This is a genomic window from Halomicrobium sp. HArcht1-1 (genome assembly GCF_058933285.1).
The window spans coordinates 1,866,074-1,972,504 of record NZ_JBZYDL010000001.1; the positions used below are offsets into that span (position 1 = coordinate 1,866,074).

General features: G+C 66.6%; 128 protein-coding genes, 5 tRNA genes and 1 pseudogene (2 of these 134 only partly in view). 77 read left to right on the forward strand and 57 right to left on the reverse strand.

The window, feature by feature from the left end; translation table 11 throughout:
• Positions 1-381, reverse strand: partial view of a histidinol dehydrogenase gene (hisD, locus tag AC5FRZ_RS09795; protein WP_493564486.1) — the beginning only. 894 nt of this gene lie to the left of the window's left edge; 381 of the gene's 1,275 nt are visible here — the first part of the coding sequence; the start codon lies at positions 379-381; its stop codon lies off the left edge, out of view.
• 106 nt (positions 382-487) lie between these two features.
• On the opposite strand from hisD, the gene AC5FRZ_RS09800 reads away from it, so the two are divergent.
• Positions 488-682, forward strand: a complete 195-nt coding sequence (locus AC5FRZ_RS09800) for a CopZ family metallochaperone (RefSeq protein WP_153553634.1) — start codon at positions 488-490, stop codon at positions 680-682.
• A 9-nt stretch (positions 683-691) separates the two neighbouring features.
• Here AC5FRZ_RS09800 and AC5FRZ_RS09805 read toward each other — a convergent pair whose 3' ends face one another.
• Complete coding sequence (locus AC5FRZ_RS09805) at positions 692-1,123, reverse strand: pyridoxamine 5'-phosphate oxidase family protein (RefSeq protein ID WP_493564487.1); 432 nt, start codon at positions 1,121-1,123, stop codon at positions 692-694.
• A 105-nt stretch (positions 1,124-1,228) separates the two neighbouring features.
• Here AC5FRZ_RS09805 and AC5FRZ_RS09810 point away from each other — a divergent pair, with 105 nt between their 5' ends.
• A complete protein-coding gene (locus AC5FRZ_RS09810; protein ID WP_493564488.1) occupies positions 1,229-3,049 on the forward strand; it encodes a bacteriohemerythrin in 1,821 nt (606 codons plus the stop codon).
• A gap of 144 nt (positions 3,050-3,193) precedes the next feature.
• On the opposite strand, the gene AC5FRZ_RS09815 is transcribed toward AC5FRZ_RS09810, so the two are convergent.
• Entirely contained in the window at positions 3,194-3,985 is a 792-nt protein-coding gene (locus tag AC5FRZ_RS09815) for a YihY/virulence factor BrkB family protein (protein ID WP_170094525.1), read from the reverse strand.
• A gap of 177 nt (positions 3,986-4,162) precedes the next feature.
• Here AC5FRZ_RS09815 and AC5FRZ_RS09820 point away from each other — a divergent pair, with 177 nt between their 5' ends.
• Both AC5FRZ_RS09820 and AC5FRZ_RS09825 read left to right on the forward strand, forming a co-directional pair.
• Positions 4,163-4,537: a hypothetical protein gene (locus tag AC5FRZ_RS09820; RefSeq protein ID WP_372480763.1), complete on the forward strand. Its 375-nt coding sequence runs from the start codon at positions 4,163-4,165 to the stop codon at positions 4,535-4,537.
• 3 nt (positions 4,538-4,540) lie between these two features.
• On the forward strand, positions 4,541-4,870 hold the full coding sequence (locus AC5FRZ_RS09825; RefSeq protein ID WP_208625933.1) for a hypothetical protein: 330 nt from the start codon (positions 4,541-4,543) through the stop codon (positions 4,868-4,870).
• Positions 4,871-5,273: 403 nt separating this feature from the next.
• Here AC5FRZ_RS09825 and AC5FRZ_RS09830 read toward each other — a convergent pair whose 3' ends face one another.
• Together AC5FRZ_RS09830 and AC5FRZ_RS09835 are read right to left on the reverse strand one after the other, a co-directional pair.
• Positions 5,274-6,632 (reverse strand): NAD(P)/FAD-dependent oxidoreductase, encoded by a 1,359-nt coding sequence (locus AC5FRZ_RS09830; RefSeq protein WP_170094528.1) that lies wholly within the window; start codon positions 6,630-6,632, stop codon positions 5,274-5,276.
• 66 nt (positions 6,633-6,698) lie between these two features.
• Complete coding sequence (locus tag AC5FRZ_RS09835; protein ID WP_170094529.1) at positions 6,699-7,292, reverse strand: response regulator; 594 nt, start codon at positions 7,290-7,292, stop codon at positions 6,699-6,701.
• A 224-nt stretch (positions 7,293-7,516) separates the two neighbouring features.
• Here AC5FRZ_RS09835 and AC5FRZ_RS09840 point away from each other — a divergent pair, with 224 nt between their 5' ends.
• Complete coding sequence (locus AC5FRZ_RS09840; RefSeq protein WP_372480761.1) at positions 7,517-8,470, forward strand: D-2-hydroxyacid dehydrogenase; 954 nt, start codon at positions 7,517-7,519, stop codon at positions 8,468-8,470.
• Here the strand turns inward: AC5FRZ_RS09840 and AC5FRZ_RS09845 are convergent.
• The 3 genes from AC5FRZ_RS09845 to AC5FRZ_RS09855 form a co-directional block, all read right to left on the reverse strand.
• Positions 8,467-8,856: a hypothetical protein gene (locus AC5FRZ_RS09845; RefSeq protein ID WP_493564489.1), complete on the reverse strand. Its 390-nt coding sequence runs from the start codon at positions 8,854-8,856 to the stop codon at positions 8,467-8,469. The two genes, AC5FRZ_RS09840 and AC5FRZ_RS09845, sit on opposite strands and share 4 nt — an antisense overlap.
• A gap of 42 nt (positions 8,857-8,898) precedes the next feature.
• Entirely contained in the window at positions 8,899-9,936 is a 1,038-nt protein-coding gene (gene asd / locus AC5FRZ_RS09850) for an aspartate-semialdehyde dehydrogenase (RefSeq protein WP_493564490.1), read from the reverse strand.
• Between the two features lie 141 nt (positions 9,937-10,077).
• Complete coding sequence (locus AC5FRZ_RS09855) at positions 10,078-10,527, reverse strand: DUF7960 family protein (protein ID WP_170094533.1); 450 nt, start codon at positions 10,525-10,527, stop codon at positions 10,078-10,080.
• 146 nt (positions 10,528-10,673) lie between these two features.
• Here AC5FRZ_RS09855 and AC5FRZ_RS09860 point away from each other — a divergent pair, with 146 nt between their 5' ends.
• From AC5FRZ_RS09860 to AC5FRZ_RS09870, 3 genes are all read left to right on the forward strand, one after another.
• The gene (locus AC5FRZ_RS09860; protein WP_493564491.1) at positions 10,674-11,711 is read left to right on the forward strand and encodes a tyrosine--tRNA ligase; all 1,038 of its coding nucleotides are present in this window, start codon (positions 10,674-10,676) and stop codon (positions 11,709-11,711) included.
• A 105-nt stretch (positions 11,712-11,816) separates the two neighbouring features.
• Positions 11,817-12,482, forward strand: coding sequence for a class I SAM-dependent methyltransferase (locus AC5FRZ_RS09865; protein ID WP_493564492.1), 666 nt, complete (start codon positions 11,817-11,819; stop codon positions 12,480-12,482).
• Between the two features lie 118 nt (positions 12,483-12,600).
• Positions 12,601-12,671: transfer RNA gene (locus tag AC5FRZ_RS09870), tRNA-Gly, on the forward strand.
• Between the two features lie 694 nt (positions 12,672-13,365).
• On the opposite strand, the pseudogene AC5FRZ_RS09875 reads toward AC5FRZ_RS09870, so the two are convergent.
• Both AC5FRZ_RS09875 and AC5FRZ_RS09880 read right to left on the reverse strand, forming a co-directional pair.
• A pseudogene (locus AC5FRZ_RS09875) lies at positions 13,366-14,175 on the reverse strand (HD domain-containing protein); the annotation flags it as partial.
• Positions 14,176-14,310: 135 nt separating this feature from the next.
• Positions 14,311-14,541: a hypothetical protein gene (locus AC5FRZ_RS09880; RefSeq protein ID WP_170094539.1), complete on the reverse strand. Its 231-nt coding sequence runs from the start codon at positions 14,539-14,541 to the stop codon at positions 14,311-14,313.
• Positions 14,542-14,779: 238 nt separating this feature from the next.
• Between AC5FRZ_RS09880 and AC5FRZ_RS09885 the strand changes: the two genes are divergently transcribed.
• Positions 14,780-16,111, forward strand: a complete 1,332-nt coding sequence (locus tag AC5FRZ_RS09885; protein WP_493564493.1) for a sodium-dependent transporter — start codon at positions 14,780-14,782, stop codon at positions 16,109-16,111.
• Positions 16,112-16,124: 13 nt separating this feature from the next.
• On the opposite strand, the gene AC5FRZ_RS09890 is transcribed toward AC5FRZ_RS09885, so the two are convergent.
• Both AC5FRZ_RS09890 and AC5FRZ_RS09895 read right to left on the reverse strand, forming a co-directional pair.
• Entirely contained in the window at positions 16,125-16,751 is a 627-nt protein-coding gene (locus tag AC5FRZ_RS09890; protein ID WP_493564494.1) for a uracil-DNA glycosylase family protein, read from the reverse strand.
• Between the two features lie 156 nt (positions 16,752-16,907).
• Positions 16,908-18,131, reverse strand: a complete 1,224-nt coding sequence (locus AC5FRZ_RS09895) for an FAD-dependent oxidoreductase (protein ID WP_493564495.1) — start codon at positions 18,129-18,131, stop codon at positions 16,908-16,910.
• A 237-nt stretch (positions 18,132-18,368) separates the two neighbouring features.
• On the opposite strand from AC5FRZ_RS09895, the gene AC5FRZ_RS09900 reads away from it, so the two are divergent.
• Complete coding sequence (locus AC5FRZ_RS09900) at positions 18,369-19,919, forward strand: carboxyl transferase domain-containing protein (protein WP_170094543.1); 1,551 nt, start codon at positions 18,369-18,371, stop codon at positions 19,917-19,919.
• 15 nt (positions 19,920-19,934) lie between these two features.
• Here AC5FRZ_RS09900 and AC5FRZ_RS09905 read toward each other — a convergent pair whose 3' ends face one another.
• Positions 19,935-21,122 (reverse strand): ABC transporter substrate-binding protein, encoded by a 1,188-nt coding sequence (locus AC5FRZ_RS09905; protein ID WP_170094544.1) that lies wholly within the window; start codon positions 21,120-21,122, stop codon positions 19,935-19,937.
• Between the two features lie 207 nt (positions 21,123-21,329).
• Here AC5FRZ_RS09905 and AC5FRZ_RS09910 point away from each other — a divergent pair, with 207 nt between their 5' ends.
• The 3 genes from AC5FRZ_RS09910 (at position 21,330) to AC5FRZ_RS09920 (ending at position 24,866) form a co-directional block, all read left to right on the forward strand.
• Positions 21,330-21,965: an IS6 family transposase gene (locus tag AC5FRZ_RS09910; RefSeq protein ID WP_493563755.1), complete on the forward strand. Its 636-nt coding sequence runs from the start codon at positions 21,330-21,332 to the stop codon at positions 21,963-21,965.
• A 56-nt stretch (positions 21,966-22,021) separates the two neighbouring features.
• The gene (locus AC5FRZ_RS09915) at positions 22,022-23,863 is read left to right on the forward strand and encodes an acetyl-CoA carboxylase biotin carboxylase subunit (RefSeq protein WP_493564496.1); all 1,842 of its coding nucleotides are present in this window, start codon (positions 22,022-22,024) and stop codon (positions 23,861-23,863) included.
• 70 nt (positions 23,864-23,933) lie between these two features.
• Entirely contained in the window at positions 23,934-24,866 is a 933-nt protein-coding gene (locus tag AC5FRZ_RS09920; protein ID WP_493564497.1) for a biotin--[acetyl-CoA-carboxylase] ligase, read from the forward strand.
• A gap of 146 nt (positions 24,867-25,012) precedes the next feature.
• Here AC5FRZ_RS09920 and AC5FRZ_RS09925 read toward each other — a convergent pair whose 3' ends face one another.
• From AC5FRZ_RS09925 to AC5FRZ_RS09940, 4 genes are read right to left on the reverse strand one after another with little or no spacing between them, the layout of a single operon-like run.
• Positions 25,013-25,459 carry a universal stress protein gene (locus AC5FRZ_RS09925; protein WP_170094547.1) on the reverse strand — a complete coding sequence of 149 codons (447 nt, stop codon included), beginning with the start codon at positions 25,457-25,459 and terminating at the stop codon, positions 25,013-25,015.
• A 32-nt stretch (positions 25,460-25,491) separates the two neighbouring features.
• Positions 25,492-26,529 carry an amidohydrolase family protein gene (locus tag AC5FRZ_RS09930; protein WP_170094548.1) on the reverse strand — a complete coding sequence of 346 codons (1,038 nt, stop codon included), beginning with the start codon at positions 26,527-26,529 and terminating at the stop codon, positions 25,492-25,494.
• Between the two features lie 21 nt (positions 26,530-26,550).
• Positions 26,551-27,774, reverse strand: coding sequence for an HD domain-containing protein (locus AC5FRZ_RS09935; RefSeq protein WP_170094549.1), 1,224 nt, complete (start codon positions 27,772-27,774; stop codon positions 26,551-26,553).
• A 48-nt stretch (positions 27,775-27,822) separates the two neighbouring features.
• Entirely contained in the window at positions 27,823-28,374 is a 552-nt protein-coding gene (locus tag AC5FRZ_RS09940; RefSeq protein ID WP_170094550.1) for a protein-tyrosine phosphatase family protein, read from the reverse strand.
• Positions 28,375-28,507: 133 nt separating this feature from the next.
• Here AC5FRZ_RS09940 and cofD point away from each other — a divergent pair, with 133 nt between their 5' ends.
• The 5 genes from cofD to AC5FRZ_RS09965 all read left to right on the forward strand — a co-directional run bounded on the left by cofD (position 28,508) and on the right by AC5FRZ_RS09965 (position 31,939).
• Positions 28,508-29,500 carry a 2-phospho-L-lactate transferase gene (gene cofD, locus AC5FRZ_RS09945; protein WP_372480748.1) on the forward strand — a complete coding sequence of 331 codons (993 nt, stop codon included), beginning with the start codon at positions 28,508-28,510 and terminating at the stop codon, positions 29,498-29,500.
• Positions 29,501-29,520: 20 nt separating this feature from the next.
• On the forward strand, positions 29,521-30,267 hold the full coding sequence (locus AC5FRZ_RS09950) for a tRNA-dihydrouridine synthase (protein ID WP_170095361.1): 747 nt from the start codon (positions 29,521-29,523) through the stop codon (positions 30,265-30,267).
• On the forward strand, positions 30,264-31,097 hold the full coding sequence (locus AC5FRZ_RS09955; protein WP_208625990.1) for a triphosphoribosyl-dephospho-CoA synthase: 834 nt from the start codon (positions 30,264-30,266) through the stop codon (positions 31,095-31,097). The genes AC5FRZ_RS09950 and AC5FRZ_RS09955 overlap by 4 nt, the downstream gene beginning before the upstream one ends.
• The gene (locus AC5FRZ_RS09960) at positions 31,094-31,672 is read left to right on the forward strand and encodes a DUF447 domain-containing protein (RefSeq protein WP_493564498.1); all 579 of its coding nucleotides are present in this window, start codon (positions 31,094-31,096) and stop codon (positions 31,670-31,672) included. Before AC5FRZ_RS09955 ends, AC5FRZ_RS09960 begins: the two co-directional genes overlap by 4 nt.
• 72 nt (positions 31,673-31,744) lie before the next feature.
• Positions 31,745-31,939 (forward strand): 30S ribosomal protein S17e, encoded by a 195-nt coding sequence (locus tag AC5FRZ_RS09965; protein ID WP_018258376.1) that lies wholly within the window; start codon positions 31,745-31,747, stop codon positions 31,937-31,939.
• Positions 31,940-32,028: 89 nt separating this feature from the next.
• On the opposite strand, the gene AC5FRZ_RS09970 is transcribed toward AC5FRZ_RS09965, so the two are convergent.
• Positions 32,029-32,463, reverse strand: coding sequence for a DUF7575 domain-containing protein (locus AC5FRZ_RS09970; protein WP_493564499.1), 435 nt, complete (start codon positions 32,461-32,463; stop codon positions 32,029-32,031).
• A gap of 308 nt (positions 32,464-32,771) precedes the next feature.
• Here AC5FRZ_RS09970 and AC5FRZ_RS09975 point away from each other — a divergent pair, with 308 nt between their 5' ends.
• Both AC5FRZ_RS09975 and AC5FRZ_RS09980 read left to right on the forward strand, forming a co-directional pair.
• Positions 32,772-33,200: a GtrA family protein gene (locus tag AC5FRZ_RS09975; RefSeq protein WP_493564500.1), complete on the forward strand. Its 429-nt coding sequence runs from the start codon at positions 32,772-32,774 to the stop codon at positions 33,198-33,200.
• 8 nt (positions 33,201-33,208) lie between these two features.
• Positions 33,209-33,757, forward strand: a complete 549-nt coding sequence (locus AC5FRZ_RS09980) for a YqaA family protein (RefSeq protein ID WP_240937036.1) — start codon at positions 33,209-33,211, stop codon at positions 33,755-33,757.
• Positions 33,758-33,772: 15 nt separating this feature from the next.
• Here AC5FRZ_RS09980 and AC5FRZ_RS09985 read toward each other — a convergent pair whose 3' ends face one another.
• Entirely contained in the window at positions 33,773-34,828 is a 1,056-nt protein-coding gene (locus tag AC5FRZ_RS09985; protein WP_170094556.1) for an Mrp/NBP35 family ATP-binding protein, read from the reverse strand.
• A 138-nt stretch (positions 34,829-34,966) separates the two neighbouring features.
• Positions 34,967-35,251, reverse strand: coding sequence for a hypothetical protein (locus AC5FRZ_RS09990; protein ID WP_493564501.1), 285 nt, complete (start codon positions 35,249-35,251; stop codon positions 34,967-34,969).
• Positions 35,252-35,404: 153 nt separating this feature from the next.
• Between AC5FRZ_RS09990 and AC5FRZ_RS09995 the strand changes: the two genes are divergently transcribed.
• From AC5FRZ_RS09995 to AC5FRZ_RS10145, 31 genes are all read left to right on the forward strand, one after another.
• Positions 35,405-35,489 (forward strand) — tRNA-Ser (locus AC5FRZ_RS09995).
• 21 nt (positions 35,490-35,510) lie between these two features.
• Complete coding sequence (locus AC5FRZ_RS10000; protein WP_015763537.1) at positions 35,511-36,047, forward strand: 30S ribosomal protein S13; 537 nt, start codon at positions 35,511-35,513, stop codon at positions 36,045-36,047.
• Positions 36,047-36,568 (forward strand): 30S ribosomal protein S4, encoded by a 522-nt coding sequence (locus AC5FRZ_RS10005; RefSeq protein WP_153553667.1) that lies wholly within the window; start codon positions 36,047-36,049, stop codon positions 36,566-36,568. Before AC5FRZ_RS10000 ends, AC5FRZ_RS10005 begins: the two co-directional genes overlap by 1 nt.
• Complete coding sequence (locus tag AC5FRZ_RS10010) at positions 36,565-36,954, forward strand: 30S ribosomal protein S11 (protein WP_015763539.1); 390 nt, start codon at positions 36,565-36,567, stop codon at positions 36,952-36,954. The genes AC5FRZ_RS10005 and AC5FRZ_RS10010 overlap by 4 nt, the downstream gene beginning before the upstream one ends.
• 3 nt (positions 36,955-36,957) lie before the next feature.
• Complete coding sequence (locus tag AC5FRZ_RS10015; protein WP_170094558.1) at positions 36,958-37,737, forward strand: DNA-directed RNA polymerase subunit D; 780 nt, start codon at positions 36,958-36,960, stop codon at positions 37,735-37,737.
• A 101-nt stretch (positions 37,738-37,838) separates the two neighbouring features.
• Positions 37,839-37,923: transfer RNA gene (locus AC5FRZ_RS10020), tRNA-Leu, on the forward strand.
• A gap of 23 nt (positions 37,924-37,946) precedes the next feature.
• Positions 37,947-38,294, forward strand: coding sequence for a 50S ribosomal protein L18e (locus AC5FRZ_RS10025; protein WP_015763541.1), 348 nt, complete (start codon positions 37,947-37,949; stop codon positions 38,292-38,294).
• Positions 38,291-38,737 (forward strand): 50S ribosomal protein L13, encoded by a 447-nt coding sequence (locus tag AC5FRZ_RS10030; protein ID WP_170094559.1) that lies wholly within the window; start codon positions 38,291-38,293, stop codon positions 38,735-38,737. The genes AC5FRZ_RS10025 and AC5FRZ_RS10030 overlap by 4 nt, the downstream gene beginning before the upstream one ends.
• Positions 38,731-39,129 carry a 30S ribosomal protein S9 gene (locus tag AC5FRZ_RS10035; protein WP_015763543.1) on the forward strand — a complete coding sequence of 133 codons (399 nt, stop codon included), beginning with the start codon at positions 38,731-38,733 and terminating at the stop codon, positions 39,127-39,129. The genes AC5FRZ_RS10030 and AC5FRZ_RS10035 overlap by 7 nt, the downstream gene beginning before the upstream one ends.
• Before the next feature lie 11 nt (positions 39,130-39,140).
• Positions 39,141-39,341 (forward strand): DNA-directed RNA polymerase subunit N, encoded by a 201-nt coding sequence (locus tag AC5FRZ_RS10040; protein WP_015763544.1) that lies wholly within the window; start codon positions 39,141-39,143, stop codon positions 39,339-39,341.
• Positions 39,338-39,514 carry a DNA-directed RNA polymerase subunit K gene (locus tag AC5FRZ_RS10045; protein ID WP_153553670.1) on the forward strand — a complete coding sequence of 59 codons (177 nt, stop codon included), beginning with the start codon at positions 39,338-39,340 and terminating at the stop codon, positions 39,512-39,514. Before AC5FRZ_RS10040 ends, AC5FRZ_RS10045 begins: the two co-directional genes overlap by 4 nt.
• Positions 39,514-40,719 (forward strand): phosphopyruvate hydratase, encoded by a 1,206-nt coding sequence (eno, locus tag AC5FRZ_RS10050; protein ID WP_372480744.1) that lies wholly within the window; start codon positions 39,514-39,516, stop codon positions 40,717-40,719. Before AC5FRZ_RS10045 ends, eno begins: the two co-directional genes overlap by 1 nt.
• The gene (gene rpsB, locus AC5FRZ_RS10055; protein WP_015763547.1) at positions 40,716-41,495 is read left to right on the forward strand and encodes a 30S ribosomal protein S2; all 780 of its coding nucleotides are present in this window, start codon (positions 40,716-40,718) and stop codon (positions 41,493-41,495) included. The genes eno and rpsB overlap by 4 nt, the downstream gene beginning before the upstream one ends.
• A 92-nt stretch (positions 41,496-41,587) precedes the next feature.
• Positions 41,588-41,971 (forward strand): DUF5518 domain-containing protein, encoded by a 384-nt coding sequence (locus AC5FRZ_RS10060; protein WP_208626016.1) that lies wholly within the window; start codon positions 41,588-41,590, stop codon positions 41,969-41,971.
• A gap of 1 nt (position 41,972) precedes the next feature.
• On the forward strand, positions 41,973-42,353 hold the full coding sequence (locus AC5FRZ_RS10065; protein ID WP_493564502.1) for a DUF5518 domain-containing protein: 381 nt from the start codon (positions 41,973-41,975) through the stop codon (positions 42,351-42,353).
• A gap of 58 nt (positions 42,354-42,411) precedes the next feature.
• Positions 42,412-43,746 carry a cytochrome P450 gene (locus tag AC5FRZ_RS10070; protein ID WP_493564503.1) on the forward strand — a complete coding sequence of 445 codons (1,335 nt, stop codon included), beginning with the start codon at positions 42,412-42,414 and terminating at the stop codon, positions 43,744-43,746.
• A gap of 59 nt (positions 43,747-43,805) precedes the next feature.
• Complete coding sequence (gene mvk / locus AC5FRZ_RS10075) at positions 43,806-44,789, forward strand: mevalonate kinase (RefSeq protein ID WP_493564504.1); 984 nt, start codon at positions 43,806-43,808, stop codon at positions 44,787-44,789.
• A complete protein-coding gene (locus tag AC5FRZ_RS10080; RefSeq protein ID WP_493564505.1) occupies positions 44,786-45,538 on the forward strand; it encodes an isopentenyl phosphate kinase in 753 nt (250 codons plus the stop codon). Before mvk ends, AC5FRZ_RS10080 begins: the two co-directional genes overlap by 4 nt.
• Positions 45,539-45,602: 64 nt before the next feature.
• Positions 45,603-46,889, forward strand: coding sequence for a hypothetical protein (locus AC5FRZ_RS10085; protein WP_493564506.1), 1,287 nt, complete (start codon positions 45,603-45,605; stop codon positions 46,887-46,889).
• Positions 46,890-47,155: 266 nt separating this feature from the next.
• On the forward strand, positions 47,156-48,502 hold the full coding sequence (locus tag AC5FRZ_RS10090; protein WP_493564507.1) for an RNase J family beta-CASP ribonuclease: 1,347 nt from the start codon (positions 47,156-47,158) through the stop codon (positions 48,500-48,502).
• Between the two features lies 1 nt (position 48,503).
• Positions 48,504-49,538, forward strand: a complete 1,035-nt coding sequence (idsA3, locus tag AC5FRZ_RS10095; RefSeq protein ID WP_372480738.1) for a geranylfarnesyl diphosphate synthase — start codon at positions 48,504-48,506, stop codon at positions 49,536-49,538.
• Positions 49,539-49,882: 344 nt separating this feature from the next.
• A complete protein-coding gene (locus AC5FRZ_RS10100; protein ID WP_493564508.1) occupies positions 49,883-50,407 on the forward strand; it encodes a hypothetical protein in 525 nt (174 codons plus the stop codon).
• A 285-nt stretch (positions 50,408-50,692) separates the two neighbouring features.
• Positions 50,693-52,432, forward strand: a complete 1,740-nt coding sequence (locus tag AC5FRZ_RS10105) for a glutamate--tRNA ligase (protein WP_493564509.1) — start codon at positions 50,693-50,695, stop codon at positions 52,430-52,432.
• A gap of 122 nt (positions 52,433-52,554) precedes the next feature.
• A complete protein-coding gene (locus tag AC5FRZ_RS10110) occupies positions 52,555-52,698 on the forward strand; it encodes a hypothetical protein (RefSeq protein ID WP_170094571.1) in 144 nt (47 codons plus the stop codon).
• A 69-nt stretch (positions 52,699-52,767) separates the two neighbouring features.
• Complete coding sequence (locus tag AC5FRZ_RS10115) at positions 52,768-53,694, forward strand: alpha/beta hydrolase fold domain-containing protein (RefSeq protein WP_493564510.1); 927 nt, start codon at positions 52,768-52,770, stop codon at positions 53,692-53,694.
• A gap of 53 nt (positions 53,695-53,747) precedes the next feature.
• Entirely contained in the window at positions 53,748-54,077 is a 330-nt protein-coding gene (locus AC5FRZ_RS10120; protein ID WP_015763560.1) for a 4Fe-4S dicluster domain-containing protein, read from the forward strand.
• 216 nt (positions 54,078-54,293) lie between these two features.
• Positions 54,294-55,157, forward strand: coding sequence for an electron transfer flavoprotein subunit beta/FixA family protein (locus AC5FRZ_RS10125; RefSeq protein WP_170094574.1), 864 nt, complete (start codon positions 54,294-54,296; stop codon positions 55,155-55,157).
• A 2-nt stretch (positions 55,158-55,159) separates the two neighbouring features.
• Complete coding sequence (locus tag AC5FRZ_RS10130; protein WP_493564511.1) at positions 55,160-56,842, forward strand: electron transfer flavoprotein subunit alpha/FixB family protein; 1,683 nt, start codon at positions 55,160-55,162, stop codon at positions 56,840-56,842.
• On the forward strand, positions 56,835-58,496 hold the full coding sequence (locus AC5FRZ_RS10135; RefSeq protein ID WP_493564512.1) for an FAD-dependent monooxygenase: 1,662 nt from the start codon (positions 56,835-56,837) through the stop codon (positions 58,494-58,496). The genes AC5FRZ_RS10130 and AC5FRZ_RS10135 overlap by 8 nt, the downstream gene beginning before the upstream one ends.
• 7 nt (positions 58,497-58,503) lie before the next feature.
• Complete coding sequence (locus tag AC5FRZ_RS10140; RefSeq protein WP_493564513.1) at positions 58,504-58,869, forward strand: DUF8055 family protein; 366 nt, start codon at positions 58,504-58,506, stop codon at positions 58,867-58,869.
• Between the two features lie 91 nt (positions 58,870-58,960).
• Complete coding sequence (locus AC5FRZ_RS10145; protein ID WP_493564514.1) at positions 58,961-59,704, forward strand: GNAT family N-acetyltransferase; 744 nt, start codon at positions 58,961-58,963, stop codon at positions 59,702-59,704.
• A 66-nt stretch (positions 59,705-59,770) separates the two neighbouring features.
• Here the strand turns inward: AC5FRZ_RS10145 and AC5FRZ_RS10150 are convergent, their stop codons facing one another.
• Genes AC5FRZ_RS10150 through tmcA form a run of 3 tightly spaced genes read right to left on the reverse strand, consistent with a single transcriptional unit; the run spans position 59,771 to position 62,689 of the window.
• A complete protein-coding gene (locus tag AC5FRZ_RS10150; RefSeq protein WP_208626051.1) occupies positions 59,771-59,932 on the reverse strand; it encodes a DUF8014 family protein in 162 nt (53 codons plus the stop codon).
• Between the two features lie 40 nt (positions 59,933-59,972).
• A complete protein-coding gene (locus tag AC5FRZ_RS10155; RefSeq protein ID WP_493564515.1) occupies positions 59,973-60,458 on the reverse strand; it encodes a DUF456 domain-containing protein in 486 nt (161 codons plus the stop codon).
• Complete coding sequence (tmcA, locus tag AC5FRZ_RS10160) at positions 60,455-62,689, reverse strand: tRNA(Met) cytidine acetyltransferase TmcA (protein WP_493564516.1); 2,235 nt, start codon at positions 62,687-62,689, stop codon at positions 60,455-60,457. The genes AC5FRZ_RS10155 and tmcA overlap by 4 nt, the downstream gene beginning before the upstream one ends.
• A gap of 241 nt (positions 62,690-62,930) precedes the next feature.
• On the opposite strand from tmcA, the gene rpl7ae reads away from it, so the two are divergent.
• The 5 genes from rpl7ae to AC5FRZ_RS10185 all read left to right on the forward strand — a co-directional run bounded on the left by rpl7ae (position 62,931) and on the right by AC5FRZ_RS10185 (position 64,677).
• Positions 62,931-63,293, forward strand: coding sequence for a 50S ribosomal protein L7Ae (gene rpl7ae, locus AC5FRZ_RS10165; RefSeq protein WP_015763569.1), 363 nt, complete (start codon positions 62,931-62,933; stop codon positions 63,291-63,293).
• 11 nt (positions 63,294-63,304) lie between these two features.
• Entirely contained in the window at positions 63,305-63,532 is a 228-nt protein-coding gene (locus tag AC5FRZ_RS10170; protein WP_015763570.1) for a 30S ribosomal protein S28e, read from the forward strand.
• A 2-nt stretch (positions 63,533-63,534) separates the two neighbouring features.
• Positions 63,535-63,894, forward strand: coding sequence for a 50S ribosomal protein L24e (locus AC5FRZ_RS10175; protein WP_170094581.1), 360 nt, complete (start codon positions 63,535-63,537; stop codon positions 63,892-63,894).
• On the forward strand, positions 63,891-64,358 hold the full coding sequence (gene ndk, locus AC5FRZ_RS10180; protein ID WP_170094582.1) for a nucleoside-diphosphate kinase: 468 nt from the start codon (positions 63,891-63,893) through the stop codon (positions 64,356-64,358). Before AC5FRZ_RS10175 ends, ndk begins: the two co-directional genes overlap by 4 nt.
• Before the next feature lie 79 nt (positions 64,359-64,437).
• Positions 64,438-64,677, forward strand: coding sequence for a glutaredoxin family protein (locus AC5FRZ_RS10185; protein ID WP_493564517.1), 240 nt, complete (start codon positions 64,438-64,440; stop codon positions 64,675-64,677).
• Here the strand turns inward: AC5FRZ_RS10185 and AC5FRZ_RS10190 are convergent.
• The 4 genes from AC5FRZ_RS10190 to AC5FRZ_RS10205 are packed head-to-tail and all read right to left on the reverse strand — an operon-like array spanning position 64,668 to position 67,178.
• Positions 64,668-65,321 (reverse strand): DUF7978 family protein, encoded by a 654-nt coding sequence (locus AC5FRZ_RS10190; RefSeq protein WP_493564518.1) that lies wholly within the window; start codon positions 65,319-65,321, stop codon positions 64,668-64,670. The two genes, AC5FRZ_RS10185 and AC5FRZ_RS10190, sit on opposite strands and share 10 nt — an antisense overlap.
• 51 nt (positions 65,322-65,372) lie before the next feature.
• A complete protein-coding gene (gene msrB, locus AC5FRZ_RS10195; RefSeq protein WP_170094584.1) occupies positions 65,373-65,783 on the reverse strand; it encodes a peptide-methionine (R)-S-oxide reductase MsrB in 411 nt (136 codons plus the stop codon).
• 56 nt (positions 65,784-65,839) lie between these two features.
• Entirely contained in the window at positions 65,840-66,895 is a 1,056-nt protein-coding gene (locus AC5FRZ_RS10200; RefSeq protein WP_493564519.1) for an ATP-binding protein, read from the reverse strand.
• Between the two features lie 46 nt (positions 66,896-66,941).
• Entirely contained in the window at positions 66,942-67,178 is a 237-nt protein-coding gene (locus AC5FRZ_RS10205; RefSeq protein WP_015763577.1) for a hypothetical protein, read from the reverse strand.
• A 144-nt stretch (positions 67,179-67,322) separates the two neighbouring features.
• Between AC5FRZ_RS10205 and AC5FRZ_RS10210 the strand changes: the two genes are divergently transcribed.
• Positions 67,323-67,583 carry a PRC-barrel domain-containing protein gene (locus AC5FRZ_RS10210; RefSeq protein WP_493564520.1) on the forward strand — a complete coding sequence of 87 codons (261 nt, stop codon included), beginning with the start codon at positions 67,323-67,325 and terminating at the stop codon, positions 67,581-67,583.
• A 227-nt stretch (positions 67,584-67,810) separates the two neighbouring features.
• On the opposite strand, the gene AC5FRZ_RS10215 is transcribed toward AC5FRZ_RS10210, so the two are convergent.
• From AC5FRZ_RS10215 to AC5FRZ_RS10250, 8 genes are all read right to left on the reverse strand, one after another.
• Positions 67,811-67,884, reverse strand: a tRNA-Thr gene (locus AC5FRZ_RS10215).
• Between the two features lie 26 nt (positions 67,885-67,910).
• On the reverse strand, positions 67,911-68,378 hold the full coding sequence (locus AC5FRZ_RS10220; RefSeq protein WP_493564521.1) for a GNAT family N-acetyltransferase: 468 nt from the start codon (positions 68,376-68,378) through the stop codon (positions 67,911-67,913).
• A 9-nt stretch (positions 68,379-68,387) separates the two neighbouring features.
• Positions 68,388-68,981, reverse strand: coding sequence for a CBS domain-containing protein (locus AC5FRZ_RS10225; protein ID WP_153553696.1), 594 nt, complete (start codon positions 68,979-68,981; stop codon positions 68,388-68,390).
• An 83-nt stretch (positions 68,982-69,064) separates the two neighbouring features.
• On the reverse strand, positions 69,065-69,826 hold the full coding sequence (locus AC5FRZ_RS10230) for a GTP cyclohydrolase III (protein WP_153553697.1): 762 nt from the start codon (positions 69,824-69,826) through the stop codon (positions 69,065-69,067).
• Between the two features lie 142 nt (positions 69,827-69,968).
• Positions 69,969-70,304 carry a DUF7344 domain-containing protein gene (locus AC5FRZ_RS10235; RefSeq protein ID WP_170094589.1) on the reverse strand — a complete coding sequence of 112 codons (336 nt, stop codon included), beginning with the start codon at positions 70,302-70,304 and terminating at the stop codon, positions 69,969-69,971.
• Positions 70,305-70,364: 60 nt separating this feature from the next.
• On the reverse strand, positions 70,365-70,664 hold the full coding sequence (locus AC5FRZ_RS10240) for a DUF5785 family protein (protein ID WP_170094590.1): 300 nt from the start codon (positions 70,662-70,664) through the stop codon (positions 70,365-70,367).
• A gap of 38 nt (positions 70,665-70,702) precedes the next feature.
• Entirely contained in the window at positions 70,703-72,061 is a 1,359-nt protein-coding gene (locus AC5FRZ_RS10245) for a CARDB domain-containing protein (protein ID WP_493564522.1), read from the reverse strand.
• Between the two features lie 182 nt (positions 72,062-72,243).
• Positions 72,244-72,325 (reverse strand) — tRNA-Ser (locus AC5FRZ_RS10250).
• A 104-nt stretch (positions 72,326-72,429) separates the two neighbouring features.
• Between AC5FRZ_RS10250 and AC5FRZ_RS10255 the strand changes: the two genes are divergently transcribed.
• A complete protein-coding gene (locus tag AC5FRZ_RS10255) occupies positions 72,430-73,479 on the forward strand; it encodes a lactonase family protein (RefSeq protein ID WP_493564523.1) in 1,050 nt (349 codons plus the stop codon).
• On the opposite strand, the gene AC5FRZ_RS10260 is transcribed toward AC5FRZ_RS10255, so the two are convergent.
• Entirely contained in the window at positions 73,476-74,219 is a 744-nt protein-coding gene (locus AC5FRZ_RS10260) for a hypothetical protein (RefSeq protein WP_493564524.1), read from the reverse strand. The genes AC5FRZ_RS10255 and AC5FRZ_RS10260 overlap by 4 nt on opposite strands.
• 84 nt (positions 74,220-74,303) lie before the next feature.
• Here AC5FRZ_RS10260 and AC5FRZ_RS10265 point away from each other — a divergent pair, with 84 nt between their 5' ends.
• A complete protein-coding gene (locus AC5FRZ_RS10265) occupies positions 74,304-74,738 on the forward strand; it encodes a CBS domain-containing protein (protein ID WP_493564525.1) in 435 nt (144 codons plus the stop codon).
• Positions 74,739-74,826: 88 nt separating this feature from the next.
• Here the strand turns inward: AC5FRZ_RS10265 and AC5FRZ_RS10270 are convergent, their stop codons facing one another.
• The 3 genes from AC5FRZ_RS10270 to aroA form a co-directional block, all read right to left on the reverse strand.
• Positions 74,827-75,453 carry a uracil-DNA glycosylase gene (locus AC5FRZ_RS10270; protein WP_170094595.1) on the reverse strand — a complete coding sequence of 209 codons (627 nt, stop codon included), beginning with the start codon at positions 75,451-75,453 and terminating at the stop codon, positions 74,827-74,829.
• A 1-nt stretch (position 75,454) separates the two neighbouring features.
• Positions 75,455-76,681: a chorismate synthase gene (gene aroC / locus AC5FRZ_RS10275; RefSeq protein ID WP_372480721.1), complete on the reverse strand. Its 1,227-nt coding sequence runs from the start codon at positions 76,679-76,681 to the stop codon at positions 75,455-75,457.
• 242 nt (positions 76,682-76,923) lie between these two features.
• Positions 76,924-78,216, reverse strand: a complete 1,293-nt coding sequence (gene aroA / locus AC5FRZ_RS10280) for a 3-phosphoshikimate 1-carboxyvinyltransferase (RefSeq protein ID WP_372480720.1) — start codon at positions 78,214-78,216, stop codon at positions 76,924-76,926.
• A gap of 84 nt (positions 78,217-78,300) precedes the next feature.
• Between aroA and AC5FRZ_RS10285 the strand changes: the two genes are divergently transcribed.
• The 3 genes from AC5FRZ_RS10285 (at position 78,301) to AC5FRZ_RS10295 (ending at position 80,269) form a co-directional block, all read left to right on the forward strand.
• Positions 78,301-79,476, forward strand: coding sequence for a M24 family metallopeptidase (locus tag AC5FRZ_RS10285; RefSeq protein WP_372480719.1), 1,176 nt, complete (start codon positions 78,301-78,303; stop codon positions 79,474-79,476).
• Positions 79,477-79,708: 232 nt separating this feature from the next.
• Positions 79,709-79,927, forward strand: coding sequence for a hypothetical protein (locus AC5FRZ_RS10290; RefSeq protein WP_493564526.1), 219 nt, complete (start codon positions 79,709-79,711; stop codon positions 79,925-79,927).
• Between the two features lie 132 nt (positions 79,928-80,059).
• Positions 80,060-80,269, forward strand: a complete 210-nt coding sequence (locus tag AC5FRZ_RS10295; RefSeq protein WP_015763592.1) for a ribbon-helix-helix domain-containing protein — start codon at positions 80,060-80,062, stop codon at positions 80,267-80,269.
• Here the strand turns inward: AC5FRZ_RS10295 and AC5FRZ_RS10300 are convergent, their stop codons facing one another.
• Positions 80,270-80,680 (reverse strand): JAB/MPN domain protein-containing protein, encoded by a 411-nt coding sequence (locus AC5FRZ_RS10300; RefSeq protein ID WP_170094600.1) that lies wholly within the window; start codon positions 80,678-80,680, stop codon positions 80,270-80,272.
• Positions 80,681-80,721: 41 nt separating this feature from the next.
• Positions 80,722-81,396: a hypothetical protein gene (locus tag AC5FRZ_RS10305; protein ID WP_170094601.1), complete on the reverse strand. Its 675-nt coding sequence runs from the start codon at positions 81,394-81,396 to the stop codon at positions 80,722-80,724.
• A gap of 163 nt (positions 81,397-81,559) precedes the next feature.
• Between AC5FRZ_RS10305 and AC5FRZ_RS10310 the strand changes: the two genes are divergently transcribed.
• Positions 81,560-82,246 (forward strand): VOC family protein, encoded by a 687-nt coding sequence (locus AC5FRZ_RS10310; RefSeq protein WP_170094602.1) that lies wholly within the window; start codon positions 81,560-81,562, stop codon positions 82,244-82,246.
• A gap of 64 nt (positions 82,247-82,310) precedes the next feature.
• On the opposite strand, the gene AC5FRZ_RS10315 is transcribed toward AC5FRZ_RS10310, so the two are convergent.
• On the reverse strand, positions 82,311-82,613 hold the full coding sequence (locus AC5FRZ_RS10315) for a DUF5779 family protein (RefSeq protein WP_153553715.1): 303 nt from the start codon (positions 82,611-82,613) through the stop codon (positions 82,311-82,313).
• 392 nt (positions 82,614-83,005) lie between these two features.
• Between AC5FRZ_RS10315 and AC5FRZ_RS10320 the strand changes: the two genes are divergently transcribed.
• The 11 genes from AC5FRZ_RS10320 (at position 83,006) to pfkB (ending at position 93,843) form a co-directional block, all read left to right on the forward strand.
• The gene (locus tag AC5FRZ_RS10320) at positions 83,006-84,190 is read left to right on the forward strand and encodes a LeuA family protein (protein ID WP_194286989.1); all 1,185 of its coding nucleotides are present in this window, start codon (positions 83,006-83,008) and stop codon (positions 84,188-84,190) included.
• A 348-nt stretch (positions 84,191-84,538) separates the two neighbouring features.
• The gene (gene ilvB, locus AC5FRZ_RS10325) at positions 84,539-86,299 is read left to right on the forward strand and encodes a biosynthetic-type acetolactate synthase large subunit (protein WP_208626110.1); all 1,761 of its coding nucleotides are present in this window, start codon (positions 84,539-84,541) and stop codon (positions 86,297-86,299) included.
• Between the two features lie 8 nt (positions 86,300-86,307).
• Positions 86,308-86,895, forward strand: a complete 588-nt coding sequence (gene ilvN, locus AC5FRZ_RS10330) for an acetolactate synthase small subunit (RefSeq protein WP_170094604.1) — start codon at positions 86,308-86,310, stop codon at positions 86,893-86,895.
• Positions 86,888-87,922, forward strand: a complete 1,035-nt coding sequence (ilvC, locus tag AC5FRZ_RS10335) for a ketol-acid reductoisomerase (protein ID WP_153553719.1) — start codon at positions 86,888-86,890, stop codon at positions 87,920-87,922. Before ilvN ends, ilvC begins: the two co-directional genes overlap by 8 nt.
• A gap of 1 nt (position 87,923) precedes the next feature.
• Positions 87,924-88,148 carry a DUF7989 family protein gene (locus AC5FRZ_RS10340; protein WP_153553720.1) on the forward strand — a complete coding sequence of 75 codons (225 nt, stop codon included), beginning with the start codon at positions 87,924-87,926 and terminating at the stop codon, positions 88,146-88,148.
• Complete coding sequence (gene leuC, locus AC5FRZ_RS10345; protein ID WP_170094606.1) at positions 88,145-89,566, forward strand: 3-isopropylmalate dehydratase large subunit; 1,422 nt, start codon at positions 88,145-88,147, stop codon at positions 89,564-89,566. The genes AC5FRZ_RS10340 and leuC overlap by 4 nt, the downstream gene beginning before the upstream one ends.
• The gene (leuD, locus tag AC5FRZ_RS10350) at positions 89,563-90,204 is read left to right on the forward strand and encodes a 3-isopropylmalate dehydratase small subunit (RefSeq protein WP_372480714.1); all 642 of its coding nucleotides are present in this window, start codon (positions 89,563-89,565) and stop codon (positions 90,202-90,204) included. Before leuC ends, leuD begins: the two co-directional genes overlap by 4 nt.
• Positions 90,205-90,384: 180 nt before the next feature.
• The gene (locus AC5FRZ_RS10355; protein ID WP_493564527.1) at positions 90,385-91,026 is read left to right on the forward strand and encodes a hypothetical protein; all 642 of its coding nucleotides are present in this window, start codon (positions 90,385-90,387) and stop codon (positions 91,024-91,026) included.
• 92 nt (positions 91,027-91,118) lie between these two features.
• Complete coding sequence (locus AC5FRZ_RS10360) at positions 91,119-92,099, forward strand: isocitrate/isopropylmalate dehydrogenase family protein (RefSeq protein ID WP_493564528.1); 981 nt, start codon at positions 91,119-91,121, stop codon at positions 92,097-92,099.
• 74 nt (positions 92,100-92,173) lie between these two features.
• On the forward strand, positions 92,174-92,938 hold the full coding sequence (gene glpR, locus AC5FRZ_RS10365) for an HTH-type transcriptional regulator GlpR (protein WP_170094610.1): 765 nt from the start codon (positions 92,174-92,176) through the stop codon (positions 92,936-92,938).
• Positions 92,935-93,843, forward strand: coding sequence for a 1-phosphofructokinase (gene pfkB, locus AC5FRZ_RS10370; RefSeq protein ID WP_493564529.1), 909 nt, complete (start codon positions 92,935-92,937; stop codon positions 93,841-93,843). The genes glpR and pfkB overlap by 4 nt, the downstream gene beginning before the upstream one ends.
• Here the strand turns inward: pfkB and AC5FRZ_RS10375 are convergent.
• The 3 genes from AC5FRZ_RS10375 to AC5FRZ_RS10385 all read right to left on the reverse strand — a co-directional run bounded on the left by AC5FRZ_RS10375 (position 93,840) and on the right by AC5FRZ_RS10385 (position 96,338).
• Entirely contained in the window at positions 93,840-94,958 is a 1,119-nt protein-coding gene (locus AC5FRZ_RS10375) for a PfkB family carbohydrate kinase (RefSeq protein WP_372480711.1), read from the reverse strand. The genes pfkB and AC5FRZ_RS10375 overlap by 4 nt on opposite strands.
• 24 nt (positions 94,959-94,982) lie before the next feature.
• Complete coding sequence (locus AC5FRZ_RS10380; protein WP_170094613.1) at positions 94,983-95,765, reverse strand: class I fructose-bisphosphate aldolase; 783 nt, start codon at positions 95,763-95,765, stop codon at positions 94,983-94,985.
• 126 nt (positions 95,766-95,891) lie between these two features.
• On the reverse strand, positions 95,892-96,338 hold the full coding sequence (locus AC5FRZ_RS10385; RefSeq protein ID WP_170094614.1) for a DUF5799 family protein: 447 nt from the start codon (positions 96,336-96,338) through the stop codon (positions 95,892-95,894).
• A gap of 122 nt (positions 96,339-96,460) precedes the next feature.
• Here AC5FRZ_RS10385 and AC5FRZ_RS10390 point away from each other — a divergent pair, with 122 nt between their 5' ends.
• Entirely contained in the window at positions 96,461-97,744 is a 1,284-nt protein-coding gene (locus AC5FRZ_RS10390; protein ID WP_372480710.1) for an FIST signal transduction protein, read from the forward strand.
• 55 nt (positions 97,745-97,799) lie between these two features.
• Here AC5FRZ_RS10390 and AC5FRZ_RS10395 read toward each other — a convergent pair whose 3' ends face one another.
• The 3 genes from AC5FRZ_RS10395 to AC5FRZ_RS10405 all read right to left on the reverse strand — a co-directional run bounded on the left by AC5FRZ_RS10395 (position 97,800) and on the right by AC5FRZ_RS10405 (position 100,461).
• Positions 97,800-98,198 (reverse strand): OsmC family protein, encoded by a 399-nt coding sequence (locus AC5FRZ_RS10395; protein WP_170094616.1) that lies wholly within the window; start codon positions 98,196-98,198, stop codon positions 97,800-97,802.
• 203 nt (positions 98,199-98,401) lie between these two features.
• Positions 98,402-99,472: a methionine synthase gene (locus AC5FRZ_RS10400; protein WP_153553731.1), complete on the reverse strand. Its 1,071-nt coding sequence runs from the start codon at positions 99,470-99,472 to the stop codon at positions 98,402-98,404.
• Positions 99,469-100,461 carry a 5-methyltetrahydropteroyltriglutamate--homocysteine methyltransferase gene (locus AC5FRZ_RS10405; protein WP_493564530.1) on the reverse strand — a complete coding sequence of 331 codons (993 nt, stop codon included), beginning with the start codon at positions 100,459-100,461 and terminating at the stop codon, positions 99,469-99,471. The genes AC5FRZ_RS10400 and AC5FRZ_RS10405 overlap by 4 nt, the downstream gene beginning before the upstream one ends.
• A gap of 150 nt (positions 100,462-100,611) precedes the next feature.
• Here AC5FRZ_RS10405 and AC5FRZ_RS10410 point away from each other — a divergent pair, with 150 nt between their 5' ends.
• On the forward strand, positions 100,612-100,791 hold the full coding sequence (locus AC5FRZ_RS10410) for a hypothetical protein (RefSeq protein ID WP_493564531.1): 180 nt from the start codon (positions 100,612-100,614) through the stop codon (positions 100,789-100,791).
• 81 nt (positions 100,792-100,872) lie between these two features.
• On the opposite strand, the gene AC5FRZ_RS10415 is transcribed toward AC5FRZ_RS10410, so the two are convergent.
• From AC5FRZ_RS10415 to AC5FRZ_RS10455, 9 genes are all read right to left on the reverse strand, one after another.
• The gene (locus AC5FRZ_RS10415) at positions 100,873-101,496 is read right to left on the reverse strand and encodes a HemK2/MTQ2 family protein methyltransferase (protein WP_493564532.1); all 624 of its coding nucleotides are present in this window, start codon (positions 101,494-101,496) and stop codon (positions 100,873-100,875) included.
• Between the two features lie 2 nt (positions 101,497-101,498).
• Positions 101,499-102,371, reverse strand: a complete 873-nt coding sequence (locus tag AC5FRZ_RS10420; protein ID WP_493564533.1) for a 16S ribosomal RNA methyltransferase A — start codon at positions 102,369-102,371, stop codon at positions 101,499-101,501.
• A 50-nt stretch (positions 102,372-102,421) separates the two neighbouring features.
• Positions 102,422-102,994: a DUF655 domain-containing protein gene (locus AC5FRZ_RS10425; protein WP_493564534.1), complete on the reverse strand. Its 573-nt coding sequence runs from the start codon at positions 102,992-102,994 to the stop codon at positions 102,422-102,424.
• 124 nt (positions 102,995-103,118) lie between these two features.
• Positions 103,119-103,475: an RNA polymerase Rpb4 family protein gene (locus AC5FRZ_RS10430; protein ID WP_170094621.1), complete on the reverse strand. Its 357-nt coding sequence runs from the start codon at positions 103,473-103,475 to the stop codon at positions 103,119-103,121.
• 3 nt (positions 103,476-103,478) lie between these two features.
• A complete protein-coding gene (locus AC5FRZ_RS10435; RefSeq protein ID WP_153553738.1) occupies positions 103,479-103,769 on the reverse strand; it encodes a 50S ribosomal protein L21e in 291 nt (96 codons plus the stop codon).
• A gap of 146 nt (positions 103,770-103,915) precedes the next feature.
• Positions 103,916-104,182, reverse strand: coding sequence for an elongation factor 1-beta (locus AC5FRZ_RS10440; protein WP_170094622.1), 267 nt, complete (start codon positions 104,180-104,182; stop codon positions 103,916-103,918).
• Positions 104,183-104,184: 2 nt separating this feature from the next.
• Positions 104,185-104,370 carry an HVO_2753 family zinc finger protein gene (locus tag AC5FRZ_RS10445; RefSeq protein ID WP_015763624.1) on the reverse strand — a complete coding sequence of 62 codons (186 nt, stop codon included), beginning with the start codon at positions 104,368-104,370 and terminating at the stop codon, positions 104,185-104,187.
• A gap of 89 nt (positions 104,371-104,459) precedes the next feature.
• On the reverse strand, positions 104,460-105,050 hold the full coding sequence (locus tag AC5FRZ_RS10450; protein ID WP_170094624.1) for a DUF2391 family protein: 591 nt from the start codon (positions 105,048-105,050) through the stop codon (positions 104,460-104,462).
• A complete protein-coding gene (locus AC5FRZ_RS10455; RefSeq protein WP_372480704.1) occupies positions 105,047-105,916 on the reverse strand; it encodes a 3-hydroxyacyl-CoA dehydrogenase family protein in 870 nt (289 codons plus the stop codon). The genes AC5FRZ_RS10450 and AC5FRZ_RS10455 overlap by 4 nt, the downstream gene beginning before the upstream one ends.
• A 236-nt stretch (positions 105,917-106,152) precedes the next feature.
• On the opposite strand from AC5FRZ_RS10455, the gene AC5FRZ_RS10460 reads away from it, so the two are divergent.
• Positions 106,153-106,431, forward strand: the 5' end (the start) of a protein-coding gene (locus AC5FRZ_RS10460) for a transcription initiation factor IIB (protein ID WP_015763627.1). Its footprint extends 675 nt past the window's final position; the window shows 279 of its 954 coding nt (coding positions 1-279); it begins with the start codon at positions 106,153-106,155; its stop codon lies off the right edge, out of view.

Consider the following 106,431-nt stretch of genomic DNA (forward strand, 5'->3'; position numbering starts at 1 on the left):
TCCGCCGGGGACGTACGCACCGGCGCTCTCGATGGGACGGTACCGACGACCGAGTTCGCGCCCCTCGAAGGAGTCGCGCCAGTCGGTCGGCAACTGTGCCTCGTGGAAGGCTCGAACGTTCGCTGCGGCGTCCTCGATGGCCGACAGCGTCGCCTCGTCGATCTCCTCGACGGCGCGCTCGGCGTCGTCGGTGATGTCGACGTTGCCGACGGTGACGCCGTCGAACTCTTCGGCGAACTCCCGCAGCGCCACGTCGCCCTCTTCGCGAACCCGATCGACGATCTCCTGCACGTCGTCGCGGACCTCTTCGACGCCAGCGTCGCGCTCGAACAGCGCGCGCCGTTCGTCCGGACCGAGGTCTCCGACGCGTCGTACGTTCATACCCGTCGTTCGGACCGCACGGAAAAACGGTTTGCCATCCACGGCCCGCCCCGAGCGGGGGCCGAGCCACAACCCGAATAAACGAGCCGTCCCTACGGGCGAACGTATGACGACACTGTCCGTCGAAGGAATGTCCTGTGAGCACTGTGAACAGACCGTCGAAGAGGCTCTCGAAGCCGTCAGTGGCGTCACCGACGCCAGCGCCGACCACGAGGACGAGCGTGCCAGCGTCGAGGGCGACGCCGACGTGGCGGCCCTGGTCGAAGCAGTCGAGGAAGCGGGCTACTCGGCCCAGACGTAGGCTCGTCGCTCAACTGATCGGGAACGACCGGCCGCTCCACTCCTCGATCTGTAGTTCGTACGGCGTCACGCTCTCCGAGTCCCCCCAGACCACGGGGTTCGGTGCAGAGCGCGTCCGCTTTGCCAGTGTCGCGAAGGCCGTCTCGACGGCCTCGTAGCTCGTTTCGACCAGCTTTCCTCTGACCACGACGCTGCGCCAGGTGTCCCGCGGCTCGGTCTCTTCGAAGACGGTGACGGACACGTAGGGATGGCGCTCCAGCGCCCGGTGTTTCTCACTGTCCGTCCCGCCTTCGAGCTGGAGGGCGAAGACGTCGGCGTCCGCGTCGTAACCGAAGGCGACGGGGATGGCGTAAGGATAGCGACCGGTCTCGCCGAAGGCGAGGACGCCGATACCGTTCGCCGCGAGGACCTCGGCGATCGCTTCGTCGGTGAGTTGACGCATCGCTGTGTGCGTGGTCGACCGGTTCCCTGTTGTGCGTGTTGCTCTGTTTTCATCCACCGGGAACTGGAGGGGGTGCTTTTGAGGGTGCTGGGGCCAGCCCAGCGTATGCAACTGGACTCCGAGGACGCGTTCGCCCGGTGGGACGACGAACGCTACAGCACACAGATCGATCGCTTCGACGAACAACACAAGCGGCTGTTCGGTCTGCTCAACGACCTCCACACGGCCATGGACGAGGGCCACTCACAGGACGAGATCGGTGACATCCTCCGGGAACTCGAACGGTACACCGAGTACCACTTCGGCGACGAGGAGGAGTTCATGCAGGACTGTGGCTACGCGATGGACTGTGCCGACTGTTTCTACGACCACCGCGAGATGCACGAGGAGTTCGCGTCGACGGTCAGCGACTTTCGCGAGCGTCACGAGGACGGCGAGTACGTCACGATGGAGGTCCTCACCTTCCTCCGGGACTGGCTCGACAGCCACATCGCCGCGGGTGACGAAGACCAGCGCTACAGCGAGTACTACCAGACGGAAGTCGACGAGACCTACGAGTACACGCCCGGAACGCTCCGGCAGCGTCGCCGCTCGGAGTCACCTCCCGAGACGACCCAGCCGACGACGACAGTCTCCGTCGAAGAGGTGGTGTTAGACGGCGGCGAGCTGTCCGTCCCCGCCGGCCCGATCGCGTCGTGGTTCGAACAGGTGGCGACGACACACGGGGACCGCGTGGCGACGATCGAACACGACGGCGACGAGCAGACAGAACGGACCTTCGAGTCGCTGTACGAGCGTGCGACGACGGTCGCTGGCGGGCTCCTGGAGACGGAGCTCACGCCGGGCGATCGGCTGGCAATCGACCTCGAATCGAACGGCGAGGCGCTGCTCTTCGACCTCGCCAGCCACCTCGCCGGGCTCGTCTCCGTCCCGCTGTATCCCTCGTTCGACGACGAACAGCTGCGATCGATCGTCACGACCGCCGAGATCGACGGGTTCGCGTCGTCGAGTGACCCACCATCGGCCGTCGAGCGGGCAGTCGACGTGGTCGTCGACACGGAGCCGCTGCCGGCGTCGCCACAGCGCTCTCTGCCGGGACTGAACCGCCGCGGTACCGACCTCGCGACGATCGTCTATCCGGTTCCCGCAGACGGTGAGCCGACCGGCGTCGAGTTGACCCACCGGAACCTCCGGGCGGCGATCGCGGCACTGAGCGACGCGCTTCCACTGGATCCCGATGCGACGGGGACCGCGCTCCTGCCGTTCGCACACGTCTCCCAGCGCGTCGGGGCCTACTATCTCTGGGACGCCGGGGCCACCGTCGCGTACACCGACCATGCAAGCAGTGTCGAGGCACTGCCGGCACTGAGCCCCGACGTGCTGATCGGCGTCCCCAAGCTGTACCAGCAGCTGTACGGCGAGCTTCAGGACCGAATCGGCTCCTTCGGCTGGGCCAAGCGCAAGGTCGCCGGGAGCGTCACCGGCTACGGGCGCGACGTGATCGACGGCAGCGGCACGCCGCTGAAGTACGCGGCGGCGGAACGACTGGCCTATCGGCCGCTGCGCCAGGAGTTCGGCCTCGACGACCTGACCTACGCACTGTCGAGTACCGGTCGCCTCGACGATCACCTCCTCGATTTCTTCCACGGCCTCGGTGTCCCCCTGTGTGAACTGTACGGGACCGCCGAGACGAGCGCCGTCGGGACGATCAACGGCCCCGACGACTTCGAGCGCGACAGCGTCGGTGAGGCACTGCCCAGCGTCACCGTCGGGCTCTCGGCCGACAGCGACGTCCTGATCGACGGTCCGACAGTCACGGACGGCTACTGCAACGATCCCGAGGCGACCGAGCGGGCAGTACACGACGGCTGGTTCCGTACCGACGACGGTTCGATCGACGGCAGTGATCTCGGGCTCTCGGAGTGATACTGCCGGCTGTCACTTCGTGACGATCTTCGCCACCCCGGGGTGGCGAAATCGGTCACAGATTTACAGCCGGTATATGACCCACGTCGCCACACCGAACCACAGACGTCCACGGAGACCGCAGGAGGACGAGGGAGACGCCGGCTACGCGGCCGGCTCCGACGGCGAGTCCGCTCCGACTTCCCGCAAGACGACGTTGACGACGACGCCGATCAGGACGACGATGCTCGCGAAGTACAGCCACGTGACGAACAGCAGGACGGCCCCGAGGATACCGTAGGCCGCGTACTGCCCGGCGTTGGCCGCGTAGACGCGAAACCCGAGCTGGAGCAGGACCCACCCGCCGGCAGCGATCACCGCACCGGGAAGGATGTCTCGCAGGGACACGTCCACCGGCGGCAGGACGTAGTAGATCGGCAGGAAGGCGAGGGTGATGACGACGACCAGCGCGACGGTCCCGAAGACGTTGACGAACGGGATTTGCCAGGGCTGGATCGAGAGGACGAGACCGACGAGGACCGCGGTCCCGACCGCGAGTGCGACGCCGACGACGACGACCAGTCCGTTCCGCACCTGCTGGAGGAGCGACGTGTGGACCTCGGCGGCGTACACTTCGTCGAACGCCTGATCGAGTCCGCGAAAGAGCTTCAGTCCGCTCCAGAGCAACACCAGGAAGCCGACCAGCGAGGCCGTCCCCCGCCCGGCGGTGTCGGTGAGCGCACCCGCTACGAGTTCCTGGCCCGACGCCGAGAGCATCCGGCCCAGCACTGCGACGACCCGGTCGGCGAACGCCTGGCCACCGAGCGTCGAGGCGACGGCGATCGCCAGCAGCAGCAGGGGAACGATAGACACGAACGCGTAGTAAGCGATGCCCGCCGCGAGGAACGTAACGTTCCGGTCGCGAGCGAGCGTGACAACCGAACGAAGGATCGACATACGTCACGTACAGCGGGCACCCGGTTGAATGCGGCGGTGGCTCCGCGTCCATCGGGACGGGAGACTGTCTGCGGAAGGGAACTGTCGCCCGAAACACTACCGGGCGAGGTTTCACCAGCTGATCCGCACTCAAAGTACAGCAGTACATTCATTACGTGAGCACGCTAATTTCGCAGTATGCCCGTGAGTATTGACGAGTTCGAATCGGGTGACTTGCCGGAGGGGCCGAGCGTCCCCGAACAGGTGATTAGGTACCTCAACACGCACCAGGACGCGGCGTTTACTCGGTCAGAGATAGCTACTGCCATCGACGAGAACCCGAACACGGTTGGCACCGCGCTCACGCGATTGAAAGAGCGTGGTCTCGTCCGTCATCGAGGGCAGTACTGGGCACTCACCGAGGACGAACAACGGGTCGCCGCAGCGTACGATCTGCACGACGTGAGCGAACAGCTCGACGAAGCCGATGGTGGAATCGAGTCGGAGCGTTGGGACGCTGCCGCACCCGACCAGCCCCATCCAAGCGAACAGAATTCGAGCGAGGACGAGTGATCGATGGAGCCGGAACGCGGCGATGTCGTCAGGAGTACCGATCCGTTCAAACTTGGCACTGACCGCCAGCGACCGTGGCTCGTCGTGAACAACAGTTCCCACCCCTTCGCCGACGAGCAACACGTCGCGGTCGCTATCTCGACGAAGGAATACGACGACTCGCTTCGTCTCGGGGAGGGCGTCTGGGAAACGGGCGGTGTTCCACGAGAGTCGTTCGTCTCGCCGTGGGCGATCCACTCGCCCCGAAGCGAAGACCTCGTTGCGTGGCAGGGCCGAGTTACTGATGCATTCGCGGATCGCGTCGTAGACTCACTGGAGATGTATCTGCGGTAGTTCGAAAGTGTACGCCCGAAACACTAACGACCGGCATCATCCGGGGCAGTGCGCCCTGTCGACCGGCAAACCCTCGTGTCGGGCGGGTTGCGCGTAGCGCAACCGAGTGGTGAAGTGGTGCGTACCACTGAACCGGGAGGCGTGAAACGCCTCCATGTGGCGAGACGGCGTCAGCCGTCGAGTCGAATGTCGCGTGCCCGGGTTCGCCGCGCTGTCATCGTCCCGAAGGACGGGCCTCGGGCGGGGACAAAAGGCACGCAGTCGGGGATACTCCGTCGGACGGGTAAGGGGTTGCGGTCCGGCCGCGACCACGGCGGAGGGATGCAAACGGTTTACTGTCGGTGCTGGCCGGCGACCGTCGCCACGGGGGAGACGATCCCGGTAAACTGCTACACAATCCGTCTCAGACGGTGTACTCGGACTCGGCGAGCTGGACGTAGCCGCCGTCGCGGTACTGGAACTTGCGCCACTTGTAGCCGGCGACGGTCTTGAGCCCCAGCGTGCCGGCGGCCAGGGCCTGTCGCCACAGGGACCCGTCGACGGTCTGCATCGCGTTGACGGTCGCGAACACGCGGTCCCAGGTCGCGGGATCGTACCCCTCGACCAGGTCGGCGAAGGCGACGTTGCGGAGGATCTCGGATTCGAGCGCGTCCTTCCAGGCGTCGTTGTAGCGGTCGAGGGCGTCGGTCGCGGCCAATTCTCCGGCGAGAGAGCCGGTTCGGACGGCGACGTGGTCCCCGCCCTCGTGGAAGGCGGAGGTCGCGCCCATCGCGCCGCCGACGACGGCGACGTTCGCGTCGGTCGGCGAGTCGATCGGCCGGGTCGAAGAGATCGGGTACGTCTCCGTGCCGTCGGTCTTGCCCCGATCCTCGACCAGCGGGAAGTCGTCGAGGTCGTAGTCGGGAAACTCCCGTTCGAGCAGGCGCTCGACGTAGGTGCGACCCTGCGGGATCTTGTCGTCGTCCTCCCGAAGCAGGGCCCACTCGCTGGCGTCGTAGTCGTCGATGTCCAGCCCGATCGGCATCGTGAGCCCGATCCGAGCCACGTTGTCGTCGTTCGGGAAGATCCACGGGTAGGCGGTGTGGCCGGGCATCACGCCCCACCAGAACTGGATTCGGTCCTCGGGGAACAGTTCCTCGGGCATCCGGCGGTGCTCCTGGTAGGCGATGTGGTTGGCCTCCGTCGACGGGAGCCGCTCGGAGAGCGACTCGTCCGCCGGGAGGAACTGATCGAGGACGCGACCGGTGACCGTCCGCTGGGGGCCGTCCGCGAGGACGAGCGCGTCGGCGACGATCGACTCGCCATCCGAGAGTGCCAGCGTGTGCTCGACGCCGCCCGAGAGGTCGGTGTCGACGCCAGTGACGCTCGTGCCGACGCGGTACTGAGCGCCCGCTGTTTCGGCGCGGTCGCGCAGCCAGTCGTCGAAGCGGGCTCGCTGGAACGTGAAGCCGAATCCGGGATACGCGGAGTCGATCCCCGTCTCTTCGATCAGGACCGACTCGTTGGGCCCGATGAACTCCGCGCCGTCGAGCTCCGCGAGCTTCACAGAGTCGGGGAACTCGTCGGGACCGAAGCCGGCGAGTTCGGTCCAGTAATCCAGAAAGCCGGCGGCGTCCGTCGAGTCGGGGCCCAGTCCGTCACGGTCGGCTCTCGGGACCCCCTTCTCGACCACGACGGCCTCGGCACCCTGTTCGGCGGCTGCCCGACCGGCAGACGTACCGGCGGGCCCGCCGCCGACGATCGCGACATCTACGCGCTCCATACCCCACCCCTGTTCGGAGGGGGCTTAAATTCCTTGCTCGCCACTCATCGCGCGACGGCCCGACGGTCAGGTGACAGATCGCGGCTCCGATCCCAGATCATCGGTGACCGCCGCGAGGATCGCCTGTCGCCAGTGACCGTCGAACTGTTCGAGACGGTCGTCGAGCGTGGTTCGCGTGGCCTCGAGTTCGGCGATCAGGTCGTGGTACTCGTCGCTGTCCCCGAGCGCGTCCCGACTGATCCGGAGTTCGAGCGTCGCCTTCCGCGCGGTCAGAGAGAAGTACTCCCGGAGCAGCTGCCGGCAGGCACCCCGTGAGAGCATCGTCTCGACCACGTCGAGCACCGTCTCTCGCGACACCGGCTTGGTCAGGTAGTCGTCGACGATCAACTCTCGAACGTCGAAGTCCGGCTCCACGCCGGAGATCATGACGACGAAACAGTCGTCCGGTCGCTCGGTCAGTCGCTGTGCCACCTCCGCCCCGTTCATCTGGGGCATCTCTCTGTCGAGGAGCATCACGTCGGCGTCCCCCACCTTATCCAGCGCCGCCCGCCCATCGGCGGCGGTCAGCACCTCGTACTCGTCGTCGAGCCAGATCGAGTGGAGCTCCCGGCAGGCGGGATCGTCGTCGACGACGAGCACGGTGTCCCAGTCACCACACATTACACCGACCGTGGAACCACACCATCATTAAATGTGGCATCGCGAAGCGGCCCGCGACCCGTCGATGTCGGCGCTCGATCCGTCGCTATCGATATTTCCCCACGCGTGAGACGAAAGGAACGGTGCAGCGAAGGGCGTCCACCGCCGGTCTCCGTGACAGTACTGTTTTGAGCCACTGGCTGGAACGACCACTATGTCCCTGGCCCAAACAGAGGTGGCAGTGCGTGACTGAGATCGCCATCCTGCGGCAGAAAGCACACGGCCTGCCGGTCGAATCGTACGCCGACGCGGTCCGCGAGCGACTGCCCGAGGCGACGGTCACGGTCGCACGGACCCCCGAGCAAGAGCGAGCGGCCGTCGAGACGGCGACGGTGGTCTCGGCCGGGCCGTTCGACGACGAACTGCTCGATCACGCCCGCGAGATCCAGCTGTTCGCGAGCATCTACGCCGGCTACGATCACCTGCCCCTCGACGAGTTCGCCGAGCGAGAGATCGCGCTGACGACGGCCTCGGGAGTCCACGGCCCGAACATCGCCGAGCACGTGATCGGCGCGTTTCTCGCCTTCACGCGGCGCTTCTTCGAGGCGCGTCGCCGCCAGCGAGAGCGACAGTGGCGCGCCCTCCAGTCGGGCGAACTCGCCGGCTCGACGGTGGCGGTCGTCGGGCTCGGCGCGATCGGGCAGGCCATCGTCGACCGACTCGCGGGGTTCGACGTCGACACCGTCGGCGTCCGCTACAGCCCGGAGAAGGGCGGACCGACCGACGAAGTGTACGGCTTCGACGAGATCCACGAGGCCGTCACCGACGCCGAGTACGTCGCCGTCGCGTGCCCGCTGACCGACGCGACCGAGGAGCTGTTCGACGAGCAACTGTTCCGGACGATGCACCCCGAGGCGATCTTCGTCAACGTCGCCCGCGGCGGCGTCGTCGACACCGACGCGCTCACGTCGGCGATCCAGAGCAACTACATCGGCGCGGCACAGCTGGACGTGACCGATCCCGAGCCGCTGCCCGAGGACCACCCGCTGTGGGGCTTCGACAACGTCTTCGTGACGCCCCACGCCTCCGGCCACACGCCCGAGTACTACGAGCGCACCGCCGACATCCTCGCCGAGAACGTCAGGCGCGCCGCAGAAACTGGCGAGTGGGACGGGCTCCGGAACCAGATCCCCCTCTAATCTTCGGCCATTGTGGCACGGTAACCCGCCCGCCCCTCCGCGATCAGGTACCAGACGAGGACCCCGAGGATCACTGCGGTCAGCACCGGTCGGATCGGTATCGGCCCGACGGTCCATTCACCCGCGACGACCGCCAGCGGCAGGAGGACGACGAGACCACCGAGGACGAGCAGGAACCGCTTGCGGGCGGTCAGCGGGACGTCACCGCCGCCGCCACGGACAACGAAGTAGGCGTGTGTCCCGCCGAAGATCACGGCGTAGAACGCCCCGATCACGGTCGCCTGGTGCCACCAGATCGACACGTCGAACAGCGCCGCGCCCGCCGCGAGCACCGCGAGGCCGACGACGCTGACGACTGCGTGGATCTTCGACTCGCGAGAGACCATTGTCTCGTGGACGACGCCACTGCAGAAAAAGGCTGCCGGTCGCTACAGGTAACCGTTCGCCGCCAGCAGTTCGCCGTTGAGGACGCTCGCGCCCGCCGCACCGCGCATCGTGTTGTGCGCGAGGCAGTTGAACTGGAGTCCGTCGGTCGTCTCCTGGACGCCGCCGACCGCGACGCCCATCCCGTCCTCGATGTTGCGGTCGAGGCGGGGCTGGGGCCGATCGGGCTCGTCGAAGACCCGGATCAGCTGGTCGGGCGAAGACGGCAGGTCGATACCCGATGCCGAGCGTAGCGCGTCCTCGGCGTCCGCGACAGTCACGTCGTCCTCGGTGTCGACCCAGACGTTTTCGAGGTGGCCGTCGAGCGTCGCGATGCGGTTACAGGAAGCCGCCACGTCCATCTCGTGGAGTTCGATCGCCGTGCCGTCGAACCCACCCAGCAGCTTCCGGGACTCGGTCTCCATCTTCTCCTCCTCGCCGCCGATGTGCGGGATGGCGTTGTCGATGATCTCCATCGACGTGACGCCGTCGTAGCCCGCGCCCGACACGGCCTGTAGCGTCGAGACGCGCACGTCCGTCAGGCCGAAGGCCTCGTCCAGTGCCGCCAGCGGCGGCACCATCGTGATCGTCGAGCAGTTCGGGTTCTTCAGGAGCGCGCCGTCCCAGCCGCGTTCCTCGCGCTGGCGTTCGAGCACGTCGAGGTGATCGGCGTTGACCTCGGGGATCACGAGGGGCACGTCCTCGTCCATGCGACCGTTCGAGGAGTTCGAGGAGACGACGTAGCCCGCCTCGCAGAACTCCGGTTCGACCTCGGCACCGACGCCGGAGGGGAGCGACGAGAAGATCAGGTCCACGTCGTCGGGCACGTCCTCGGGCGTGGTCGCGCCGACCTCGATCTCGGCCACGTCCTCGGGAATCGGCGCGTCGATGCGCCACTTGGCCGCCTCTCGGTACGTCTTGCCGGCACTGGATTCGCTGGCAGTCAGTGCTGCGATCTCGAAATCGGGGTGCGGTTCGAGCAACTGGATGAGTCGCTGACCGACCGCACCAGTGGCCCCCAGAACACCTACACGTACAGTCATCGGTTCACACACTGCCGTGACCAGTCAAAACAGTTTGGATAGCGAGCGACTCCTTGGAGGTCGTACCGCCCGCCGCCGGTCGCGAGTCGATCGCACGGTGTCCCGCCGCGTGGGGTCCGGTACGGTACTCCAACCGCCCGATCACTCGGTAGTCGCTCGTTCGCCGAGGTCTTCGAGCGCCCAGGTGACGATCCGTGCCTCGACCACGTCCCGTTCCTCGACGTGGTCGTCCTCGCCGTACGTCTCGATGGTCTCTCGGGCGTCGGCGAGCATCTCGCGCTCGCGTGGCCGCTGGTCAGGTTCCTCGCGCACGTCGTTGAGCAGCGCCTCGAAGTCCTCGCGCAAGTCGAACGAGGCGTGGGCGACGTTGCACCGCGAGAGAGGGCTCATGCCCGTTTCGAGGACGAGATCGCGAACCGTCTCCCAGTCGTCCGCGCAGAAATACACCGTGACGGTGCTTTCGATGTCGCGCCAGGCGATGGGGTCGCCGTGTCGCATCAACTGGACGGCCCGCGGGGGCAGGTCGATCCGGGTGGCCGTCTCCTCGGTCCCGCACAGACAGCACGGCTCTTCCGTGGTCCCGGTGTACATGGGAGTGTGTTGGCCCCAGGCCAGTTGAGACTACCGGCTGTACATCTGTGAACGATCTTCACGAAAGTACAGTCGGCAGTACGAGTGTGTCGCTCGCGGCGAGGGGAGATGGAACGTTTTAATCACCGCGGTGGGGTACCAGAGGTATGGACACCGCCGATCGCCTCGAACTGGCGACGCGTCACACGCTCGAAGTCATCGAGGAAGAGGAACTCGAAGCGCTGTTCGACGACGGCACTCCCTCGGCGTATATCGGCTACGCGCCCACGGGTGAGATGCACATCGGACACTACACGACGATGCGCAAGCTGGCGGACTTCATCGAGGCCGGCATCGACGTGACGGTGCTGATCGCCGACCTGCACGCGCACCTCGACGACGAGAAGAGCCCCTTCGACCTGCTCGACGCCCGCTCGGAGTACTACCAGGTCGCCATCGAGGGGATGATCGAGGCCGCCGGAGCGGACCCAGCGGAGATCTCGTTCGTCCGCGGGACCGACTTCCAGCTCGACGAGGAGTACACCCTGGAGATGTACCGTATGGCGGCCGAGACGACTCTCGCCAGGACCCAGCGGGCCGGCAGCAGAGTCGTCCGCGAGTCCGAGAGCCCGAACCTCGGCGGGCTGATCTACCCGCTGATGCAGACCCTCGACGTGAAAGCTCTCGACGCCGACATCGCCTACGGCGGCGACGACCAGCGCGGGATCTACATGCTCTCTCGCGAGACGCTGCCCGACCACGGGCACGACGCGCCGGTCTGCATCTTCGCGCCGCTGCTGTCGGGGCTCACCGGCGAAGAGATGAGCGCCTCGAAGGAGGACACGAAGGTCAACCTCAACGACAGCCACGACGCCGTCGTCGAGAAGATCGAAGACGCGTACTGTCCGATGGGCGAGCGCGAGGACAACGGCGTACTGGAGTACCTCGAATACCTCGTCTTCCCGGTGCTCGAAGAGCGCGGCGAATCCTTCGTCGTCGAGCGCCCCGACGAGTACGGCGGGAACCTCGTCTACGACGAGTTCGACGAACTGGAAGCGGACTTCCTCAGCGAGGAGCTCCACCCGGCAGACCTCAAGCCCGCCGCCGGAGAGTACGTCTCGGACGTGATCGAGCCGATTCGGGAGCGACTCGACGCGCGCCCCGAGTTGCTCGCCGAGGCCTACCCCGAGAAGTACGACCAGTAGCACCGTGACCGGCCGCCGGGGCCGGACCTCAGTGGGATCGGGGATTCTCTCTGCGTGCGTGACCGAGAGCGAAGCCACTATGCGCCAGCGCGCGCAGGGATCGGTATGTCCGACGGCCCCTCGCGAGCGGACGTCCGCGAGACCTACGAGACGATCGGGAGCCACTTCTCGAAGACCCGCGAGTACGCCTGGCCGGAGGTCGAGTCCTTCGTCGAGGATCGGTGCCGGGGCGGAGTCGCGCTCGATGTCGGCTGTGGCAACGGCCGACACGCCGAACTGCTGGCAGACCACGCCGACCGCGTGGTGGGGCTCGACGCCAGCCGCGAACTGCTGGCGGCCGCGAGCGACCGCCTCGGGGCCTGTCCCGCCACGACGCTGCTCCAGAGCGACGCGGCGACGCTGCCACTGGCCGACGACTGTGCCGACCTCGCGGTCTACGTCGCCACGATCCACCACCTCCCCCAGCGGGCAGACCGGCGTGACAGCCTCGACGAACTCGCACGGGTCCTCGGGCCCGACGGGCGCGCACTGGTCAGCGCCTGGTCGACGGCACACGACCGCTTCGACGCGAGCGCCGACGCCGAGCGCGGCTTCGACACCACCGTCGACTGGACGTTACCGGGCGGTCGAACGGTGCCACGGTTCTATCACATCTACGCACCCGCCGAGTTCGAGCGCGACGTTGCCGCCAGCGACCTCGCGCTGGAGTCACTGGAGATTTCGAGTGGGAACTGCTACGCCGTCGTGCGTCCCGAAGGGAAACGCCCTTAAAACAGCACCAGCTATTGGGGGATGAGTGGCGGCGGGGCGCACCGTGGAGACGTTCCGTCGTCACGAGTCTGGCGGTGCGTAACGCGACGCGTTGCGAACCCCAGCGCAAACGAAGTGAGCGGCGGTGGTCTAGTGGTAGGACCTGAGCCTTCCAAGCTCATGGCCCGGGTTCAAATCCCGGTCGCCGCATTTCTGCGAGGAACAGACGTGACGAGCGAAATCGGCAGTAAGATTTGAACCCTACGAGTCGCAGTGCGCGCAGCGAACGAAGTGAGCGAGCACAACCGTCTCGATCTGGTTCAAATCCCGGTCGCCGCATAGCGAGGTTCGAGTGATTGCGAGAACCTCGAAGACGCGAACGCATTTCTGCGAAGAACGTCTGCGAGCGAAAAGAGCGGCGTCACTCCTCGATCGTCACCCACACGTCCGAGACGAGGGTCGCGTCTGGGTTGTTCGGCAGCGAAAGCCGGAGTCCGTCGTCGGTCTCGATCCCGACCACGTCCGGCGTGTTGAGGCCGTCGAGTTCACGGTCGGGGTGGGTGAGCGGCCGTGCCCGCTCGGGGAACCGATCCAGTTCCGGGACAGTCGACCCGCCGTCCCGGTCGAGTCGCCGACGCCCGGCGTCGTCCGTCGACCGATCGCGGACCAGCAGCGTCAGGACTCGACCTCGGAGGTATTCGAGGAGGCCCTGGACCCGTCCCGACACCGACCCGTGCGGTCCGTCCGATCGGTCGCGGGCGTCGGCGGACAGGTCCGGCATGCGAACGCCGTTCATGCGCGAGCGTTGACGGTGCCCGCATAAATTCATGCACCGGGTACGCTCGGTAAGCCCGACGTGACGGGGCGGTAAGGGTCCACGGGACCGTCGGCTGCGAGCGGCTGGCTCGATCCGCTCGACCAGCTGGTCCTCGTCCTCGCGGACGTTGAGCGCGACGATCCGGACGTGAGATTCCAGCCCGGAGCCCTGGAGCTTCGCCTTCAGGAGGTTGTCGACCTGGTAGACGCCCGCGGCGTTCGACATCTCGATCTCGACGAGGACCGGTTTGTCGTCGCCATCCTGCAGAAAGACGCGCTTAATCGCCTGACTCGACACCGTGTTGATGCCGCGGCCGCCGTAGTTGTACGGGATGCGCGAGCGCCCGCTCTCCATGTCCAGCGCGTCGGCGACTCTGACGACGCCGGCCTCCAGCGTCAGCGGATCTTCCTCGGTGTGGTGACAGAGGATCGCGTGCAACACCTCACCTTTCACCCGTACTGCAGCCTCCGTGTCGTAGTAGGCCGGCAGGAAGTCGTCGAGGAGGTCGGCCGCGAGCGGGATCGAGTAGTAGGGGTGGTCGTCCCGGTGGACGACGTGGCCGATGTCGTGCAGGGTCGCGGCCAGCGCGATGATGACGGCTTCGTCGGCCTCCTCCAGGCCCTGTTCGCTGGCACCGTTGAACTCGATGCCGCCGCGCTTGAGCAGGTCGTAGAGGCACAGCGCCCGGTTGCGAACGATCGAGATGTGCTTCGCGCCGTGGTCGTTGTAGCGCTTGCGAGTGACCGGGTTGACGTTCTGTGCCTCCAGGTACGCCTGGATCTCGGTGTCCGACTCGATCGCGGCCAGCACGTCGTTCACGCGCTCGTCGGGGAACGCGTGGTCGGCGTCGGGATCGTACCGCCGGCCGCGGGTATCGAGCGACTCGTCGTTGCTCATATCACAGCAGTTGACGAGGGAGCGAGAAAAAGTCTCGCTTACCCGCGCCGCGTCGTCGACACGACGAGGCGTGCGCGCTACGGACGGCCGGTACGATCGGCAGTACGGTCGTTCAGGAACTGACAGCCAGCGGTCTCACTCCGTCTCGTCGGCCAGTCGTTCGGGCGCTCTCTTCTCTTTGATCTCGCCGACGACGTTGTCGACCGAGTCGCGTTGCTGGGCGATCGTCGCGCCGAGCAACCCGCCGAGCGCGCCGCCGGTACTCGCGGCGTTCCTGCTGAAGACGGCACCGACCGCCGCGCCGAGTGCCGCACCAGTTGCCGCGTACTTCGACCGTCGGAAGACCCGTTTGAGGCGAGTTTGCATACTCGATACGTCGGGCGCTCGGGTTATAAGTGTACGTCACGGCCGACGGCGGATCGAAACCACCCGACTGCGAGCGAGAGTAGGCGTGACGACGAGATAGTTGACGCTCTCTTTTCATTTCGAAGCTGCTATATTAGCCCTATTGAACTGCTGACAGTCCAACACCTTCAGATATGGATACATATATGATAGGTTTCACAGGCGTTATATCACTCCATCGTGAACCCGGTCAGTAAGTATGGCCGAACGAGCAACGTGGACGACACGAATCGGATTTCTGGTAGCCGCGATCGGGAGCGCGGTCGGGCTCGGAAACATCTGGCAGTTCCCGTTCAAGACGGGAGCCAACGGCGGGTCGAGCTTCCTCGTCTTCTATCTGATCGCCGTCGTCGCGATCGGGTTCCCGGCGTTGCTGGGGGAGTTTGTCCTCGGTCGGCGGACGCGCCTGAACGCGATCGACGCCTTCGGTGAACTCGGACACCGGCAGTGGCGCATCGTCGGCGCACTCGGCGTCGCGACGGGGTTCTGGATCCTCTCGTACTACAACGTCGTCGGCGGCTGGGTCATGCGCTACATCGTCGGCAGCGCGACTGGTGCCTACTTCGACGCGCCGGCCGAGTACTTCGGTGCCGTCTCGGCGGGACCGGAAGCGATCGCGGCCCAGGCGCTGTTCGTGCTGGTCGTCGTCGGCATCGTCGCGCTGGGCGTCGAGGACGGCATCGAGAAGGCGACGAAGGTGATGGTTCCGAGCATCGTCCTCCTCATGCTCGCGATGGCGGTCTGGGCGCTCACGCTGGAGGGCGGGGCCGCGGGCTACGAGTACTTCCTCTCGCCGGACCTCGACACGCTGCTGGCGAACGCCAGCACGGCGATTCCCTTCGCCGTCAGCCAGGCGTTCTTCACGCTGTCGCTCGGGATGGCGATCATGGTCACCTTCTCCTCGTACGTCGGCAACGACGACAACCTCGCCGTCGACGGCGGGATCATCGTCGGGACCAACACGCTCATCGGCGTCCTCGCCGGGCTCGTCGTCTTCCCGGTCCTCTTCGCCAACGGGATCGATCCGGCGACCAGCGGTCCGTCCGCCATCTTCATCGCGATGGCGAGCGGGTTCGCCGAACTACCGGCTGGTCGGCTCCTCGGCGTGGTCTTCTTCGGTGTCGTCCTGATCGCCGCGCTCTCCTCGGCGATCAGCCTCCTCGAAGTGTCGGTGTCCTGGGCGACCGACAACTACGACGTGGGACGCGTGCCGCTGGCAGCCGGACTCGGGGTCGGGCTGTTCGTCCTCGGGCTCCCGTCGGCCTGGGACACGGCGTGGCTCACGTGGTTCGACAACCTCGCGTACCAGCTCCTGTTGCCGGTGTCGGTGCTGTTCGCGATGCTGTTCGTCGGCTGGGTGCTCGGCGACGAGGCGCTCACGGAGATCCGACAGGGGATGTCCGGGATGGACTGGTTCGGGCCGACGTGGCTCTGGACGGTCCGGATCGTCGTCGTCGCTGGCGTCGCCGCGACGCTCGTGCTCGGGCTGCGGACGCTGTTCGTCGAGGGCGCGATCGTCCCGCCGGTATAGGGCCGACCGCCGCTCAGCGCACCAGATACGGATCGTCGTTCGGGAGGAATCGCCCGAGGTCGGCCTCGCGGCGGTAGTCCGAGGCCAGCAGTGCTTCGAGTGCCCGAACGAGTCGTTCTTCGTCGTCTGTGTCCCACGCCGTGGGTTCTTTGATCGGGTAGACGAGCCACCCGGCTCCGGCGACCTCCGTGGCGTGGCGCTCGTCCATGTCGATGTCGTCGGTGGCTTCCGAGGTCGCGATCGAGAAGACGTGGCGCGTGGCTCGCTCGCCGACCGGGAGCAAGACGTGGGCCGTAATCGCTCGCAGTTCGGAGTCGAACAGCGGCTCCAGGTCGTCGTAGGAGCGCTCGCTCGGCGTTCCGTCGGCGACGCACATGTGGAGATACGAGAAGTAGGTCTTGTCGACGGTCGGGGGCGTCCCCGCTTCGAGCAGGAGGCCCGCGTCGACGAGCGCCCGCTGGAGCCGATCGCCGGCCTCGCAGTCGGTGAAGGGGACGCCGGAGTCGATGCCCCCGTGGACGCCGGGGTGGTCACCGACGACGTGGAAGTGGGCGTTGGCGTCGCCGTACCCCGCGACGTACTGTTCACAGCCGGGGTCGAAGCCGAAGGGGTTGGCCGGCCGATCCGTAACGTTTCTCACGGCAGACGGGAGGCGACAGACGGACTTTACTCCGACGGTTCACACAGAGTGTCACGATCGATCGGGACCCTGCCAGCGGTTCGTACCGCCGGCTGTCTCAGTGAGGGGTGTTCACAATTCTCAGCGAAGCACACCACAGATCGATAGCCGGTCGCGTCAGTCGCCTGCGACGACGTCCGAGTCGGTCGGTCCCTGACCGTCGAACCGGGCGACGAACTCGTCCAGCGTCCCCGGGTCGTCGGCACCGGGCAGCGGCTCCTCGGCGGTCGTACAGTCTGTCGCGACCCCCAGCCGATCGCAGACCAGATCGGTCGTCGCCTCGGCCATCTGCCGGTAGGTCGTGAGCTTTCCGCCGACGACGCTGACGGCGTTCGCGACGCCGTCCTCGGCGTGGTCGAGGCGGAAGAAGCCACGTGAGATCCCGCGCCGTTCGGACTCTGCCTCGTCGGGCGCGTACAGCGGGCGAACGCCCCACCACGTCCGCTCGATCTCGGCGTCGGCGACCGGGGGCAGCATCGCCGCACACTCCTCGATGCAGGTCTCGATCTCCCAGTCGGCCTGCTCGTAGTCGTCCGGGTCCGAGGCGGGTACGCTGGTCGTCCCCAGGACGGCCTGGCGCTCGTGAGGGACGACGATGTCGCCGTCGTCCGGGTCACGACATCGGTTCAGGACGGGGCCGACCCGGTCGTAGTCGACGGCCACCATCACGCCCCGTGAGGGGGCCATCTCCACGTCGAGACCCGCCATGGCCGCGACCTCGCCGGCCCACGCACCGGCGGCGTTGACGAGGAAGTCCGCTTCGATCGTCTCCGAGACGGTGCCGCCGAGGTCAGCCGACGTGACCCGTCCGTCCGCGACCGTCACGGATTCCAGTGGTGCGTTCGGGTGGATCGACGCCCCGTGGTCGGCCGCGTCCGCGGCGTTGGCCGCCACCAGCCGCGAGGGGTAGATGACGGCGTCGGGGACCCGGAACGCCCGTTCGACCGCTCCCGAGAGGTCGGGAACGAGGTCGCGGGCCGCTGTGGCGTCCAGCAGCTCGGTGTCGATGCCCAGTTCCTCGCAGGCCGCGCGCTTGCGCTCGAAGTAGTCGGGGTCGTCGTCGGCTAGCTGGACGAACAGCCCGCCGGTGTCGCGAATGCAGTCCCCGGCGATCGACCGGAGGATGCGGTTCTCCTCGATACACTCCCGGGCACCCGTCGGGTCGGCCTCGGCGTAGCGCGCGCCGCTGTGGAGCAGCCCGTGTGACCGCCCGGAGGTGCCACTCGCGAGGCCGCCGCGTTCGGCCAGCGTCACGTCGACGCCGCGCAGCGCGAGGTCGCGTGCGATACCGACGCCCGTCGCACCGCCGCCGATCACGAGGACCGTCGTCGATCGTGTCATCACTAGATGTTGGTCTCTACGCACATGACCCTGCCGCCGAGAGCGGGCTCCGGTGATGCTCTGGATGGCCCAGCGTCGCCGTCAGGCAGCGGTGTCGCCCTGCTCTGGCAGCGCGACACTGACTGTCTGTCTTCCCCGACCGCGTCGCCGGACGGGAACGGCCCGCCTCCCGCAAAGGTTTTTCCGGCCGTCGCTGTCTATGCCAGTCATGCACAGCACAGCCGAGGGTGGTTCGGCGTGACCCACGAGGACCGCGTCGACGACCTGCGCGAGCGCAAGCGCGAGGCAGAGCGTGGCGGCGGCGAGGACCGCATCGAGGCCCAACACGAGAAGGGGAAGCTCACGGCCCGCGAGCGCATCGACTACTTCCTCGACGACGACACGTTCGTCGAGATCGACCAGCTGCGCGAACACCGCTCGACGAACTTCGACATGGACGAACACCACGTCCCCGGCGACGGCGTCGTGACGGGCTACGGCGAGGTCGACGGCCGGAAAGTGTTCGTCTTCGCCCACGACTTCACCGTCTTCGGCGGCTCGCTGGGCGAGGCGTTCGCCCAGAAGGTCTGTAAGGTGATGGACAAGGCCATCGAGACCGGCTGTCCGATCATCGGCCTCAACGACTCGGCCGGCGCGCGCATCCAGGAGGGCATCGACTCGCTGGCGGGTTACGCCGACATCTTCCACCGGAATCAGCAGGCCAGTGGCGTCGTCCCACAGATCTCGGCGATCATGGGACCCTGTGCGGGCGGCGCGGTGTACTCGCCGTCGATCACGGACTTCGTCTGTATGGTCGAGGAGACCAGCCACATGTTCATCACGGGACCGGACGTGATCGAGACGGTCACCGGCGAAGAGGTCGGCTTCGACGAACTCGGCGGGGCCCAGACTCACGCCAGCGAGTCCGGCGTGGCCCACCTGACCGCGGCCGACGAGAAGGCCGCGATGGATGACATCCGGTACATGCTCTCCTATCTCCCGCAGAACAACGTCGAGGACCCGCCCCGCGTCGATCCCTGGGACGATCCCGAGCGCCGAGACGAGGAGCTGGTCGACGTGGTTCCCGAAGCCCCCCAGCAGCCATACGACATGACGCGAGTCATCGACGGGATCGTCGACGAGGGGTCGTACTTCGAGGTCGCCGAGGCGTTCGCCCGGAACATCACGATGGGGTTCGCCCGACTGGACGGCCACGCCGTCGGCGTCGTCGGCAACCAGCCCCGCGTCAACGCCGGCACGCTGGACATCGACGCCTCCCGGAAGGCCGCGCGCTTCGTCCGGTTCTGTGACTCGTTCAACATCCCGATCTGTACGTTCGTCGACGTGCCCGGCTTCATGCCCGGCAAGGACCAGGAGCGCAACGCGATCATCAACCACGGCGCGAAGCTGCTGTACGCCTACTCCGAGGCGACGGTGCCGCTGTTGACCGTCATCACGCGGAAGGCCTACGGCGGGGCCTACGACGTGATGGCGTCCAAGCACATCGGCGCGGACGTGAACTACGCCTGGCCGACCGCCGAGATCGCGGTCATGGGGCCACAGGGCGCGGTGAACGTCCTCTACGACGACGAACTGGAGGCGGCCGACGACGTCGAAGCCCGTCGACAGGAACTGATCGACGAGTACCGCGACGCCTTCGCGAACCCCTACACGGCAGCAGAGCGGGGGTTCGTCGACGACGTGCTGGAACCACAGGAGACGCGGCCACGGCTGATCGACGATCTGGAGACACTGCGAAACAAGCGCAAGCACCAGCCCGAACGCAAGCACGGCAACATCCCGCTGTAGGGTCGCTGGCGTTTCTCAGCGGTCGAAGACGCCGATCATCTCGTCGGCCGTCGCCTGTGCGTCCCACTCGTCGATGAAGCCCGCGATCGCCGCTTTCAGGTCGACGAGCTGTGCCGAGGACATGCTCAGGCCGTGGGTGATCGTCTGGGGCTGTTCGGTCGAGCGGTCGAGTTGCTGGTGCTGGGACTTTCCGAAGTCGGTGAAACCGTCGATCGAGGCGTCTTTCCGGGCCGGTAGCGACCCCTTCTTCCGGCTGAACCGCTCCTGCCCGTCACAGGAGCCGACGTATTCGAGGAACGTCTCGAGCGCGTCGCTGTCTGACTCCGACGACGGGATGAACGAGTCCATGACGACGGCGAACATGTTCTCCGTTCCGGGGAACGCGACGCGGTCCCACTCGGACTGGAAGTCGAAGTCCGGCGTCTCGTCGAACACGCCGGCCGCCCAGTCGCCCTGCGGGTAGACCGGCGCAGCCCCGTCGATGAACTGCTCGTTGGCGTCGGTCATCCCGTCGTACAGCGAGTCCTCGCTGGACAGCGCCGCGAAGCGCTGGATGTGTTCGAGCGCGCTCACGATCACGTCGCGGTGACGCGACGCGTTGCCCGCGGTCATCGCCTCGAAGGTGGCGTGATCGGACAGTCCCAGGAGCGTGATCTCCCACAGTTGCAGCACGGTGAACGGGTCGGCCATCGGGAGCAAGAGCGCCGGTCCGTCGTGGTCGTCGGCGACCGCTTCCAGCATCTCGACGAGTTCGGTCGGGTCCGACGCTCGCGCGGGGTCGATCCCGATCGCCTCGACGGTCTCGGTGTGGAGGTACATGTCGTTGGCCCGGTGGATCGTGACCGGGACCGCGTGGTACCGGCCGTCGACCTGTGCGACGTCGGCCGCGACCGATCGGAAGTTCGCAGCCATGTCCGAGGCCTCCCAGAGGTCGGTGATGTCCTTGACGGCGTCGACTTCGGCGTAGCCGGCCATCTCGCCGCCGGGCCAGCCAGTCCAGACGTCCGGTGGGTCCTCGCCCAGAATCCGGCTCTTGACCTGGAGGCGCATGTTGTCGTAGTGGGTCTCCCGAACCGAGATCGAGCTGTGCCTGTCGGCGAACCCGTCCATCATCGCTCGCAGTGCGGCCTCGCCGTCGCCCCCGACGTAGTGGTGGACGAGTTCGAACGTGCCACCACGAGACTGCTGAACTCCGCTAGACATTACCGTACCATCGCCCAGTTACCGTGATAAACATTCGCCCGCCAATATCTCACGTGATAGCCGGAGCTGCCGGAGCGACCACTGCGGCTGTGCCCCGCCGACACGGAACGGTGGACCGGATCGGCAATCGATCGGCCGGTCAGAGACGTGTAACGGTCGTGTTTAGTTAAGCGTGAAAAGTGAGGCGGGAGAATTTCTTGGTGCTCTATGCCAGAAATCACCCGCCTCAGTGGGAGTAGAGAGTGGATTGATTTGGATTTTATGGAGCGTGAGCGGACACCCGAACCGGCGATGGCGCTGGGTATTCAGTCCCATCTTGCGGGACTCTCGCTGTCGAATACCGTCGATTTGCTCGAAGCTTTGGGTGTCCAACGCAGTCGGAAGGCGATCCACGATTGGGTTCAGAAAGCCGATCTACAGCCAGAATCTGGCCGATCTCCGAATCAAGTTGCGGTGGATGAAACAGTGATTCGGATCAACGACGAGCAATTTTGGCTGTACGCCGCCGCAGATCCCGCCACAAACGATCTGCTTCACGTTCGTCTCTTTTCGACTACCACGACTGCCCTCACCGAAATCTTCCTGCGCGAACTCCGGCAGAAACACGATGTCGAAACTGCCGAATTTCTCGTTGATGGCGCTCAACACCTCCAAACTGCGCTACAACGTTCAGGACTGCGATTTCAAATATCTCGCCACGGAAATCGGAATACTGTCGAACGGATTTTCCGAGAACTGAAGCGCCGAACCTCGTCGTTTTCGAACTGCTTCAGTCACGTCGAACCGGAGACAGCCGAAAATTGGCTCCAAGCCTTCGCCAGCTGGCACAATGCTCCAAACTAAACACGACCCGTGTAACTCCGCATAGTTTTATGAGGGGGTCGTCGGTACTGGGAGATATGTTCGACAAGGTTCTCGTTGCGAACCGCGGCGAGATCGCGGTTCGGGTCATGCGGGCCTGCGAGGAACTGGGGGTCGAAACCGTCGCGGTCTACTCCGAAGCCGACAAGCACTCGGGCCACGTCAGATACGCCGACGAGGCGTACAACGTCGGCCCGGCCCGCGCGGCCGACTCCTATCTCGATCAGGAGGCGATCGTCGACGCCGCCCGACGGGCCGACGCCGACGCGATCCACCCCGGCTACGGCTTCCTCGCGGAGAACGCCGACTTCGCAGCCCGCGTCGAGGCCACCGATGGGATCACCTGGGTCGGTCCCGAGAGCGACTCGATGGAGTCGCTTGGCGAGAAGACGAAGGCCCGCACGATCATGTCGGCCGCCGACGTGCCCATCGTCCCGGGGACCACCGACCCGGTGACCGACCCCGAACAGGTCCACGAGTTCGGCGACGAGAACGGCTATCCGATCGCGATCAAGGCCGAGGGCGGCGGTGGTGGCCGCGGCATGAAGATCGTCGAGAGCCCCGACGAAGTCGAGGACCAGCTCGAATCGGCCAAACGCGAGGGCGAGGCGTACTTCTCGAACGACTCCGTCTACCTCGAACGCTACCTCGAAAATCCGCGCCACATCGAGGTCCAGATCATCGCGGACCACCACGGCAACGTCCGCCACCTGGGCGAGCGCGACTGCTCGCTTCAGCGCCGTCACCAGAAGGTCATCGAGGAGGGACCCAGTCCCGCCCTGTCGGACGAACTCCGCGAACGGATCGGGGAGGCCGCTCGCCGGGGCGTCTCCGAAGCCGGCTACTACAACGCCGGCACCGTCGAGTTCCTCGTCGAAGAGCAAGACCGCGAGCCCGGCGAACTGCTCGGTCCCGACGCGAACTTCTACTTCCTCGAAGTGAACACGCGCATCCAGGTCGAGCACTGCGTCACCGAGGAGATCACGGGGATCGACATCGTCAAGTGGCAGCTCAGGGTCGCCGCCGACGAGGAACTGGGCTTCGCCCAGGACGACGTGGCGGTCGACGGCCACGCCATCGAGTTCCGGATCAACGCGGAGAACGCCGCCGACGACTTCGCACCCGCGACCGGGGGCACCCTCGAAACGTACGATCCGCCCGGCGGCGTCGGCGTCCGGATGGACGACGCGTTGCGGCAGGGCGACGAACTGGTGACCGACTACGACTCGATGATCGCGAAGCTCATCGTCCACGCGGGCGACCGCGAGGAGGCCATCGAGCGGGGCAAGCGCGCGCTCGGCGAGTACGACATCGAGGGAATCCCGACGATCGTCCCCTTCCACCGGCTGATGCTCACCGACGACGAGTTCGTCCAGGGCATGCACACGACGAAGTACCTCGACGAGACGCTCGATCCCGAGCGCATCGACGCCGCACAGGAGCGGTGGGGGACCGAGACGACGACCGACGCGGACGACGAGGAGGTGACCGAACGGGAGTTCACCGTCGAGGTCAACGGCAAGCGCTTCGACGTGGAGCTGGAAGAACGCGGCGCGCCACCGATCGAGGTCGGTGAGATCGAGAGCGGCGACGGCGGCGACCGCCCCCAGCGGCCCGGCGGTGGCGGCTCGGATTCGGGCGGCGACGGCGGCGGAGCCAGCGCCGAGGGCGACGAAGTGACTGCGGAGATGCAGGGCACGATCCTCGAAGTCAACGTCGACGAAGGCGACGAGGTCGAAGCCGGCGACGTGGTCTGCGTGCTCGAAGCGATGAAGATGGAGAACGACATCGTGGCCGAACGCGGCGGCACCGTCACCCAGGTGGCCGTCGACGAGGGCGAGTCCGTCGACATGGGTGACCTGCTGTTCGTCGTCGGGTGACCGCTCGCGTCGCGTTCGGCGGTCGCTGACAGACGGAGACGTTTTTGCCGTTCCCGCCGAGGGGCTCCGTATGCAAGCGACACGCGAGCAGGTGCTCGACGCGCTCTCCGAGGGGCCGGTGACCGGGCCGGCGCTGGCCGATCGTCTCGACGTCTCGCGGGCGGCGATCTGGAAACACGTCGAGCAGCTGCGAGAGGAGGGGTTCGAGATCGACAGCGGCGACGACGGCTACGAACTCGTGTCCGTCCCCGAGTTCGGCGCGAGCGCCGTCGCGTACGGGCTCGAAGCGCCCTTCGAGATCGAGTACCACGACAGCATCGACAGCACGAACCGCCGCGCACGGGAGCGTGCGGCGGAGGGCGAGGGCGACGTTGCGGTCCTGGCCGACGAGCAGACCGGGGGTCGTGGCCGACTCGACAGGGCGTGGGCCTCGCCCAGCGGCGGCGTCTGGCTCTCGCTCGCGCTCCGTCCGGAGGTTCCCATCGCGCACGCGCCGGCTTTCACGCTGGCTGCGGCCGTCGCCGTCACCCGCGCCGCCCGCGAGGCCGGCGTCGACGCACGGATCAAGTGGCCAAACGACGTGGTCGTGGGCGACGACGAGCGCAAGCTGGCGGGCATCCTCACCGAGGTCGAGGGCGAGGCCGACCGCGTCGACTGGGTCGTCGTCGGGATGGGGATCAACGTCAACGTCGACCCGTCGGCGCTGCCGGCGGCGGCCGACGCCACGAGCGTCCAGGAAGCGGTCGGGCCGGTCGATCGGCGCGTGTTCACCCAGCGACTCCTAGAGGAGTTCGACGCGCTCCGTCGCGATCTCGACGCGGTCGTGCCGGCGTGGCGAGCGGACGCGACGACGCTTGGCAAACGGGTTCGCGTCGAGACGCCCGGCGGCACCGTCGAGGGCGAGGCCGTCGACATCTCCTTTCCGGGCGCGCTGGTCGTCGACACGGGCGAAGAGCGGGTGACGATCACGGCCGGCGACTGCGAGCACCTCCGGCCGGCCTGATACTGCCGGCTGTCACTGTTGCAAGCGATTCGCGACCACGGGATCGCAGAATGCGTCACAGACTGACAGCCGGTAGTATGAGACGGTTGCTCGGCGATGCGTCCGGCGATCGTCGCCACCCCGCTTCGACCTGCCAGACTGGCGCTTCAGGCGGCGGTCAGCGCCTCGTCGACGTGGACCGTCAGGACCGGGACGGGCGAGCGCCGCACCACGTGTTCGGCGACGCTGCCCAGCAGGAGCCGATCGATACCGCCGCGTCCGTGGGTGCCCATCACGATCAGGTCGGCACCGCTCTCGGCCGCGTGGGCGACGATCTCCCGTTCCGGGTTCCCTTCGAGAATCGTGTGTTCGACGGTGGTCTCCGGCGAGCAGATCCGCTCTGCGGCCTCGATGGCCATCTCGCCTTCGTCGCTGAGCAGGCCTCGAATCCCCTCGACGGAAGCGCCGGTCGGCATCGTCGTCATGTGAGAGGTGTCGACGACGTAGACGACCTCGACCGCAGCACCGTGTCGTCGCGCGATCTCGTCGGCGTGTTCGATGACCCGCTCCATGCCGGCCGAGCCGTCCGTCGGCAGGAGCACGCGGTCGTACATTGTCTCGTGTTAACAGTTCACTGGGTGGGTGCTTAAGCCTTGCCTGCGTAGTGGACGCGTTCGACGTCGTCGACGCCGGCACGCCGGACGATCGCGCGGACCGGGTCCTGCGCGCCCGAGAGGTTGTCGGAGTCCCCGTCCAGCACCAGCAGATCGGCGTCGCGACCCTCGGCGACGAGCCCGCAGTTCAGCCCCGCGATCTCGGCTCCGTTGACCGTCGCCATCCGGAGGACCTCGGCGGCCGGAACGTCGGCGAGTTTCGCCGCCCAGGCCATCTCGCGGAACATCGACGGGCTGTTGGTCATCACGTTGTCCGTCCCCAGCGCGACCGTCGTTCGCTCGACGAGGTCGGCGACGGGCGGGACGCCGACGTTCGTCACGACGTTCGAGCGAGGGCAGACGACGACGGGGACCTCGCTGTCGGCCACGCGGTCGAGGTGCAACTCCTCGGCGTGGACCATGTGGACGAGAAAGTCCGGATCGAGGTCCAGCGCGGGGTTGATGTCGCTGGCGTCGACCTCCCCGGCGTGGATGCCGAACAGTTTTCCCGCCTCGGCGGTCGCGGTCCGTTCGTGGCTGAAGTCGCCGTCGGCGGCCCCGCTCGCACCGAACCCGTCGCTTCGCTCCATCGCCGCGACCGTCTCCCGTCCGAGCACGACGCTGTCGATCGGCGAGTCCCGCAGTGCCGCCTCGATCGCCGCGACGCCGTCGACCCCGCCCTCGCGGAACTCGACGAACGCGGCCGTTCCCGCGCGCTGCATGAACGAGATCGTCCGGGACATCGCGTCGACGAGTGCCTCGCGGCTGGCCTGTCTGAGCAGCCTGTGCTTGAGACCGTCGGGCGGCGCGACGAGTTCTTCCAGCGTGAGGCCGCCGCCGGCCTCCTTGGCGATGGAGTCGCCGATGTGGGTGTGGGCGTTGACGAACGCCGGGAGGATCCACGAGGAGGGGTCGACCGTCGCTTCCTCGACGGCCGCGATCTCGCCGTCCTCGATCACGACGCGGCCCTCGATCGGTTCGAACTCGCGGCCGCGGAAGATCGTGCCGGCGAGAATGGTCTGGTCGCTCATGGGAACACGTGGTGGCTCCGGTCAGTTGAACTCGTCGAGTGTCGCGTGGACGCCCGGCCGCGCGTCCCGGACCATCGCTCCGTCGGGTTCCAGCCCCAGCACGCGGATCGCACTCTCGCCCACGCGGTCGGCGACGGCCTCGGGCGCGTAGACGCCCAGCCGCCACTGATCTCGCTGGGCCGCTCGGAGGGCGGTGACCAGCGTCGACTGGTCGCCCAGCCCGCGGACCTCGCCGTTGACGACGACCCGACTCGACGACTCGGGCATCGACGGTTCGCCGGGTACGTCCAGGAGGACGGCGTCGGCGTCGACGTTGGCCGCGTCGGCGATCGCTCGCTCCTCCTCGCGGATCTCGGCGTGATCCATCGCCAGCAGTTCGTCGGGCACGGCCCTCATCTCGGCCCAGATCGCCCGCTTGTACAGGCGACGCTCCGTGAGACGGTGTGCGTACCCCGCCGTCGCGTCGGTCCGACGCAGCGAGACGAGCAGGTCGCTGTCGTCCCAGCGGCGCAGTTCGGCCGGGTCGGTGTCGGTGACTTCGAGGAGCCGCTCGGTCCCGCGCCGGAGCATCGTCTTGGCGATCCGGGCGACGTGGTGCCTGTAGACGGTCGGGTTCATCAGCGCACGGGCCAACAGCAGCGACTCCGCGGTCTGGACGTTGCCCTCGTCCAGCACGAGGTCGCCGTCGACGAAACGCAACTCCCGGATCAGCCGCTCGTGGTCGATCGTGCCGTAGGGGACGCCGGTGTGGTGGGCGTCCCGCACGAGATAGTCCATCCGATCCACGTCGAGTTCCCCCGAGACGAGCTGTCCGAGTTCGCCGTCCCCGGCGACGAGGTCGGCGACCGCGTCGTGGTCGAGGTCGTGGTCGGCCAGCACTCGTGCCACCTCGCCGCGGTCGAGCAGGTCGTGGACGTCGTCGTGGTACTTCCCCGTCTCGCGGTAGACCAGCGCCTCGACGTTGTGACTGTACGGCGAGTGGCCCACGTCGTGCAACAGCGCCGCCGCCCGGACGCGTTCGGCCTGCCGGCCCTCGATCCCGAGGTGGCTAAGCGCCTCGTCGGCGAGGTGATAGACGCCGAGGGAGTGTTCGAAGCGGGTGTGGTTGGCCGACGGGTAGACGAGCGTCACCGTCCCGAGCTGGGCGATCCGGCGGAGTCGCTGGACGGGCGGCGTGTCCAGCAGCGCCTCGGCCACGCCGTCGACGGCGATGTGGTCGTGGACGCTGTCCTTGATCGTGTTCATCAGTTGCCGCTTGGTCGGCTCCGTGAATAAGAGTGTGTTCCGACAGCGTCAGGCAAACGTCGAGAGCAACTCGTGGAGCTCACCGCGGCGGGCGTGTCCGGCGTCGACGGCCTCACCGGGTGATCGCCCCAGCTCGCCGACCGTCTCGATGGCGTCGACGGGATCGTACCCGCGACCGTACACGAGCCAGGCGGCGAGGACGTGGCCGGTCCTGCCGATGCCGGCCAGACAGTGTACGACGACCGGCTTCTCGGCCTCGACGGACTCCTCGATGAACGGCAGGATCTCCGCGTCGAGCGTCTCGGCGTCGGCCAGGTGGTGGTCGGCGATCGGGACGTGTTCGACGTTCTCGCCGCCGAAAGCCCGGACGTACCGGCCGGTACTGGCCTCCGTCTGGTCGAGCTGGGTCCCCGAGAGCAGGCAGAGCACGCGCTCGATGCCCCGTTCCTGCATGAACGCGATCCACTCTTCGACGGCGTCGTCGGGGGCCGCAGTCGAGTGCCAGCCGGGACAACACGCACCGTAGACGTACTCTTCGTCGGGGCCAGCGGGAGCGAACCGGTGGGCGTCGACCCGGTCCAGGCGTCGGAATTCGGACATTGTCTTCCCTAGATGGTCCCCGAGACTTGAATCAACCCCTTCGGTTCTCAATGTTGAAAATCCGCCGCCGGGCTGGCCCGTGACGCCCGGTGAGAGACGATGTTTTATCAACTCCGTCCCCACTACAGGGGGTATGGTGACGTTTCTCTCCGGCGGCACCGGAACGCCGAAGCTGCTCGCCGGGGCCGACGCCGTCTTTCCGCCCGAAGCGACGACCGTCGTCGGCAACACCGGCGACGACGTGGTCCTGGGTGGACATCTGGTCTGTCCGGACGTGGACACGGTGCTGTTCCTCGACGGCGGCGTCCTCGACCGCGAGACCTGGTGGGGTATCGATACCGATACCGCCGAGACACACGACGAACTGCACCGACTCGCCGAGCGGGCGGGCCTCGCGGGCGGGCCGCGATATCTCCCCGACTCTGCACAGACTGGCGGCCGCGAGATCGGGCGCTGGCGGCGCTTCTCCGGCGTCGCGGAGTTCATGCACATCGGCGACCGCGACCGGGCCGTCCACGTGACCCGGACGAGCCTGCTCGACGAGGGGCACTCGCTGACCGAGGTGACAGCGACGCTCGCCGACGCGTTCGGGCTCGACCGCACGCTCGTGCCGATGAGCGACGATCCGGTGGCGACGCTGATCCACACGCCCGACGGCGTCCAGCACTTCCAGGAGTGGTGGGTCGCGAACGGCGGCGATCCGGCGATCGAGCGCGTCGAGTTCCGCGGGCGCGAGGAGGCGACGACCACACCGGCGGTCGACGCAGCGCTTTCCGAGCCGGTCGTGATCGGTCCCTCGAACCCGGTCACGAGCATCGGCCCGATGCGTGCCGTCTCGGGGTTCGAGTCGGCGCTTGAACGCACGCCGGTCGTGGCCGTCTCGCCGTTCGTCGGCGAGGAGGTGTTCTCCGGCCCCGCCGGGACGCTCATGACGGCGACGGGGTACGAGGCCAGTACGGCCGGTGTCGCGGACGCGTACCCGTTCGCGGACGCGTTCGTCCTCGACGAGGACGATCCGACGACGCTCGACCGACCGACCGTCAGAACGGACACGCGAATCGACGACGACGCGGACGCCGAACGCGTCGCCCGCGCGGTCGACGAGGCACTGGAGGTAGTGGCGTGAACTCGGATCGAGGTGGGGCGCTGTTCGATCCCCCCGTCGCGCTGGCGAGTCTCAGCGGCCGCTCGGACGCCGAGTGGGCCGAGGGTGGCGGTCCCTTCGCCGGCTGTGCCTTCCTCGGTGGGATCGCGCTGGACGACGCCACCCGGCGCGCGGCCCGGTCGATGGTCGAACGGGACCGCTCGGAGTTCCTGCCGTCCGACCCGCTGGCCTTCGTCCAGCGGCAGCTGCGAGCGATGGACGAACTGCCGATCAGAGCCGGCGTCAACGTTCGCAGCGCCGCGCTCGCGCCCATCGAGGACGCCGCCGGCCGCTGTCAGGACCACGACGCGATCCTGGAGATCAACGCCCACTGTCGGCAAGAGGAGATGTGCGAGGCCGGAGCCGGGCAGGCCCTACTCGACAGGCCCGAGAAGCTCTGTCGACAGGTCGAGGCGGCGACCGCGACCGGTGCGACCGTCAGCGTGAAAGTCCGCGCGGAAGTCGACGGCGTGGACCTGCCGACCCTCGCCGCGAAACTGGAGCGGGCCGGCGCGGACGCGGTCCACGTCGACGCGATGGACTCCGAGCACGTCGTCGGCGAGATCGCGGACGCGACCGGCCTGTTCGTGATCGCGAACAACGAGGTCAGAGACGCCGAGAGCGCCCACGAGTACTTCCGGTACGGTGCCGACGCGGTCAGCGTCGGCCGGGCGAGCGACGACCCGGACGTGCTGGCGGCGGTCCGGCACGCGACCCACGAGTGGTTCCAGACGGGGGCGAAGCCGTGAGAACGACCGCCCAGAACGCCGAGCTGGCGCTGTTGCTCGAAGTCGCCGGGACGCCGAAGCCCGGCAACGTCGACCGGGAACACGAGTACGAGGACCTCCGATTCGAGCACTTCCTCGCCGGTGCGGTCGGTGCTCGACCCGGCTTCGAGCGCGCAGCAGCAGGCGACCCGATCGGTGACGCGTTCGAGCACGCAGTCGAGGGGATGGCCCAGCAGCGCGGGGGCAACACGCAGTTCGGCGCACTCCTCGTGGTGACGCCACTGGTCGCGACGGCGGCCAGCGGTGCGCTCTCGCGAGAGCACGCGCGGGCGGTCGTCGCCGAGACGACCGTCGACGACGCGGCGGGCTTCTACCGCGCGTTCGAACACGTCGACGTGGCCGTCGACGAGCCCCCGGAGGGCATGGAACCGCTGGACGTTCGCCGCGGAGCCGACGCCGTCCCGACGCTGCGCGACCGCGGGCTGACGCTGGCGGACGTGATGGAACGGAGTGCCGACGTGGACGACGTGGCCGCCGAGTGGACCGACGGCTTCGAACGCGTCTTCGACGCGGCCGACCGCATCGAGAGCGCGTCTGGGCCGGTCGCTGACCGCGCGGCGACGGTGTTCCTCGAACTGCTGGCGGCCCGACCCGACACCTTCGTGAGCACGCGACAGGACCGAGAGACGGCCCTGGCCGTCCAGCGACGAGCGCAGGCCGTTCTCGACGGCGAGGACGACGTGGACGAGTTCGCAGCAGATCTCGTCGAACGAGACATCAACCCCGGAACGACGGCGGACCTGATCGCCGGGGGGCTGTTCGTCGCGCTGGAACGGGGGCTGTCCGTGTGACGGCGTCCTGGCCCGTCGATCTGGACGGCGTGACCGAGTCGGTCGTGACGACACTGGGACCCAACGACCGCTGGAACGTCGCCGCGCTGGGGCTGCACGCCTCGGCGAGTGACGATGTCGTCTTCGCGCGCACGTGGGGTCGAACCCGGACGTGGCGGAACTTCCGCGAGCGCGGCGAGGGGTACGTCCAGTTTACCACCGACCCCGTCGACTTCGCCGAGGCCGCGATGACGGTCCGCGAGGAGGACGAACCGGTCCTTTCGAGCGCTGACGCGTGGGTCCGCGTCGAAGTCGAAGAACGCGCGAGTGGCACCGACGGGGGCACCGAGTGGGTCGAGTGGACGCTCACACCGATCGAGTCGGCGGTCGAGCACCGCACCGTTCCGACGACGAACCGCGCCTACTACGCCGTCGTGGAGGCGACTGTCGCGGCCTCTCGGCTCGACGTGCCCGAGTACGACACCCAGACGCTGCGCGATCGGATCGACTACTTCGAGAGCGTCGTCGAGCGCTGTGGCGGCGAGCGCGAGCGCGAGGCCTTCGCCGTCGTCCGAGAGCGCGTCGGCAGCGAATAAGTGGCGTGTCACACCCCACCAACCGACCGTCGTTCCGAATCCTTTTAGAGGGCCACTCCGGTAAGTGGCCGTATGGCAATCAAGCCCGCCTACGTCAAGAAGACAGGGACGCTCCTGATGGAACGGTATCCGGACGCTTTCGGTGCGGACTTCGAGCACAACAAGGACGTCGTCACCGAGCTTACCAACATCGAGTCCAAGGGCGTTCGCAACCGCATCGCCGGCTACATCGCACGCAAGCAGTCCGCCCAGACCGCCGAAGCGTAACGCGGCTCTTCTCTCTGCTCTCACGACGACCGAACAGTCGCGACTGGATCTTCTCGGACGGAGTATTTACAGACGTACAGCCGGCAGTGTCACTCCGACGACTCGGAGCCCGCGCCGTCGGTCGTCGCGACGACATCGAGCTCGGAAACGTCGGCGGTACACCAGTGACAGAACTCGATGTCGGGATCGAGTTCGCGACCGCAGTTCGGACAGTGCGTGAGCCGTCCGTCGTCGGTGACCGACACCCGAGCGACCGCGTTGTGGACGTGTGCGAGAGCGTACGCGTCGAGGACGCTGAGCGTGGCGACCAGCAGGAGCGGCGCGAGTGCCAGCGGGTCGACGCTGCCCTGGCCCGCCGCTTCGAAGGCCGCGGGGTCGACGAACAGGACCGACACGGCGAACAGCGCTACGAGCCACCCGAGGGCCCGACGCCACCGCCGGAGATAGAGGTGACCGAGTCCCGTCGCGATCGCGCCCAGCAACGCGGCGAGCAAGGGTCGTTTTCGGGATTGCGATCGTTCCATACGCGGACTTACTCGTTAGTCAGCCATAAACCTTCTCTCGATCACTCGCAGAGCGGGACCGCAGGCCAGTGATGAGGGTATTGCGGCGGTGTATCGATTTGGCAGACCGAAACAATAAAGCGGGTTACTAACTGTTCAATTAGTACAGTGGTGGACCGTTCGCGAGACGTTTCCCTCTTCGGCCGAGCCGCTCCGCGTCGACGTGGTGTCACACCGCGCTCTCACAGCGACACGCGAACCCCACGCGGACGACGCCGGGCGATCGACCGGCTCGTAGAGATCGGTATGCTGGAGAGGAACGATCGATGATGGTTCGATCCTCTCTCCGCGCGCTCGTCAGTGGCCCGCTGGCACCGCAACTGCGACGGTTCGTCGCCGTCGGCATCGTCGCGGCAACCGTCCAGATGCTCCTGCTGTGGCTCTTCGTCGACGTGGCCACGCTGAACTATCTGCTCGGGGCGCTCGTCGCGATCGAAGTGACGATCGTCCTCTCGTACGTCCTCAACAACGCCTGGACCTTCCGGTGTGCCCAGAAGACCGGCGTCGGGGAGTATCTGTACGGACTGCTCAAGAGCAACGTCGTCCGTGGGCCTGCGATCCCGATCCAACTCGCGCTCCTGTACGGACTCGTCGAGTGGAGCGCACTGACCCACCTGCCGGCCAACGCCGTCGCGATCCTCGTCAGCGGCGTGTATCGGTACGTGCTCGACGCGCGCTGGACCTGGAGGGGAGCGTGACGCCGACGCTGCTCGCCCTGTCGACGGCGGGGCTCGCCGAGTCACTGTGGGCCGGCACGGAAGCCCTCGTCGAGTCCGCGACCGGCTGGCCCGGAATGGGGATCGTCTTCACCTACTCGTTCCTGATCGCGTTCGCGCTCCCCGGCCCCAGCGAGGTCGTCTTGGCCGCGCCACTCGACCTCGGACTCCCGCCCTGGGCGCGACTGAGTGCGATCATGCTAGTCAGCGCGTTCGGGAAGGCCGCCGGCAGCGTCTTCGCCTTCCACATCGGACAGGGAGTCAAAGAGTCGGGGCCGATCGTCCGGTGGCTGCGCCGCTCGCGGTGGGACGTACTGGAGTGGTCTGAGAAGCGCTCCGTTCAGTTAGCTCGCCGGTACGGGTACGGCGGCCTCGCCATCGCCCTATCTGTTCCGTTCTTTCCCGACACGATCTCGATCTACGCGTTCGCGGTCCTCGAACGCGACTACGTCCGGTTCGCCGCGGCGACGTTCCTCGGGAGCCTGGGCCGGCTGGTCGTCACGCTCGGACTGCTCGGCGGCGTGACCGCGGTGTTCTGATCGACCCGACGCCGTCTACTGGTCGGGGGCCACGCGGTCGGCGTGGCGTTTGCGGTGGACGATCCCCTGATTGATCGCGGTGCGGTGGACGAACTCGCGGAACGCCTCGCCGGTCTCGCTGTCCTCGTCCAGTACCATCGGTTCGCCGTCGTCGCCGCCCTCTCGGACCGCCGGGTCCAGAGGGATCTCGCCGAGGAAGGGGAGGTCGGTCTCCTCGGAGAACTCCCGGCCTCCGCCGGAGTCGAAGATGTCGTGTTGCCCACCGCAGTCCGGGCAGGTGAACGTCGACATGTTCTCGACGAGTCCCAGGACGGGGGTCTCGTGGCGGCCGAACATCTCCAGTCCCTTGCGGGCGTCGTCCAGCGCGACGGTCTGGGGGGTCGTGACGATCGTCGCGCCCGTGACGGGGATGTTCTGGAGCATCGTCAGCTGGGTGTCCCCGGTGCCCGGCGGCAGGTCGATCACCATGTAATCGAGGCTCCCCCAGACCACGTCCTCCCACAGCTGTGTGAGGACGCTGTCGACCATCGGCCCGCGCCAGATGACCGGGTCGTCCTCGCCGACGAGGAAGTCCATGCTCATGAGCTTGATCCCGTACTTCTCAGGCGGGATGATCTCGTCGTCCTCGGTCGCCTGCGGGTGCTGGTCCGCGTCGAGCATCCGGGGGACGTTCGGCCCGTACACGTCCGCGTCGAACAGCCCCACGTGGGCACCGAGCTCCGAGAGGCCGACGGCGAGGTTGACCGCGAGCGTGCTCTTGCCGACCCCGCCTTTCCCCGAAGCGACGGCGATGACGTTTTTGACGCCCGGCAAGACGTTGCCCTCTGCGTCCATGCCGCGGTCCACGTTGGCGGTCAACTCGATCTCCCGGTCCGCGTCGTCGAGCGCCTCGCGCACGTCGGCCGCGATGGCGGTCTCGTTGGGCGAGTACGGCGCGCCCAGCGCGAGGTCGACGGCGATCGACGCGTCGTCGATCTCGATCTCGTTGACCAGGCCGAGCGACACGATGTCGTCGCGGAGGTCCGGATCGTGGACCTCGCGGAGGCGCTCGCGTACGGCAGGTTCGTCCATACGCGTGCTACGCGTGGGACCGGCGATAAGGGTTGTGACGTACGGAGCAGCCCCAGTTCATACGACCGGCTGTACATCTGTGACCGATTTCGCCACCCCGGGGTGGCGAAGCTCGTCACGAAGGTACAGCCGGCAGTATCAGGGACGGCGAAAGGTGTAGACGGCCGCGTCGTCGCCGGTCTCGAACGTCACCTCGATCACGCCGTCCTCGTGGTCGAAAGCGAGTCGTTCGGCCGGCCCGGCGAAGTCGTGCAGGGGCATCCCCGCGTCGACGGTGCCGTCCGGCTCGACGGCGAAGTGTGCCGTCGAGCCGAACGTCGCGACCAGCGTGCCGTCGGATCGCTCGGCCACGTCGGGAGCGAACCGACCGAGTTCGGTTTCGAGGCGGTGGTGATCGTCGGGATCGACGACTGTCGGAGCCATAGCTACCGGTTCGTCCGGGGCGTGCAAATCGGTGACGACGGGGCGGGTGATTCGTTGCGTTTATGTACACCCGGCGTGGAAATCTGAGTAGACTCGTGCAGGGGCGCGGCGTCCCGAGTCCTCGTCGAGAGGGCGCGAGTACTATGAACGCGTGTCGTGGTAGCCAAGCCTGGCCCAAGGCGCAGGGTTGCTAACTCTGTGGCGTACAGCCTCCGGGGTTCGAATCCCCGCCACGACGCTCACACCCGACTAACCACACATGAGTGCAGAAGAACCAGAACTGGACGAAGACGTGGACGAGGAGGAACTCCGCTACTTCGTCCGTATCGGACAGACTGACCTCGACGGTACGAAGTCCGTCGAGCGTTCCCTGACAGACATGAACGGCATCGGTAAGCGCGCAGCGCGCATCATCGCCGAGAAAGCCGGTGTCGACCGCCAGGCGCTCTTTGGCGCGCTGGACGACGAGGACATCGAGGCCGTCGTCGAGAAGGTCGAGGGGTACGCTGACGAGGTCCCGGAATGGCTCACGAACCACCAGAACGACTTCTACTCCGGTGAGACGACCCACGAGATCGGTAACGACCTGCAGATGCAGCGTCGCGCCGACGTCAACCGGATGCAGATGATCGACTCCTACAAGGGCGTTCGCCACAAGCGCGGCCAGAAGGTCCGCGGTCAGCGAACGAAGTCCACCGGCCGAACCGAGGGCACCATCGGTGTCAACGTCGAGGCCATCAAGGAGGAACAGGCCGAGGAAGCGGCCGCCGAGGAAGACGAGGGCGGTGAGGAATAATGGCACTCGGATCCAACACCAAGTTCTACGAGACGCCGAACCACCCCTACCAGGGTGAACGCATCGCCGACGAGCAGAACCTCATCGGCCGCTACGGCCTGAAGAACAAGGAGGAACTGTGGCGCGCACAGTCCGAGCTCCGTAGCTACCGACGCGAGGCCCGAAAGCTGCTAGGCCGAGCGGAGGGCGAGGGCTCCCGGTTCGAAGCCGACGAGTTCCTCACCCGACTGAAGCGACTGGGCGTCCTCAACGAGACCGACGCACTCGACGACGTGCTGTCGCTGGACGTCACCGACGTGCTCGAACGCCGACTCCAGACTGTCGTCTACCGCAAGGGCTACGCGAACACGCCCGAGCAGGCCCGACAGTTCATCTCGCACGGCCACATCGTCCTCGGTGACGCCCGCGTCACCCGACCCGGCATGAAGGTCGAGTCCGACAGCGAAGGCGACGTCGGCTTCGACGAACACAGCCCGATCGCGGACGAACTCCACCCAGAACGAGCGGAGGCCCAAGAATGAGTGAATCCGAAGACAGCAAGTGGGGCATCGCCCACGTGTACGCATCGTTCAACAACACGATCATCACCATCACGGACCAGACCGGTGCCGAGACGCTGGCCAAGTCCTCCGGTGGGACGGTCGTCAAGCAGAACCGCGACGAAGCGTCGCCCTACGCCGCGATGCAGATGGCCGAAGTCGTCGCCGAGAAGGCCAAGGCCCAGAACATCGAGGGCGTCCACGTCAACGTGCGCGGTCCCGGCGGGAACCAGCAGAAGTCCCCCGGCCCAGGCGCACAGGCGACGATCCGCGCACTCGCCCGTGCAGGCCTGGAGATCGGCCGCATCGAAGACGTCACACCGATCCCGCACGACGGGACCCGCGGTCCCAAGAACGCCGGATTCTAACCAATGACACAGGACTACGAGGTCGAGTTCGTCGAACGCTCCGATCGCGAGGCGCGGTTCCTCGTGCGCGGGATCAGCCCCGCCTTTGCCAACGGCATCCGCCGGGCGATGATCGCCGACGTGCCGACCTTCAGCGTCGATACCGTCCGAGTCATCGAGAACTCCAGCGTGATGTTCGACGAGCAGATCGGACTCCGCCTCGGGCTGGTCCCACTCACGACCGACCTCGACGACTTCGAGGTCGGCGACGAAGTGACGCTGTCGATCGACGTCTCCGGTCCCGAAACCGCCTACTCCGGTGATCTGGTCAGCTCCGACTCCCTGGTCGAGCCGGCCGACGAGAACATCCCGATCATCGATCTCAAGGACGGCCAGCGCCTCGAAGTCGAGGCCGACGCCGTCCTGGATCGTGGCCGCGAACACGCCAAGCATCAGGGCGGCGTGGCCGTCGGGTACCGACACCTCCAGCGCGTCGAGGTCGTCGGCGACAAAGGCGAGTTCGAGGACGACGAGACCCACATCCTTCGGGGCGTCATCGAGGAGCAAGCTGCCGAACACGTCGACGGGGACGCCGATGACGGCGACCTCGTCCTGACCGAGGCGTTCGACAGCGACCTCACGAAGCGCTACCCCGGCAAGGAACTGGAAGTTCACGACGTAGAGAACGCGTTCGTCTTCCACGTCGAGACTGACGGTTCCCTCTCCGTCGAGGAGCTCACCCTCCGCGCGGTCGATTCGATTCGATCCCGTGCGGACGAACTACGCGACGCAGTCCAACTATAAGATGACCCCTGCCCCAACCGCACCGATGATCGCGACGCCACCCCGCGCCAGCGTGAGGATCGAAAGCGGTTTTACGGGGCAAACAAAACGACCTATTGCGAGCAGGGATAGCCAAGTTTGGCCAACGGCGCAGCGTTCAGGGCGCTGTCCCGTAGGGGTCCGCAGGTTCAAATCCTGCTCCCTGCACTTTCTCACACAGGAGGAACGTCATGAGTAAGACTAATCCGAGACTCAGTAGTCTCATCGCCGACCTGAAATCCGCCGCCCGTTCGGGCGCGGACGTCTGGGGCGACATCGCCGAGCGTCTCGAAAAGCCACGACGCACGCACGCGGAAGTCAACCTCGGCCGTATCGAACGATACGCCCAGGAAGACGAGACCGTCATCGTGCCCGGCAAGGTGCTCGGTTCCGGCGTCCTGCAGAAGGACGTGACCGTCGCAGCTGTCGACTTCTCCGGAACGGCCGAGAAGAAGATCGACCAGGTTGGAGAGGCAGTATCGCTCGAAACCGCAGTCGAACAGAACCCCGAGGGCTCGGAGGTGCGCATCATCCAATGAGCGTCGCAGAATTCGACGCGGACGTCGTCGTCGACGCCCGCGACTGCATCTTCGGACGCGTCGCTTCCAACGTCGCACAGCGCGCGCTCGACGGCGAGACGATCGCCGTCGTCAACGCCGAGGAGGCCGTCATCACGGGTAACGAGGACCAGATCATGGAGAAGTTCCAGAAGCGCCGCGAGATCGGCTCCGATCGAGGTCCGTACTACCCGAAGCGACCGGACGGCATCTTCAAGCGCTCGATCCGCGGGATGCTTCCCCACAAGAAGACCCGCGGTCGCGAGGCACTCTCGAACGTCCGCGTCTACGTGGGCAACCCCTACGAGGACCACGACCTCGACGCGGAGATTCTGGAGGGGACCTCGCTGGATCGACTGTCGAACATCAAGTTCGTCTCGCTCGGAGACGTCAGCGAATCCATCGGAGCGAACGTAACATGGTAACGAACACCTCTGGCAAGAAGAAGACGGCCGTCGCCCGCGCGACCGTTCGCGAGGGCGAGGGTCGGGTACGTATCGACTCCCAGCCGGTCGAGCTGGTCGATCCCGAGCTGGCCCAGCTGAAGATGCTGGAGCCGTTCCGGATCGCCGACGACGACCTGCGCGAGCAGGTCGACGTGGAGGTCTCCGTCGAGGGCGGCGGCGTCATGGGCCAGGCCGACGCGGCCCGGACCGCGATCGCACGCGGCCTCGTCGACCACACCAACGACGCCGAGCTCCGTGACGCGTTCATGGAGTTCGACCGCTCGCTGCTGGTCAACGACGTTCGCCAGTCCGAAGCCAAGAAGTGGGGCGGCCCCGGCGCACGGGCCCGCTACCAGAAGTCCTACCGCTAAGGTGATATGATATGATGGTACCGGTCCGGTGTTTCACCTGTGGTAACGTCGTCGCCGAGCACTGGGAGGAGTTCAAGGCCCGCACCCGCGAAGCCGAGGAGCCAGAGGACCCCGAAAAGGTCCTCGACGAACTCGGCGTCGAGCGGCACTGCTGTCGCCGGATGCTCGTCTCGCACAAGGACCTCGTCGACATCGTGGCACCCTATCAATGATGGTTCAGGAAAACCGCTACGAGAAGGCGCGGATCATCGGTGCGCGAGCGCTGCAGGTGGCTTTCGGTGCGCCGGTGCTCATCGACACCGAGCAGACCCAGCCGATCCTCATCGCGGCCGAGGAGTACGACGCTGGCGTCCTGCCCTTCACAGTTCGACGAGGTGACAACTGATGACGCTCATCACGGACGTACGACTGCGCCGCGTGCTCGACTCGCGTGGCAACGCGACGGTCGAGGCCGACGTGCTCACCGAGAGTGGCGGCTTCGGACGCGGCAAGGCACCGAGCGGAGCGAGTACTGGCGAGTACGAGGCCATCGAGTTGCCTGCCAACGAGGCGATCGCACGGGCACGCGAGGACGCGCTGCCCCGACTGATCGGCGAGGTTCACGCCGGCAATCAGCGTGACGTCGACGCGGCGCTTCACGCGGCAGACGGGACCGACGACTTCTCGGAGATCGGGGCCAACAGCGCCGTCGCCATCTCGATGGCGGCCGCGAAGGCCGGAGCCGATGTGCTCGGTGCGCCGTTGTACCAGCACCTCGGTGGCACGTTCCGGGGCAACGAGTACCCGACGCCGCTTGGCAACATCATCGGCGGCGGCGAACACGCCGCGGACGCGACGAACATCCAGGAGTTCCTCGCGGCACCCGTCGGTGCGCCAAGCGTCGAGGACGCCGTCTTCGCCAACGCCGCGGTCCACCAGGAAGTCCACGACATCCTCGCCGAGCGGGACCTGCCCGCCGGAAAGGGTGACGAGGGCGCGTGGGCACCGTCGATCTCCGACGACGAGGCCTTCGAGATCATGGCCGAGGCGGTCGAGACCGTCGCGGACGATCTCGGCTTCGCGATCTCCTTCGGCCTGGACGTGGCCGGCGCGGAACTGTACGACGCCGAGGAGGACGGCTACGTCTACGACGATCAGATCCGCTCGGCCGAGGAGCAGATCGACTACATCGCCCAGAAGGTCGAGGAGTACGACCTCGTCTACGTCGAGGACCCGCTCGACGAGAACGACTACGAGGCCTTCGCCGACCTGACCGACCGGGTCGGCGACCAGACGCTGATCTGTGGCGACGACTTGTTCGTCACCAACGTCGAGCGCCTGCAGGCCGGTATCAACGCCGGTGCAGCGAACTCCATCCTCATCAAGCCCAACCAGATCGGGACGCTCACGGACGCCGTGGACGCCATCGAACTGGCCCGGGACAACGGGTACGCGTCGGTCGTCTCCCACCGCAGCGGTGAGACGGAAGACGCCACGATCGCACACCTCGCCGTCGCGACCGACGCACCGTTCATCAAGACGGGCGCGGTCGGTGGCGAGCGAACAGCCAAGCTGAACGAACTCATCCGAATCGAGGACAACGCAGTATGAGCGGCAACGAAAACGAAGGTCTCGACGCAGAGGACTCCGACTTCGACCCCGAAGACGACGTCGAAGCAGAGGCCGACGCCGAGGCTACCGACACTGAGGAACCGGCCGCCGACGCCGAGGCCAGCGAGGCCGACGCGGAGGCTGAAGAAGCTGACGAGGGACCGTCCCTCGACGAGGACGTCATGCCTGACGACGAGGCAGACCTCCTCATCCCCGTCGAGGAGTACCTCGGCGCGGGCGTCCACATCGGGACCCAGCAGAAGACCCAGGACATGGAGCGGTTCATCCACCGCGTCCGGACCGACGGGCTGTACGTGCTGGACGTCTCGATGACGGACTCGCGCATCCGCACGGCAGCGGACTTCCTCGCGAACTACGACCCCGAGCAGATCCTCGTGGCCTCCTCGCGACAGTACGGTCGGTTCCCGGCCGAGAAGTTCGCCGACGCCGTCGGTGCGCGGGCCCGGACCGGTCGATTCATCCCGGGGACGCTGACCAACCCCGACTACGACGGGTACATCGAGCCCGACGTGGTCGTCGTCACGGACCCGATCGGTGACGCCCAGGCCGTCAAAGAGGCAATCACCGTCGGCATCCCGGTCATCGCGATGTGTGACTCCAACAACACCACCGCGAACGTCGACCTGGTCGTCCCGACGAACAACAAGGGGCGCAAGGCACTGTCGGTCGTCTACTGGCTGCTGGCCAACGAGACGCTCGACCGCCGTGGCTCGGACACCGTCTACGAGCTCGCCGACTTCGAGAGCGAACTGTAGACGCCCCCGATTTTCCGTTCTCACAGCCCGGTAGCGACTGCGATCACCGCCGGACGGGATAGTTTAAGAGCGACGGCGGTGAACGACGCCACATGGCACAAGGAGATACGCTCGTCAACGCCCTGATCGGTGCAGCCGTCGGCACCGTCGCCGGTGCAGTGTTGCCCCTCGGACCGTTACTGGGCGGACTCACGGCGGGCTATCTGGAAGGTGGCGATCGCTCGGACGGACTCCGCGTTGGTCTCTACGCCGGTCTGGTGGCGCTGATCCCACTCGGACTCGGCGGATTCGTGGTCGGCTCTCTGTTCGGGCTCTTCGCGATCGGTGTCGGTCCCGACGGATTCGCCTTCGGGGTGCTGGGGATCGCGTTCATGCTGCTGTTGTTCGCTCTCTACGTCGCTTACGTCGTGGGCTTTAGCGCACTGGGTGGCTGGCTCGGCAACTACGTGAAGTACGACACTGAAATCGGCTCGTGAGATGACCGGGCTGTTCCGTGACGCTGGGTGGGGCGCGGCGGTGACGGTCGTCCTCTCGGTGCTCCCCTTTTCGCCCGTCGTGGGCGGTGCCGTCGCGAGCCACCGGCGTGGCTGTCGCTACGCGACTGGCCTGGCCGTCGGCCTGCTCTCTGGCGTCGTCGCCGCGATTCCGCTGCTCGTGTTGTTCGTGCCGACACTGTTGGTCGTCGGCTGGCTCGGCTACGGCGTCCCGCCGTCGTCGCCGGCCTACGATCTCTTTCTGGCCATCGTCTTCGGACTGTTCGGGCTCTACACGGTCGGACTGAGCGGGCTGGGCGGGCTCGGCGGCGTCTGGGCGCGTCGCCACACCGACTGGGACCTCGATCCCGCCCGGTGGCTGTAGGTCGATGGACTGTCGGTTTGGTACACGATTCAAACGTCGAGAGCCCGTCGGTCACACAATGGCAGAGACTCCGCCGGGGCCGAAGGGAGAACCGCTGTTCGGAAGCAGTCGCACGTACGCCCAGGACCCGTTCCGGTTCGTCGAGGCGCTCGAATCAGCGTACGGCGGCGTCGCACGCTTCGACATGGGGCCGATGGACACCCTCCTGGTCGCCGAGCCGGCGCTCGTCCAGCAGATTCTCGTCGACGACGACTCGAAGTATCGGAAGCCGGACTTTCAGGACGACGCGCTGGGTGACCTGCTGGGAGACGGGCTCCTGCTGAGCGAGGGCGACACCTGGCAGGAACAGCGCAAGCTGGCGAACCCGGCCTTCAGCATGGCACGCCTCGCGGACATGGACGACAGGATCGTCGATCACGCCGAGTCCCTCGTCGCCGACTGGCAGGACGGTTCGGTGGTCGACGCCGAACGCGGGATGACCCACGTCACGCTCGACGTGATCCTGGACCTGATGATGGGCGTCGAGTTGCCAGACGAGCGCGTGACGACCGTTCAGGACCAGCTCGTCCCGCTGGGGGCGCGGTTCGAGCCCGACCCGATCCGCTTCGCGATGCCCGAGTGGGTACCCATGCCAGACGACGCCGAGTTCGACGCGGCGGTGGAGACGCTCGACGGCGTGCTCGACGACATCTTCGAGCGCCGTCGGGGAACGACCGGCGGCGAGGACGGCCCGATGGACTTCCTCTCGATCCTCATGCGGGCACGGGATCGCGGCGAGCAGTCCGAAGAGCAGTTGCGCGACGAGATGATGACGATGCTGCTCGCGGGCCACGACACGACTGCGCTGACGCTGACCTACACGTGGTTCCTCCTCTCGGAACACCCCGAGGTCGAGCAGCGACTCCACGAGGAGATCGACGCGGTCGTCGGTGACGAGCGGCCGACGATCGACCACGTCCAGGAACTGGAGTACCTCGACTGGGTGATCGACGAGTCGATGCGCATGTACCCGCCCGTGTACACGATCTTCCGGACGCCGACCGAGCCGGTCGAACTCGGTGGGTACGACGTTGCGCCGTCGACGGTCCTCATGCTGCCACAGTGGGCCGTCCACCACTCCGAGCGCCACTGGGAGAACCCGGAGGAGTTCGACCCCGAACGGTGGGCTCCGGAACGGAGCGAGGGGCGACACCGCTTCGCCTTCTTCCCCTTCGGCGGCGGCCCCCGCCACTGTATCGGCAAGCACCTCGCGCTGCTGGAGGCGAAGCTGATCGTCGCGACGGTCGCCAGCGACTACCGGCTCCGCTTCGAGGGCGAGACGCCGCTGGAACTCATGCCGTCGCTGACGGTCCACCCGCGCCAGGAGATGTCGATGCGGGTCGAGGAGCGGTAAGGGCGAGAGACGGAGCCGGTTTCAACGGTTACTATACGGATGGCCACGCAGGGCCGAGTATGGTTACAGCGAGCGCTCCCGGGAAGGTGTACCTCTTCGGGGAGCACGCGGTGGTCTACGGCGAGCCGGCGGTCCCCTGCGCGATCGAGCGCCGCGCTCGCGTGACCGCCGAGGAACGGACAGAGGGGCTCCGAGTTCACCTCGACGATCTCACGCTGGACGGCTTCACGATCGAGTACAGCGGCGACGCGACGGATCGACCGGACGTGAACGTCTCCGAGTCACTCGTCGAGGCGGGCGTCGGCTACATCAACGAGGCCGTCGAGCAGGCACGCGACGCCGCCGACGCGCCGGACGCGGGCTTCGAGATCAGCGTCAAGAGCTCCATCCCGCTGGGAGCCGGGATCGGTTCGTCGGCGGCCGTCGTCGTCGGCGTCATCAAGGCGGCGACGGCGGAGCTGGGCGTCGAACTCGACGCCCGGGAGGTGGCCGAGCGAGCCTATCGCGTCGAGCACACCGTCCAAGACGGGGAAGCGTCGCGAGCCGATACGTTCTGCTCGGCGATGGGCGGTGCCGTTCGCGTCGAGGGCGACGACTGTCGGCGCATCGAGGGCGTCGACACGCTCCCGTTCGTCATCGGCTACGACGGCGGGGCCGGAGATACCGGCGCGCTCGTCGCTGGCGTCAGGCAGCTCCGCTCGGAGTACGACTTCGCGGCGGACACGGTGGAGGCGATCGGCGACATCGTCCGCGAGGGCGAGCAGGCACTACAGGACGGCGACCTGAGCGAGCTGGGTGAGCTGATGGACTTCAACCACGGCCTGCTCTCGGCGCTGGGGGTCTCCTCGCGATCCCTGGACAGCATGGTCTGGGCGGCGCGAGACGCGGGCGCGCTGGGCGCGAAGCTCACGGGTGCTGGCGGCAACGGCTGTGTCGTCGCGCTGGACGAGACCGACGCGACGGAGACCGCGCTCTCGTACACGCCGGGCTGTGAGAACGCGTTCCGCGCGGCGCTGGACACCGAGGGGGTTCGGATCGAATGAGTCGCGAGACGGTCGTCCTGAAACTGGGCGGGAGCGTCGTTACCGAGAAGAACCGTCCGGAGACGGTCGACACGGCGACACTGGAGCGAGCCGTCGCCGCGGTCGCCGAGAGCGACGCCGCACTCGTGGTCGTCCACGGCGGCGGGAGTTTCGGCCACCACCACGCGGACGAACACGGCGTCTCGACGACCACCGGGACCCGCGACCCCGAGGGGGCGCTCGCGATCCACGACGCGATGGTGGCGTTGAACCGCGCCGTCGTCGAAGCCCTACAAGCGGCCGGGGTCGCCGCGCTCCCGGTCCAGCCGCTGTCGGCGGCCGCCCGCGACGAGGACGGAGCGCTCTCGCTGGCGACCGACCCCGTCGAACAGCTCCTCGACGAGGGGTTCGTCCCCGTCTTGCACGGCGACGTGATCGCCCACGAGGGCGAAGGCGTGACGGTCCTCTCTGGCGACGAACTCGTCGTGGCGCTCGCGCCGGCCGTCGACGCCGACCGAGTCGGACTGTGCTCGACCGTCCCGGGAGTGCTCGACGACACGGGATCGGTCGTCGACCAGGTCGACGCCTTCGCGGACGTTGCCGACGCGGTCGGCGACAGCGACGCGACCGACGTGACCGGTGGCATGGCCGGGAAGGTACGGGCGTTGCTGGCGCTTGGCGTGCCCGCCCAGATCTTCGGACCGGACGCCCTCGACGCCTTCCTCGCCGGGGAAGCGCCGGGAACGACGATCGCCGGTGGCCGGGAGTAGCCGGGTCGACCACACCTCTCACCTGGGCGAAACCTATTTGTTCGCGTTGGCTATTGTCCAACGTATGGCAGTAGTCGGAATCAGTGGCGTTTTCAGGTACGGCACCCGCTTTCTCGCCCATCTACTCGTCGTGACACTGGTCGGTATCGTCCTCGTGTTGACCGGCAACCTCCTCGGTGGGTTCCTCACCGGCACGATCGCGAGTCCCGGTTTCAGAGCCCCGGCCACGACGGCCGGCTGGGGCGGCGTCGCGATCGCCCTCGTCGGCGTCCTCGCGACGATCGGGGGCGTCAGCGGACTGTTGTTCAAGCTCGTCGCCGACGGGACGGCCGTCGGGACGCGCTCGGTCCTCGAATCGGAGGGCCAACTCGACAGTGCCACCGCAGACGCCGACGAGAGAGCAGACGACGGTGTAGAAGCGAGCGACGAGACCGACACCGTCCAGAGCGACGCTCCCGACACGGAGCCGGTCGCACAGAGCGAGCCAGAGAGTCAGACACCGCCAGAGACCGAGCAGCCAGACCCGCAGCCGGCGTCTGAACGGTCGGGCCCCGAGCAAGTGGCCGGACAGCCCGACGCCGAGTCACCGTCCGAACAGCGTCCTGCTGCACAGGTGGAGGACGATCCTCGACAGCCGGACCAGCCAGTCGCCGAGTCACGAACCCCCGAGGCGGTCGAGCCACAGCCGACGGACGAGGGTGCGTCGGGAGCAGAGCCCACTGCCCAACAGCCCGACCAGCCCGGACCGCTGGACGAGCCAGCGGGCGACCAGTTCGCGGAGGAGCGCCCGAGTCGCCAGCCGGTCGACGAACCGGGAGACAGCCAGCCCGGGGCCGAACCGGCGGCGAGTCGATCCGAGACCGAGCCGAGGGACGACCAGCCTCCGAACGAGCCCGCGAGCGACCGACCGGTCGACGACTCCGTCGGGAGCCAGCCCGAACCGGACGACGGACCGAGCGACGACCCGTCGAGTGGCGGACAGCCCGAGTGGACGCCGCCGGATCCCGAAGAGTTCGAACAGCACCAGTCGACCCAGGACGACCAGTCCGACGGAGAGACCGAGGTCGAGGAGTCGTCACCGCAAGACGATCCCTTCGTCGACAAACAGCCCACAGCCGACGAGACGCGCCTCGTCGACGACGAGCAGTTCGACGACTCGGTCGAGAGTGCAACGAGCTGGGAGGACCTCCAGGAGACCGCCGCCGACAGCACGACGGGCGACGAGGACGAGGAGACCACGTCCGGCGGCGACGCCTACGAAGACGATCTCGACGACGAGGACGAGAGCAGCTACTCCTTCGAGACCAAGGGCGACGGCGATCCGCTTTCGGACGCACTCGACGGCGAGTAGCCCGCGCAACACTCCCGTCGCGGAACCCCGCCGTTTTTAACAGCGGCCGTCGTAGGCCCAGGTAACCGAGCGTACGGCCGCCCGGCGAGCGGGAGGCGGCCGGCGGACGACGGTCGGGAACAACTGGTTCCCACCCCTTCGCGTGATCCGGGGCTACGGGGCGACCCGGTCGGCCTGCGGACCACAGGACCTGTCGAGCGAGCGATCGACGAACTGTCGTAGCCGGTACCCCCCGCGTTCGTGCGGCCTTACTCGGAGAGGCAACTATGGAAGTAGAAATCGCAACGATTGGCGGTTACGAAGAGGTTGGCCGACAGATGACGGCCGTTCGCGCGGGCGACGACATCGTCATCTTCGACATGGGCCTGAACCTCTCGAAGGTACTGATTCACGACAACGTCGAGACCGAGCGGATGCACTCGCTCGACCTCATCGACATGGGTGCGATCCCGGACGACCGCGTCATGTCCGAACTCGAGGGCGACGTGAAAGCCATCGTGCCGACACACGGCCACCTCGACCACATCGGCGCGATCTCGAAGCTCGCACACCGCTACGACGCGCCCATCGTCGCCACGCCGTTCACGATCGAACTGGTCAAACAGCAGATCAAGAGCGAGGAGAAGTTCGGCGTCCAGAACGATCTGGTGAAGATGGATGCCGGCGGCACGATGTCCATCGGCGACAAGAACGAACTGGAGTTCGTCAACGTCACGCACTCGGTTATCGACGCCATCAATCCCGTGCTCCACACGCCGGAGGGGGCCGTCGTCTACGGTCTCGACAAGCGGATGGACCACACGCCGGTGCTGGGCGACCCCATCGACATGAAGCGGTTCCGAGAGATCGGTCGCGAGGGCGAGGGCGTCCTCTGTTACATCGAGGACTGTACGAACGCCGGCCGGAAGGGCCGGACGCCCTCCGAGTCCGTCGCCCGCCGCCACCTCAAAGACGTCATGACCAGCATCGAGGACTACGACGGCGGGATCGTCGCGACGACGTTCTCCTCGCACATCGCCCGTGTGAAGTCCCTGGTCGAGTTCGCAGACGAGATCGGCCGACAGCCGGTCCTGCTGGGCCGCTCGATGGAGAAGTACTCCGGGACCGCGGAGCGCCTCGACTTCGTCGACTTCCCCGACGATCTGGGGATGTACGGCCACCGCAAGTCCGTCGACCGCACGTTCAAACGGATCATGAACGACGGCAAGGAGAACTTCCTGCCGATCGTCACCGGCCACCAGGGCGAGCCCCGCGCGATGCTCACCCGCATGGGCCGTGGCGAGACGCCCTACGAGCTGGAAGACGGCGACAAGGTCATCTTCTCGGCGCGGGTCATCCCCGAGCCGTCCAACGAGGGTCAGCGCTACCAGTCCGAACAGCTCCTGAAGATGCAGGGCGCGCGCCTCTACGACGACATCCACGTCTCGGGGCACCTCCGCGAGGAAGGCCACTACGAGATGCTCCAGGCGCTCCAGCCCCAGAACGTCATCCCGGCTCACCAGAGCATGTCCGGGTTCGCACCGTACGTCAGCCTCTGTGAGAGCCAGGGCTACAAGCTCGGTCGCGATCTGCACGCGACCAGTAACGGCAACCGGATCACGCTGGTCGAGTAGGATGGCTCGTCAAGAGGACGTCGAGGCGGCGATCGTCGCCCGCCGCGAGCAGGTCAACGACGCGATCGAGCGAGAGCTCCCGGTCGACGAGCCCGAGGAGCTCTACGAGGCGTCGCGGTACCTGATGGACGCCGGTGGGAAGCGGCTCCGTCCGACGATGCTGCTGCTGGCGGCCGAGTCACTCGCCGACGTCGAGCCACAGTCGACGGACTACCGGTCGTTCCCGACCGTCGACGGCGGCGAGATCGACGTGTTGCGTGCCGCCGTCGGCATCGAGACGATCCAGTCGTTCACGCTGATCCACGACGACATCATGGACGACGACGACCTGCGCCGCGGGGTCCCGGCGGTCCACCGCGAGTACGACCTCTCGACGGCGATCCTCGCGGGCGACACGCTGTTCTCGAAGGCCTTCGAGTACATGCTGGATACGGGTGCGGAGCCGGAGCGGTCCGTCGCCGCGACGAAGCGACTGGCCCAGACGTGTACGGAGATCTGTGAGGGCCAGTCGTTCGACATCGACTTCGAGAGCCGTGCGGCGGTCACGACCGACGAGTACCTCGACATGGTCGAGCTGAAGACGGCCGTGCTGTACGCGGCTTCGGCGTCGATCCCGGCACAGCTGATGGGTGCCGAGGAAGCCGTCGAACCGCTCTACGGTTACGGGCTCGACGTGGGACGGGCCTTCCAGATCCAGGACGACTTGCTGGACCTGACGACGCCCTCGGAGAAACTGGGCAAGCAGCGCGGCTCCGACCTCGTCGAGGAAAAGCAGACGATCATCACGCTGCACGCCCGCCAGCAGGGCGTCGATGTGGAGGGACTCGTCGAGACCGACTCCGTCGAGGCGGTCACCGAGAGCGAGATCGACGACGCCGTCGCCGAGCTCGAAGCCGCCGGGAGCATCGAGTTCGCCCGCGAGACGGCCCACGACCTGATCGCCAGCGGGAAAGAGCGCCTCGAAGTGCTGCCGGACAACGAGCCACGCCAGCTACTGGCGGGGATCGCCGACTACCTCGTCGAGCGCGAGTACTGATCCTCGCAACTGATTCAAACCACTGATTTATAAGTGGAGTTGAGAGGTACTGATTCAGAAAAATCCAATTATGTCGAATCTGGGTTACAACGGATGATGGGTTGTGTCTTCGTCCACATACTGACTAAAAAATCAAATTAAATGATGATCTTGCAACTCATGGTTCCATAAACAGCATTTGCTGCGTGTATAACTTTATACCTCACATTCGAACCTCGCCAATTATATTATTTACAAATATATGAAGATGGTTTATATTTCGTGAGGTGGTGTTGGTGCCACAAGTATATTTCAGATTTTCAAGGCAATATTTAATAACTTTCTCTTTATAATCTCTTGCAAACATGAATAGGCGGAATGTTATTCAGTTGGCCGCGTCAACGACTCTCCCGTTAGCGGGTTGTGCGGGTCTCTTCGAAGATGAAGCGGAACTAGACGAAGAGTCGATATTTGGCTGGGATGAACCGTTCTTTGTCGATCAACCGTCGCTAGAATCAGATATAACAGCTCGTATTCGATTCACGACGAGGTCTGATCAAGCACAGGATCGGTTCAGATGGGAGGATAAGCTCGAACGTTTCGGCGGAGGGGCACCCGGTAGTAGCAATTTTTATCAATTTGAGGATGGAAAACGATGTCTGGTCGTACTTGTCGCGCGCCATCCGGAGCCGGGATATGCACTTACACAGTTTGAACAGAGTGATCACGTGCTTTTCGAGGAAGGACAATACGAAGTCGAATTCGTCGAGATTGAAGAGGAAGATTACAATCCAAAATATCTCTACGCTCTCTCACTCTGGATTTTAAATGACACGACTGTCCCTGACGAAATCGAGCCGGTAATCAGTACGGAACGTAGTACTGGCTGACCTCTCGTTTCCAATCCTGTTTTATAGCCGAACTTACATTATAATTGCCAGATTTTCATTTTTGTTCTGCCGACGCTGGCCAGTCCGCCGCTCGATAGTGATGTCGGGACGTGGATGGGGACGATTGGATTGTCATCGCTCACCGATCGCACTTCTGTCGTAAGGGTTGCTCTACATCCGATACCATCGACTGTGATCCGGAGCATCTGGGACCGGTGAGCACAACCGTGCGGTCGGAGCGTCGCTTCCGACGTAATTTTCACCCCGCCCCGCCGAGGTGGGTGTATGGACGACGAGCTACGCGCCCGCGTCGAAGACGCCGCCGAGAAAGCGGCGCTGACGAACGCGGTCAAGCACGACAGCGAGGCACAGGTCGGAGCGATCATGGGACCGTTGATGGGCGAGCACCCGGACTTTCGCGAGTACGGCGACCAGATACCCGGCGTCATCAGTCCCGTCATCGAGCGAGTCAACGGGATGGACGCCGACGAGCGCCGCGAGCGACTGGCCGAGATCGCGCCCGACGTGCTCGACGACCTGGAGAGTGAGGACGAAGAAGACGACCAGCCCCTGCCGGACCTCCCGAACGTCTCCGAGTACGACGAGGTCCGGATGCGACTGGCACCGAACCCCAACGGGCCGTGGCACCTCGGGAGCGCCCGGATGCCGGCCGTCATCGGGACGTACAAGGAGATGTACGACGGGTGGATGCTGTGTCGCTTCGACGACACCGACCCCGAGACCAAGCGGCCGGATCTGGACGCCTACGACGAGATCCGCGACGCGATCGACTACCTCGGCTTCGAGCCCGACGAAGTGATCACGGCCAGCGACCGGGTCGAGACCTACTACGAGTACGCCAGCGAACTGATCGAGAAGGGCGGGGCCTACACCTGCTCGTGCCCGCAGGCGGAGTTTTCCGACATGAAAAACAGCGGTGAGGCCTGTCCACACCGCGAGAAAGACGTCGAGCAGGTCCACGCCGAGTTCGAGGCGATGATCGACGGCGACTACGAGAGCGGCGAGATGGTGCTGCGGGTGAAGACGGACATCGAGCACAAGAATCCCGCACTGCGCGACTGGGTCGCGTTCCGCATGATCGACACGCCCCATCCACGCGAGGAGGCCAGCGACTACCGCTGCTGGCCGATGCTCGACTTCCAGAGCGGGCTCGACGACCACCTCACGGAGATCACCCACATCATCCGGGGGATCGACCTGCAGGACTCGGCAAAGCGCCAGCAGTTCCTCTACGACTACTTCGACTGGGAGTACCCGGAAGTGCTCCACTGGGGCCACGTCCAGATCGACGCCTACGACGTGCCGATGTCGACCTCGACGATCATCGAGAAGATCGAGGCCGGCGAACTCACCGGCTGGGACGACCCGCGCGCGCCGACGATCGCGAGCCTCCGTCGCCGGGGCATCCGCGGCGAGGCCATCGTCGAGGCGATGACGGGGCTTGGCACCTCCACCTCGAACGTCGACCTGGCGATGTCGGCGATCTACGCGAACAACCGCGAGCTGATCGACGACGACGCCGATCGGGCCTTCCTCGTCCGCGACGCCGAGGAGACCGGCGGGATCGTCGAGTGTCAGGTCGTCGGCGGGCCCGAGACCGGGGAGCCGTACGTCCACCCCGACCACGAGGATCGCGGGCGGCGAGCGATTCCGGTTGATGATGCCGTCGTCGTCGAGGGCGACGATCTGCCGCCCCACGGCGAGCGTGTCTGGCTCAAGGGCTACGGCTGCGTTCGCCACACTCGCGACGCGCTGGAGTACACCGGCGACGACCTCGACGTGGTGACCGACGGGGACGTCGACGTGATCCACTGGGCACCCGCGGACGGCCCGAACGTCCGACTGCGAACGATGGACGGGGACGTGAGCGGGATCGCGGAGCCCGGCGTGACCGACTACGAGGCCGACGACGTAGTCCAGTTCGAGCGCGTCGGCTTCGCCCGGATCGACGCGGTCGGCGAGAGCGAGGACGAGAACGTGTTGGCGTACTACGCTCACCCCTGATACTGCTGGCTGTCCGTCTGTGAAGAATTCCGCGACCCGTGGTCGCGAATATCCCGGAGCAGTTACCGCCGGCAGTACGGGGCGGCACCACGCTTTTGTCTCGCCCGCTGTGGGGACTAGATATGGACCCGATCCCAGGTGGCGAGTGCCAGCGGAGCGACGAGTCCGAATCCGACGACGGGACCTGCGACCGCTGTGGTCGCGAACTGGAGTGGACGCTCGATCCCGACGGCGTCCAGCGACGCGAGTGCCCGCACTGCGACTAGGCGGGCCAGCGTCGCGGGGCAGGGCAGACTCCGACGAGCACTTGTATCGGCGGACCGATCTTTCCGGGAGTGACGACTGACACCAGCGGGACGGTCCATTCCGAGATCGCGTTCCACGAGACACCGGCGCGGACGCTCCGGCTCGACGTGTACGAGCCCCGCGAGAGCGGGCCGCGACCGACCGTCGTCCTGTTCCACGGCGGGGCCTTCCGTTCGGGCGAGAAGACCCAACTGGCCGAACAGGCGCGTGCTCTGGCCGACGCGGGATACGTCGTCGTGACCCCGGAGTACCGGCTCGCCGACGAGGCGACGTTCCCGGCCGCGCTGATCGACGCCAAGGCGGCGGTCGAGTGGTGTCGCGTCGAGGGTGCGGAGTACGGGATCGATCCCGAGCGGCTCGCGGCGGCGGGCTACTCAGCGGGAGCGAACCTCGCGACGCTCGTCTCCGTGACGGCCGACGAGCCGGGTTTCGAGCCCGAGGCCTACCCCGGCGCGTCTTCGGCGGTCGCGGCCGCCGTCGGCTGGGCCGGCATCTACGACTTCCGGTGTTTCGACGCGGACCCGGACGCCCACGTCGACTACCTGGGCGGGACGCGTGAGGCGATGCCCGAGGCCTACGACTTCGCGTCGCCGATGGGCCAGACGGACGTGGGGACGCCCCCGACGCTGGTCGTCCACGGCGACGCCGACGAGGTCCTTCCGATCGAGCAGGCCCGGCGGTACGCCGACGCCGTCGACGCGCTGTCGATCGGGGCCTTCGTGGTGATCGACGGGGGCGACCACGGCTTCCCGGACGACGCCTTCGACCGGACGATCGAGGAGACCGACCAGTTCCTCACGGCACAGTTGGGCGGTCAGCGCGACGAGCGGCGGCCGCCGGACGACGGACCGCTAAACGGTGGGCCACTGGACGACGGACCGCTGGGCGACGGCGTGGCTGGCGAGGGTCTCGACACCGGCAAACCGACGGACGACGAACGGATCGGCCGGCGGTAGCACACACCGGTATCAAAGGCTTAAGTGCGTGCCAGCGGAGTATGTAGGTACCAATGGCTATCGATCCCGAGTTCGAGGAGAACCGCGACATCGCCGAGGACCACGAGGGCCACTCGGTGTGGGGGCCGGTTGAGGAGCCCGAGACGCTGGGCATCCACGGAACACACGTCGCCGTCGACTTCGACATCTGTATCGCCGACGGTGCCTGTCTGGAGGACTGTCCGGTCGACGTCTTCGAGTGGGTCGACACGCCGGACCACCCCGAGAGCGAGATCAAGGCAGATCCGGCCCACGAGGACCAGTGTATCGACTGCATGCTCTGTGTCGACGTGTGTCCCGTCGACGCCATCGACGTCGACCCGGGTCGGGCCGGCCGCATCTGACCGTCTCTTTCTGATACTGGCGGCTGTCACTTCGTGAAGAGCTTCGTCACCTCGGGGTGGCGAAATCGGTCACAGATGTACAGCCGGTAGTATGACTGCGTTTTCACCACTCGACAGCACCGCGGCGGTTCGCCGACCTCGTGTCAGGATAATATCCAGCACAAACTACTATTACAGTCCCGTGGGTGAGAACAACACACGAGGTAACAGAGAGCAATGCACACGGTCGTACTGACGAAAGGCGTCCCCGACTTCCGGGAGGGGCAGGTGTCCTTCGACGAGGACGGCCACCTCGAACGGGGGAAGACGCCGACGGTGATGAATCCGAACGACAAGCACGCGCTGCGGGCCGCACTCCAGACGAAGGTCCGCAACGGCGGCACGGTGTCGCTGCTGAGCATGGGACCGCCCGGCTACAAGGAGGTCCTGCAGGAGGGAATGGCGGACGTGTACGCCGACGACCTCTTCCTGCTCTCCGATCGAGAGATGGGGGCGGCAGACACCTGGGCGACGGCGATGACCGTCGCCACCGGGATCGAGAAACTCGACGCGGAGCCCGACCTGATCTTCGCGGGCTTCAAGACCGCCGACGGGGAGACCGGCCACACCGGACCCCAGACCGCCTGGTGCCTGGAGATGCCGACGATCACCCACGTCGTGGCGCTCGATATCGACGAGGACGAAGGGAGCCTTCGCGCGAAGCGACTCGTCGAGGGCGACGTAAGCGAGATCGAGACCGTCGAGACCGATCTCCCGGCGTTCGTCGTCGCCGACCCGGAGTTCGAGCCCACCTACCGGAAGGCGGCCCACCGACTCCGGTGGAAGGACCTCCGGGCAGCGACCCAGGAGCGGGCCGCGAACCTCGATCTGGACGAGGACGTGACCGTCTGGGATCACGAGGATCTGAACCTCGATCCGGACTACATCGGGCTGGACGGCTCGCCGACGATCGTCGCGGGCGTCGACCCGATCCCGAAAGCGCCCGCCGAGCGCGAGGCCACGCTGGTCGACGGCGTCGACGACGAGGCCGGGATGGAACAGGTCTACGACGAACTCGCGGCGTACGCGGCAGGTGACTGACCGTGCCGGAGATCGACCCCACCGACCACGAGATCGCAGCACTCGGTCCGAAGATCAAAGACGTCGACGACCCCGACGAGATCGAGGCGATGCTCGATCTGGAGGCGTCGGGCGAGGACCGGACGGCCGTCGTGACCCTGCTGGAGGATCGCCTGGAGAAACTCACCGCGGCGGACGAGGCGGTCGATCCGACCGCCGTCGACCTCTCGGAGATGACCGTCGCAGACGTGGCGAACCTCGTTCGTGACGTGGACGACGCGGACGTGTTGCGGGCGTTACTCGAACGAGAGCGAGCGGGCGAGGACCGCAAGACGGCAAAGGGCCGGATCGAGAGCCGAATCGAGTCGATCGAGGGCAGCGAAGAGGAGGACGGCGACGGTCCGGCGTACGTCCCGCCAGAGGAGAAGTACCCGGAGCTGGACCACCCGACCAGCGAGAAGCGGTGGGTCGAGGGCACCGTCGGCGGGACCTACCGCGACATGTGGGTCTACTGTGAAACCCAGCAGGGAGAACTGATCGACGTGTCTCGCGAGATGCTGGGCAAGGCCCGGCGGATGATGGACCAGTACAACGGCGAAGCGACCGACGAGACGGACGACGAGGCTCCGACCCAGGACTACGCCGGCGACGAGGACGGCGCTCCGGAGGAGGTGGTGGCAGTCCTGATCGGCGACGGCGTGGGCGAACTGGCGGACGAGGCGATCGCGTACGGCGCAGACAGGGTCGTCTACCACGAGGACGAGCGCCTCGCTCGCTTCCGACACCAGCCCTACACCGAGATCTTCTGTCACATGTGCCGAGACAGTGCGTTCGCGTTCCGCGACTACCACGAGCCCCGGTACACGCTGTTCCCGGCGACGCACAACGGCCGAGACCTCTCGGCGCTCGTCCAGGGCGAACTCGACTCCGGGCTGGCCTCGGACTGCTCGGGGCTGTACATCGAGGACGCCATGATCTCCAACCCCGCCAAGACGGGACAGGCCGGCGACAGCAAGGAGTTCGAGCGCATCCTACACATGAAGCGACCGGACTTCTCGGGGTTCGAGTACTCCACGATCCTCTGTATCGACAAGCCCCACCGAGATTTCCACCCGCAGGGGGGCTCGGTCATTCCGGGGAGCTTCCCGGTGCCCGACCCCGATCCCGAGCGCGAGGGCGAGGTCGTCGAACACGACATGCAACTGGACGAGTCGTGGTTCTCGGTCGCGGTCACGGAGTACGACCAGCTCGACGACGGCGTCGATCTGACCGGTCACGAGGTGGTCGTGGCGATGGGTCGAGGGATCGGCGACGATCCGACCCGCGGGATCGAACTCGGCCTGGAGCTGGTCGACGCCTTCGAAGACGCCGCGTTCGGACTCTCGCGTGGCGTGATCACGTCGTCGTACAGCTTCGACGGCCACGTCGAGCAGTACGTCGGCGAAGACCGACAGATCGGCGAGTCCGGCCAGGTCGTCGAGCCGGACGTGTACGTGGCCGCGGGCATCTCCGGGGCGATCCAGCACAAGGTCGGGATGGACGAGTCGGACACGATCGTCGCGGTCAACACGGACCCCGAGGCCGACATCAGGGAGTTCTCGGATTACTTCGTGGAGGGAGATCTGTTCGAGGTGCTGCCCCGACTCACCGAGGCGCTGGAGTCGGGCGAACTGGCGACGGCGATGCAGGAGGTCAGCGATGACTGAGCACGAACACTACGAGGCCGTCGTGGTCGGCTGTGGCCCCGGCGGCGCGGCGGCGGCGGCGACGCTCGCGAACAACGGCATCGAGACGCTCGTCCTCGAACGCGGGACCGACGCGGGCGCGAAGAACGTCTCGGGCGGGCTCGTCTACGCCGAACAGTCCGCGCCCTACACCATCGACGACCTGTTCCCCGACTTCCGCGAGGAGGCGACCGAACGACCGGCGACGGAGAACTACATCCACAACGTCGCTGGCGACCGCGTCGAGAGCTTCGACATCTCTGCACTGCACCATCACGACACGGCGTGGGCCGACGCCGTGCTCCGGCGACGGATGGACGCCTGGCTCGGCGAGCGCGTCCACGAGATGACCCGCGAGACTGGCGGCGGACTGCTGACTGACGTGCGGGTCACGGGCCTGTTGCGGGATCGTGGCGAGATCGTCGGCGTCGAGACGGCCGAACTCGATCCGATCGAGGCGGATCTGGTCGTCGCCGCCGACGGCGTCAACTCGGAGCTGGCCCGCGACGCCGGGCTGATGGACTGGGAGGAACCCGAAGAGTGGTTCCAGGGGGTCAAGGCCGTCGTCGACATGCCGCCGGAGGTCATCGCCGAGCGGTTCGACATCGACGAGGACGAGGGGGTCGCCCACCTGTTCTCCGGCGACCTGTTCGACGGCGTCCGCGGTGGCGGCTTCCTCTACACCAACGAGGACTCCCTGTCGATCGGGACCGTCTTCCACCTCGACTCCATCGCCGACGAGCGGGCCGAGCCCCACGAACTGCTCGACAACCTCCTCACGCACCCACTGCTGGCCCAGTGGCTCGGCGACGAGTACGAGGAACGCGAGTACGCCGCCAAGCTCGTCCCCGACTCCAAGAAGGCGGCCCACCCCTCTCCCCACAAGGACAGGCTCGTCCTCGTCGGCGACGCCGCCGGCCAGATGCAGGCCCAGGGACCGATCATCAAGGGAATGAACCACGCCGTCACCGCTGGCGCGCTCGCGGCCGAGGCGTTCGCGACGGCGCGCTCTCGTGGCACCCCCCACGACGCGGGCGAGCTGTACGAGGGAAAGCTGCACCGCGAGGGCGTGATGGACAAGCTCCGTCCGACGAGCTACAGGACGCTCGGTCGACTCGGCGAACTCGGTCCCGTGGCGTCGCTGATCGACACCGTCGCGGACTCACCCGTCGGGCGCTTCGCGGTCTCCGCTCTTGGCGAGGACGTGCTGGAACGGCTCTTTGCCTCGCCCAGATTGATGGCGATGATGCCCGACACGCGGACTCCCTACGTGACGATTCCGACGATCATCGCCGAGGAACTCGGCGAGCCGGTCACCGACGAGAACCGCGTCCAGCCGCCGGCACTCGACGATCGGATCGGCGATCTGACCTACAACGTGGGCGATCCGCACATCGAACTGATCGACAACGACTTCGACGCGTCGGGGACGGCCGTGACGGCCTGCCCGGTGAGCGCGGCGGACTTTGGCGGGGGCTGTTACCGCGACGAGTTCGTCCAGACCGACGGCCACGAGGAACACGTCGTCAGCCTCGACACCCAGCCCTGCGTCGAGTGTGGCACCTGCGCCGTCGTCGCCGACACTCACTGGGAACACCCCGACGGCGGGAAGGGCGTCGAGTACCGGGAGGGATAGACCGACGATGTCAGACGCGACGGCGTACGCGGACCGAATCGAGCGGCTGGCCGACGAGGCCACAGTGGCGCGGGAGACAGTCGATCCCGACCCGTCGGACGACGAGCGAGCGATGGCGCTGCTCCGCGAGGGGCTGGGGCCGACCGTGGCCCTGTACTGTGAGGCCCGTACCGGCGAGTCGATCGCGCGGTTCACGACGGCGGAGTTCGACCGACTTCAGGGTGCGGTCGACGACTGGCTGGCGGCCTACGCGGCCTGCTACGGCGTGACGGTCGACGCCGACTACAGCGTCCGTGCGGCCGCCGAGTTACTCGTCGAGACACACAACATCCGCGACGTTGCCCAGTTGCTCACCGACGTACCAGAACGGTAAAGCGCCGTTCTCCGTGGCTCTCTGACGCCGTACGGGGTCCTCGCTTCGAAAGTGATAAACCATTAAGTATAGTGGGGTGGTACCAACCCACATGGAACTGACAGAGCCGCTGCAGTTCGACCACGAGGACCGAAAGGACATCTACGAGTACGTCGAGCGCCACGGCTCGGTCGAGCCCGAGGAGCTGCGGCGCTCGCTGGGGATGGAACCGCGACCGTTCGGCCACCATGTCGCGATCCTCAAGCGCAACGGAACGCTCGAAGCGGTCGACGGAGCGCTGCGAGTCGCCTACGAAGACAGCGCCGAAGAGGAGTTCACGGCCGACGACGTGTCGTTCACGATCCGACAGGCCCGCCAGGAGGACCTGACCGGGCTCGTCGGTGCGATCCGTCAGGCCATCGGTGGCAAGACCTACGTCGACGCCGAGACCGTAGCCGATGTCGTCGACAGCGAGGGCGTCCTCCTGCGGCACAACGAACTCGAATCGCGGATCTTCTTCGTCGCCTGCGTGGAAGACGAGGTCGTCGGCTGGGTCCACCTCAAACATCCAGAGCTCGACAAGCTCAGTCACACCGCGGAGTTGACCCTCGGCGTCCTCGAACAGTACCGCGGCCTCGGAATCGGGAGCCACCTCCTCGAGCGCGGGCTGGAGTGGGCCGCCAAACACGGCTACGAGAAGATCTACAACTCCATCCCCTCGACGAACGAAGAGGCGATCGCGTTCCTCGACGCCCACGGCTGGGAGACCGAGGCCGTCCGCGCGGACCACTACAAGCTCGACGGCGACTACATCGACGAGGTGATGATGGCGAAGGCGCTCTATAGTAACAATTGAACCGATTTACACACCGATCGCACTGCTGTCGTGCGATCGGGTGTGCATTGAATTTCAATGGCTACTCTAGGGCCAGCGGTCCGCTTCGCCCTCGATCGGTACCGGGACGACGCCGTCTCGCTGTGCCCACACCCTGGCGTGGGCCGGACAGACGACGAGGTTCGCTCGCCAGGGGACGTGTAGCTCCACCGCCGCTCGCCGTCGGCAGTCGTCTTCGCCACACTGCATGCGAGAGGGTTGGCGTCGACGGGTGATAGGCGTTGCTCGCTCACAGCGCGACGACGACCATCGTCACCAGCATCGCACCCGTCAGCACGGCCTGCATCACCGACGAGCTGAGGATGCCCAGCGTCGTCACGAGCGCCGCCTTCGCACCGGCGCGTGCGTCCTGCTGGCGGTAGTACTCGACGACGAAGACCGTCAGGGTCATCCCGAGGATCATGCCCAGCGGGCCGCCAGAGACGAAAAAGAGGACGACGCCGACGAGACTGGCGATCACGGCCGTCGTGGTCGAGGCCCCGCCGACCTTCGCCGCGACCGCGCCGCCCAGCCAGTCGATCGCCAGCGTCGCCAGCCCGACCGCGAGCAGGACCGCGAACAACAGCGTGCCGGGCTCGCTGAAGCCGGTGTGCCACCAGTAGACGAGGACGCCTGCGATGGAGAACGGCGCGCCGGGCATCTGCGGGACGACGCTCCCGACGACGCCCACGACGAGCAAGACGAAGGCGAGAGCGAGGACCAGGAGATCGATCATGTGTGGCGGTCGAGTTCCTCCGTGAGTGCATCGTCGCCGTACAGCCGTACCAATCTTTCGACGGTCCGGCCCAGCGCGCGCATACACTCGGCCGTCGAGACGAATCCCAGTTCGTCGGCGACGCGGTCCCAGTCGTAGCCCTGTAGCGCCTTCCGGACGAGGAGCCGTTCCTGGTCGTCGGTGAGCGCGTCGGGTTCGGCGGGCGCGACGAGGTGGGCGAGCGCGAGTCGACGAACCGGCTCGGGCGCGGTGTCGAAGACCCCCGCACCGCCGGGGATGCCCGCGACGAGCCTGCGTTCTGGTTCCGAGAGGTCGATCTCGGGCGTCCCGTCGACAGCACGGAGCACGGTGCGGGCCACGTCGGGATCGAGGTCGTCGAGCGGGTCCGAGAGGACGCTGGCGATCCGGTCGCGGAACCACGAGGCGTGGCGGTCGGCCAGTGCCACCCCCGCCGTCGAGCAGGGCCGGAGCATGATCGCCGAGTACTCCCCGCTCCGATCGTTGCGCGTCGTCGAGCAGTGGACGCTCCGGTAGCCGCTGTCCGCCCAGAAGTCGACGAGTTCGGGCGTCGCACCGTACCCGACGCCGAGCCAGTCGACCGCGTCCGCGAACTCGTCGGCGACCTCGTCGAGCAGTCGCGAGCCGAGTCCGCGGGAGCGCACCGCCGGGTGTGTCGCGATCCGGAGGACGCGCTGACCGACCGGGACACCGGCGGCTTCGTCGCGCAACTGCGTCGTCAACACGTCGGGGATCATGTTGCCACGGACCCGTCCGCCCTCGTACATCTCCGCCCGAAGCGTCGCCGGCAAATCACCCTCGCGGGCCAGCAGGGCGACCGAGACGACGTGTCCGTCGTGGGTGAGCACCCGGACGCCGACGTTGGGCGCGTCGAGCAGTCGCGCGAGGTCGTCGGGCTCCGTTCGGTAGTGAGCGAGGACGAGCAGCCCGAAGACCTCCCGCAGCAGGTGCTCGTCGTCGAGCAAGCGCCGGGAGTCACACTGCTCGTAGTCGACGCTGTCGAGGGTCGCGTCGGCGACCACCTGCTCGACGGCCGGCCGCGCGCCGAGCAACAGCGCACGGAAGACCCACGACTCGACGGGATCGCCGGGCGCGTAGCGGATCGGCTCGGTCAGTCGGCGCTCGCACACCGCGAAGTCGCTGTCGGCCAGCCGTGACCGGAACCGGACCGAGAAGCCACGGCCGGCCCCCTCGTAGCCGTGGACCGTCGTGGTGAACGCGACCGAGGGCGCGTCGAGGAACCGTTCGAGAACCCGAACCGGGAGCGCGGCGGCCTCGTCGACGATCACGAGGTCGGCCTCGTCGGCTGCCGTCGCGGCCGCCGTCGGATCGGCGTAGCGAACCCGTCCATCGGCTGTCCGGAGTTCGTGGGGCGTCTCGGGGTTGTCGCGTCCCCGGAGTGCATCCATCGCCGAGAGTAGCTCGCCGGCCCGGTCGAACACCTCGCGCGCGCTCCGGTACTGGGGCGCGGTCACGAGCACGTCGAGCCCGTCCCGTGCCAGCGCCCCCGCGGCCAGGCCGGCGGCGCTGGACTTGCCCCGACCTCGGTCGGCTTCGACGACCAGCGCGTTGCCCGGGTCGGCCAGTGGCTCGAACCCGCGCACGGCCGCGACCTGATCGTCGGTCAGGCAAGCCTCGTAGGCCGCCCGCGGGAAGTCGTGGTCGTCGGGCGGGGCGGGCTGTCCTCTGGGCACGCGCGGAGCGGGGTCGGTGAGCCCCGACCGCTCGATCGTTCCGCTGTCGGCGTCGACCACGGCGATACCGGGGTGTGCCCGGAGCGTCTCGACCAGTCGCGTCCGGAACTGCCCCGCCACGTCTTCGACGGTCGCGGGCGGAACGGCGAGACGCTCGTCGAACGCGTCGCGTCTGTCGGGCCAGTCCGCCAGCGGGGGCGCGAGCACGAGCAGGAGTCCCCCACCGTCGACGGCACCGACGGCCGCTCCGACGGCGTTGGGCCGACAGGCCTCGTGACAGTCCAGCACGACGGCGCTGCGGGTCCGGCCCAGGAGCTCGCCAGCGTGGACCGTATCGAGGTGCTCGCCGGGGAGACGGTCGGCCGGACCGACGACCGTGAGCGCCTCGCTGCTCACGCCTGCCGCGTCGAGCGCGTCGCCCGCCGCGTCGCGGGTGGCCGACGGCGTGCCGGTGAGAACGAGGACGCGCCGCTCGTCGGCGCGCTGTGCTTCCGCACGGAGCCGTGCCGCCAGTTCCATACCGACACTGTTCCGGCCGCGAGTATGGGCCTGACGGTCCTCTCGGACGGGCCAGACGACCGAAGCGATCCCCGGCCAGCGACCGTGTGGCGGCCTGCCACGGGATTTCGGCTTCGAAACCCCTTTTAGGGCTCGTGTCGCAGTCACGGGTACAGCCTGCACCGGGTTGATGATGCTCCCAGCCTTCTCAGGACTATCCCGGCGGGGGAGCGCGAGCCCGCGTGCAGGAGGTGATCCATCAATGCCAGTATACGTAGATTTCGACGTCCCTGCAGACCTCGCAGACGACGCCCTCGAGGCGCTCGAGGTCGCGCGGGACACAGGAAGTGTCAAGAAAGGAACGAACGAGACGACCAAGGCAATCGAGCGCGGCAACGCCGCACTCGTCCTCGTCGCCGAGGACGTTCAGCCCGAGGAGATCGTCATGCACATCCCGGAACTCGCCGACGAGAAAGACGTGCCGTTCGTCTTCGTCGCCGAGCAGAGTGACCTCGGCCACGCCGCCGGCCTCCAGGTCGGCAGTGCCGCCGCGGCAGTCGTCGACGCCGGTGAGGCGGAAGACGACGTCGAGGACATTGCCAGCAAGGTCGAGGAACTTCGGTGAGGTGACCGAGGATGAGTGCTGAGGAATCCGAAGACAGTGGCTCCACGCCGGCCGAGGTCATCGAGGTCGTGGGCCGTACGGGGATGCACGGCGAGGCCATGCAGGTCAAGTGCCGCATCCGCGAGGGCTCGAACCAGGGTCGGATCATCACCCGAAACGTCCTCGGTCCCGTCCGCGAGGGCGACGTGCTCCAGCTGCGCGAGACCGCACGTGAGGCCGACCAGATCGGAGGTCAGTAACGATGCCTCGAACCCGAGAATGTGACTACTGCGGCGCGGACATCGAGCCCGGTACCGGGACGATGTTCGTCCGAAAGAGCGGAACGACGATCCACTACTGCTCGTCGAAGTGTGAGAACAACGCCGACCTCGGCCGCGAGGCGCGCAACCTCGAGTGGACCGAGGCCGGTCGCGAGACCACCGCTGCAGAGCAGGAAGCGGCCGCCGAAGCCGAGGCAGCCGCCGAAGCAGCGGACGAGCAGGCGGCAGACGAAGCGGACGCCGACGAAGACGAGTCCACCGAGGCAGACGAGACGGCCGACGAGGACGACGCGGAGTCCGCCGAGACCGACGACGAAGAGACCGAGGAGGCCGAGGCATGAGCGAGGACCTCGAACGGACGTTCGTCATGGTCAAGCCCGACGGCGTGCAGCGTGGCCTGATCGGTGACATCGTGAGCCGCTTCGAGGACCGCGGGCTCAAGCTCGTCGGCGCGAAGTTCATGCAGATCGACCGAGACCTCGCCGAGGAACACTACGGCGAGCACGAGGGCAAGCCGTTCTTCGAGGGTCTCGTCGAGTTCATCACGTCCGGCCCGGTCTTCGCGATGGTCTGGGAAGGACAGGACGCCGTCCGACAGGTCCGCTCGATGATGGGCGAGACCGATCCGGCCGAGTCCGCACCCGGAACGATCCGCGGTGATCTCGGACTCGACCTCGGACGGAACGTCATCCACGGCTCCGACCACGAGGACGAGGGCTCGAACGAGCGAGAGATCGAGCTCTTCTTCGACGAGGACGAACTCGTCGAGTGGGAGCGCATCGACGAAACCTGGCTCTACGAGTAAGCCAGCCGCTCCGATTTTTTCGACCAAACGCCGACAGCCGCGCCGAAAGCGGCTTCTGACTCCGGTCCGAGGGACGGATATGAGCATCACACTCTACCAGCTCGATGGCTGTCCGTACTGCGAGGCGGTCGCCGAGCGACTGGCCGAACTCGACATCGAGTACGACTCGGTGTGGGTCGACGCGCTCCACTCACAGCGAGACGAAGTCAAGCGCGTCTCGGGCCAGCGCGGCGTCCCGGTCCTCGTCGACGAGGACCGCGGCGTCACTATGGCCGAGTCCGAACGGATCCTCGAGTTCGTCGAGCGGAGCTACGCCTGACCGGGTGTCGAGAAGACGTAGGCGAGTGCCGCCCCGACCGCCACGAACACCATCGGGAACAGGAACATCGCGACGAGCGTCCACAGGAGTGCGGGAGCCGAGACCGCCTGTGCGGTCTCGCCCGTGATCCGCCGGACGAAGACGAACGAGCCGAGCGCCCCGACGGCGACGTAGGGAATGGCGAATCCAGTGGCGACCATCGCGCTCTCTTCTGTGCCCCCGACCGTCACCGGCGGTGTTCGCTGGCGTTCGAAGAGGAACCCGGCAGCGAGGAGCACGACGATCGGGAGGGCGAAAAAGAGGACGGCCGGGAAGAACGGCTGGCCGTACAGGAGATTGTTCAGCCCCGATCCGGCCTGGACGCCCTGCGAGACCGTCGTCGCGATCGGGACGTGGTGAGCGCTGTACACCACGTAGACGTACTGGACGGCCTTCGTCCAGAGCGACCAGTCCGCTCTGGTGACTGCGGACCCCGAGAGCGCGAGTGCGACGACGATCGCGGCGTACTGGACGGCGAGTGTCCCGACCGACGCGATAGCTGCGCGGAGCCACGGGAACTCCGTGAGGGAGGGCTTCAACAGTGGCTGGTCGGCTGCTGTCGAGGCCGCCGAGTCGTCGGTCGCGTCGGTCGTGTCGTCTGTCACTGGTACCTACACGTACGAATCGCGAACACCGCAAAAAGCGTTCCGGTGGTCCTACTCGTCTGCCTCGAACTCCAGGGCCGCGCCGTTGATGCAGTAGCGCTTGCCGGTCGGTTCGGGACCGTCGTCGAAGACGTGGCCGAGATGGCCCTCACAGTTCGCACAGACGACCTCCGTGCGGTCCATTCCGTGGCTGGTGTCTCGACGGGTCTCGATCGCGCCCTCGTCGTACACGTCCCAGAAGCTCGGCCAGCCCGTCTCGGAGTCGAACTTCTCCCCGCTGTCGAACAGCGCCGTCCCACAGCCCGCACACTGGAACTGCCCGTCGTCTTTCACGTCGATCAGATCGCTACTGAACCGCGGCTCGGTGCCCTGCTCACGCATGACCCGGTACTCCTCTTCGGTGAGGATCTCGCGCCACTCCTCGTCGTTGCCCGGCGTTTCGTCGGTGGTTTTCTCACTCATGACTCTCCGTTGGGGACGGAGACACAAAAGCGTAGAGCGATCGGACGGAGGTCGCGTCACTCGCCCGACGCCACCGCGCTGGCTCGCGGGCTGTCACCGGCGTGGGGAGTCGCGCGTTCCCGGACCGTCGCCCCGTGGACGCTCTCGGTCGTGTCGTCGACGACGACGACCTCGCCGGGACTGGTGGGGAGTTGCGCTGTCAGCGAGCCGGTCAGGTACGTCGGCTGGGCCGCCGTGAGCGCCTCGATGTCGCGGCCCGACGTGAGCCGGTGGGCCACGAGCAGATCGGACTGGGAGATGCCGACGGCCGGGACGGCACTCGGGCGCTGTGTCGCACAGACGAGGCTGACGCCGGGCGTTCGCCCGCGCGTGAGGAGCTGTCGCAGGCCCGGGTCGGCGACGCCGTCGAAGAACGCGTGGGCCTCGTCGACGAGTAGCCAGGGGAGTCGTTCGATCCGACCGTCGATCCGACCACGATAGAGGAGGTCACAGATCGCCCTGACGACGGCGTTGGCCGGGGCCGAATCCAGCCTCGACACGTCGACGACCGTGACCGCACCGTCGGCGAGGGCCGTCGCCGTCAGCCCCGCTGGGTCGAACACGTCCCAGCGGTCGGCCACGTCGAGGTGGTTTCGAACGGTCCGGACCACGCCGGCCGACGCGTCGGCCGACCGGACCGATCCCCGCATCTCCGAGAGCGACTGTCCGTCGCTGGCGGCCTGCCAGAGCAGACTGCCCGCGGCACTGTCGGGGGCCAGCCCCAGCAGCCGACACCACGTCCGGGGTGACAGCGACGACGGCGCGACCCGCGGCTCGTCGACGACGGTGGCCGGAACCGGATCGCCGCTGGCGTCGGCTGCCAGCGTTCCGAACTCTCCCATCGTGTCGACGAGTACCGGACCGGTTCCGCCAGCGCGCGCGAGTCCCTCCGCGATCACGCCCAGCGTGTAGGACTTCCCGTATCCTCGCTTGCCCACGATCGTGACGGCGTGTGGCCGGTCGAGATCGAGGTAGACCGGGCCGACGCCGCTGCCGTCGCTGGCGCGATAGGTGCCGAGTCTGACCGTCGGGCCGCCGTCGAGACCGCGCTCGCGTCCGAGTACGAAGCTCACGTCGCCGTGTCGATCCGTCCTGCCTCAAAAAGGCCCGGCCCCGTCGTCACAGCCGGCTCAATCGGCCCGTCACGTCGTCCATCCACTCTGGCACGTCCAGGTTCGCCAGCGTGCCGTCCTCCCAGGTCGTCACCACGTCCACGTCACCGTCGCGCGTCACGTCGATGCGCCACTTCCGGCCGTCCTCCGCGGTGACGTCGAAGCGACCTCCGCCGTTCGAGAGTGGCTTGACGTGTTCGACCGTGACGGTATCCCCCGTGTACAGCTCCAGCGTGTCGCCCATATCCGACTGCGAGGGTCGCACGGACTTAAATCACGCACCCGCCGGCGATCGGTGACCGCTCCGGAGGCCGCTGTCACCACCAGTCGCCGTCGGGAGCGAACGAAATCAGCGATTTTTAATTGTGTTCAGACCGACGACACGAGCATGGTCCTCGCAAGCAGCCTCCCCGAAAAGCCAGTGATCCGCACCGACGGCAAAGCACTCGGTGTGGTTCACAACCTGACGATGGAGATAGACACCGGTGATCTGGCGACGCTGATCGTCGAGACCGACCCGTCCGACGACGTTCCGGAGACACTGGAACGGACCGACGACGGACACCTCCGCGTCCCCGCAGACCGGGTGGACGGCGTCGGCGACCAGGTCGTGGTCCGCCCGCCCGAGTCCACGAACGACCGCCAGTAACACTGCCGGCCGTCGCTGTTTCCTGGGGCCGCTGTCACGGTGTCTCGGTGAGCGCCTGCCAGTACCGACGCTGACCGGCAGGCGACGATGTTCCGGCATCGAGAGCGTCGCGAAGTTCTGTACAGCACCGGTGACCGCGTTGGTCGTCTGGATCATCTCCGAGTCGGCGACTCGCCGACGGTGTGGGGGTGCTGGACTCGTCCGTACGACGCGTGAAAATCGGGAGGAGCCAGGGGTGGGATTTGAACCCACGAACTCTCGATTACAAGTCGAGTGCTTGGACCACCCAAGCTCCCCTGGCGCAGGCGGTAGTTATGCGGGGACCATTTAGAGGGTATCGCTTTCGGTCGACTTTTCGAAGGCGACGCGGTGGGGTTCGTAGCCGTGGCGACGGTAGAATCGGCGGGCCGCGTCGTTGTCTGCCATCGCCTCCAGCGTGACACAGTCGGCGTCGCGGTCGGCCAGCTCGGACTCTGCGGCCTCCAGCAGTGCCGTCCCGATCCCCTCGTTCCGGTCGTCGGGCCGCACGTAGATGTTTCTGATCAGGCCGCGGGTCCGGTCCTGGCGGTACTCGCCGGTTTCGACGGTGAACATCACGAAGCCGACGACGGTGCGGTCGACGACCGCGACGGCGAGTTCGTCCGCGACGGTGTGTCTGAGCACCGCGTCGCGTGCCGTCGAACGGTTCTCCTCGGGGAGGATGTGTGAGCCGTGGGTGCGCTGGCCCCTGGCCAACTCGATCCACAGTTCGGTAACGTCGTCGACCTGGCCGGTCGACGCGAGGGCGATCTCCATACGGTCGATTCAGATGTCTCGACAGTCGTCACAGAGGAGCTGGCCGTTGAACGCTGCCAGGTTGCGAGCGAGCGAGCCACACTGCTCGCAGATGCCCTGATCGTCGAACGGCTCGTCGGGGATGGTCTGGCCCGCCGTCGCGGTGGCACCGACCGTCGCCACCTCGTCGGCTACCGCCTGACTCGCGGTCTGTCCCATCGCCTGCTGGGCGGTCGCTTCGCTGCCCAGCGCCGACGTGGCCAGAATGTCGTGTTCCGTGACGATACCAGCCGGCTCGCCGCCGTCGGAGACGACGAGCCAGCTGGTCGACCACGACGACATCCGGTCGCGCGCCTCCGGCAGTGTCTCCTCGGCGGCGACGGTCGGGACGGACTCGGTCATCACGTCTTCGACCGTCGCAGCCGCCGGATCACCGTCGGAGACGAGGTGGGCGAGTACGTCCCTGTCGGTGACGACGCCGACCGGCTCGGAGCCACGCAGCACGACGGCCAGATCGGCCTCCTCTCGGAGCAGCAGTTCCGACGTTTCCAGAACACCGTCCGATTCGCTCACGCCGACGAACTCGCGTTCCATCACCTCCCGCACTGTCACGTTCTCGTTCATGGTAGCTGGTAACACACAGGTGCCCTAAAAGCTACCTGCACTACGCTTATACCCGCCGCGTTCGAATAGTAAAGACTGGACCGTCAGAACTCGATCGTGACGTCGTCGCCGGTCGCTCGGCACTCTTCGAGGGCGTGCTTGGCGGTGATTCCGGCGTCGGCGGCGACGCCACCCCGGCCGACACCGACCTTCAGTTCGACGCCGACGGTCTCCTGGACGTGATCGATCGCCGCCCGGTAGTCGGCTTCGTCCAGTTCCGGACACGTCGCGATGACGTTGTCTCCACCGACGAAAAAGGCCAGCGAGTCGTGGGCTCGTCGCATGTGGCGCATCAACTCGGCGTACCCCTGTTCGATCTCGATGAACGTGTCGAACTCGTTGAGCTGGTCGGTGTACTTCTCGGTCGCGTCGTTCACGTCGAAGTGGGCGATCTGTACGTCTTCGTCGGTGCGGAACTCCTCGTCGACGACGCGTCCTTTGAGGATCTCTCGGCGGTGTTCGTCCTGCGCGCTCCCGGCCGCCTGGAGTTGCTCGGTCGCGGTTCCAAGCGCCTCGGCCGGCGTCGTCCCGGTCGCGACGCTCAGACTCATCGTCACCGGATATCGGTTCGCGACCGACTCCTGGATGAGTGCGTGATCGTCGAGATCGACGCCGTTGCTGACCGCGATCATGTTGTCGAACCGGGTGAAGAAGACGTACGCGTCCCGGTTCCCGAACAGCTGAGAGAGATCGGCAAAGAGGCGCGACTGGAGGGTCTGGAGATCCACTTCGCGGCGTGGCTCCGGCGTCACCGTCCACGGCCCGTAGTTGTCGATCTGTATGTGGGTCACCTGCGTGTTGGTCACGGTTGGCTCACCGTTAGCGAGGGACGGCTATTGTTCTGTCGGAACGGCCCGTCGAGTCGGGAGCGGTGCGGGTTCGGGAGACGACGGAGAGCGTCTCCCGATGGCGCACGGTCGATCGGATAACGATCGACGACAATCCGTATCAGGGACGGTGCTGGCCGGCCACTGCGTCGTCGGCCAGCGCTACCGTGGCGACCATCGAGTCGTACTCGACGACGCCGGTCGCAGTGAGCTTCGGGAGGTGTCGCTCGAAGAACGCGTCGCGGACCGAACGGCGCTCGCGGTCGGGCACCGCCGCCGGTTCGATGCCGCGTTCCCGCGCGCGGACGGCGGCGGCGAGGTCGTCGAGCGCCATCGGCCCGTCGCGTTCAGCGAGAATCTCGACCGCGAATCGGCGGCGCTCGGACGCGAAGAGGTCCGCGACGACCTGCTCGGGCAGTTCGACCAGCCCGTCAGTCGTGGTGTCGTCTGTCGCCATACGTAGCGGTACGAGCGGCACCCGAAAGAATGTGTCGCGGTCACATACCTCACGCGCCCACTACGCGTGTTCGAGGCGGTACGGCCAGTAATCGGCCGACCGGAGCGCACGCCCCAGTGCCTTGTGGAACTCCGGGAAGTCCTCGAACTCCGAGCCCTCGACGTGCTCGAAGATGTCGGCGACGGAGACGACGGTCTCGTAGTCGATTCGAACCGGGTGGTCGCCGTACTCCGCGACGAACTCCTCGGCCGACAGCGGGAAGTCTGCCTCCTCGTCGATCTTCTTTGCGATCACCGCATGGCCGTACTTTCGACGCCCTTCGCTCCCTTCCTCGCCGTCGGGATCGTGTGGCCAGTCCATACCGGATGGGTAGGGTGACCCACGCAAAAATCTCCCGGTTACCAGCGTTGGAGTGCGACGAGGAGGACGCCGATCACGGCGACACCGCCACCGATCGCGATCTCGGTGAGGCCCACGTCGAACTCCGAGACGGATTCGGGCACAGACACGTCGAACCCGCCGTCAGAGCCAGCGGAATTAGAGTCGCCCGTCTCCGTCTGGCTCTCGCCGTCGTCGGACTCCGACGTGCCGTCGCCGTCAGTCGCCTGTCCGCTGTCGGTCTCGGTCTGTTCGGCGTCTCCCGTCTCGACGACGACGTTGCCCACGAACTGCTCGTCGAGCGCGACACGGTAGTTCCCGTCGCGACTGATCGCCTCGGACACGGTGATCTGGCGCGTCTCGCCGGGGCCGAGCGTCACGGTCTCGTTGCTGACGGCGCTCCCGTCGACCCGCAGCGACGCCGTGTACTCGCCGGCCACGTCGCCCGCGTTGGTGACGTTCGCGCTGACGGACAGTTCCTTCTCGACGCCGTTCTCGCTGGTCGACAGCGTGTGTCCGCCGACCTCGAACACCGGGACGAGCGAGCCGACGAACAGCGTCTCGGTCTCGTTGGTCCGGGCCTCGTAGACGTAGCGACCGTCGGCGGGGCCTTCGAAGGTCGTGTTGGTTCGCTGGACGGCACCGTCCGTGCCGCTGTAGATCTCGACCTCGTCGCTGTCCACGTCGGTCGCGTCGATCACGGACTGATTGACCGCGATCCGGACCCGTCGGTCGTCCACGTCGGCGGCCTGCTGGACGGTGACGGCACCGAAGACAGTGGTCCCGTCACCAGACGGGAGCGAGAACGGCACCGCCTCCGGATCGGTGTAGGTCGCGACCGTCCGGTTGAACCTGTCTCTGCTGGTCCTGAAGGTGAGCGAGTCGACGGCCAGCGAGTCGTTCGTCGCCGGGAAGGCCGCGGTGACTGGCCCGGTCCCGTCGACCGCGCCGGTCCGGACCCTCATGGTCCGTCCGTCGGACCGATACTCGGTCGTCCGCGCGACCGCACGGTCCACGAGGACCGTCCCGGCCGTCTTCGAGTTGGCGACGATCTCGTACTCACCGGGTTCGTCGAAGGTGAGCGGCACCCGCACGGTCCGCGATCCGCCGCTGTCGACGGCGTAGTTTTCGACGAGTACTTCCTCGCCGTCGGCCGTGATCGTGACGCGACCGGCACCGTCGTCCTCGCCGGTGTTTCGGAGTTTGATCTTCACGTCGACACTGTCGCCCGTCGCAGTCGTCTTCTCGGTCAGCGACGCACCCGCGACGAACACGCGCGGTGCAGCCAGCGCCGGCCCGATACTACTGACGACCAGAAGTCCGGCGACGAGAAGCGCCAGACCGGTCCCGAATCTCGACGACGTTGTGTTGCTCGACATCTGTAACACTCTGTTTGATTGAACAACTTAGCACCACGGTATAAGCTTCGTGTTTTGTGAAAGCGATTTTTTGCCGTCCGGCCGACACTCGATCGTCGTCCCAGACGGCGACGAGAGCAGCCATATGCTGGGGAGAGTTCGGGCTGTGCCGCCGCTACGCAGTGCTGGGCGGAGTGAGACAGCGGTGGGACTGGGATTTGAACCCAGGAGGCTTGCGCCACCTGCTTTCAAGGCAGGCGCAATGGGCCGCTCTGCCATCCCACCACAGGACAGTCGTCGATAGCCGGGGGTCGGCCTAAGGAGTGTCGATTGTGGACGGTCGGCGACGAGCCCAAAGACCGAAGACAGGGGCCGTCGAAGCGAGAGTAATGGCGACAGAGGAACTCGCACTCGTCGGGACGTACACGGATGGTGATAGCGACGGCATCTACACCGTCGCGGTCGACGGCGACGGCGCTGTCGAGCAGCGGTCGGTCGCGGCCGCGGGGGACGACCCCTCGTTCCTGGCGATCCATCCCAGCGGGGAGTACTGCTACGCGGTCAACGAGGTCGACGAGGGCGGCGTCACTGCCCTGGAGATCGATCGGGCGACCGGCGAACTCACGCGACTGAATCAGGTCAGGACCGGCGGCGGTGCCGACCCGTGTCACTGCACGGTCGACGCAACGGGCCAGTATCTACTCGTCGCCCACTACACCGGGGGCTCGGTCGCGATGTGTCCGATCGCCGAGGACGGCCAGATCGGCGCGCCCTCGGATCTCGTCGAACACACGGGCTCGGGTCCCAACGAGGAGCGCCAGGAGGCCGCTCACCCACACTCGATCCAGCCCGGCCCGGACAACGAGTACGCGTACGTGCCGGACCTGGGCGACGACCGGGTCGTCGGCTACGAACTCGACCTCGAGGACGGCACGCTCGTGGCGAGCGACGCGGCGACGGTCGAGCTGGCGGCCGGCTCGGGGCCTCGTCACATGGCGTTCGACCACGACGGCGAGTACGCGTACCTCATCAACGAACTCGACTCGACGGTGACGGTGCTGGAGCGCGACGCGGACACGGCCAGCCTGACCGTGGTCGACACCGCGCCGACGGTGGCCGACGACTACGACGGCGAGAACATCACCGCAGACATCCACGTCCACCCGTCGGGCGAGTGGGTCTTCGGCTCGAACCGCGGTCACGACAGCATCGCCACGTTCGCCGTCGACGGCGGGACCATCGAGTTCCAGGGCACCGTGTCGACGCGGGGCGAGTGGCCGCGGAACTTCGCGCTGACGCCCGACGGCAAGACGCTCCTGGCCGAGAACATGGACACGAACGACATCGTCACGTTCGCCGTCGACGCCGCGACGGGCGAACTGTCCGCGACCGGTGCGGTCACCGAACTGCCCAGTCCGGTCTGCCTGCAGTTCCTCTAGGGGCGAACGACGGTCGCAGTCCCGTCCCTGTCGACGACTTCGAACCCGAACTCGTCGAGCGCCGCCGTGGTCCGTGTGGGGACCAGTCGATCGGCTCGATTGCGAGCACGCAGGAGCGGGACGACCGTCGGGAGGTCCGCGTCCCGTTCGATGACCGGGATCGTCGGGAGAAAGTCGACGGCGAGTCCCGCGTCTGTCGCTCGCTGGACGAGCGTCTCGACGGTCGGCGTCTGGAAGGCATCCTCGAAGTCGATCGGTTCGGCGAACCCGGCGTAGCTGACCCGGCCGGCCGTCGAGGGACCGAGCACGACGCCGTTGCTCCGGAGCTTCATCGCCGCGGTGTCGATGTGCTGGCGACCGAGCAGGGCGGCCGTCGGCGTCACCACCGCGGCCGTCCGGACGGCTTCCCGTTCCAGCAGGTGCGTGATCGTGTTGCCGGCACGGGCCGACTCGGTCGAGCCGACCTGCACCTCGAAGCGGACCTCGTCGGTGTCGACGACGCCGTCGAGCGCCGAGCGCACCTCGCGTTCCGACGTTCCGTCCTCGCTGGGGACCTGTTCGTCGGCACGGTAGTTCACGAGCAACTCGGCCCCGCTCCCGTCGATTGCTTCACAGACATCGGCGAGCATCGCGGCGTACAGCTCCGACGCTTCGTCCGGCGTCAGCCGATCGTTTTCGACGAGATCCGTGAGCACGGCACCGGATTCGGGTGGTTCGGCCATGACTGCGACAGTGGTCATACTCCTCTCTCCGGCGAGGCGATCCTTTTCACTTTCCACTGGCCGGGCGCGGATGTTATATCTCCATGCGTGATAGCATACACCATGCTCGTCGAGGAGCTCATGTCGACGACCGTCGTGACCGTCGACCTCGACGCGACGCTGGCCGAGGCCGTCCAGCGCCAGCTCGATGCCGGCGTCGGGTCGGTCGTCGTCCTCGACGACGGGGCTCCCTGTGGGATCGTCACGGAACAGGACGCGCTGGCGGCCGCACTTCGGACCGGACGGGCGCTGGACGACATTCCGGTCGCGAAGCTCGCACACGGCTCGGTCGTGACGACCACGCCCGAGACGGCGGTCCGGAGCGTCGCTCGACAGATGTCCGACGAGGGCGTCAAGAAAGTCCCGGTGCTCGACGACCTCGATCTGGTCGGCATCCTGACGCTGACCGACATCGTCTGGCACCTCTCGGACATCGAGCGAGAGCGCTCCGAGATCGAGGCGACGCGAGAGCGCTGGGAGTCGGCCGAGCGGTTCTGATACGACCGGCTGTACATCTGTGACCGATTTCGCCACCCCGAGGTGGCGAAGCTCGTCACGAAGGTACAGCCGGCAGTATGAACGGGCGCTACCGACTTCGGCGTCCCTTCGTCTGGCGGTAGTCCCGGCCGAGCGTCTCGCCGAGGTGTTCGAGGAACGCGTCGCGTTCCGCGTCGGTCTGTTCCCACGGTTCGATCATCGGGAGGAGTTCGAAGCCACGTCCCCGGATCGTCGTCGCGTGGCGCTCTTCGATGGCGAGTTCGTCCTCGCTCAGGGTGGTGTACTCGAAGGCCAGCGCGTCCAGTGACGCCTGTCCGACCGGCAACAGGAGCTCGGGGTTGATCATCCGGACCTCGCTGTTGAGGTATGGCTCGCAGTTCCGGACCTCTTCGTCTGTCGCACCGCGTTCGGGGTGGTGACAGCGGCTGACGTAGGTCAGATAGACGTTGTCGAACTGTGGCCGGTCGGCGTCGGGATCGTCCACCAGCCCGACGCTGTCGAGGATGTCCAGCAACTCTCGCTCTCGCTCGCCGACGAACGGGAGCCCGACCTCGTCGGCCGCCTCGCTCGGCGACTCGCCGAGGACGAGCAGTTCCGCGCCGACGTCGCCGTAGCCGTGGACGACGTTCGAGCGCGTCTCGCAGAGTTCGGGGCAGTTCTGGCACGTCTCGTCCATCCCGTACGGATTGGACAGAGACTCCTGGTCGGCGTCCATGTTAGTCCTCGTCGACGGTGGTCGCGTGCGTGTCGGCGTCGTCGGGATCGTTCTGGGGGCTCGACGGGTGGTAGTCGGTGTCGTACTCGCCGGGCCGGTCGTCGAGTCGGTCCGGGTTGATCCGGCCACCGAGCAGCATGAAGTCGAGCACCGTGCAGTACAGCATCGCTTCGACGACGGGGACCGCCCGCGGCGGGAGGACGGGATCGTGTCGGCCCGTCACCGTGATCTCCTTTCGCTCGCCGGTCTCCCAGTCGACGGTCTCCTGGGTCTTCGGGAACGAGACCGGCGCGTGCCAGGTGACCTCGCCGTAGATCGGGTCGCCGGTCGTGATCCCGCCCTGGATGCCGCCGTGGTCGTTGCCGACCGGTGTCGGGTCGCCGCTCGCGTTGTCCGAGGCTGTCGCCTCGCTATCGTCGAACTCCCAGTCTTCCGTGTACTCGGATCCGGTCGCCGTCCGCGCGTCGCGTCCGATCCCGAGTTCGAAGTCCGTCACCGCGGGGATCGAGTACATCGCCTGTCCGAGGCGTGCAGGGATCGAATCGAACCGCGGCGCGCCGAGACCCCGCGGAACGCCGCGACACTCGAAGTAGATCGCGCCACCGATCGAGTCGCCCTCTTTCTGGTACTCGTCCGCGAGGTCGCGCATCTCCTCGGCGGCGTCGGGATCGCCACAGCGGACCTCGTTGTCCTCGCTGTGTTCGAGCATCTCCTCCCAGGTCACGTCGTCGGCGACGACGTCGCCGATCTGGCAGACGTGGGCCTTGATCTGTACGTCGTGGTCGGACTGTGCGAGGACCTGCTTGGCGACGCCGCCGGCAGCGACCCAGTTGACCGTCTCGCGGGCCGACGACCGGCCGCCACCGCCCCAGTTGCGCGTGCCGAACTTCGCCGAGTAGGTGTAGTCGCCGTGAGAGGGCCGCGGTGCCGTGATGAAAGGCTCGTACTTCCCCGAGCGGGCGTCTTTGTTCTGTATGACCATCCCGATCGGCGTGCCCGTCGTGTAGCCGTCCTGCAGGCCGGACTTGATCGACACCTTGTCGGGCTCCCCCCGCGAGGTCGTGATCATCGACTGGCCGGGCTTGCGCCGGTCGAGGTCCGTCTGGATCTCTTCTTCGGACAGTTCGACGCCCGCCGGCACACCCGAGACCGTACAACCCATCGCTTCCCCGTGGCTCTCGCCGAAGGTGGTCAGCCGGAAGAGCCGGCCGAACTCGTTCCCGTTCATTACGTACTGGGTTGGGTTGGGGGCATTTCAACCTTACAGTCGGCGTACGAAGGTCGACGTCGGACGACGGAGCCACCGGCGGCCGTGCGTCGACCGTTCGTCGCGCGAGCGGACGGCACAGAGACGCGCGATCGATCGGAACGCGACGACAATGATCCGTCTCATACTGCCGGCTGTCACTTCGTGACGAGCTTCGCCACCCCGGGATGGCGAAATCGGTCACAGATGTACAGCCGGTCGTATCAGTACCGGACGGCCGCGCCGATGTCGTCGAGTACGTCGAAGAAGTCGGGGAAGGACACGTCGACGTGTTCGATGCCGTCGACGGTCGTCGTCCCGTCGGCGACGAGACCGGCGATCGACAGCGCCATGATGATCCGGTGGTCGGCGCGCCCGTCGACCGTCGCCCCCTGGAGGTCGCTCTCGCCGCCGTGGATCGTCAGCGTCTCCTGGCGCTCCTCGACGCTCGCGCCCATCTTCGTCAGCGCCTCGGCCATCGCGCTGACGCGGTCGGTCTCCTTGTAGCGGACGTGTTCGCAATCGACGATCCGCGTGGTCCCGTCGGCCGCCGCGCCCAGCGTCGCGATGGTGGGCAGGAGGTCCGGCGTGTCGGCGACGCTGACCTCGACGCCGGAGAGGGGTGCGCTCGTCACCTCGATCTCGCCGGCCTCGCGGTCCCAGTCGACGCCGGCACCCATCTCGCGGACGACGTCGACGATCGCCGTGTCGCCCTGCGCGCTCGGATACGCGGACGTGATCGTCAGTCCGTCCTCGCTGGCGAGTGCGCCCGCGGCCAGCAGGTAGGAGATCGAAGAGAAGTCGCCGGGGACGTGGTACTCGCCGTCGGTCGGCGCGTAGGACTGGCCGCCCGGGACCGCGAAGCCGTCCGGCGTCGCCTCGGCCTCGATCCCGAAGTCGGCCAGCACCTCCAGCGTGATGTCGACGTACGGCGCGCTCTTGAGTTCCGTTTCGAGATGCACGTCGATCCCCTCGTCGGTGACGGCACCCGCCATCAGGAGCGCGGTGATGTACTGCGAGGACACGTCGCCGGGAATCGACACCGCGCCGCCGTCGACGGCACCGCCGACGACCAGGGGGGCCTGGCCGTTCCCACGGGTGCTCTCGGCGCGTCCGTCGAGGTCTGCCGTGATGGCGTCTAGCAGCGGTCCCTGCGGCCGGGAGCGCAGCGACTCGTCACCGGTGAGGACGGTCAGCCCGTCGCCGAGGGCGGCCGTGGCGGTGACGAGCCGCGTCGTCGTGCCGCTGTTCGCACAGTCGATCACGTCGGCAGGCGTCTCCGGCCGCCCGTCGAAGCCAGTCACGTCGAGGACCGACTCTTCGTCACGTAGCGCGACGCTGCCGCCGAAGGCGGTGACCGCTCGCATCGTCGCCCTCGTGTCGGCGCTGACGAGCGGGTCGTGTACGACCGCGCCGTCGGCGTATCCCGCTGCGAGAATTGCCCGGTGCGTGTAACTCTTCGACGGCGGCGCTCGTGCCGTGCCACCGACCGTCGACGGACTGATTTCGGCGTTCACGTCCGGCCGGTCGGCTGGCCGGACCAAGAGCGTGTCTGTTTGCGCCCCGAGAGACTAATGAAGGTCGGGAACACACGACGGAACATGGATCCAGACTTCAGCGAACTGGACGCCGCCCTGGACGATCGTGATCTCGACGGCTACCTGATCGACGCCGACTCGACCGACTCCGATCAGTACTACCTCTCGGGGTTCGACGCGCCCGATCCCTTCCTGACGCTGTACGACGGCGAGGTTCACCTGCTCTTCTCCCGGAGCCTGGAGTACGGACGGGCGAAGAAGGAGGCCCGCGCCGACACCGTCGAGCGCCACGTCGACTTCGGGTACCAGCGCAAAGTCGAGGAGTACGGCCCACAGGAAGGCGTCAGCCGCGTGATCGCTGCGTTCCTCGACGCCTACGACGTGGAGTCGGTCGCCGTACCGCCACGATTCCCCCTCTCGACGGCCGACAGACTGCGGGACCGCGGCGTGACCGTCGAGTCGGACGCCGAGAGTGTGATCACGGAGATCCGAGCGACCAAGACCGACGAAGAGATCGAACACATCGAGACCGCCCAGCGGGCCAATGAGGCGGCGATGGCCGCGGCCGAGGAACTGCTCCGGGAGAGTCGCACTGCGGCCAAAGGGCAGTTGCTCTACGACGGCGAGCGGGTCACGAGCGAGCGGATCAAAGAGGAGATCGAGGTGACGCTGTTGCGCCACGGCTGTGCGCTCGACGAGACGATCGTCGCCTGTGGGAGCGACGCCGCAGATCCCCACGACAGAGGGAGCGGGCCGCTGCGTGCCGGCGAGCCGATCATCGTCGACATCTTCCCACAGGACAAGGCGTCGAAGTACCACGCCGACATGACCCGGACGTTCGTCGTCGGCGAACCCGACGAGACGGTGGCCGAGTGGTACGAACTCACCGCCCGAGCCCACGCCGCCGCCCTCGACGCGATCGAGCCCGGTGCCACCGGTGCCGAGGTACATGACGCCGTCTGTGACGTGTACGAGGCGGCGGGCCAGCCGACGCTGCGCAGCGACGAGTCGACCGAGACGGGATTCATCCACAGCACCGGTCACGGCGTCGGGCTGGACGTTCACGAACTCCCGCGCGTCGCACCGAACGGCGGCGTCCTCGAACCCGGCCACGTCGTCACGGTCGAGCCGGGCCTGTACGATCCCGAGGTCGGTGGCGTCCGCATCGAGGACTTCGTCGTCGTCACCGAAGACGGCTACGAGAACCTCACTGAGTACCCCAAGGAACTGGTCGTCTGACACGGGGCGTCGTCGTCGCGTACCGGCAGGCGTCGCCCCGGAGACACTCGCCGGGAAACCGCGGCAACGGTCCGTCTGAGGGTGGCACGTTCGGACTTCAGAATTAATCATTAACTTTTATTAAGGTTCGGGGAAGAGGGTGATGTACCGATGAGCGTATCACTCCCGGCAGCCGCCGACAGCGACACACCGAACCGCACCACTCGAACGACACCCCCCTTCCAGACACACGATGGCAACCCGGATACAGACTGAGACGACGACCCGAACCGACGAACAGCACGCGACGACCGACCCCACCAGCGAAGACAGGTACACGCGCCCGTCCGACCACGCGACCGGTTCGAGGGCCGGCGAGTCCTGGACCGAGCGCTGTGGTGCGCCACGGACCTTCGACCCGACGAACCACGCCGAGATGGGCCAGTTCGACACGACCGCCGACCAGCACTGACGCCGCCGTCCGTGCCAGGTTCTTCGCCCGGTCTGGCGAACGTCGTCGACCCGACAGTCTGTGGTACGAACGGCCGACACCGGCGAATCCAGAGCCCGCAACGACTATCCGCCAGCGCGGCAAAACGGAGGTATGTCCGATTACACCACGGTGTCGATCCCGAAAGACCTGGCCGACAGGGTCGAGGAGACGATCGAGGGGACGAGCTTCTCGTCGACGAGCGACCTCGTTCGCTTCATGCTCCGGAGCATCGTCATTCAGCACCAGCAGCAGGGCGAACTCACCGAAGCCGAGTTCCAGGACATCACCGAACAGCTGCAGGACCTGGGCTACATCGAGTAGCTACTCGAGCGCTTCTTCCGGCGGCGCGATGTCGAGGACGGTGAGTGGCAACTCGTCGCCCCGGCGGTCGAACGCGGCGATCGAATCCTCGTCCCAGGGCGGGACCGCGACGAAGATCACCTCGTGGAGGTCGTCGGTTTTCGTCACTTCCAGACGGCCCTCGGGGTGTGAGACGAATCGGCCGTTGCTCTGGGCGACCGGCGTCCCCAGGTCGAAGCCGAAGACTGCACTGACGGAGTTGCCAGCGCTGGGCATGTAGAAGTGGGTGAAAACGTCGGTCGCCGGATCCAGATCGGCCTCCGGAAGGTCGCCGGCCGGCGTGACCGAGACGGCGACGGTCACGGAGTCCGGATCGGCGTCACGGCCCATGCGGAGCAGCGACTCGACGAGGCCACGCGTCGCGTAGATCACGATCGTGTTTCGACACGAACGTTCATAGTTCCGTCGTCGCCCTACCCGAAGATGAACTCTCTGGCGGTCTTTGCGTACAGCGACGGGGCCCGCGTCCGCGAACCGTCGAGCGCGTCCTGAACGGCCGCCGCCGCGTCCTCGTGGATCCCTGTGCCGTGGCCGACGAGGACTCGCTCGGGCGAGAGCCGGACGAGTTTCCGCGGTGGGAAGAGCCGCAACATCGGGTGGACGCCGAGCCGCTCGCCCCTGGCCCGGAAGTACGACGAGGTGCCGAGCGACTCCGGAACGACCAGCGTCTCCGTGTCGTCGCTGTACAGCGCCGCCTCCTTCCAGAAGCCGTTGTTCTTGAGCTCGTGCATTCGATAGCCCGTCTCGCCAAGCTCTCGCTCGATCAACTCGACGGGTGCCGAAAAGTCGTCGGCGATCTCGCGCATGAACGCCGGCACGTGGACCGCAACGTCGTGGCGGTTCGCGACTGCGGCGGCGTCTCGCTTGTGCCGATCCAGCAGGACGGCGACGCCCGCGACCTCGCCGTGTTCGGCCACGAGATCGTCCAGCCCGTCGAAGTCGATCGGATCGACGAGCCACACTTCGCCGTCGACCTCGATCGCGTGGCTCGCCCGCTGCATCGTCTCGTCGGGATAGGGCAGCCAACCGACGCCGTGTTCCCATCGATCGATCGCCTGCCAGTCCGTCGCGGAGCCAGATCCTTTCATCGTGACGATCGTAGGGGCAGGAAACACAAAAGCACGGCCCCACCGGACGGCAGTTCGCCACGGAGAGTGTGACAGCGGCGACAGAAACGGCTGAAGCGCGCTCGCCGTGGGTGCGCTCGGAGTCCGTCGCCAACGCCTTTGGGACGGACGACGTAGGACCCCCATGGTCGGTGCGCCCCGCCACCTGACGCTCGAAGTGAAGTACCTCGACCGGGCACGGGAGTTCTACGGGTCGGTGCTCGACCTCCCGGTTCGCGAAGACGGGGCCGACGAGGTCGGCTTCGGTGCGGGCGAGGCGACGCTCTGGATTCGGACGCCGGGAGCGGTCCCGCGCGGTGGCCTCCACACTCACTACGCGCTCTCGATCTCCAGAGCGGCCTCCGACGACTGGTACGAACGCCTCGACCGGCGACTGACGGTCGAAGAGCACCGTTTCGGCGACGACCGTTCGCTGTACTGCTACGACCCGGACGGCAACTGTGTCGAACTCGCAGAGACCGTCGACACCGGTGACGGTGTGGTGGGACTGTTCGAGGTCGTGCTCGAAGTCGAGGCGCTCGATACCGCCGTCGAGTTCTACCGGACGCTCGGCTTCGAGGTGGTCGATCGCGGCGACCAGCGCCGTCGGGTCCGGTTGACGACGGGTTCGGTCGACCTCGAACTGTGGGAGCCCCAGCTCGGGCTGGCCGACGCCCGCGGCGGCGTCCACGTCGACTGGGGTATCGAAGCGGCCGCTCCGCGAACGGCCGCAGAACGGGTCCGGGAGACCGCACGCTCCGTCGAACACGTCGACGGCGGCAGTCGGCTCCGCGATCCGGACGGTCACTCCCTCACGCTGTTCGAGCCGTAGTCCCGAGAAACGTCGTCGGCCCGGACCGAGCGCCCCAGTCGGCGGTCGACTCCGACCGACCGGCTCACTCCAGCCGGTCGGTGTCGATCGTGACACCGGGCGGCGTGACGATCAGGAACCCACGGAAGTGGACGAGTTCCCCGCCCGTCTCCTTCACGTCGCGCGCGAAGCCAGCGGCCAGTTCGTTCAGGTCGCCGTCGACGTTCAAGACGAGGACTGCACCGCCGTGAATCGTCTCAAGCCACTCGTCCGGGCCGGTCGAGCCGTCCAGAACGCCCAGCACGATTCGATCGCTCCCGTCCCCGCCCTCGTCGGTGTCCATCTGATCTTCGACGGCCTGCAGGTCGAGCCCCTCGAACTCACTCATGCTCTGTCTCTGGGAGCCGAGTGAAAAAAAGCCTCCTCTCGCCGTCGCCGGTGGGACGTGCGCAGTTGCTCCCGTCGTCCGGGCCGTCACCGACGGCTCCGTCATACGACCGGCTGTCCATCTGTGACCGATTTCGCCACCCCGGGGTGGCGAAGCTCGTCGCGAAGTGACAGCCGGCAGTATCAGGCGTACCTGTCGAGGGAGTGATCGCTCTCGGAGAGTGCTACGGTACAGTGTGACACGGGCGGCCTGTGTCGAGCGATTCGACGACTGTCGAGGGCGACGAGAGACGTATCACTCAAAAGAGGCATGGACAGGTTTAAATACACGGAGCGTCCCGTATCAGACGATTATGTCCAACAACATAGAGGGCACGTCGGAATCTCCGGCGGATCGAGTTCTTCCAGGGCACACTGGATTCCACTTCTGAGATTACAGAAGCACGTATTTTCGACACGACGCTACGTGACGGCGAGCAGTCGCCACGCACGTCGTTTAGCTACGAAGACAAACGAGAGATTGCAGCGATCCTAGACGACATGGGGACCCACGTCATCGAGGCGGGGTTCCCGGTCAACTCCGACGCGGAGTTCGAGGCCGTCCGAGACATCACCGAGGCCAGTTCGGTGACGGTCTGTGGGCTGGCTCGCGTCGTCGAGAAAGACATCGAGGCGGCACTGGACGCCGGTGTGGACCTGGTCCACACGTTCGTCTCGACCAGCGACGTACAGCTACAGGACTCCATGCACGCGACTCGACAGGAGGCACTCGACAGCGCCATCGAGTCCGTCGAGCGCGTCAAGGAGGCCGGCGTCGAGTGCATGTTCTCGCCGATGGACGCCACGCGCACGGACGAGGACTTCCTCGTCGACGTGATCGAGGGCGTCTCCGAGGCGGGGACCGACTGGATCAACATTCCCGACACTTGCGGCGTCGCCACGCCCCGTCGGTTCTACGACCTCATCGAGATGGTCGACGCGGAGACCGAGGCCCGCATCGACGTCCACACCCACGACGACTTCGGGCTGGCGTCGGCGAATGCCATCTCGGGCTACGAGGCCGGGGCGGCCCAGGCACAGGTCAGCGTCAACGGCATCGGCGAACGCGCCGGGAACGCGGCCTACGAAGAGGTCGTGATGGCACTGGAGAGCCTGTACGACGTGGAGACGGGGATCGACACGACCCGGATCACCGAACTCTCCGCGATCATCGAGGAGAAGTCGGGCATCGACGTCCCCGCGAACAAACCGGTGGTGGGTGCGAACGCGTTCTCACACGAGAGCGGGATCCACGCCGCGGGCGTGATCGAGAACTCCGACACGTTCGAGCCCGGCGTCATGACTCCCGAGATGGTCGGGGCCAAGCGCCAGCTCGTGCTGGGCAAGCACACGGGCCAGCACTCGGTCCGCGAGCGTCTGGTCGACGCCGGCTACGATCCGACCGACGAACACGTTCGGGAAGTGACCCGGCGCGTCAAGGACTACGGCGCGGAGAAAAAGCGGGTCACGATGGAGGAACTGACCCGCTTCGCCGAGGACATCGGCGTCCCCGAGTCCCAAGAGGAGGTCCGGGCATAGCGATGCCTCCTCGACCGGTTCGCGACCGTCACAAGCGGCTGGTATCGGCCGGCCGACGCGTCCGGCCAGTCGTGGGTACCGATGGCGCTCGACAGCACGTGTCACGGAACCCTTATTATCCGGCACGCACAGACACTCGACACGATGATGGCGCAGGCTGGTACCGGGGCTCGCTCCGCGGCCAGCCGCGCGGCCACGCTTCTCGGCGGTCGTATTGTAGGGGCTGTATAGCCCCTCCTACCACACTTCTCAGCGATCGTCGGACCGGTTTTCCACCAACGCAGGAGACTCCAGCAATGCATACACACACACGACCACAGTATCGAACAGGACAGCGAGGTGAGAGCGATGAGTGAACGAGCGTCGGTCCAGGCCGACGAGGCCGACGCCGACGAAGACGAGGCGGAGCAGGCCCCGGTCACGACCGGCGCACAGTCGGTCGTCAGGGCGCTGGAAAACGCGGGCGCGGAGTACGTCTTCGGCGTCCAGGGCGGCGCGATCATGCCCGTCTACGACGCGCTGTACGACTCCGAGATCGACCACGTCACGATGGCCCACGAACAGGGCGCGTCCCACGCGGCGGACGCCTTCGGCATCGTCTCGGGCGAGCCCGGCGTCTGCTTTGCCACGTCTGGCCCCGGCGCGACGAACCTCGTCACCGGGCTGGCCGACGCCAACATGGACTCGGACCCGATGATCGCGCTGACCGGCCAGGTGCCGACGGACTTCGTCGGCAACGACGCCTTCCAGGAGACGGACACGGTCGGCATCACTCAGCCGGTCACCAAGCACAGCTACTTCGCCGACGACGCAGACACCGTCGGCACCGAGGTCGGCGAGGCCTGGGCGCTGGCAAACGAGGGACGGCAGGGACCGACGCTGGTCGACCTCCCCAAGGACATCACCAAAGGGGAGACGGACATCGAGCCGGCCCCGCCGAAGAAGCCAGACACCTACGACGTGCCCGAAGAGGCCGACGACGAGAACGTCCAGGAGGCCGCCGACGCGCTGGCGGCCGCCCAGCGGCCGGTCGTCCTCGCGGGCGGCGGCGTCATCAAGGCCGACGCGGCCGACGCGCTGCGGGACTTCGCCTTCGAGTACGAGATCCCGGTCATCACGACGATGCCAGGGATCGGGAGCTTCCCGGAAGACCACGAGCTCTCGCTTGAGTGGGCGGGCATGCACGGCACCGGCTACGCCAACATGGCGATCACCAACACCGACTGCATGCTGGCGATCGGCACCCGCTTCGACGACCGACTGACGGGCGGGATCGACTCTTTCGCACCCGACGCCGACATCGTCCACGTCGACATCGACCCCGCAGAGATCAGCAAGAACGTCCACGCGGACTACCCGCTGATCGGCGACGCTCGGGCCACGCTCCGGCAGCTGTACGACGCGATGCCGTCCGCACCGGACGCCGACGAGTGGCGCGAGCAGTGCCAGGAGTGGAAAGCCGAGTACCCGATGGACTACGAGACGCCCGACGACGAACCGCTGAAGCCACAGTACGTCGTCGAGCGGTTCAGCGAGCTGACGCCGGACGACACGATCGTCTGTACCGGCGTCGGCCAGCACCAGATGTGGGCCTCCCAGTTCTGGGAGTTCACCGAACCCCGCACCTGGGTCTCCAGTCACGGACTGGGGACGATGGGGTACGGCGCGCCCGCCGCCATCGGCGCGAAGCTGGCCGCGCCCGACCAGGAGGTCGTCTGCTTCGACGGTGACGGCTCCTTCCTGATGACCGTCCAGGAGCTCTCGGTCGCCGTCCGCGAGAACCTCGACATCACCTACGTCGTCCTCAACAACGAGGCCGTCGGGATGGTCCGCCAGTGGCAGGACGCCTTCCACGAGGGTCGTCGGATGGCCTCCGAGTACCCGTGGATCCCCGAGTTCGACAAGCTCGCCGAGGCCTTCGGCGCGCGGGGCTTCCGGCTGGAGGAGTACGACGACGTCGAGGAGACGATCCAGGCGGCACGCGAGTACGACGGCCCCTCGGTCGTCGACGCGATCATCGACCCCGCAGAGAACGTCTATCCGATGGTTCCCAGCGGCGGGGACAACGGACTGTTCGCACTGAACGAGCGACATCTGGAGCAACTATGACCGGTGGTATGCCAGGGCCGGCCCCGGACGAGCGGATGCGTCCGGACGGGCGGCGCAACACGCAGGGTATTCGCATCGACCCCGAGGCGGAGGTCACACACGAGCCACGCGAGGCCGTCCTCTCCGCACTCGTGAAACACGAGCCCGGCGTCCTCTCGGAGGTGTCGAGCCTCTTCAGCCGCCGGCAGTTCAACATCGAGAGCCTGACCGTCGGCCCGACTCACGACGACGGGGTGGCCCGGATGACGATCGTCATCGAGGAACCCCAGCCCGGCATCGAGCAGGCGAAAAAGCAACTGCGCAAGCTCGTGCCGACGATCTCGGTGACGGAACTGGACCAGCAGAACACGCGCCGCGAACTCGCGCTGATCAAGGTCAGCGGCGAGAAGCCAGACGACGTCAACGCCGTCGCGGACATGTACGGCGGGCAGGCGGTCGACGTGACCGCCGAATCGGTCACCGTCGAGTTGACCGGCAGCAAGCAGAAGATCGACGCCGCCGTCGGCGCGTTCGAGCAGTTCGACGTGCAGGAAGTCGTGCGGACCGGAACCGCAGCACTTGAAAGAGGGGCCGACACACTGGAGAACGATGACTGACAAACTCACGACCGACGTTTACTACGACGAAGACGTAGACGCATCGCACATCGAAGACAAGACCGTCGCGATCCTCGGCTACGGCAGCCAGGGCCACGCACAGGCACAGAACCTCGACGACAGCGGCGTCGACGTGGTGGTCGGCCTGCGAGAGTCCTCGTCCTCCCGGACCGAGGCGGAAGCCGACGGACTGCGAGTCGAGACGCCCGCGGCCGCCGCCAGCGAGGCCGACATCGTCGTCATGCTGGTCCCAGACACGGTCCAGCCCGACGTGTACGAGACCATCGAGGACGGCCTCGACGCGGGTGACACGCTCCAGTTCGCACACGGGTTCAACATCCACTACGGCCAGATCGAGCCCGCCGCGGACGTGGACGTGACGATGGTCGCGCCCAAGTCCCCCGGCCACCTCGTGCGCCGCACGTACAAGCGCGACGAGGGGACGCCGGGCCTGATCGCCGTCGAGCAGGACGCGACCGGCGACGCCAAGCAGGAGGCACTCGCCTACGCCCAGGCTGTCGGCTGCGCGCGAGCCGGCGTCATCGAGACGACCTTCCAGGAAGAAGTCGAGACCGACCTGTTCGGCGAGCAGGCCGTCCTCTGTGGCGGCGTCACCGACCTCGTGAAGGCCGGCTTCGAGACGCTCGTCGACGCGGGCTACGCCCCCGAGATGGCCTACTTCGAGTGTCTGAACGAACTCAAACTCATCGTCGATCTGATGTACGAAGGCGGCCACATGGGGATGTGGAACTCCGTCTCCGACACCGCCGAGTACGGCGGTCTCACGCGCGGTGAGTCGGTGATCGACCGCGAGGGCATGGAAGAGATCCTCGAAGAGGTCCAGAACGGCGAGTTCGCTCGCGAGTGGATCTCGGAGAACCAGGCCAACCGGCCGGCCTACAAGCAGTACCGTTCGGCAGAACAGAACCACCAGATCGAACGCGTCGGCGCGGACCTGCGCGAACTGTTCGCGTGGGACGGCGAGGACGCCGACGCCGACGCTGCGGAAGCACCAGCAGACGACTGACATGAGCAACATGCACGACGTGGATCACACGCATCCACACACGGACGAATCGTTCGGCGGCGCGTTCCGTCGCGGCCCGACAGTGGTCGCCGACGGCGGCGAGCGGCCGACGGAGACAGAGGAGGCGGAGACCGACACCATGGACGACGTGGACCACGAGTCTCCCACTGAAGGGACGACCCGCGTCTTCGAGCGCGGCACAGAGGGACGGACGGATTCCGTATGAGCCAGAACACACTGTACGACAAGGTCTGGGACCGGCACAAAGTCACGACCCTGCCCAACGGGCAGGACCAGCTGTTCGTCGGGCTCCACCTCATCCACGAGGTCACGAGTCCCCAGGCGTTCGGGATGCTCAAAGAGCGCGGCCTCGAAGTCGCGCGACCGGACCTGACCCACGCGACGGTCGACCACATCGTCCCGACCGGGAACCAGGATCGGCCCTACGCCGAAGACGCGGCCGAGAACATGATGGCCGAGCTAGAGGAGAACGTCCGCGACGCGGGCATCCAGTTCTCCGATCCGACGACGGGCGATCAGGGGATCGTCCACGTCATCGGGCCGGAGCAGGGGATCACCCAGCCCGGCAAGACAATCGTCTGTGGCGACAGCCACACCTCGACACACGGTGCGTTCGGCGCGCTCGCGTTCGGGATCGGCACGAGCCAGATCCGGGACGTGCTGGCGACCCAGACCATCGCGATGGAGAAACAGAAGGTCCGGAAGATCCAGGTCGACGGCGAACTCGGCGAGGGCGTCGAGGCCAAGGACATCATCCTGGAGATCATCCGCCGGCTCGGCACCGAGGGCGGCGTCGGCTACGTCTACGAGTACGCCGGTGAGGCCATCGAGAACCTCGGCATGGAAGGCCGGATGTCCATCTGTAACATGTCCATCGAGGGCGGTGCCCGTGCGGGCTACGTCAACCCCGACGAGACCACCTACGAGTGGATGAAAGAGACGGACTACTTCCAGGACGACCCCGAGAAGTTCGACGAGCTAAAGCCCTACTGGGAGTCGATCCGCAGCGACGACGACGCCGAGTACGACGACGTGGTCCACATCGACGCCTCGGAGCTCGACCCCGTCGTGACGTGGGGGACTACCCCCGGCCAGGGCATCGGCATCCACGACCCGATTCCGGCCCCCGAAGCGCTGGCCGACGGCAAGCAGGACACGGCGCGACGCGCGCAGGAACACATGCGCGTCGAACCCGGCGAGACCATGGAAGGCTACGATATCGACGTAGCCTTCCTGGGCTCGTGTACCAACGCCCGCCTGCCAGACCTGCGTCGGGCCGCCCGCATCGTCGAGGGTCGCGAGGTCGCAGACGACGTTCGCGCGATGGTCGTCCCCGGCAGCCAGCGCGTCCAGAAGACAGCCGAGGAGGAGGGCCTGAAGGACATCTTCGAGGCGGCCGGCTTCGACTGGCGCAACGCCGGCTGTTCGATGTGTCTGGGCATGAACGAGGACCAGCTGGAGGGCGACGAGGCCTGTGCGTCCTCGTCGAACCGGAACTTCGTCGGCCGCCAGGGGAGCAAGGACGGCCGGACCGTCCTGATGAACCCCCGGATGGTCGCCGCCGCGGCGATCACCGGCGAGGTGTCTGACGTGCGCGAACTGGAGGAGGTGACCACCGCATGACGGGAACGGAAGACATCCCCTCCGTCGACTACGTCGACGGCACCGGCGTCCCGATCCGGGGCAACGACATCGACACGGACCAGATCATCCCGGCGCGGTTCATGAAGGTCGTCACCTTCGACGGGCTGGGCGAGTTCGCCTTCTTCGACCTGCGCTTCGACGACGACGACAACCAGAAAGACCACCCGTTCAACGAAGACCGCTTCCAGGACGCGAACGTGCTGGTGGTCAACGACAACTTCGGCTGTGGCTCCTCGCGCGAGCACGCGCCCCAGGCCCTGATGCGCTGGGGAATCGACGCCATCATCGGCGAGGGCTTCGCCGAAATCTTCGCCGGCAACTGCCTGGCACTCGGCATCCCGACCGTGACCGCGGATCACGAGACCATCGACGCGCTCCAGCAGTGGGTCGACGACAATCCGGACGGCGAGATCGAGGTCGACGTGGCGGCCGAGACCGTTACCTACGGTGGCGACGAGATCGGCGTCAGCGTGGACGACGCACAGCGACAGGCCCTCGTCGAGGGGATCTGGGACACGACCGCGCTGATGAAGTCCAACGAGCAAGCGATCGCAGCGACCGCCGACTCGCTGCCCTACGTCGACCAGACCCGAGACGAGATCCACTCCGACGACTGAGACCGTCGGCTGTGGATCGGTGACGGATTTCGCCACGTGGGGTGGCGAAGATCGTCACGAAGTTACGGCCAGCAGTACGAGCGGCCACGACCGACGCTGCAGCGCTTTTTCGGCTTCAGACGCCGACGGAGCGTCGGTAACGAGCGGTTAACAAACCGAAGTCGGCGTCTGCCATCGGTCATGGCCACGCACGAACGCGGTGAGCGACCGTCGCTGGAGGGGTGGATGACGACCGTGCGCGCCGTCTCGATACTCGCGTGTACCTTCGTCGAGACGGCGGCGCTCGTGGTCTGGCTGGCAGTCGTCCAGACCGCGTCGCTTTCGTCGGCGACGGCCCTCGTCGGCTGTGGCATCCTCGCGGTCGGACTCCTCGTCGAACGCATCCTGAAGGACCTGACGGTCAACGGCGTCGACCTCGCGGTGTCGACGGGGACGCTGGTCGGTCTCACGCTCGCCGAAACGACGGTGTGGAATCTGTGGCTGGCGGTTGCCGAAGCCTCGATCGCGATCGAGGGGTTCGTGCTCGCGGCGACGGTCCTCGCCGTCTCGCTGGCCGTGGTGTACACGATCGAGGACAACGCACTCCGCGGCGTCGTCCCCCACTCGTCGTTGCTGGACTCCGGAACCGCCAGTGTCGGCGTCGTCACGGCCGTCGGGGCCACGGCCTGGCTGCTGTGTGAACTGCGACCGCCGACGGCCGCGCGGTGGCTCGGGACCGTCGGGATCGAGAGCGCCGACCCCGCCCTCGCGGGCCTCGGTGTGCTCGCGCTCGCGCTGTTCGTCACGCACAACGTCGGCGTCGCCTACGCACGCAGTTCGTAGACGGCGGCGGCGTTCATGTCCGTCGACCCCGCGTGCGAGGGCGGACGACCGGTATCGACACCCTCTTTTCGACGCCCGCGAGACGTACGCGCATGACTCACGAGATCGCAGTGATCCCCGGCGACGGGATCGGACAGGAGGTCACGCCCGCGGCCGTCGACGTACTGGACGCGCTCGACGTCGACTTCGAGTTCGTCGAGGGCGAGGCCGGCGACGCCGTGAAGGCCGAGACCGGCGAGGCACTGCCACAGGAGACCCGCGAGATCGCCGCCGACGCCGACGCGACGCTCTTTGGCGCGGCCGGCGAGACGGCCGCCGACGTAATCTTGCCGCTCCGGCAGGTCGTCGACTCCTTCGCCAACGTCCGCCCGGCGGTCTCGTACCCCGGTCTGGACGCCGTACAGCCCGACACCGACCTCGTGTTCATTCGGGAGAACACGGAGGGCGTCTACAAGGGCATCGAGAGCGAGATCAGCGACGGCGTCACGACGTGTACGCGTGTCGTCACCGAGGACGCCTCCCGACAGATCGCCGACTTCGGCTTCGACTACGCCCGCCAGAACGACTACGACGACGTGACCATCGCCCACAAGGCAAACGTCATGCGCGAGACCGACGGCCTGTTCCTCGACACCGCCGAGGCTGTCGGAGCGGACCGCGGTGCCGACTACGACACCGCGCTGATGGACGCGCTGGCGATGCACCTGGTCATGCACCCCGAGGACTACGGCGTCGTGATCTGTCCGAATCTCGCCGGGGACATGCTGTCGGACCTCGCGGCCGGACTGGTCGGCGGTCTCGGCCTGCTCCCGAGCGCGAACGTCGGCGAGGACAACGCGCTGTTCGAACCGGTCCACGGCTCCGCGCCGGACATCGCGGGCGAGGGCGTCGCCAACCCCGCTGCGATGATCCTCTCGGCCGCGATGCTGCTCGATCATCTGGGCTACGAGGACGAGGGCGACCGCGTTCGGACGGCCGTCGAGGCGACGCTCGAAGAGGGGCCGAAGACGCCGGACCTCGGCGGCTCGGCCTCGACCGAGGCGGTCACCGAGGCCGTCGTCGACCGGCTCTAGATCACTCAGTTTCGAGCAAAAACGAACAGCAACGATAGAAAGTAGTAAGTCGCCCGGCCACGAACGCCGGTGTAATGCTGCCAGCCGAGCGCAAGCGGCGGATCGTCGAACTCGTCACGGAGCGTGACGGCTGTTCTGTCGCCCGACTCGCAACCGAACTCGACTTCTCGAAGGCGACGATCCGGCGCGACCTACAGGAACTCGAAGACGACGGCCGGATCGAGCGATCACACGGCGGTGCCGTCCCGGCGTCGTCCGTCGGACAGGAACGTCCGTACGGCCAGCGCGAAGTCGACCGACTGGACGCCAAACAGGCCATCGCCGCCCGCGCCGTCGACCTGTTGCAGGACGCGCAGGTGGTGTCGTTCGACGCCGGGACGACGACGATGGCCGTCGCCCGCGCGCTGCCGAGCGAGGCCGACGTCGAGGCGGTGACGAACATGCCCGATCTGGCGACGACCCTGCTGGACAAAGGCATCGAGGTGACGGTGACCGGCGGGACGTTGCGCCGCCGGACCCGGGCGCTGGTCGGCCCGACCGCCCAGCGGTTCCTCGACGACCATCACGTCGACCTGCTGTTCGTCGGGACGAACAGCCTCGACGCCACGACCGGGCTGACGACCCCCAACGAGGCCGAGGCCGCGGTCAAGTCCCGGTTCGTCGAGCAGGCCAGCCGCGTCGTGCTCGTCGCCGACAGCTCGAAGTTCGACGAGCAGTCGTTCGTCACCGTCGCCGACCTCGACGCGGTCGACACGCTGGTGACCGACCGCACACCGGACGGTGCGCTGGCCGACGCCCTCGACGAGGCCGGCGTGACCGTCCTGGAGGCAGACACGTGATCCTCACTGTCACCTACAACCCCGCCGTCGACCAGACGGTCTCCTTCGACGAGCCACTGGCCAGCGAGACGGTCAACAGAGCGACCGACGCGCAGTTCGACGCCGGTGGCAAGGGGATCAACGTCTCGCAGTTCCTGGCCGCGATGGACACCGCCACCGTCGCCACCGGGCTCCTGGGTGGCTTTACCGGGACCTTCGTCACGGAGCAACTCGAAGCGGCCGACGTCCCCGCGGAGTTCGTCACCGTCGACGACCCGACGCGGCTCAACACGACCGCACTGGCCGCCGGAACCGAGTACAAGCTCAACCAGGCGGGTCCCGCCGTCGACGCGAGCGCCGTCGACGACCTCGTCGACCGCATCGCCGACCACGAGCCAGCCCGCGTGCTCGTCGGTGGCAGCCTCCCGCCGGGACTGGAGAGCGACGCCATCGACCGCATCGCGTCGTCCGGGCCGTGGCGGACGGCCGTCGACGTCGAAGGCGAGATCCTGCGGTCGCTGTCGGCCGACTACGCTCTGTGCAAGCCCAACCGCGAGGAGCTGGCCGCGGCGACCGAGACGACCGTCGGGACCGTCGAGGAGTGTGTGACGGCCGCCAGCGCACTCAGAGAGCAGGGCTTCGAGCGCGTCGTCGCGTCGCTGGGAGCCGACGGTGCCGTCCTCGTCGGTCCCGGCGGGGCCGTCCACGCCGAACCGCTGGCCGTCGACGTCGTGGACACGGTCGGTGCCGGCGACGCGCTGCTGTCGGGCGTGCTGGCGTCGCTCGAACGCGGAGAGCGTGACGAACTCGCGCTGGCGACGGGGGTTGCGGTCGCGTCGCGCGTAGTCGCACAGGCAGGGACTGGCGTTCCGGATCTCGACGGCGTCTTCGAGGATCGGGCCGCCGTCGAGACGCGACGGCTCTAGAACTTCGATTCGTACTCGTCGACGAACGCACGGACCGCCTCGAACGTCGGCGGTTCGCCGCTGCGCACGAACGCACCGGCGACGGCGTTGCCGACGACGACGGCACCGGCCGGATCGACACCGGCGACCAGTGCCAGCGCGAGGCCGGCGTTGAAGTGGTCGCCGGCACTCGTGGTCAGTTCCGGGTCGTCGACGGAGGGGACGGCCACGTCCGTGGTCCCGTCGGCCCCGGCGACCAGCGACCGGTCGACGCCGTGCGAGACGAACAGGCTGGCGTCGAAGGTCTCGCGGAGCGTGCGAGCCTTCGCTGCGAGCGATTGCTCGCTGCCGTCGCCGTAGGTCTCTGCGAGGAGCTGGGTCTCTGCGCGGTTGGCCGAGACGACGACGCGCGTCTGGGCCGCGAGGCGACCGATGGCCCCCGTCCCGCCGTCGAGGCGCTCGGCGTCGAGCTTCCGCACGTCACCGGGATCGACGAGCACCGTCTCGGGCGGCTCGTCGATGTCGTCCCAGAGCCCGGCGATCCCGTCGAGTACGTCCGGCAGGTCGGGCGTCTCCGCCCAGTAGCCGGTGCCAAGCAGGGCCGCGCCGTCGAGTCGGTCACGGAGGCGTTCTCGATCGAACTGGTCCGTGAGAAACGACCAATCTAGGTCCATCGTCGTCCCGTTCTCGATGAGCATGAGCTTGCCGTCGTCGAACTCGACGGCGTCCGTGTAGCCCGGTTGGCCCAGCGAGTGGAGTTCGCAGTCGGCGAACTCGTCGGCGAACACGTCACGCACCGGCTGGCCGTACATCCCGATCATCACCGGATCGAAGCCCCAACTGCCGAAGGCCCGAGCGAGGTGACTCGTGTGGCCGCCGGTCCGGGTCCCTCGCTGGAGCCACTCGAAGGAGAGGGAGCTGTCGGCCGCGACGGAGTCGTGGACGCGATCGCCAAAGCCCGCCAGCGTGTCCAGTCGGTCGTAGTCGTCGGGATCGTGGCGATCTGCGACGACCTCGCGGACGCGATCGACGTACCCGTCGAAGCCGAAGACGACTCGCTCGCTCGGGACCGTCTCCGGGAGCTGTGCCCGTGCAACGGCGACGGCGGCCTCGGTCTCGTCGTCGAACGAACTCATAGTTGTACTCACTCTTCCCGTCCCTTAGAGTACGTCGTCTGCACTCGCACCCTCGAAGACGACCCGTTCGAGTTTGTCGAGAATGTCGTACGGGTCCGCGCGTTGCCAGACGTTGCGGCCGACCGCGAGCCCGGAGACGCCGGCGTCGAGACAGCCCTCGACGAGTTCGAGGAACTCGCGGTCGGAGGTCTTCGAACCGCCAGAGAGGAGGACGCCGGTGTCGCCGGCCGCGTCGACGGCGTGGGCCATAGCCTCCGGACTGCGTGGATACTTGACCTTCACGAAGTCACCGCCGAGTTCGAGGCCGATGCGGGCGGCGTAGGCGATCACGTCCCGGCTCCGGTGCTCCTTGATCGCCTGTCCGCGCGGGTACGACCACATCGCGATCGGGAGGTCGTGGTCGCGTGCCCGCTCCTGGACCGGCCGGAAGTCCTCGAACATCCGCGGCTCGTCGTTGACTCCGGGGTAGACGGTGTATCCGACGGCGTCAGCACCCAGTTCGGCGGCGTAATCCACCGACCAGTTCTGCGGTGCGTACGGTTCGCCCATCCAGAGATCCGAACCGCCGTTGAGCTTCGCCAGCAGATTCACCTCGTCGTCGTAGCTGGGATAGTAGGTCTCCGTCAGTCCCTTGCCGACGGCCAGAGCGGTGACGGCGTCGTGAGTCGCCATCTCGAAGACCTCGGTCGGATCGAGGCGCTCCTCGACGCCGTCGAACTGTTTTGGTCCGTGTTCGAGCCCGTGATCGTGTGCGAGGACGATCGTCTTGCCGTTGCGGACGAGCGGCGAGTCGTCGCTGACGTGCATGCACGCTCGTACGAAAAACGCTCACAAAGCGTTTTCGAATATGATCGTTTCGTATCGTTTCCGATCGCCCTCGGCCAGAGCGTCGCCACTGTCGGGAGTCACGGTCACGAAACGTCGCTCCGCGCGCTACGCGGCGCGGTCGCAGACCATACTCCAGCGCCCGTTCGTCTCTAGCTTCTCCTGGAGCAGTTCCGCGTACTCGGCCGCGAGCTCCTCGGCTTCCTCGATGCGGTCGTCGCCGCCACCGCCCCCACCGAGTCCCAGTGCGTCCTTGACGCCGCCCAGGAGCCCGCCGCCGGTGTCGCCGCTCGAATCACCCCCGCCACCGCCGCCGCCCATCGGCCCCTGCTTGGCGATCCGATCGAGTTCGGGCATGATCGTCGAGAGGTTCGACGTGTCGGCCACGATCTCCGCCGTCTCCGGATCTTCGGCTCCGTGGATCTCGAATTCGAGTGCCGTCATCACGAGGTTCCACTGCTGGTTCGAGAACGACGAGGCCTCGACGCGGTCGTTGAACTCGGTGTCGACCTTCATTCGCTCTGCGGCGATCGCGTTCGTCCAGTCGCTACTCATACACAGCCGTTCGCGAGCCGGGCGTATGAGCGTTTCCCGCCGGCGTCGTCTCGTCGTTTACCACTGTGGCGTCTCCGCCAACTCCGTGACGCATAAGTCGTTCTTTCAGTTAGACAGAGTACATGGACACACAGGTCGGTACAGGGCAAGCAACGGGAGAGAGCGGTGACGCCGCCGGCATGGCGGCAGTACGTGAGGCCCTCGACAACATCGAGGCTGACAGCCCGGACTTCTGCCAAGTCTTCTGTTCGCCAGTCTACGACTACGATGCAGTCCTCTGGGGCATTCGAAGCATCGTCGGTTCGGACACCGAAATCATCGGCTGCTCGTCTTCCGGAGAGTTCACTGAAGCCGGCTCGAAGGCAGAGACTGTGACAGTTGGCATCGTCGCTTCCGATTCGATGGAGTTCTTCACCACGCTCTCGACGGGGCTGGGTGCCGATCATAAGCGCTGCCTGTTCGACGCGGTACACAATCTTCCGGAACCGGACGATCCAGAGATCGACCAGTACCCACACCGTGCGGTAATCAACCTCCACGACGGCATCGTCAGCATCGGAGACGAGATTACGAAGCTTACCGAACAGTATCTCGACGACGACCAGATTCCGATTGTTGGCGGCTCTGCTGGAGACGACCTTCGACTGGAGGAGACACACGTATTCTGTAACGGACAGGTCGAATCAGACGCCGTCGCGCTCGCGCTACTGGCCTCTGAAGATCCATTCGCGGTAACGGTCAACCACGGCCACGAACCGATCTCGGAACCGATGACCGTCACCCAGGCCGAAGGAAGCACGGTCCACAAACTCGACGGACGGCCGGCTTTCGAGGCCTGGCGGGATGCGATTCGGACAGACGCGAAAGAGTCGTACGGGATCGACGTCGACGACTTGGAGGCCGATTCCGAGGAGTTTCTGATGTTACTCGGCCGCTACGAGCTGGGTATCGAGTCAGAACCTGACGCAGACGCCCAGAGTATCGCGTCTCGGATCAGAGATTTCGTTGCGTCCGCGTTCATCTCGACGGAGGGATACAACATCCGGTGGCCGGGACAAACCACAGATACCGACGGCTCGCTCGGATTTACCGTAGACATTGCCGAAGGAACTGAGTTGCGTGTTACACACAGCAGCAAACCCGATCAAGTCTCCGCCGTCGAAACAGCCGCATCGAATGCCGTCGACGAACTCGGTGGCGATGCCGTCGCTGGCGGGTTCGTCTACGACTGTGCGTGTCGGGCGATGATTCTGGGCGACGACTTTGACGACGTAGTCGACGCGATCAGCCGTTCGATCGATGCACCGTTCGCTGGCTTCGAAACATACGGCGAAGTCTGCTCGGCAGACGAGGACTACACGGGCTATCACAACACCTCTGCAGTTGTGTTCTTGTTCCCAGAGTAACCAGCAGCTGCCGTCGTGCTATTGCCCACACATCAAAAAATAGTCTCCTCGGGGCTTAGAACGCGTCGTCGTGCAGCGTGATCTCGGCGTGGAGTTCGTCCTGAAGCGCCGAGTGAACGTGACAGATCTCCTCGCCGAGTTCGACGATCTCCTCGACGTCGTCGCCGAGGTCGGCCTCGACCTCGATCTCGAACGCGACCGCTTCGAGATCGTCGTCGTCGTCGAGGTCAGCAGCGACTTCGGCCTCGACAGCGCCGAGGTCGTCGTAGCCGGTCTGGTCTGCGGCGACGCGCAGCGCCGGGATGTAACACGAGATGTAGTCCGCCGCCAGCACCTGGTTCGGAGACGGACCGTCCTCGCTCAGCGCGTCGACGACCAGTTCCCACTCGTCGTCGATGACGTTCGTGACCGTGTACCCTTCCTCACACGTACTGCTGACTTCGATATCTGCCATAGCACTCGTGGGGTCGGACGGCTCCGCCGTAAACGTTGTCGATCCGTAATACTGAGGGTTACACGAGCGAGGGAGAAAGCACCTCACAAAAACGAGGACCGCTCCTCACTTCGTTCGTCGCGCCGCTCGGCTTTTGGAGACCCGCCTATCGGCGCGTCTCCCTGCTCGCGTGAACGAGCGCCCTCGCTCCGCTCGGCCTCTCGCTAGTCGTCCGCGCTCGCCGTCTGCCCACCGACCACGTCGATCTCACCGGCGTCGAGTTCCTGTTCGATCTCGCGGGCGGCCTGGACCATGTTCTCCATCTTGCCGTAGGCGACCTCGCGGGGCAGGAGCTTGATCCCGCAGTCCGGGGAGACCGTCAGTTGCTCCGGCGGGACGACTTCCAGTCCTTTCTTGATGTTGTCCTTGATCTCCTCGACGGACTCGACCTCGGCGACGTGGGCGTCGACGACGCCCATCGCGAAGTCCTTCGTGAACTCGTCCGCTTTGAACACGTCGAGTTGCTCGTAGTCGCCGTTGGCGAGTTCGAGGTCGTACTCGTGGACGGGGTACTCCAGCATCTCGGGGTAGATCCGCGAGTAGTCGCCGTAACAGACGTGCAGGCCGAGGCGCACGTCTTCGGGGATCCCGTCTGCGATGCGTTCGAGACACTCGCCGACGATGGCGTGGTCGTCCTCGTACTGGGCGAGAGCCGGCTCGTCGATCTGGACGTACTTACAGCCGGCGTCGACGAGGCGCTCGATCTCCTCGTTGACGAGGTCTGCCAGGGCGTAGGCGGCCTCCTCGGTCGTCTCGTAGGCCTCGTTGAAGGCCCAGCGAGCGAGCGTGTAGGGACCGGTGATCGGGACCTTGACCGGACGGTCCGACACCGACGACGTGAATTTGTACTCGTCGACGAGCCACTCCTCGTCGTACTCGACCTCGTCGGCGATCGAGGGCTTGTCGAAGTAGTTGTGGCCCCACACCTTCACGCGGCCGTTGAACTCGTAGCCGTCGATCAGCTCGGCGAAGTACTCGACCATCTCGTTGCGGCGCATCTCGCCGTCGACGACGGTGTCGAGCCCGGATCGCTCGTGTTCTCGCGTGATGAGTCGGGCGGCGTCGTCTTTCGCCTCTTCCCAGTTGTGCTCGTCGAAGTCGGCGTCGGGATCTTCGAACAGCTCGCGGGCGCGGTCGTGCCACTTGGGCTTGGGGTAGGAGCCGACGACGCTGGTCAGCAGGAAGTGGTCGTTGTCGTGGTCCTCGGGTCGGAACTGCTCGCGGGGACCGGTCATGCTTCCACCTCCTCGATCGCGGCGGCGTCAGCCAGCGCCTCGATCTTGGCCTCGAACTTGTTCTGAGGCAGGTAGAACAGCTCGGTGTTGGCCGTCGCGTAGACGGTGTCGTAGTCGCCGTCGGTCTGCTCGACGAACCACTCGACGCGCTCGCGGATCGTCTCCGGGGTCTCGACGAACGTGTTCTGTCCGTCGACCAGCCCGAGCGCCACGTCGTCTTTGGTGCCGTACTCCTGGACGTTGTAGACGTTCTGCTCGTGGTCGGCGATCAGGTCGAAGCCGATGGCGTCCACGGCTGCGTCCATGAGGTGGGCGTACACCTTCTCGTCGAGAGCGCCCCAGTAGGTGTGAGCGACCACGTCGGCGTCGACGGCCGAAGCGACGGTGTCGATTGCCTCGCTGGCGCGCTCGTCGGCCTCACCGGGCGCGTTCTCGACGAGAGACGGCTCCAGCAGGAACAGCGTCTCGACGTCGGGGAACTGGTCGGCCTCGGCGGCGAGGAAGTCGGCGACGGCGTCGAGGAACGCTGCCTCGTCGCCGTAGTGCTCGTCGGTCGCGAGGTCCGCGAGCGAGTACGGTCCCGGCAGGACCGCCTGGAGACCGGCGTCGACGTGCTCGGCCGCAGCGTCGAGTTCGCCGGCCACGTCGCCGGAGGCATCGAGGTCGCCGGTGACGACCGGCTCCCTGTAGAAGTTGTTGTTGTTGTAGTAGCGAACGATCCCGCGGGTCTCGACGTTGTCGGCGACCGCCAGCGGGTGGGCGATCATGTCGTCCCATCGCAGCTGGCCCTCCGTGACGCGGTCGAGGCCGGCGTCGGTCTGGACGCCGACGACCTCCTCGCGAGCGCGGTCGTAGGCGTCGACGATCTCCGGCCCCTCCTCACCGCTGACGAGGTCGGACTTCTGGTGGCCTTTCAGTCGAGACAGCTCGTCTTTCGCCCAGTCCGGGAGCGGGAACAGACCGGGTGTCGTGGCGACTACCTGTGTCATTACGGCTAGGTTGGAAATGACGGGCTTTAATATTTCCTATATCAGAAAATGCTCCATGGTTATTGGTCGGCGGTCCGACGACTGGGCGTCACAGGCCGATAGTGGTGCGTGCTACCGCACCTATATCTGTGCGACGTTCGAAGCTACAGTATGGCACACAGCCCCGAAAACGTCGTCGAGTTCGTCTGCTCGAACTGCCAGGTGACACACGCCGGCACGCCGGTTCACCGCTCGGCGGGCGATCACCAGTTCGAACCACCGGAGACCTGTGGTGCCTGCGGAGCGACGGCGTTCGTCCCGACCAGCGAGTGGATTCACCACCACGAGTGACGCCGCCCGGTCGTCTCACGCGAGCGTCGACGCGGCGTCTGCCCGTCCCGCAGAGCGACCCGTCTCAGAGTACACAGCCGATCACGGGAGCGGGCTCTCGTCTCGGGACTCGAACCGGATCACGACCAGTCGCTCGTAGGGGTGGGCTTCGTCGGCGACGATCTCGCCCGCCAGCCCCCGCTCGTGAGCGTAGCGCTGTACGTCGCCGATCCCGGTGAGGCTGCTGATTAGCAGGAAGACACGCCCACCGGGAGCCAGCACGCGCTCGACCGCTTCGAGGAAGGGGTCGACGAGCCTGCGGCCGTCTTCTCCGCCCGAGAGCGCGTGTTCCATCCAGTCGTCCCACTCCTTGTCTGGCTCGGTGGGCAGATAGGGCGGATTGAACGTGACGAGATCGAAGGCGTCGTCGCGGAACGGATCGAGTAGGTCGGCACGGACGGCCGGGACACCGCGAGCCGCTGCCTCGCGACAGGCGTCCGGGTTCAGATCGGACGCGACCACGTCGACGCCCGCCTCGGCCAGCGTCTCGGCGACGTAGCCTGATCCTGTTCCCACGTCGAGCCCGCGGTCGCCGGGCGCGGCGTGTGACCTGGCCGTCCGCGCCAGCAGGTCGGAGTCTTCTGCCGGCTGGTACACCGTCTCCGTGTCGCGCTGTGTGGCGAGCGAGGGGCGGCCGTCGTCGTCCGTCGGAGGCTGGTCGGGCATCGCTAGTACTCTCCGGGTCGGCCGGTCTCGTAGGCGAGCGTCGCCAGCGCTGCGAACGTCGCGGGCGATAGCTCTCCCGCGCGCTTGCTCATCAGCGACTCGTCTGCGGCGTCGACGACGGCGTCGGGATCGCCGAGGTCGGTGATGTGGGCCGTGTTCCGGACGGCGTTTCGCATCGTCTTGCGACGCTGTGTGAACACGCCCTTGAGGAAGTCCATGAAGAAGTCGTCGTCCGGAACGGTGTAGTCGGGTTCGCGCGGCCGGAGCCGGACGACGGCACTGTCGACGCGGGGCTGTGGGTCGAACGCCGTCGGCGGCACCGTCTCGACGATCTCGACGTCGGCGTAGTGGCCCGCCGTCACCGAGAGCCGCCCGTAGTCGTCGCTTCCGGGGTCTGCTGCCATCCGTTCGGCGAACTCCTGCTGGAACATCAGGACGAGCGGCTTCCCGCGCGGGAGCAGCCGGAACGCGATCTCGCTAGAGGCCCCGTAGGGGAGATTCGAGACGCTCGCGGAGAACTCGGGCAGGTCCACGTCGAGGGCGTCACCCTCGACGATCGTCAGGCGATCGGCGTCGATGGCGTCGGCGAACTCCTCGCGCAGGTGGGCCGCGAAGTCGGGATCGCGCTCGATCGCGGTCACCCGATCAGCGACCGCGAGCAGTCGATCCGTCAGCGCGCCGGGGCCGGCACCGACTTCCAGTACGTGTGCTCGATCCATCTGGTCGGCGTAGCCCGGAATCCGGTCCAGAACTCGATCGTCGACCAAGAAGTGCTGGTCCTGTCGGGTGTCCGCTCGCTTGCCCGCACGGGCGACGAGCGCGTCCGGATCGCGAGCGCCGTCGGCCCCCTGGGAGGGCGATCCGTCGGTAGTCATCGCTCGCGGATAGCGGGCAGACCCGTAAAACGCTGTCACTTCCGGGCCGACTATGACTGGTCTTCGCGGCGCACGAACCTGCTGTACTTCAGGTCGTCCTCCGATAGCTCTTCGAGGATCCGTTCGACCAGGACCTCCTTGGGGTTGTGGAGGCCGCTGACTCGTTCTTCGAGTTCCTCGAAGCTCTCGAAGGGCTTGCGCTTGCGCTCGTCCAGAATGGAGTTGCGCAGCTTCTTGCCGATGCCGGGCAGCAAGTTCAGCTGGTGGAGCCGGAGGGTGATCGGTTGGGCCTCGTTGTAGAAGTCGACGAACCGATCTTCCTCTGCCTCGACGAGGTCCTCGACGGCGTAGTCGAGCTCGGACTGGGCACCGCTCGGGAGATCGTCGTACTCGACGACGCTGACCCGGTCGAAGTCGGTGCTGTGAACGTCGATGCGGTCGCCGAAGGTCACGTCCGTCTCCTCTCCGACCACGATCTCGTAGAGCCGGAAGTCTTCGGTCCCCATCGCGTACGCGAGCGGCTGCTTTTGATACTGTGGCCGGTCGTCATCGGACTTGCCGTGTGGCAGGAAGTCCAAGACGACGGCCGGTTCGCCGTCGTCACCGCTCTCGGTATCGCTCATGCCAGTCGATAGGTCTAGCGCCCACTTAATGGCGTGGGTCGGCGAGGCCGGTGACAATCGCCACGCGGCCGACCGATCTACAGAGCAGCAAGGCGAGTGCCCCGGGGCGTGACCCCGAGGCAGTTCACGCGTACTGTTTGACGACGTTGAGAATCTCGTCGAGTTCGTCGCCCGACAGCGAGTACCGCTCCTGTGCGAACACGGAGCGCAGCTCGTCGCGATCCAGCGGTCGGAGGTTCGCGATCTTGTAGGCGGTCGCCTCGTCGACCTTCTCCAGGTCCCGCAGCTGGTCGACGAACTCGTCGGCCTCGTCGGGATCGAGCATCGCAAAGCGGTTGACGTGCTCGATCGCACGAGCGAGCTCGTAACGCATCTCTCGATCCTCGTCCATCGAGCGCTCGGCTTCGATGTCTTCGAGGATCTCCTTCGTTTCGGCGATCGTGAGGTACTCCTCGTCGACCTTCTCTTTGAAGATCGTCATACCTTACTCCTGTCGGCGGAGGTGTGCGGGCGTGACGATGATCGTCTTGTCCTTGCCGCTGTCGTTGATCTCGACCTTGTAGGCTTCGCCCTGCTGTCCGAGGACGACGCCGGTCGAACCGTCGAAGCGCGGGTGGAAACGACCGTCGTTGACCGACGGGTCGATCTTGAGGTGGACGGTGTCGCCCTCCTCGTACTGCTCGACGGCGCGCTGGGGCGGCGAGGTGCCGCGCTCGCGTGGCGTGTTCTTCAGCTTGTTCCGCGTTCCTTTGAGGGGTCCATCCGAACTGGGCATTCGTGCGGAGGGGTAATCCGGTCGTCCTAATAAAACGTGCGTTCCCGTCGCGCCAGCGCGAGCACCTTCTCGGCAGGATATCACACCGCGACCAGCGTGAGCGTCGCGACTCGGCGCGTCGAACGGCGGTGAAGAAAGGACTCGGTCTATATCCGGCCGACGTTCTCGACGGAGACCGACTCCACGTCGTCGACGTTGCTGAAGGCTTCCTCGACGGCTTCCGTGCCACCGCTGTCGTCGGGGACGATCACCGTCGGGAACAGAGCGACGAGCCCGAAGGCCACGTCGTCGCGCTCGACGCCGTTGATCTTCGCGCCTTCGGGGAGTGCGCCCTCCAGACGCTCCTGGAGCGCGTCCAGGTCGACGTCCGGGCTGTTCGGCATGACCTTGATCTTGGCGGCGACTTTCCCCATCGTTAGGGCCCCCGGAAGCCACAGTCGGGACACTCGTAGAGGTTGCTCTGCTTGCGGCAGGTCCCACAGCGGTAGATCTGCTGACCGCAGTCCGGGCACTTGAACGCGGCCGCGTTCGTGCCGGCGATGTTGATGCCACACGAGACGCACTTCTGTGTGCGTTTTTGCTGAGTTTCGCTCTCGCTCATACACGCTGGTATCCGGCCACGACTTTTAACGATTGTCAAACGCACCGGAGTGGTAGTGGTTTCTCGAACGGACGCGGTCGTCCGCCGGACTAGCTCCCCGGCAGGATGTCACCCAGCGCGGCACCGATCGCCATCGGAAAGAAGGCCACGACGCAGATACAGAAGTCCAGCCACGGGTCCGCCCAGTCGACGACGCCCCAGACGCTCAACAGTGTGACTGCCGTCACGAACGACGAGCCGAGGACGCCGACGAGTCGCCGCGGGACGAGACCGAAGAACGCGTAGGCGACCCGCACGTCCTGAATGTCGGCCACGTAGAGGATCCCGACGACCACTGCGACCGTCGCGAGCAACGTCAGAGCCAGGAACGGCGGGCGAGCGGAGATGAACCGACCGGAGTCGACCGTCCCGCCCTCGACGGCCATCGGAATGCCAAAGAGCAGCGCGCCCAGCACCGACTCCGCGAGGTCCGCACGGTCGAATCCCCAGACGACTCGGCCGAACACCGGCCCGTCGTCGTCGACCTCGCTCGCCGTCTGCATCGCCTCTCGGACGCGGGCTCGTTCCGCCGGTGAGTCGACGAGATCCTCAAGTTCCGAGAGATCGTCGAACAGGTCGCTCATGTCGGCGTCGTCCTGCTCGACCGGCGAGTCCCCTCGCCGCCGCTCGGACCGGCTCATCGCTCACCGGGCTCTGCCGATCGGGCTTCGACGGTCGGGTTCGGCTGGGCGGGGCCGACTCGCTCGCCCTGTTCCCACTCGTAGAACCCGGTGCCGGTCTGGCGGCCCAGTTCGCCCGATTCGACTTTCTCGAAGAGCAGGTCCGGCGGATCGAACCGACCACCGAGGTCAAGCGCCAGTGACTCCAGTGCCGACAGGACCGTATCGAGGCCCAGTCGGTCGGCCAGTCCGAGCGGACCGATCGGGTGATCGCGACCCAGTTCGAGCGCGCGGTCGATGGCCGGAACGCTCGCGACGCCGTCCTCGACCATCCTGACGGCCTCCGCGATGGTCGCCAGGTCCAGTCGAGTCGTCGCGAATCCCGGCGTGTCCCGGACCACGATCGGCGTGGCGTCGAGCGACTCGACGAGCGACGCCGCGCGGTCCCGTGTGTCTGCCGTCGTCTGCTCGGCGACGACGAGTTCGACCAGCTGGCTCTCTGCCGGATCGATCACGTGGATGCCGACCGCGCGGTCGGGCCGACGGAGACCCGCCGCGACGGCCGTAATTCGGTCGTACGTGTCTCCGACGACGAGCAGCGTCTCCGGCCCGATCTGTGCCTCGACGTCGGCGAGCAGGTCCCGGCGAGCGTCGATCTCGCGTCCGGTGACGTCGAAGACAACGTCGGCACCGCCGACGGCCGCTTCCAGTCCGGTCGTGCCGTCAATCGCGTCACTGTCGCCGCGAGCGCGACGCTGAACCGCGTCGACGCTGTCCATCACGGCGTTGGCGTCGTCCCCGTAGAGGCGAACCGACGCCTCCGCCCGGAGACACCACGCCGCGAGGGCGTGACTGGTGGTCGAGGTCCCGAGTACGGCAACGTCCATGCGTGACATCGGGTCGCCACACCGGATAAGCCTTTACTGGAACTCACCACTCGTTGCGGACCTCGCCGTGGGAATCACCCCCGATCGATGGATTCACACGAGGAACGCTGAAACGAGATCCGTGCAAAGAGGGGCTGAGCTGTCACATTCCGTCGAGTAAGCCAGTGTTACTATCGGCACTGGTCGCCACCAGCCAAACGTTTATATGTCTGAATTGTTTCTCCATAAAAGGACACATGGAGCGCCCCACCCGCCAGCGCGAGCACGACGGGACGCAGGAGCAGGAAACGGAAGAATCCGAGCAGACCTGTCCTGAGTGTGACTCGACGGCAATATCGACGGACGGGAGCGGCGAACTCATCTGCGAAGACTGCGGACTTGTCATCGAAGATGAGAACATCGACCGCGGCCCGGAATGGCGCGCGTTCAACCATTCTGAACGGCAGAGCAAGTCCCGCGTCGGGGCACCGACGACCCAGACGATGCACGACAAGGGGCTGACGACGACGATCGAC

Bases quoted from the DNA above. Each gene is read 5' to 3' on its own strand.
- ilvN (WP_170094604.1), top strand. From the start codon at position 86,308: ATGCCAGGGCCGGCCCCGGACGAGCGGATGCGTCCGGACGGGCGGCGC.
- AC5FRZ_RS10000 (WP_015763537.1), top strand. From the start codon at position 35,511: ATGAGTGCAGAAGAACCAGAACTGGACGAAGACGTGGACGAGGAGGAA.
- AC5FRZ_RS10305 (WP_170094601.1), bottom strand. From the start codon at position 81,396: ATGAAAGGATCTGGCTCCGCGACGGACTGGCAGGCGATCGATCGATGG.
- AC5FRZ_RS09835 (WP_170094529.1), bottom strand. From the start codon at position 7,292: ATGTGTGGTGACTGGGACACCGTGCTCGTCGTCGACGACGATCCCGCC.
- AC5FRZ_RS10445 (WP_015763624.1), bottom strand. From the start codon at position 104,370: ATGAGCGAGAGCGAAACTCAGCAAAAACGCACACAGAAGTGCGTCTCG.
- aroC (WP_372480721.1), bottom strand. From the start codon at position 76,681: ATGAACGGGAACGAGTTCGGCCGGCTCTTCCGGCTGACCACCTTCGGC.
- AC5FRZ_RS09820 (WP_372480763.1), top strand. From the start codon at position 4,163: ATGCCCGTGAGTATTGACGAGTTCGAATCGGGTGACTTGCCGGAGGGG.
- AC5FRZ_RS10110 (WP_170094571.1), top strand. From the start codon at position 52,555: ATGGACCCGATCCCAGGTGGCGAGTGCCAGCGGAGCGACGAGTCCGAA.
- AC5FRZ_RS10060 (WP_208626016.1), top strand. From the start codon at position 41,588: ATGGCACAAGGAGATACGCTCGTCAACGCCCTGATCGGTGCAGCCGTC.
- AC5FRZ_RS10140 (WP_493564513.1), top strand. From the start codon at position 58,504: ATGTCAGACGCGACGGCGTACGCGGACCGAATCGAGCGGCTGGCCGAC.
- AC5FRZ_RS10355 (WP_493564527.1), top strand. From the start codon at position 90,385: ATGGCCACGCACGAACGCGGTGAGCGACCGTCGCTGGAGGGGTGGATG.
- AC5FRZ_RS10415 (WP_493564532.1), bottom strand. From the start codon at position 101,496: ATGCCCGACCAGCCTCCGACGGACGACGACGGCCGCCCCTCGCTCGCC.
- AC5FRZ_RS09825 (WP_208625933.1), top strand. From the start codon at position 4,541: ATGGAGCCGGAACGCGGCGATGTCGTCAGGAGTACCGATCCGTTCAAA.
- tmcA (WP_493564516.1), bottom strand. From the start codon at position 62,689: ATGGAACTGGCGGCACGGCTCCGTGCGGAAGCACAGCGCGCCGACGAG.
- AC5FRZ_RS10400 (WP_153553731.1), bottom strand. From the start codon at position 99,472: ATGACCGGTCCCCGCGAGCAGTTCCGACCCGAGGACCACGACAACGAC.
- AC5FRZ_RS10270 (WP_170094595.1), bottom strand. From the start codon at position 75,453: ATGGACGCCGACCAGGAGTCTCTGTCCAATCCGTACGGGATGGACGAG.
- AC5FRZ_RS09895 (WP_493564495.1), bottom strand. From the start codon at position 18,131: ATGACACGATCGACGACGGTCCTCGTGATCGGCGGCGGTGCGACGGGC.
- AC5FRZ_RS10440 (WP_170094622.1), bottom strand. From the start codon at position 104,182: ATGGGGAAAGTCGCCGCCAAGATCAAGGTCATGCCGAACAGCCCGGAC.
- AC5FRZ_RS10155 (WP_493564515.1), bottom strand. From the start codon at position 60,458: ATGATCGATCTCCTGGTCCTCGCTCTCGCCTTCGTCTTGCTCGTCGTG.
- AC5FRZ_RS10150 (WP_208626051.1), bottom strand. From the start codon at position 59,932: ATGCAGTGTGGCGAAGACGACTGCCGACGGCGAGCGGCGGTGGAGCTA.
- AC5FRZ_RS10245 (WP_493564522.1), bottom strand. From the start codon at position 72,061: ATGTCGAGCAACACAACGTCGTCGAGATTCGGGACCGGTCTGGCGCTT.
- AC5FRZ_RS10170 (WP_015763570.1), top strand. From the start codon at position 63,305: ATGAGTGCTGAGGAATCCGAAGACAGTGGCTCCACGCCGGCCGAGGTC.
- AC5FRZ_RS09860 (WP_493564491.1), top strand. From the start codon at position 10,674: ATGGACACCGCCGATCGCCTCGAACTGGCGACGCGTCACACGCTCGAA.
- ndk (WP_170094582.1), top strand. From the start codon at position 63,891: ATGAGCGAGGACCTCGAACGGACGTTCGTCATGGTCAAGCCCGACGGC.
- AC5FRZ_RS10175 (WP_170094581.1), top strand. From the start codon at position 63,535: ATGCCTCGAACCCGAGAATGTGACTACTGCGGCGCGGACATCGAGCCC.
- AC5FRZ_RS10260 (WP_493564524.1), bottom strand. From the start codon at position 74,219: ATGACCACTGTCGCAGTCATGGCCGAACCACCCGAATCCGGTGCCGTG.
- idsA3 (WP_372480738.1), top strand. From the start codon at position 48,504: ATGGCTCGTCAAGAGGACGTCGAGGCGGCGATCGTCGCCCGCCGCGAG.
- AC5FRZ_RS10070 (WP_493564503.1), top strand. From the start codon at position 42,412: ATGGCAGAGACTCCGCCGGGGCCGAAGGGAGAACCGCTGTTCGGAAGC.
- AC5FRZ_RS10315 (WP_153553715.1), bottom strand. From the start codon at position 82,613: ATGAGTGAGTTCGAGGGGCTCGACCTGCAGGCCGTCGAAGATCAGATG.
- AC5FRZ_RS10290 (WP_493564526.1), top strand. From the start codon at position 79,709: ATGGCAACCCGGATACAGACTGAGACGACGACCCGAACCGACGAACAG.
- glpR (WP_170094610.1), top strand. From the start codon at position 92,174: ATGCTGCCAGCCGAGCGCAAGCGGCGGATCGTCGAACTCGTCACGGAG.
- AC5FRZ_RS09885 (WP_493564493.1), top strand. From the start codon at position 14,780: ATGGCCGAACGAGCAACGTGGACGACACGAATCGGATTTCTGGTAGCC.
- AC5FRZ_RS10225 (WP_153553696.1), bottom strand. From the start codon at position 68,981: ATGAACGAGAACGTGACAGTGCGGGAGGTGATGGAACGCGAGTTCGTC.
- AC5FRZ_RS10040 (WP_015763544.1), top strand. From the start codon at position 39,141: ATGATGGTACCGGTCCGGTGTTTCACCTGTGGTAACGTCGTCGCCGAG.
- AC5FRZ_RS09905 (WP_170094544.1), bottom strand. From the start codon at position 21,122: ATGTCTAGCGGAGTTCAGCAGTCTCGTGGTGGCACGTTCGAACTCGTC.
- AC5FRZ_RS10080 (WP_493564505.1), top strand. From the start codon at position 44,786: ATGAGTCGCGAGACGGTCGTCCTGAAACTGGGCGGGAGCGTCGTTACC.
- AC5FRZ_RS09915 (WP_493564496.1), top strand. From the start codon at position 22,022: ATGTTCGACAAGGTTCTCGTTGCGAACCGCGGCGAGATCGCGGTTCGG.
- AC5FRZ_RS09970 (WP_493564499.1), bottom strand. From the start codon at position 32,463: ATGGAACGATCGCAATCCCGAAAACGACCCTTGCTCGCCGCGTTGCTG.
- msrB (WP_170094584.1), bottom strand. From the start codon at position 65,783: ATGAGTGAGAAAACCACCGACGAAACGCCGGGCAACGACGAGGAGTGG.
- AC5FRZ_RS10390 (WP_372480710.1), top strand. From the start codon at position 96,461: ATGGACACACAGGTCGGTACAGGGCAAGCAACGGGAGAGAGCGGTGAC.
- AC5FRZ_RS10265 (WP_493564525.1), top strand. From the start codon at position 74,304: ATGCTCGTCGAGGAGCTCATGTCGACGACCGTCGTGACCGTCGACCTC.
- AC5FRZ_RS10340 (WP_153553720.1), top strand. From the start codon at position 87,924: ATGAGCAACATGCACGACGTGGATCACACGCATCCACACACGGACGAA.
- AC5FRZ_RS10120 (WP_015763560.1), top strand. From the start codon at position 53,748: ATGGCTATCGATCCCGAGTTCGAGGAGAACCGCGACATCGCCGAGGAC.
- AC5FRZ_RS10025 (WP_015763541.1), top strand. From the start codon at position 37,947: ATGAGTAAGACTAATCCGAGACTCAGTAGTCTCATCGCCGACCTGAAA.
- AC5FRZ_RS10145 (WP_493564514.1), top strand. From the start codon at position 58,961: ATGGAACTGACAGAGCCGCTGCAGTTCGACCACGAGGACCGAAAGGAC.
- AC5FRZ_RS10235 (WP_170094589.1), bottom strand. From the start codon at position 70,304: ATGGCGACAGACGACACCACGACTGACGGGCTGGTCGAACTGCCCGAG.
- AC5FRZ_RS09855 (WP_170094533.1), bottom strand. From the start codon at position 10,527: ATGTACACCGGGACCACGGAAGAGCCGTGCTGTCTGTGCGGGACCGAG.
- AC5FRZ_RS10395 (WP_170094616.1), bottom strand. From the start codon at position 98,198: ATGGCAGATATCGAAGTCAGCAGTACGTGTGAGGAAGGGTACACGGTC.
- AC5FRZ_RS10090 (WP_493564507.1), top strand. From the start codon at position 47,156: ATGGAAGTAGAAATCGCAACGATTGGCGGTTACGAAGAGGTTGGCCGA.
- AC5FRZ_RS10035 (WP_015763543.1), top strand. From the start codon at position 38,731: ATGGTAACGAACACCTCTGGCAAGAAGAAGACGGCCGTCGCCCGCGCG.
- AC5FRZ_RS09925 (WP_170094547.1), bottom strand. From the start codon at position 25,459: ATGTACGACCGCGTGCTCCTGCCGACGGACGGCTCGGCCGGCATGGAG.
- leuC (WP_170094606.1), top strand. From the start codon at position 88,145: ATGAGCCAGAACACACTGTACGACAAGGTCTGGGACCGGCACAAAGTC.
- AC5FRZ_RS10015 (WP_170094558.1), top strand. From the start codon at position 36,958: ATGACACAGGACTACGAGGTCGAGTTCGTCGAACGCTCCGATCGCGAG.
- AC5FRZ_RS10450 (WP_170094624.1), bottom strand. From the start codon at position 105,050: ATGAGCCGGTCCGAGCGGCGGCGAGGGGACTCGCCGGTCGAGCAGGAC.
- AC5FRZ_RS10420 (WP_493564533.1), bottom strand. From the start codon at position 102,371: ATGACTACCGACGGATCGCCCTCCCAGGGGGCCGACGGCGCTCGCGAT.
- AC5FRZ_RS10360 (WP_493564528.1), top strand. From the start codon at position 91,119: ATGACTCACGAGATCGCAGTGATCCCCGGCGACGGGATCGGACAGGAG.
- AC5FRZ_RS10425 (WP_493564534.1), bottom strand. From the start codon at position 102,994: ATGAGCGATACCGAGAGCGGTGACGACGGCGAACCGGCCGTCGTCTTG.
- AC5FRZ_RS10210 (WP_493564520.1), top strand. From the start codon at position 67,323: ATGGTCCTCGCAAGCAGCCTCCCCGAAAAGCCAGTGATCCGCACCGAC.
- AC5FRZ_RS09810 (WP_493564488.1), top strand. From the start codon at position 1,229: ATGCAACTGGACTCCGAGGACGCGTTCGCCCGGTGGGACGACGAACGC.
- AC5FRZ_RS10455 (WP_372480704.1), bottom strand. From the start codon at position 105,916: ATGGACGTTGCCGTACTCGGGACCTCGACCACCAGTCACGCCCTCGCG.
- AC5FRZ_RS10105 (WP_493564509.1), top strand. From the start codon at position 50,693: ATGGACGACGAGCTACGCGCCCGCGTCGAAGACGCCGCCGAGAAAGCG.
- AC5FRZ_RS09975 (WP_493564500.1), top strand. From the start codon at position 32,772: ATGGTTCGATCCTCTCTCCGCGCGCTCGTCAGTGGCCCGCTGGCACCG.
- AC5FRZ_RS10295 (WP_015763592.1), top strand. From the start codon at position 80,060: ATGTCCGATTACACCACGGTGTCGATCCCGAAAGACCTGGCCGACAGG.
- leuD (WP_372480714.1), top strand. From the start codon at position 89,563: ATGACGGGAACGGAAGACATCCCCTCCGTCGACTACGTCGACGGCACC.
- AC5FRZ_RS10310 (WP_170094602.1), top strand. From the start codon at position 81,560: ATGGTCGGTGCGCCCCGCCACCTGACGCTCGAAGTGAAGTACCTCGAC.
- AC5FRZ_RS10085 (WP_493564506.1), top strand. From the start codon at position 45,603: ATGGCAGTAGTCGGAATCAGTGGCGTTTTCAGGTACGGCACCCGCTTT.
- AC5FRZ_RS10375 (WP_372480711.1), bottom strand. From the start codon at position 94,958: ATGAGTTCGTTCGACGACGAGACCGAGGCCGCCGTCGCCGTTGCACGG.
- AC5FRZ_RS09845 (WP_493564489.1), bottom strand. From the start codon at position 8,856: ATGGTCTCTCGCGAGTCGAAGATCCACGCAGTCGTCAGCGTCGTCGGC.
- AC5FRZ_RS09910 (WP_493563755.1), top strand. From the start codon at position 21,330: ATGCCAGAAATCACCCGCCTCAGTGGGAGTAGAGAGTGGATTGATTTG.
- AC5FRZ_RS10430 (WP_170094621.1), bottom strand. From the start codon at position 103,475: ATGACGATCTTCAAAGAGAAGGTCGACGAGGAGTACCTCACGATCGCC.
- AC5FRZ_RS09935 (WP_170094549.1), bottom strand. From the start codon at position 27,774: ATGAACACGATCAAGGACAGCGTCCACGACCACATCGCCGTCGACGGC.
- AC5FRZ_RS09800 (WP_153553634.1), top strand. From the start codon at position 488: ATGACGACACTGTCCGTCGAAGGAATGTCCTGTGAGCACTGTGAACAG.
- AC5FRZ_RS10240 (WP_170094590.1), bottom strand. From the start codon at position 70,664: ATGGACTGGCCACACGATCCCGACGGCGAGGAAGGGAGCGAAGGGCGT.
- AC5FRZ_RS09930 (WP_170094548.1), bottom strand. From the start codon at position 26,529: ATGAGCGACCAGACCATTCTCGCCGGCACGATCTTCCGCGGCCGCGAG.
- mvk (WP_493564504.1), top strand. From the start codon at position 43,806: ATGGTTACAGCGAGCGCTCCCGGGAAGGTGTACCTCTTCGGGGAGCAC.
- AC5FRZ_RS10010 (WP_015763539.1), top strand. From the start codon at position 36,565: ATGAGTGAATCCGAAGACAGCAAGTGGGGCATCGCCCACGTGTACGCA.
- AC5FRZ_RS10405 (WP_493564530.1), bottom strand. From the start codon at position 100,461: ATGACACAGGTAGTCGCCACGACACCCGGTCTGTTCCCGCTCCCGGAC.
- AC5FRZ_RS10045 (WP_153553670.1), top strand. From the start codon at position 39,338: ATGATGGTTCAGGAAAACCGCTACGAGAAGGCGCGGATCATCGGTGCG.
- cofD (WP_372480748.1), top strand. From the start codon at position 28,508: ATGGTGACGTTTCTCTCCGGCGGCACCGGAACGCCGAAGCTGCTCGCC.
- ilvB (WP_208626110.1), top strand. From the start codon at position 84,539: ATGAGTGAACGAGCGTCGGTCCAGGCCGACGAGGCCGACGCCGACGAA.
- AC5FRZ_RS09965 (WP_018258376.1), top strand. From the start codon at position 31,745: ATGGCAATCAAGCCCGCCTACGTCAAGAAGACAGGGACGCTCCTGATG.
- AC5FRZ_RS10125 (WP_170094574.1), top strand. From the start codon at position 54,294: ATGCACACGGTCGTACTGACGAAAGGCGTCCCCGACTTCCGGGAGGGG.
- AC5FRZ_RS09865 (WP_493564492.1), top strand. From the start codon at position 11,817: ATGTCCGACGGCCCCTCGCGAGCGGACGTCCGCGAGACCTACGAGACG.
- AC5FRZ_RS09990 (WP_493564501.1), bottom strand. From the start codon at position 35,251: ATGGCTCCGACAGTCGTCGATCCCGACGATCACCACCGCCTCGAAACC.
- AC5FRZ_RS09880 (WP_170094539.1), bottom strand. From the start codon at position 14,541: ATGCAAACTCGCCTCAAACGGGTCTTCCGACGGTCGAAGTACGCGGCA.
- rpsB (WP_015763547.1), top strand. From the start codon at position 40,716: ATGAGCGGCAACGAAAACGAAGGTCTCGACGCAGAGGACTCCGACTTC.
- AC5FRZ_RS10285 (WP_372480719.1), top strand. From the start codon at position 78,301: ATGGATCCAGACTTCAGCGAACTGGACGCCGCCCTGGACGATCGTGAT.
- AC5FRZ_RS10380 (WP_170094613.1), bottom strand. From the start codon at position 95,765: ATGCACGTCAGCGACGACTCGCCGCTCGTCCGCAACGGCAAGACGATC.
- AC5FRZ_RS10135 (WP_493564512.1), top strand. From the start codon at position 56,835: ATGACTGAGCACGAACACTACGAGGCCGTCGTGGTCGGCTGTGGCCCC.
- AC5FRZ_RS09985 (WP_170094556.1), bottom strand. From the start codon at position 34,828: ATGGACGAACCTGCCGTACGCGAGCGCCTCCGCGAGGTCCACGATCCG.
- AC5FRZ_RS10410 (WP_493564531.1), top strand. From the start codon at position 100,612: ATGGCACACAGCCCCGAAAACGTCGTCGAGTTCGTCTGCTCGAACTGC.
- AC5FRZ_RS10100 (WP_493564508.1), top strand. From the start codon at position 49,883: ATGAATAGGCGGAATGTTATTCAGTTGGCCGCGTCAACGACTCTCCCG.
- AC5FRZ_RS09920 (WP_493564497.1), top strand. From the start codon at position 23,934: ATGCAAGCGACACGCGAGCAGGTGCTCGACGCGCTCTCCGAGGGGCCG.
- rpl7ae (WP_015763569.1), top strand. From the start codon at position 62,931: ATGCCAGTATACGTAGATTTCGACGTCCCTGCAGACCTCGCAGACGAC.
- AC5FRZ_RS09815 (WP_170094525.1), bottom strand. From the start codon at position 3,985: ATGTCGATCCTTCGTTCGGTTGTCACGCTCGCTCGCGACCGGAACGTT.
- AC5FRZ_RS09940 (WP_170094550.1), bottom strand. From the start codon at position 28,374: ATGTCCGAATTCCGACGCCTGGACCGGGTCGACGCCCACCGGTTCGCT.
- AC5FRZ_RS10030 (WP_170094559.1), top strand. From the start codon at position 38,291: ATGAGCGTCGCAGAATTCGACGCGGACGTCGTCGTCGACGCCCGCGAC.
- AC5FRZ_RS10185 (WP_493564517.1), top strand. From the start codon at position 64,438: ATGAGCATCACACTCTACCAGCTCGATGGCTGTCCGTACTGCGAGGCG.
- AC5FRZ_RS10435 (WP_153553738.1), bottom strand. From the start codon at position 103,769: ATGCCCAGTTCGGATGGACCCCTCAAAGGAACGCGGAACAAGCTGAAG.
- AC5FRZ_RS10220 (WP_493564521.1), bottom strand. From the start codon at position 68,378: ATGGAGATCGCCCTCGCGTCGACCGGCCAGGTCGACGACGTTACCGAA.
- AC5FRZ_RS10255 (WP_493564523.1), top strand. From the start codon at position 72,430: ATGGCGACAGAGGAACTCGCACTCGTCGGGACGTACACGGATGGTGAT.
- AC5FRZ_RS09805 (WP_493564487.1), bottom strand. From the start codon at position 1,123: ATGCGTCAACTCACCGACGAAGCGATCGCCGAGGTCCTCGCGGCGAAC.
- AC5FRZ_RS10385 (WP_170094614.1), bottom strand. From the start codon at position 96,338: ATGAGTAGCGACTGGACGAACGCGATCGCCGCAGAGCGAATGAAGGTC.
- ilvC (WP_153553719.1), top strand. From the start codon at position 86,888: ATGACTGACAAACTCACGACCGACGTTTACTACGACGAAGACGTAGAC.
- AC5FRZ_RS10205 (WP_015763577.1), bottom strand. From the start codon at position 67,178: ATGGGCGACACGCTGGAGCTGTACACGGGGGATACCGTCACGGTCGAA.
- AC5FRZ_RS10065 (WP_493564502.1), top strand. From the start codon at position 41,973: ATGACCGGGCTGTTCCGTGACGCTGGGTGGGGCGCGGCGGTGACGGTC.
- AC5FRZ_RS10005 (WP_153553667.1), top strand. From the start codon at position 36,047: ATGGCACTCGGATCCAACACCAAGTTCTACGAGACGCCGAACCACCCC.
- AC5FRZ_RS09830 (WP_170094528.1), bottom strand. From the start codon at position 6,632: ATGGAGCGCGTAGATGTCGCGATCGTCGGCGGCGGGCCCGCCGGTACG.
- asd (WP_493564490.1), bottom strand. From the start codon at position 9,936: ATGACTGTACGTGTAGGTGTTCTGGGGGCCACTGGTGCGGTCGGTCAG.
- eno (WP_372480744.1), top strand. From the start codon at position 39,514: ATGACGCTCATCACGGACGTACGACTGCGCCGCGTGCTCGACTCGCGT.